Below are 91,986 nucleotides of genomic sequence, written 5' to 3' on the forward strand. Positions count from 1 at the left end.
CCATGTAGAAACTGATGCTTTATTTGCAGTCGTGAGTGAGCAATTAAGCTTAAACACCTTCAACTCAGATGACCAAGAGCTACTAAAGCGAATGGTTGAGAGTATGGGAGACTCACGGGGCATGGTTAGGCTGAGTTTTGCAGAGGCTTTGGGTAAAATCGGTAAACCAGCCACCCCCTTATTAATGGAAGCTGTGGCAAATCATCCAAACCCAGTTGTGCGGAGAGCCAGCGCCAAAACCCTGACACTGATTGCTGACCCGATCGCAGTTCCCACTTTGGTCAACGCCTTGTTAAATGATGAAGATACCGTAGTCAAAACCTCGGCGGTGGGAGGGCTTGCCAAAATCGGTGAGGCTGCTGTGCCAGCATTGCTGAAAATTTTAGCGTCAACCGAGTATCCAGAAAGTGCTAAAGGACATGCGGTATGGGCGTTGGGGTTTATTGGGGCAGATGCCAAAGAGTATTTATATCAAGAGATTAACTCAGACTCAGATGAAGTTCGAGCGGCGGTAGTGGGTGCGATCGCTAAAATTGCTCAAGAAAGCAACGAAGAAGGAGCATTTAATATTTTAGTTAACGCCCTCACCGATCCATCTGAAATTGTGCGATGTGAAGCAGCAGCAGCTTTGGGTAGTCTCACCTATCAACCAGCAATTCCTCACCTCGTTGAGTTACTGCATCATACCGATTGGGAAACTCGAAAAGCAGCAGCTTTAGCATTGATGAAGATTGGCGATCGCACTTCCTTAGAACCCCTGCAAGCCGCATTAACCAACGAAGGGGAAGCAGCAGTTCAGGCAGTTATCAAGTTGGCGATTTCTCAAATTGAGAGACAATTGGAGGAGGATGCTTGGGAATAGGGTGATGGACATTTACAACTTGACCGAACAAGGCAAAAGTAAAAAGTAAAAAGGCAAAAGAAAGAAAAAGAAAAATGAAAGCATATCCCCTAAATTTATTGATGGGGATTATCTTTTTACTTCTTAAATCTTCCTCTCATTTTGAGAGTGCCATTGATAAAGTAGTTGTATTTAAGAGCGATCGCTAGCCTCTTTTATATTTAATCACCTGATCTAATCGGGGTAAAGCACTCACTGCTGACTCTCTAACATAGGGATCAACAGATTCATCATTTGTCAACGCCGTCAGCACTTCCACCCCTCGGATATCACCCATTGAACCGAGTGCATTGACGATCGCTACAGCTACCGCCACATTATCTATTGTTTTCAGAGCTTCAGTCAAAATTTCAAAGGCAGGAGAACCAATTTCACCAAGCGCCATCACTGATGCAATATAAACAACGGGATTTTGGTCATTGAGCGCTGTCTTCAATCCCTGTAAGCCCTCAGCCGGAAAAGGAACATCGGGATGGTTAGCAGCAACCTGTGCCAGAGCCTTAGCACAGCTACCCCGAATGGTCGCATTATCGCTATTTATTAATGACTCTACTAGTAGTGGTACAGCGTCCGTACCAATAGCGCCCAGTGCCTTTACAGCCGCTCGACGGTAGGTGATATCTTCCTGATCTAAAATACCCATCAGCCGAGGAATGGTATTTTCATCACGGACATCAGCCAGTTCCCACATGGCTCGTTCCCGTAGATTGGGATTGGGGTGTTTTAACTGTTCAAATAAAGAATCTATTGTCATAAAATCAAATTTTCCTGTCTAAATCCCCCAAGTTCAATCATGAATTACGAATTAGTAACAACTGAGGGACTCTTGGTCAGTCACTCAACCAGATACAGGCAAAGCAACAGACTGAGAGTCCCTAAGTTTTAGAGTATGACGATCGCTCGTCTATTCAACCCTTGTTACTATGACAGGGAGTTGATTACATAGTCGAGGAGAGCGCGGAACTCACCCAAAGCTTGAGGAGACAAGTCACGAGGAGAGCAAGCGCGATCGCGAGTGTAAGTCAAAGCGGTTACGTAAGGAGCGGTTGGCAGACCCAAAGAGCGATAAACTTCACGAGCGCCTGCAATACCCCATTCATCCAGAGGACCAGTACCGCCCACAACTAAGCTGTAGTTGATCAAGCGTAGATAGTGCTTGATGTCGCGTAGGCACTTGTCTTTCTTGACTTGGGTAGCGCCAGCTTCACCTTCTTGGGTTAAGTAAGGATATTTCTTGAAGGCAGCATCATAAGCTTCCTTAGCTACGTTATCGATACCAGCAGCTAGCTTTTCAGCAGCTTCTAGACGAGCGCTAGCACGTTGAATGCTACCTTGAACTGATTCTAAATCAGAGGTAGTTGGGAAACGACCTGCTGCATCAGCAGCTCCAATAACCGTAGTGATAACTGATTTCATTGCTTTTTTTACTCCAGATTAGATTTGATCGAGTTGTGATTTCAGTTGGCTTGACTAATAGGCTTTAGCCGTTAGCGATTAGCAATTAGCTCAGAGCAGAAATAACGCGATCGAAGTAGCTAGCAGCTTCAGCAGCTAGAGCAGAGCAGTCGCCTTGAGGAGTGTCCAGTTTGCGGAACTTCTTACCAGCGTTAGCTTCAGTGTTGGTGTTGGTGATGTGAGCGACGCTGATCGCCTTCAGAATTTGAACAGCACGTATAGAAGAAGAGGCAGGTACGCCCAAAGCTGTGTAGGTTTCTTTCAAACCATTCAAAGCGCGATCGTCTAATACAGAAGAATCACCAGCCAATAGTGCATAAGTTACGTAGCGCAGAATGATTTCAGCATCACGTAAACAAGCAGCAGTCCGACGAGTGGGGTACAAGTTACCACCAGCTTGAAGCAAGCCAGTGTTTTCACAAGCAATTCCAGCGATCGCATCCGAAACCGCACAGCTAGCATTGCTGGCGATCGCATTTACAGCATCAAGGCGCTTGTTGCCTTCAGCAATGAAAGACTTTAGGGCTGCTAAGTCAGCACCACCGATAGGAGCGGTTTTGGCATCAGCCGTAATTACAGCTCTGGAAAAAGCATCAAGAACCATGAGTTCTCCTTAATATTCACAAATGGCGGATATTATTTTTGGCTTATTCTCGATCAGGTTAACTGTGAGTAGCCAAACAAAAACATAGGGGATCAACAGTACCCTAGTCTTTACTATGAGAGACAAAGTAATAATCTGTAATATTTAATTTGGGGATTAGGGATTAGGGACTGGGGGGGAAAGTTACAGCAAGCGTTTCCCCCTCTCTACCTCTTATTTCCAATTCCCAATTTCCAATTTCCAATTTCCAATTTCCAATTCCCAATCCCCAATCCCCAGTCCCCAATTCCCAAAAAATTAAGACTTACGCATTTCAATGGAACTCTGCCACTGCGTAAGTCTTAAAAAAAATCTTATTTTTTACTCGATCAAGCTTGTTTTAGGAGATGTTTGACCAAATTATCTTTGACCATCATCTGCCGTAAAACTTCTAGCAAAAAATCCTGAGCCTCTTCTTGACTCAAACTTTTTACCTGGTCTTTCAAATTTTGTAAACGAAACTGTTGCTCTAAAGTTAATTCGATTGGGAAGTCCATCATTCACTCCTGGGATTGACTGGATCGAAGGGTATTTTTTATTACCGCTAGTTTAAATGTCTAAGCTGTCGTAGAAATTGCTTTCCAATATTCTAGCACCGAGATATTAAAACGTCCACATTGTCAAGCTATAACAAATCATGCTTATAAAAGTTTACAATTATATGACAACACATCTACCTCTCCCTTGGTAGGGAATTTATTGAAGCTGACCCGCTAATGGCTGTAATGTTTAGAATGTTTAGATACCAATAACTCTAAAAAGAAAAAACAAGATAAACATCGTCCGCAGGAGTAATAAGTAGGAGTCAGAAGATTGATAGACGCAATGGAATTTTTTCAGCTAAGTGCTGGTAAGTGGCGATCGCAACGTGCAACTCATCATCTAGCGTTCAAGCGCTCAGAGACAGGAGAATCGGATATACAGGTAGAAACTCTCGATGCCGACCATCCCGAAATCATAGAATTGTGCCAGTATCATGAGATTGACCCCAGCCTTTCAATAGGTGGTTCGCGCGTGCGTTGGCTAGGCACAATGGCTTGGGATCGAGAAGGTGAGGAAAATCATCAAGGGAAAACCATATTTGCGATCGTGCCTGATGGCGATAACCCCAGGCAAGGAAAATTACTCCGCGAAAGAGGTTACGCCGAAATAGTGCCTGTAGTGGGTCTTTTTCACATGGATGATGAAGATGGACTGGTATTGACAACCGAATACGAAACAATGAGTTCCATTGAGCGATTCTGGTTTGCCAGCCCAAATATGCGAATGCGAACCAGTACAGTCAAACGGTTTGGCGGCTTTAGCACAGCATCGTTTTGTACTGAAACCCGCATTGATGCTGCTATTGAGGTTTCCAGCACAGAAGAAGTAACAGAAAGACTTGGGCAGGATGTTCTAGAAAAAAGACAGTTTTATTCAGTTTTGGGGTGGTGAATTATCTCAACCAGAGTGATGCTTTTACTCGTGGGCAAGATTATCTGCGTCTGGTACAGGGACTTGCTCTAGAACCGAGTATGGTGGATGTGTTTGATAACTTGCGCGATCGCATCCCCATTTGCACTTGGATCGGCGATAATATTAATGCTGTAAATACTCAGATAAACACCTATTTAGGGTTTTGTCATGAGTGCTTTCATCCCCAAGAGCGTCGCCACATCCAAATTTTTGCAGTACCCATAGCTCAATCCTTCGGGATAGATGGGCTGTGTAACATTCTCACAAACCCAATCACTATTTTGGTAGATGTCGGTCGAGTTGCACCTAAAGACTGGTTTGGTGTAGTCGTCCATGAATACGCCCATGCCCATCTAGGAGACTTTGGTCACAATGAGCAGTTTGCTGGCATCCTATCTCATTTATGTTTAGGGCTGGGATTGGAACCACCCTACTGGGAGGCAGGAATGGAAGCAACTTTACGTAGCTGGCCTTACTGTAAATCAACCATAGATCCCCTGGAATTTTGGATAGGTCGCTGAGGGGGGAAGGAGGCAGGGGGCAGGGGGCAGGGGGCAGAAAGTAGAAACATCTTGATGTCTGATTTTGAGTCCTGCATTTTGTACCTTATCTACCTGAAAACTGCTGCATTATTCCTACCCAGTCCCCAATCCCCAGTCCCCAATCCCCAGTCCCCAATTCCCAGTCCCCAGTCCCCAATCCCCATTAATTTCTTTTGCTAAATGTTAAAAATTATTGCTCTAGTTCAAAAAGGTGAAACTGAATCTCCTAATCTAAAATATGTGAATAAAGTTTGTTTGGTGATTCACGTAGTCATTTAAGCTGGAAGTTCCACTCCCTATATTGATTAGCTATGGTTGAATCTAGCAAGCTAATCATTTCTTTGAATACCGAAAATCACTCTTAGTTAAGTTTCATGAAATTTTATCAGAATTCTGAGGTTCTGATCCAACTACTCCTTTAATATGTGATTAAAAGTTGTTAACTTTAATTAAGAACATGGAGGCTTTAGAGTGCCAATTCCTCTGTTAGAATACGAACCTTCAAGTCAAAACCAGCGTGTAGCTGCTTATGAAGTGCCGGGTGATGAACAGCCCAGGATTTTTAATACAGACAATATTCTGTCTCCGTCAGATTTAGGCGATCTGATTGAAGCTGCATATCGTCAAATTTTCTTTCATGCCTTTGCTGCCGATCGCGAAACATATTTAGAATCCCAACTCCGTAATGGCCAAATTACAGTGCGGGACTTTATTCGTGGGTTGTTGCTTTCTAATACCTTTAAGAGAAGCTTCTACGACCTCAACAATAATTATCGCTTTGTTGAGCAAGTAATCCAGCGAGTTCTAGGACGCGACCCATACAACGAGCGGGAAAAAATCGCTTGGTCAATTGTAGTTGCGACCAAGGGTATTGTCGGCTTGGTTGATGAAGTACTCAACACTGAAGAGTACCTGAGCAATTTTGGATACTCCACAGTGCCTTATCAGCGCCGTCGGATACTGCCATCTCAATCTGCGGGTGAGTTGCCATTCAACATCAAATCTCCGCGATATGAGGATTACCATCGTACCAAACTGGGTTTCCCCCAAATTATTTGGCAGGTAGAAGTACGCAGATTTCTTCCACAAGAGCAAAAGCCCAAGGCTGGCGATCCAGCTTTATTCTTGGCTTTGGCACAAAGTATCAATGCAACTGGCAATGCTCCCCAACGGATCTCGTCATTCAACATTGATATCGAAAAGTCTGTACCTTATCGGCAAATAGCAGGAATTAAATAACAATTTTTGGTCAGTGGCTGGCTAGTACATCCACTTGATTGATTATTTTATAGCGTGCATAAGTCTTGGGTTATGTAGGAGTTTCATTTAGATATAACTAGTGAAACAGACTCTATCCCATGTCTGATGCACGCTAGTTGTTAATGGGGATTGGGGATTGGGGATTGGGGATGGTTTTTTTCTCAATGCGTAATGTCTATGAAATGCTTATCCCAGGTTGAAAGCAGCAGCTTAAAGTGTAGTTCGTCTTTTTAGCATCTCCAAAAGTTTTGTAAAGTGGGCGGGAGGAGTCGCTGTCACCTCAATCAATTCCCCAGATAGGGGATGCTGCAATTTTAGTCGCCAAGCGTGGAGTGCTTGACCAGGCAAATTTACCCCTACTGAATGACCAGAACTATAAACTCGGTCGCCAACAATTGGATGTCCCATTTTGCCACTGTGGACGCGAATTTGATGGGTGCGTCCAGTTTCTAATTGAAAGTGAATTAAGGTGAAGTTACCAAGGCGTTCTAGTACTTGCCAATGAGTGACGGCGACTCGTCCGCCTTGTTCAAGGGGTATAATCGCCATTTTCTTGCGGTCTTGGGGATGGCGACCAATGGGTAAATCTATAGTGCCACTTTCAGTTTTTGGCGCACCGTAAACTACACCCAAGTATTCTCGTCGTGCAGTTTTAGCTTTGAGTTGCGCTTGTAAATGACGATGGGCAATATCTGTTTTAGCGATCGCGATCGCTCCCGTTGTATCCTTATCCAATCGATGGACGATTCCCGGACGTTGGATTCCGCCAATTCCTGGTAAATTGGGACAGTGTGCCAATAAAGCATTTACCAAAGTGCCATCTGGATGACCCGGTGCAGGATGGACAACTAAACCTGCGGGTTTGTTGAGAATAAGTAATTGGTCGTCTTCGTAGAGGATATCTAAAGGGATATCTTCTGCAAGCAGTTCTAAGGGTTGGACTTCTGGTATTTCGAGAGTGATGCGATCGCCTAACTTGACATTGATCTTTTTAGATGTGCAAACTTGATCGTTAAGTTGGACGTTACCCTGTTCGATTAACTGTTGGATGCGGGAACGAGATAAATCTGGTAATTCTTGGGAAAGGAAGCGGTCGAGGCGATCGCCTTTAGTGTTGACGCAGTGTATCGTATTACTGGAGGGAAGTAGGCTAGGTGCTGCATCCTCCATAACAGAAGACAAGCGTTCGCTATTTTCTTGGATTTGTAAATTAAATTCGGTCACAATTGCTCTAGATTAATTCCCCTTCTTTAAGTAAAGCGCGGAAATGCTTTAAAAGGGCAGTTAAAAACCGCGTTTACACAGGCAAAACCTTGATTCTACCTTATGGATGAGAGTTTGTTTAACGGCGAATAGAATTCGCTGTTACTCAAATTTGACATGAACGAAAAGGGAATTTTCCTAAATTCGATGTAGCAAATCGCTTAAATTCTTTCCGTCTCTCCTCCTCCGTGTCCTCTGCGCCTCTGCGGTTCGTTATTCTAAATCTATAACTTCTTGTGGCAACTCAAATAAACCATCTTCCCCAGCTTCAAAATCAATTACCTGATACACAGCATCAATATTTAACTCACCATAAATATGAGGAAATAATTCGCCTATTTCAGCAGGTTCATAGCGAATTTCAGCTTGTACTTTTTCCGAATCAATAAAAAGTATTACCAATTCTTTTTGGTTATCAAAAAATCTCTTGGCAACTTTGAGTATCTGCGTTGATTTTGAGCAATGTATAAAACCTTCACTCTCTAACGAATCAGCGCGATATTTACCGATATTTTTTGCTTGTTCCCATTGTTGGCGCTTGGTAATGTGGAGGATAGTATTCATAGAAAATCTAGGAATTTCTGCGGATTGTAATATTTTCGGAAAATCTTCTAAATTTGTAAAGTCTTTAATTACTTTGGTTGCGCCTAAATTTGTTAATTTATTATCACCTATTCCAAGAAAGGCAATATTTAACTTATAGGCTGCTTTTACGTCCCAAACACCATCACCGACAAAAACAACTTTCTGAAATTTTTCAACTTGATAAGCATTCTCTGCTTTGATAATAGCTGTCTTAATAATATCTTCTCGCGAAAGTGCATCATTAGCTGAAGCTAACGGAATGCCTTTAATTTCTATATTAGCTTTTTGAAGTTTTAGTTGAGCAGATTCATGCCAACCACCAGTTGCGATTGCAACACACCAATCAGATTCTAACTGCAATTTAGCTAATACATTTGCAGAACCAGAAATTTCGCTGAATAAATCTTGATTGCTGATAAATGCTTCCTGAAGTAGACTAACAAAACGTGCTTTGAGTCTTACTAACTCTTCATTTGAAGGAAGACGTTCTAATTTTTCTTGGAAAATTTGCTGGGTAATTCCAGAATCCGTGGTGTATGCGTATTCAGCCCAGTTTGTATTTATACCAAAAATACCAAATTCCAATGCAAATGCACGTACAAAACAATTTTCATCAATTTTGAAGGTATTGGTCAGTGTACCATCAATATCAAAAATTACTAACTGCATACAAGCGATCGCTCTACAATATTATTCTTAAAAATTTCATGTCCAGAGGCTAAAGCTATAACACAGCCTACTTAAGACTTACTTTATAAATTGTCTTTTAGAATCGAGTCAATCAGTGCGATCGCGCCCCAATTTTTTTGCTTATTACCATTATTCGCGTTTCGTGATGTGGAGGATAGTATTCATGTTGCTTGTATCATTTTACGAATATTATCTAAAGATGATTCAGGTTTAGCAGGTTCATCAGGATAAAATTCAAGATATAATCTATATTTATCTTTAGTGAAATTTGATATATATATTTTAATTTTTAATTTGCCTTTTTGCCAGCCTTTACCGCTAATTTTAAGTATCTGGCAATCTATAACCAAATTTAATTTAACTTCATCTATTTGGATAGTGTCTTGACTAACAGATATTTGCTTGAAAAATTCAGAAATTTGAGTGTTAGCATTTTGATTTGAGTATAAATAAGAAGCACTATGACGTTCCCACTTGCTGTAAATCTGTTCCTGAACTAATTCCTTTAATCTGCTGACTTTAAAAGTGTCTTTCTCCAAAAGTACAACATCATCACAGTCTAGAGTAATGAATTTATTCTTCATATCAGTGTAGTCAATTCAGAGTGGACAATAATGGCTTGATAATTTAAGCTTACTCCTAGCTTATTCTGCAATTTTGTTTACATCAAGTTAGTGAAAATACTCAAATGACTTACAAAAGAATAATCTGAGCATCTATCAAGCGATCGCTCAACAACATTCCTAAATAAATTACGAACAAAAAGATCCCCGACTTCTTCAAGAAGTCGGGGATCTGAGCCTCTGGGTATTTGCAAAATTATGCCCAGACACAGAGTTTTCTTGTGAAAACCGCTATATCATCCTATAAATTCGGTGGAATACAAACATCTGGCGCACACAAACCAGGAAAATCTAGCGTCGTCACCTCAAACGTATTCAAATCTATGCGGCGGATGGCGTGGTTATTAGTATCAGCAATATATAAATGTGAATTCAAAACACTCAATCCCGAAGGTTCAAAAAACCGAGTGTTCTTACCCTTCCCATCTTTGAAGCCGCTAATACCATCTCCCAAAACTGTTTGACAATTCCCTGTGCTGGTACTAACTAATTTAATTTTATGATTATAGGTATCTGCCACCCACAGGAAATTATCAGCATATTCCACTCCTAAACAGTGTTGTAAACGGACATCTTCACCTTGTCCATCTACATCGCCAAAACCAAATAAACCCCCACTACCGCAAACAGTTCGCACTTGGTACGGTTCTATAATTCCCACACCACGAATTGAACTAATTTCACTGTCAGCAATATATAATTCTTGCCCATTATTAGTAATACCGCTAGGTTGAGCAAAGGCAGATTCGGTAAGTGAACCATCAATACACGCTTCTGTACCAGTACCAGCATAAGTTTTGATGATGCCGGTTTCCAAATCCATTTGCCAAATTTGATGCGGCCCAGCCATTGCAATAAACAGAATATTTCCCACTTTCACTAAATCCCAAGGGGAATTCAGCGCGGTTTCTAAACCAGCACCGCTATGAGGATGGATATTGCGGCTTTGTTCACCTGTTCCTGCGATCGCTTCCACAACTTGACGCTTTAAATCAACTCGCCGCAGGGTATGATTTTCTGTATCAGCAATGTAAAGAATCTGATTTTCGGCATCATAAGCCATTCCCTGGGGTGCAAAAAATTGCGCTTCGTTAAAAGCACCATCGGTTAAGCCGGATTTTCCAGTACCAATTAAATGTAGAATTTCTCCGTCGAAGCTACTCATAACTAGGCGGTGATGTCCAGAATCAGCAATGAATAAACCCATTGGAGTAGCTAGAACTTTACCAGGAAAAGCTAGGGGTGTGATTAATGGTTGGCGTTGTTTTTCTAAAGTCAAGCTGATTTCTTGGAAATTAATTGTGCCTTTATTTTGGTGTTGTTGAATTAACTTTTGAATCAACTCGTCTAAAGTGTCACGGTTTCCTTCACCGGAAATCTGGCCAATCACGTAACCTTCTGGATCAATAATTATTAATGTAGGCCAAGCACGCACAGCATACTCTTCCCAAATCCGAAAACCGCTATCAACGACAACTGAATGTTCAATGTCGTAGCGCAGAATAGCTTGGCGGATATTTTCTGTTTCTTTTTCGTTGTCAAATTTCGCAGAATGAACGCCGATGATGGTAAGACTATCTTTATATTTTTGTTCTAAATATTTTAGGTTTGGCAGAATATGCAGACAATTGATGCAACAGTATGTCCAAAAGTCTAAGATTACGACTCTACCCTTGAGTTCTTTAAGAGATAAAGGTTTATCGGTGTTCAGCCAAGAGTAATTTTGTGGTAATTCTGGCGCTCTAACACGGGGAATCATAAAGTATCCTTTGATAAGGTTAGCTCATCACTTTAACTTTAAATTCAGAGCAGTTTTTATACTTGATTCTTTTATATAACAATCCTAAATTAATTACGAACAAAAAGATCCCTGACTTCTTCAAGAAGTCGGGGATCTGAGCCTCTCGGTGTTTACAAGTCAAATAGGATTGGCATATTACAGTAAGTCTATCGATTTAGCATAATTCAAAGTATAATTATCCTCTCAATCAGTGTCAGCTAAAGTTTATGAACACTCTCTATGTTTCCGATTTAGACGGTACATTGCTTGGAGATAATGCAATTCTTTCTTCCTTCAGCAAAAAAATCCTTGATGAACTCTTGCATCAAGGACTCCAGTTTACTGTAGCTAGTGCGCGTAGCGTTGTTTCTATGCAAGTCATGCTAAAAGGTTTGAATCTTCGTCTCCCAGTTATCGAATTTAATGGTGCTTTTATTTCTGATTTGGATTCTGGTAGACATGAAATTATTAACTCTATTTGTCCTTCTGTAGTTGAAAGTATCTACAAACTTATCTTGGAGTTTGGTTGTGTTCCGTTTATATCTAGTTTTAATGGTACGGAAGATTGTGCTTACTATAAAGATATAATCAACGATGGAATGCGTTGGTATCTTAACGATCGCCTAACCAGCAAAGACCGAAGGTTGCGATCAATTGAAGATTTGACGCTTTCTTTTAACGATCAAATTATTTGTCTAACAGTGATTGGTCATGCACAGGAATTACTCGAACTTCAAGGCGCGATTATTGAAAGACATGAAACTAACGTAGAGACACACTTGATGGAAAACCAATACTCTCCGGGATGGTATTGGTTAACAATTCATGACCGCAAAGCGACAAAAGCCCAAGCCATTCGGACTCTGGTAGAAAATTATGGATTACAGGAAAGTGAGGTTGTAGTTTTTGGCGATCAAATTAATGATATCAAAATGTTCAAGATTGCTAATCATGCTATTGCAGTTGCTAACGCAGATGCCGAACTCAAGCGTTACGCAACATTATTAATTGGTTCAAATATAGAAGATAGTGTTGTTAAATATATTAATCAGGATTGGTCAAATAGATATGCTTTGAAATCTGACTTTGACATTGACTAGTAGTCTGTCTCAAAAGTTTTGAGAGGTTAGTGATGTTCAAATTCCCGACTTCTTGAAGAAGTTGGATATTTAGCAGCCCCACACAATGAATTTGGTGGGTAGAGAGATGCGATAAATCGCCGTCTCTACAGGTAATTTATCCATCAATTATTTATTGACAGACTACTAATAGTATAGGGATTGAAATTGCTTAGTTTCTTTTAGGAGTTATGTATGGTCGGGGTAATATTTGATCTAGATGGAACTCTTTGGAATATATCGAGTATATGTGCAGATGCTTGGAATCAAGCAATTAAGATTGCTAATATTTCGAGAACTCCTATTACTGAGGATGATATTAATGGGGTAAGTGGTCTTCCTTTTATAGAGTGCATAAAAAATATTTTTCCAGACATAGAAGAGGAAAATATTGATAAATTTTCTCTTTTAATAGAAGACTGTGAAAAGCAAGAGATAAAAACTAGAGGTGGAACTTTATATAAGGGTGTTTCAGAATATTTAGATACTTTGTCCTCTCAGTTTCCCTTGTTTTTAGTTAGCAATTGTGAGTACTGGTACTTGCAGGTATTTCTTTCTATGCCTTTAAACACTAGTAATACAAACAAAACTTTTAGGGATATATTTGTAGACTCAGAGTGTTTTGGCAGAACTCAAAAACCCAAATCTGAAAATATCATTGCAATTTGTCAGCGTCATAGCTTGAAAAAAGCAATTTATATTGGAGATACAGAAAGTGATAGATTAGCAGCTATAAAAGCAGGGGTTGATTTTATTCACGCCTCCTATGGATTTGGTTATGTAGAATCAGCAAATTTAAAGAGTGCGGCTTCTTTTAGTGAAGTTGTCGATATACTGTCAACTTTTATCAATCCACCATCAGTAACGATAGAAAATATTACAGCGAGTTCATAAACTAGAAATGGTTTTACCGGATATCACTTTTGAAAAGACTTGACAGACTAACGACTACAGAGTTGTCAGCTTGGGTACAACAAGCGAAAACTAAAGCTGAACACGGAAAAGTTATCGATCGCATTCCGCAATTAGCTAAAGCTTATCCTAGTTGGTTTGCAGTTCACATCTGCTGTAAATCGGGTAAAACCATCAGTTTTGGGGATACAGCTTGTGTTTTCCCGCTAATGAGCGTGATTAAGACATTTTCCCTACTTTATCTGCTAGAACATCTCGGAGCAGAAACAGTTTTTCGGTGGGTTGGGGTGCAACCATCGGATGCACCCTTCAATTCTTTAGAACAATTAGTTAGCGATCGCGGCCGCCCCCGCAACCCTATGATTAATAGTGGGGCAATTACTCTCGCTGATAAGTTACCAGGAAAAGACGCTAATCAACGCACTCTCTTATTTTGTCAATGGCTCAACCAATTAGCCGGTTGCCAACTAAGCTTAGATGAGGTAATGCTGGCTTCAGTGCGATTAACCCGTTCAACAGCCAATGAAGCGATCGCAAACTATCTTGCCGAAACCGGTTATCTCGAAAATCTTGAAATAGCACTTGACACATACGAGCAAATATGCTGTCTATCTGCGCGAGTTGAAGATTTAGCCCTGTTGGGAAAACTCCTAGCTTGTGAAAATAGCAGATTGTCTGCACAAAACCGCCGAATTGTCAATGCTGTGATGTTAACTTGTGGATTGTACGAAGCTTCTGCCGAGTTTGCAGTCAGAATTGGTTTACCGATGAAATCAGGGATTGGTGGTGGACTTGTAGTAATAGTACCAGGTGAGGGAGCGATCGCTTGTTACAGTCCCTCCTTGGATAATATCGGAAATCCTGTCGGTGCGATCGCATTCGTTGAAACTTTAGCGCAAGAGTTGCAGTTGAGTGTCTTTGGTTGATTCTGTTGTAGGTAACGGCGTTGATTCAGGAGTTAGTGTGGGAGACTCAATAATCTCTGGCAGCGTGGGTGGCAAACTGGGAGATGGTGTAACTGGTGCTTGTGGGGTAGGGACTTTACCAGCCCCACGGTTGAAATATCCACCAAATCTAGATTTGGTTGGTTTAGGCGCAACTTTTTCAGGTAACGGCGTTGATTCAGGAGTTGGCGTTACCGTTGGCTGTGGTTCTGGTGTTGGCGTAATTATTTCTGGTGCTGGAGACTCAATAATCTCTGGCGGCGTGGGTGGCAAACTAGGAGATGGTGTAACTGGTGCTTGTGGGGTAGTGACTTTACCAGCCCCACGGTTGAAAAATCCGCCCAATCTAGGTTGTTTAGTTGGTTTAGGCGCAACTTTTTCAGGTAATGGCGTAGATTCAGGGGTTGGCGTTACCGTTGGCTGTGGTTCTGGAGATTCAATAATTTCTGCTGGTGTCGGGGACAAGCTAGGAGATGGTGCAGCCGTTGGAACTTTTAATGTTGGTTTTTCTGGCTGTATTTTGGATTCTTTTGGAATTTCTGTTTCAGGAATGGGTTGTTTTTGGGGTGTTTTTTCAACAGAAGGTGTCGGTGTGGGTTTAGGTGCAGGTCTATAATTGGGGTCAACAATACCGCGCACCTCCGCTGCTGTGAGTTCTCCTCTAATAATTCTCGATAGAGTATCTTTACCCTTTGGCTGGTAGTCAATCAATCTAACTGTGGTATTAAAGGCATTTTTGACAGCATTTCCCTGATTATCGAGAAATTCCAGTTTTACCCAATTTTTTCCTGGATGGAAGCCTTTAAGGTAAATTGCCTGCCAGCGATCGAAAATAAAGCTTTCACCATTAATTGTGACGCGAATCCGCCAATCACTAAATCCTTCGTTAGCGTTTTCCTTCAGGGCGAGGTGTAGGGGCGCGTTAGTTAGGTAAAAGTCCAGTAAAATTGGTTCTGTTCCGTAGTTACCTTGAGGATTGCTGTAAGTTAGCAGGGGTAATTTGGAATCTGGATTGTTATCGTCAGTTTTTGTGAAAACGTGAAATGTTGTCTGGGCATAAGCGCCTTCATTTTTGAAGCTTTCATCCCAAGGACGGGAGGCAAAGACGCGCAGGGTATGAGTACCTGGAGACAAGTCTGGTAAAACCAAAGGCTGATTCAGGTCGTAAACAGGTATATGAGGTTGATTATCCAGAATTACGTGTAGATGGGGCCCTATTTGTAATTGTGGATCTTTAAATATTGGTAGATCCTTTACCTGAAAGCTGGCTGTAACTTTATTATCTTGGAAAACTTCATCAGGCTGTGGAGTAACAATTGTCACTTGTGGCTGATAAACTTCCAAAATTGGACGCAGTTCTTGGATAACATCTGGTGGGGAAACTTCCGAAAACTGCTTAGAAATTTGAGAAATCTGAGGAGAGTTTTCTCTATAGATAGTAGATACTTCCTGGCTAGCGACTTTCTCGCCGCAACTGGTCAAGCTTAATACCAGCACCAATGTCATTACCCACCTGAGAATCGAGAACCTCTCAGGGAGAAATTTCTCTAACACCCTTTTCAGCCACGAGTTCATGTGTTGCACCCAGTGATAGTCTTCGATAATTGACAGATTTATTTTGGCTCAAACTGTCCATCTGGAACTATAGCCCAAAAGGTGAAATCTGCCTCAGATCGCATGGTTTTCTTGTATATCTCAGGAAATTTTAGCGGATTGCGCTGATTCCTCTGCAACTTTTCTCAGATGAAGTTGGGGACTGGGGATTGGGGACTGGGGACTGGGGACTGGGGACTGGGAAAGAAATTCTTTTAAGATTCTCTGGAGGTATGAATCCCTGACTTTTCACGTTATGTGGAAAAGTCTACCAAAAACCTAACCCCCTTCCCGACGCGGGAAGGGGGAAAATTCAAAGTCTCTCTCCTCAAAGGAGAGAGACTTTGAGAGAGGTTTTGCAGATGCCGTGAAAAGTCAGGTATGAATCCACATACTTATATTCCCAATATCCAATCCCGATTTTTAAAATCGTCATATTAATTACAGCGTTTTACTTACGAAAATTGAAATATGACATAAATGTTCACGAGTAATCACCGCAAAAGCTAGAACATCGGCTATGTAGAGCCAAACCATAAATCTTACGAATTGTTATCCTTTGTAAATTAAATAGATAATCTATTGACTTTTGGGAAAAAAGTTTGAAGTTAAAAGCCAGTTAAGGCAGGAATTCCAGCAATATTCGGGCAAGTTTGAATTATTGTTAAAATATCTCCAACAATGTACAAGTGAAGACTCTATAATTCAACGAGAAACAACTCTCCACATGGGGTCTTCATCGTGGCTTCAGTAAAATTCTGGAGTAGTCGGTAATGGTTCATTTTGTGGTATTAATGATTCCTCATTCCTTATCAAGAGAGGAGGTCGAATGACAATAAGTCCTCCGGAGCGAGAGGAAAAAAAGGCAAGAGTAATCGTCGATAACGATCCAGTTCCAACCTCATTCGAGAAATGGGCACAACCTGGACACTTTGACAGATCCTTGGCCAGAGGTCCCAAAACCACCACATGGATTTGGAACCTGCACGCACTCGCCCATGATTTTGATACACATACAAGCGATTTAGAAGAGATATCCCGCAAGATATTCTCAGCCCACTTCGGCCACCTGGCTGTAGTGACCATCTGGTTGAGCGGGATGATTTTCCACGGCGCGAAGTTTTCTAACTACGAAGCTTGGTTAAGCGACCCGTTAAACGTTAAACCAAGTGCCCAAGTTGTTTGGCCCATTGTCGGGCAAGACATTTTAAACGGTGATGTTGGCGGTGGTTTCCACGGTATTCAAATCACCTCCGGTTTGTTCCAAGTCTGGCGCGGTTGGGGGATTACAAACTCCTTCCAACTTTACGTAACAGCAATCGGTGGCTTGGTATTAGCAGGCTTATTCCTATTTGCCGGCTGGTTCCACTACCACAAACGCGCTCCCAAACTGGAATGGTTCCAAAATGTGGAATCAATCCTCAACCACCACTTACAAGTGTTGCTAGGTCTTGGTTCTTTGGGATGGGCTGGTCACTTGATCCACGTGTCCGCACCGACCAACAAGCTTTTGGATGCAGGCGTTGCCATCAAAGACATACCCTTGCCCCACGAGTTCATCTTGAACAAAGACTTGTTGACCGAGTTGTATCCCGGCTTTGCTGCTGGTTTAGCACCTTTCTTCACCTTGAACTGGGGTCAGTATGCTGACTTCCTGACCTTCAAGGGCGGTCTAAACCCAGTAACAGGCGGCTTGTGGTTAACTGATATTTCCCATCACCATTTGGCGATCGCAGTTCTCTTTATCATTGCTGGTCATCAATACCGTACCAACTGGGGTATTGGTCACAGCATTAAAGAGATCCTAGAAAACCACAAAGGCCCTTTCACTGGCGAAGGTCACAAAGGTCTCTACGAAAACCTGACCACCTCTTGGCACGCTCAATTGGCTACTAACCTAGCCTTCTTGGGTTCGCTGACCATCATCATCGCGCATCACCAATACGCGATGCCCCCCTATCCATATTTGGCAACTGACTACGCTACTCAGCTAGCTCTGTTTACTCACCATACTTGGATCGGTGGCTTCTTAATCGTTGGTGGAGCGGCTCACGCTGCGATCTTCATGGTGCGAGATTACGATCCAGTTGTGAATCAAAACAACTTGCTGGATCGAGTGATTCGTCACCGGGATGCGATTATTTCCCATCTAAACTGGGTGTCTATATTCCTCGGCTTCCATAGCTTTGGACTTTACATCCACAACGACACAATGCGTGCATTGGGTCGTCCTCAAGACTTGTTCTCTGATACAGGGATTCAATTGCAGCCAGTATTTGCCCAGTGGATACAAAATATCCACGCCTTGGCTCCTGGTACAACTGCACCCAATGCCCTAGAACCAGTTAGCTATGTCTTTGGCGGCGGTGTCTTGGCTGTTGGCGGAAAAGTGGCAGCTGCACCCATTGTTTTGGGCACAGCGGACTTCCTAATTCACCACATTCACGCTTTCACCATTCACGTCACCGTCCTAATTCTGCTCAAAGGTGTGCTGTACGCCCGTAGCTCTCGTCTGATTCCAGACAAAGCAAACCTGGGCTTCCGCTTCCCCTGCGACGGGCCAGGTCGTGGTGGTACCTGTCAAGTGTCTGGTTGGGATCACGTATTCCTCGGACTTTTCTGGATGTACAACTCCATATCGATTGTAATTTTCCACTTCAGCTGGAAGTTACAGTCAGATGTTTGGGGAACGGTAGATGCAGATGGTGTAGTGACTCACATCACTGGTGGTAACTTTGCCCAAAGTGCTATCACCATCAACGGTTGGTTGCGTGACTTCTTGTGGGCACAAGCGACACAAGTCATCAACTCCTACGGAAGTGCGCTGTCTGCTTATGGTCTAGTTTTCTTAGGCGCTCACTTTGTTTGGGCATTCAGCTTGATGTTCCTGTTCAGTGGTCGCGGCTACTGGCAAGAACTGATTGAGTCCATTGTTTGGGCACATAACAAACTGAAGGTAGCACCAGCAATTCAACCTCGCGCTCTGAGCATTATTCAGGGTCGGGCTGTAGGGGTAGCTCATTACCTCTTGGGAGGAATTGCCACAACTTGGGCATTCTTCCACGCACACATCCTTTCAGTAGGGTAGCAATCAGTAAAATTTTGGATTTGAGATTTTAGATTTTGGATTGAATCTAAAATCTAAAATTCAAAATCCAAAATTCATCTGGTATTTGATGGCTAAAGGTCAGAGGATTTATTAAACCTATGGCGACGAAATTTCCGAAATTTAGCCAGGATCTCGCACAGGACCCGACGACTCGTCGGATATGGTATGCGATCGCTACAGGCAACGACTTTGAAACCCATGATGGCATCACAGAGGAAAATCTTTACCAAAAGATTTTCGCTACTCACTTCGGTCACTTGGCAATCATCTTCCTGTGGGCATCCAGCCTCCTGTTCCACGTAGCCTGGCAAGGTAACTTTGAACAGTGGATTAAAGATCCCCTTCACATCCGTCCCATCGCCCACGCGATTTGGGACCCCCACTTTGGTAAACCAGCGATCGAAGCTTTTACCCAAGCGGGCGCTAGCAATCCAGTCAACATTACCTACTCTGGTCTCTACCATTGGTGGTATACCATCGGTCTGCGGAATAACGGCGAACTGTACAACGGTTCAGTATTCTTGCTGTTATTCGCGGCTGTATTATTGTTCGCTGGTTGGCTGCACTTGCAACCCAAGTACCGTCCTAGCTTGGCATGGTTTAAGAGCGCGGAACATCGCCTAAACCACCACTTAGCAGGTTTGTTTGGTGTTAGTTCTTTAGCTTGGGCTGGTCACTTAATTCACGTTGCTGTTCCCGAAGCTCGCGGTCAGCACGTAGGTTGGGATAACTTCCTGAATACCCCACCCCACCCAGCAGGTTTGACACCATTCTTTACAGGCAACTGGGGTGTTTACTCTCAAAACCCTGACACTCCTGGACATATCTTCGGGACATCGCAAGGTGCTGGAACTGCAATTCTGAGTTTCTTGGGTGGTTTCCATCCCCAGACAGAAGCTTTGTGGCTGACTGACATCGCTCATCACCACTTAGCGATCGCAGTTTTATTCATCGTTGCTGGTCACATGTACCGGACAAATTTTGGGATTGGTCACAGTCTCAAAGAAGCCTTGAATGCTAAGAGTTTCTTCGGCATTCCGGTTGAAGGGCCCTTCAACCTACCTCACCAAGGTATCTACGACACCTACAACAACTCCCTGCACTTCCAATTGGGATGGCACTTAGCAGCATTAGGTGTTGTTACTTCCCTGGTAGCACAGCACATGTACTCACTGCCTTCCTACGCATTTATTGCGAAGGACTACACAACACAGGCAGCGTTGTACACGCATCACCAGTATATTGCTGGATTCCTGATGCTTGGTGCTTTTGCTCACGGAGCAATCTTCTGGGTTCGTGATTACGATCCAGAGCAAAACAAGGGTAACGTTCTTGAACGTGTACTACAGCACAAAGAAGCGATTATTTCCCATCTCAGCTGGGTATCCCTTTTCTTGGGCTTCCACACCCTTGGTTTGTACGTACATAATGACGTAGTAGTTGCTTTCGGCACTCCTGAAAAGCAAATTTTGATTGAGCCAGTATTTGCTCAATTCGTCCAAGCTGCAAACGGTAAAGTGCTGTACGGTTTAGATACATTGCTATCTAACCCCGATAGTATTGCTTACACAGCATGGCCTAACTACGCTAACGTTTGGCTTCCAGGTTGGTTAGATGCCATCAATGCTGGTACTAACTCCTTGTTCTTGACAATTGGCCCTGGCGACTTCTTGGTACACCATGCGATCGCTTTAGGTCTGCACACCAGTACTTTGATCTTGGTCAAAGGTGCTTTGGATGCCCGTGGTTCTAAGCTGATGCCCGATAAAAAGGACTTCGGCTATGCCTTCCCTTGCGACGGCCCCGGTCGTGGCGGTACTTGCGACATCTCAGCTTGGGATTCCTTCTACCTCGCTACATTCTGGGTACTTAATACCCTTGGTTGGGTTACGTTCTACTGGCATTGGAAACATCTAGGTGTTTGGCAAGGCAACGTCGCTCAGTTCAATGAGAACTCTACATATCTCATGGGCTGGTTCCGCGATTACCTCTGGGCTAACTCTGCTCAGTTGATAAACGGTTACAACCCTTACGGCGTGAATAACCTGTCTGTCTGGGCTTGGATGTTCTTGTTTGGACACCTAGTTTGGGCTACTGGTTTCATGTTCTTAATCTCCTGGAGAGGTTACTGGCAAGAGTTGATTGAAACCCTTGTTTGGGCACACGAACGCACTCCTCTAGCTAACCTAGTTCGCTGGAAAGACAAGCCCGTTGCTCTGTCCATCGTTCAAGCTCGTGTAGTTGGTCTAGCTCACTTCACTGTTGGCTACGTCGTAACTTACGCCGCATTCTTGATTGCTTCTACTGCTGGTAAGTTCGGTTAATTCGGCTGCTAGTTTTGTAGATAAGTAATAAAAATTCCCTGCCTTGCGGCAGGGAATTTTTTTGGTTTTTGATTACTTTTCATTAAAGGAGTTTCAGCTTAAGTTGACACCAATGGAACACGGGCCACGCCTACGCTAAAATATATAGCTAAGTAAAAAGTTATCTTTTTGGGTGCGACCTAAACTCTAAAATTGTCAAATTTCTAAACTCTCAGCCATTTCAACACACTTGGGTTCTTGTCATAGCGGTACGTCAAGCCATCCTTAGTAGTAATAGAATCTCCTTTGCTTGCCTTACTTCTGATAGTGCTAATGGAATAATTAGTTAATTCACTTATTTCCTTATGAGAAAGCTTTTCACTTGTGATTGTTTCTGTCAATATTTGTGATTGATTTTGCGACTCATTATTAGGCTTACTTTGAATATTTATTGTTTTTTGATTTCGATAATCCTGAACAGTCACAAGTTGCCAACTGGAATCTTGTGCAAGTTCTAAAACCCATTGATGATAATTAAAGAGACTCTCCCGATGTCCAACACTGATAAAAGTTGTTTTTGTTTCTTGTAATTGTTGATATAAATTACCTTCGTTTTTCAAATCCAAAGCACTAGTTGCTTCATCCAAAATAGTGAAGCTCGGATGAGTAACTAACAATCGTGCAAAAGCAAGGCGTTGTTGTTCTCCCAAGGATAGGATATTCTCCCAAGGGACTTCTGCATCAAAGCCGCCAACTTTTTTTACCAAATTTTGTAGGTTAACTTCTTGCAAAACATCTTCGAGTTCTTGATCGCTGACTTGACGAGTTGTCTGCGGATAAAGTAGTTGTTCGCGTAAAGTTCCCAAAATAATATAGGGACGTTGAGGTAAAAACAAGACTTCTTCTAGAGGAGGTCGCACCAGACGTCCCGTTCCCGCATTCCACAAACCAGCGATCGCTCTCAACAGAGAACTTTTACCTCGTCCACTCGGCCCAACAATCAATAAGCCTTCTCCTGGTTGAACAGAAAGTGACAAATTTTCAACGATTACCTGCTCATAGTTGGGCGTTTGTAAGGTGACATTCTCGAAAGCTAAACGGTTTTCTTCTATTGTTTTAATAGTACTGACATTCTCTGGTTGTTTGGTAACTGCTTCTAACGCATCTGAAAACTCAGATAAACGCTCAACATAACTGGAAAATCGTCCGGAATTCCCAAATTCTCTAATTAATGTTGCCATAGCTGAGGCAAACTGATTACAAGCTATACTGGCTTGGACAACTTCTCCGAAATCAGCTTGACCACTCATATATAAAGGTGCTAGTACCAGATATGGGAATATTTGGATAGCAGACTTATATGCGCCGTCAAAAAGTTCTTGATTGTTCTCCCAATTAATCTTGCGTTCGACATTTTTTAGGAGATTAATAAATCGTCGTTGAATTATATTAGATTCTTGTTTCTCTCCCTGAAAAAAAGCTATTGATTCAGCGTGATTACGAACATGAGTCAGAGAATAACTGTATTCTGCTTTCAGTTCTAATTCTTCTTGATTAATTTTATTCAATTGTTGACCTAAGTAAATAGCAATCAAGTTGCCTACGATTGTATAAACAACCAAAACAATTGCAATAAATTGGGAAATTGACCAAAGAATTACTAAAAAAGTAGTCATTTCCAGCACTTTTTCTAGAAAAATAGCTGAAAAACTCAAAGCATTACTGGTGATGGGTTCGATTTCTTGGGATATTCGTTGATCTGGGTTATCAACATCGGATCTAAAGTTGATTTTATAGTAGGCACGATTGCTCAAATATTTTGATAATGTGTGATTATTTAACCATTTGTACCAATCAAGAGCGATTTTTTTTCTGACAAGTTTAGAAAATCCGTTTAAGAGTGTTATGCAGACAAGAGCAGCGCCGAAAACTACTATCGTATTAATAAAGTTAGGATAATCTTTCTCTTCAATGACATCGGTTATATAGCGAGTAACGAAGCTATTAAAGGCAGTTACGCCCACTAGCGCGATTATTAATAAAATCAGGAGAATCAGCATCCCCCATATCCGAATCACGTCTGGAAATACTCTTTCCCCGGACTCTGTTGGATACCAGTAAGGCTGAACGATCGCTCTTACATTCTCCCAAAAATTATTAGAAGCCGGAGGAGAAGGATCATTCTTTAAGGATTGACCACGAGAAACTTTGGTTTGCATATTCTAAAATAAGCTGAACATCTTTTTTGATTGAATTGCAGAAGTACTAAGCGATGATAAAAACACAGGATTTAATGTAGATCATAAATGTTGAATTTAGATACAAAAATTTTCCGATTTATAGACTAAATTAACAATTATCTATTTTGAAAAATCGATAATTCCGAAAATAAAATAATAATTGCAAATTAGTAGAGCTTTTAATCAACCACCACTATGCAACGCCAAATTTAGGATATCAAAGAAACTGCATCATTCTTACTAGAAGCTGTATCAGCAGCCATTGCAACTGCATTACTAACAACATTAGGCAGTTCATCTTCCACAAACCTTAAGCGAGGGTACAAGTAGGCAATACAGGTTTCTAAAATAGTCAAGATTCCCATAATCATCAGTAGAAGTCCCATCCCACGACCTGACCCCACACCGATGATTTGTCCAATGCTTCCTGCTAAAAAACCGTTAGTAGCCATTAAGGGTTCAAAAACCTTCTCGGCTAAAGGCCCAATCGTGATGTAGCCTAAAGGGAAAGCGGCTGCTTCAATCGCTCCTTTGATCGCAAAAACTCTACCTTGTACATTAGGTTCTACTTTATTTTGCATGACAGCTTGCGTTGAACTGGAAACGATCGGTTGTGTGAGGAAAAATAAGAAGATACCAACAGTGAAGATGACAAGGGAGGCTTGCAAACCAGCGACGAAAATAAATACGCCACTCAAAAGCATACACCCGTATATGGCATATATGTTGCGTTCTAGCCCTCCCCATGTGCTGACGAACAAGCCACCTGCCAGAATCCCAATGCCAAATAGCGAAAGAATAGTTCCCAAAAAGCTTACTGAAACGAAATTTAACACTAGCGGGATAGTGATGACATTAATACCTCCCACAATATAAAAACTGGAGGCTGAGAATAACACTAGTCCCAGCAGTCCTGGTCGAGTGGTCAAATATGTCAATCCGTAAGTTGCTTCACTTAGGAATGAACTTTTTGCAGTGGCAACAGCACTTGTGTTAACTTCCGGGAACCGAACCAGCATCAAGGAGACAACAGCAATAAATACAGCCGTTACGTGAAACAAAATAATCCCTTGGAAATGGACAATGGTTAGTAAAATACCTCCAAGAGTTGGTGCAATGATTAGGGAAATACCAAACATCAGACTCATTAGCCCGTTAGCACGATTAAGGTGCTGTTTCGGCACTAGTAAGACTGTTGATGCTGTATAAGCAGGTGTATGAAAAGCCATGAAAACAGCAGTGAAGGTATTGGCTAGGTAAATGTGCCACACTTCTAACCGACCGATGACAAATAAAACGCCGATCGCGATCGTTCCCAAACACGCCAAGACATCAGCAAAAATCATTGTCTTTCGGCGATCCCACTTATCTACCAGAGGCCCAGCGATCGGGGAAATTAAGATTAGCGGTAGAGTATTGAACAGGGAGACTAAAGCAAACTGGGTAACTGAGCCAGTGCGATTATAAACCCAGATATCTAAGGCAAAGGCAGTGGTACTAGAACCAATTAAGGCGATCAACTGTCCTACCCAAACAATTATAAATAGCCGCATTTCCTGTAAAACAGTCAGTCTGGTTTTTTTCATAATCTGTAAATCTGACATTATTTTTCTGAAGACCTACATTGCACGGCATTGAGAATTATGCCGCTCAAATAGTAAAGAAAGGTCACTTAGGCGGCATTCTGAATTAGTAATTAGCAACTCAAGCAACATTAGAAACTGAGTTACTACACGGCTAATAGTAGTAGCATCAAACAAATCGGTTTTATAGCACCATTTTCCTTCAATACTTCCTAATGTTGTTTGTTGAAGATAGATATCCCAATCAAACTCTGCTGTTTTACTTTCAATTAACCAGGGATGAACAGTTAAATTTGTCAGTTTTAAATCTGATGGAGGTAAGAAGTTAAACATCACTTGATAGAGTAAAGAATGGCTTGGTTCTCGTTTTGGCTGTAGTGCTTCTACTAATTTCACGAAAGGAATTTGCTGGCGATCGCAGGCTGCTAAAAAACATCCACGCACCTGAGACAGTAACTCGCTCAAACTTGGATCGCCCCCCAGGTATGTACGTATTGGCAATGTGTTAATGAAGCATCCAATTAATTCTTTAGTTTCCACTTGCTGGCGATTGGCAAAAGGAGCGCCCACAATAATATCTGACTGTCCGGTGTAATAAAATAGCACTATTTTGAAGGCTGTTAGCAGAGTCACGAATAGGGTGACATTGTGCTGTTGGCTCAGATGTTTAAGAGCATTTGTTAGGCTTTTAGGGATAATGAAAGTTTGACTTGCACCTTGGAAAGTTCGTACTGGTAAGCGCGTATAATCAGTAGGTAACTGTAGTAAAAGTTTGCTGTTTCCTAGTTGCTGCTTCCAGTACTTAAGGTCAGATACGAAAGCAGGACGAGCAACCCACTGCTGTTGCCAATGGGCAAAGTCAGCATATTGGATGGGTAAATCGGGAAGTGGTGAGGGCTGACCATGAGAAAATGCTGCGTATAATTTTGTTAGTTCCTCTAATAACACACCCACAGACCAACCATCACAAACTAGATGATGGATAGTTATGATCAGTAAATGCTCGGCATCAGAGAGCCGCAGTAACTTGATACGCAATAAAGGCTCTTTTTCTAAATCGAAAGGCCGATTTTTTTCCTCACTCACAAATTTTTGAGCCAGAGCCTTTCGCTCAGTTTTAGATTCAGAAAGTTTCCGCAAGTCTACTACCGAGAATGGCAATAGGGGCTGTTGAGCAATTTTCTGAACCACTTGTCTATCTGCGATCGCGGAGCGCGCTTTCTGGTCTGAGCAGCCCTCTGGGCATATACGGGCGATCGCAAAAGTAGTCCGCAGAGCTTCGTGACGACGGACAATTTCCACGAGGCTTTGCGCCAGAGCAGTGACGTTGAGTAAACCCGTCAAGCTATAAACCAGGGGAATATTATAAATGGGAACGCCCGGATGCAATTGAGCTAATATCCAAAACTCAAGCTGAGTTAGAGAGATTGGCAACTCTTTTGTGTTTCTGGCTACTGGTTTAAGAAATGGAGTCAGAGGGGCAGAGGGGGATAAGAAAGAATGATTATTTCTCCCCTGCTCCCCTGCCTCTTTTTGGCGGGATTCTGAAATCTGTTGATCTAGCTTGGCTACCGTTGGGTAATCAAACAAACAGCTGATGGGTAACTCCACCTTGAAGGTTTCTCGCAATCTAGAAATAACTTGCATTGCTGATAGGGAATGCCCTCCCAATGCAAAGAAGTTGTCGTAGATGCCAACTTGTTCCAGTCCTAAAACATCGCTCCAAATTCCTGCTAGAACCTCTTCAGTAGCAGTACGGGGTGGCATCAAGTCTGTAGAAACGTTACGTGTTTCCCGACTCAAAGGTGCTGGTAAAGCACGGCGGTCTGTCTTGCCACTGGGAGTTAGAGGTAGAGCATCCAGCAACTTTACAAAAGCAGAAGGCAGCATATATTCGGGTAGCTTTTGTTTGAGGTAACAAAGCAGTTCGCTGGTGTCTAGGTGTTGTTTAGGGACAATGTAGGCGACTAGGCGCTTGTTCCCTGGTTCATCTTCTCTGGGAATAACTACGGCTTCTTTTACCTGTGGGTGAGCGGCGAGTACGGTTTCAATTTCCCCTAGTTCAATGCGAAAGCCCCGCACCTTCACTTGATTGTCAATTCGTCCGAGAAATTCGATGTTGCCATCAGATAAATATCGAGCGCGATCGCCTGTTTTATATAAACGACTCCCGTCTTTGGCAATGAATTTCTCAGCCGTCAATTCTGGGGAATTAATATAACTTCTAGCGATCGCCACGCCGCCAATATACAGTTCTCCAGGAACTCCAATGGGTAATGGTTGCAGATGGCTATCAAGGATGTAGATTTGCGTATTTGCGATCGCGCGACCAATGGGCGGAAGTGGCGAAGCATCTTTTAAAGTAAAACTTGTTACTACATGGCTCTCCGTTGGGCCGTACTGATTTTGTAACGTACAACCAGGAAGTTTCCTAAAAAAGTTGACTAAAATAGGAGTAACTTGTAACTGTTCTCCAGCAGTCATAATCTGCCGCAAAGATGCAGGATAGGATTTAGCAATAGAGGCAGCATTGGCTAACTGCTGGAGGGCGACGAAGGGCAAAAATAGTCTTTCTATCTTTTCTTTGTCAATTAGCTGTAATAATGCAAACCCATCCTTCTGTATTTCTGCGGTGATTAAAACTAAAGTTCCGCCACTACACCAGGTAGAGAAGATTTCTTGAAAAGAGACATCGAAGCTGATGGAAGCAAATTGCAAGGTTTTGGCACAACTTAAAGCACTTTCGCCCATTTGCCAATATAAAAGGTTCACCAAAGAACGGTTACTCATAGCTACACCTTTGGGCTTACCAGTTGAGCCAGAAGTATACATGACATAAGCCAAGTTCTCTGATGTGACTTGACTCACAGGATTTTCCTGGCTGTTTTGGCAGAAAATCTCCGAGTCTGTATCTAAGCAAACTACTGTTAATGATGGTCCAGAGAAGGCATTTAATGAATCTGTCAGCAACACCGACGCTTGAGAATCACTCAACATATAAGTTAAGCGTTCTTGGGGCGATCGCGGATCTAAAGGTACGTAAGCACCACCAGCTTTGAGGATTGCTAAAAGTCCTATTACCATCGATAAAGAACGCTCAACACAAATCCCCACCCGCACTTCTGGTTTTACCCCCAGGTTTTGGAGATGGTGCGCTAACTTGTTAGCCTGACAATTTAACTGCTGGTAAGTCAGTTGTTGGGATTGAAACGAAACCGCTACTGCATCAGGTGTCTGTTCCACCTGTTCTTCAAATAACTGAGCGATAGATTTGTGGGGATAATCTGTTTTAGTATTATTCCATACCAAAAGTTGATGCTGTTCGCTAGCAGTTAGCATGGGTATCTCGCCTACCGTCTGCTCAATGTTAGTAACCATACCCTCTAACAAAGTCACAAGATGCCCCATCATCCGGTTAATTGTTTCCCCATCAAAGCGGCTGCCATCATAGAGAATGCGTAGGGATAACTCTTGTCCTGGTACAGCAATGATTGTAAGCGGATAATTGGTTTGTTCAATGACGCGCCGTTTGGTAATCTGGATACTGCCACCTAGATTTGAGAAAGACGGATTTTGTGGGTAGTTCTCAAATACTACAATGCTTTCAAACAAAGGTAATTCTGCGGGAATTTCACTAACAGCCTGAATTTCTACTAACGGACACCAAGAATACTGCGATCGCTCCACCTGTTGAGTTTGCAATTGCCTCAGCCATTGCCATAAAGGCCTTGCTGTTGAGACTTTCACTCTAACTGGTAGAGTATTAATGAATAGTCCCACCATCGATTCCACCCCCGATAAAGTAGGAGGACGACCAGACACAGTTGAGCCAAATACTACCTCAGACTCATCAGTATAGCGACTGAGTAAAAGCGCCCAAGCTGCTTGCACAAAAGTTGAAAGTGTCAAATGATACTGCTGTGCCTGGGACTGTAAAGCAGCAGTTATAGTTGCTGATAAACAGTAGTGCTGCTCGTGGTAGGTTTTTGGTTGTTGAAAATTCTGCCCCTCACCCCGATTTAGTAGCAAACGGGTAGGATTAGTAAAGCCATGAAGTTGTTGTTGCCAAAATATTTCTGCTGCTTTTAAATCTTGTTGCTGTAACCAATTTATGTAATCTCGATAAGGACGGGGAGTATTTAAATATAAATATTTGCCTTTAAGTAAGGCATTATAAAATGCAAAAACTTCTTTGCAGAGAATTGGCCAACTCCAGCCATCAATTAGTAGGTGATGAAAACTCCAGACAAATTCGTAAATATCATCAGCGATTTGAATTAAGCTAAATCGCATAAGTGGAGCTTTATCAAGAACAAAACCTTGGACTCGATCTGCTTCTAAAAAAATTTCTAACTGCTCTTGTTGTTCTTCTAAAGATAAAGAACGCCAATCATAATTATGCCAAGGTAAATCCACTTGTTTACATACTACTTGAAGAGGCTTTTCCTGCTTTTCCCAAACCACAAGTGTACGCAAAACTGGGTGACGCTTCATAACTCGCAAACAGGCTTGCTGAAGTACTGTAATATCAATTTTTCCAGAAAGCGTTAAACAGAACTGCTCAAGATACATCCCAGATTCCGGCTCATATAGAGTATGGAAAAGCATACCCTGTTGCATAGGAGAAAGAGGGTAAATAGATTCAATATTCTTATTTTTAATTATTTCCAGCTTGGTCATAATTCGTAATTTCTCTTCCTCTGTGTTCTCTGTGCCTCTGTGGTAGCCTGCGGCAAGCCGCTCTGCGTCTACGTTAAAAGAATAATCAAACACTAAAACTGAAAATAAACAAAAGGTTGAGGATTAATGGCTGTCAGTCGAAATATTGCTGAAACCAAAACCCCAAAGAAAACAGCAAAACTCCAACTAGGAATTTTACGCCACCAATCAGCAAACCAACCCTGATAAGCTGCCCAGTGGAGCATAATTAAAGGTACAAAAATCCATGCAATTTGGAGATTTAGATTTTCAGAACCAAGAGAATTCAAGAACAAAAAAGATTTCTCTATTTGGATCGCGCTGCTAAGATCGTTACTTCCAAAGAAGACGGCAAAAGCACAAAAGCAGTAAAATGTTATGGGAAGACCTAGCATCTTTCTTAAAGGTAGCAATGCCTTATAAGGAGCCACCCAATCTGACCATTGTTTTTGAATAACTAAGGCGATACCATTTAATCCACCCCAAATTACAAAATGCCAAGCAGCGCCGTGCCAGAGTCCTGATAAAAACATCAAAATGAGAAGATTTCTGTATTTAAAAAGTTCTGTACGTTCAGCTTTTGGTCGCCTTCTCATTAAAGGAACATAGATATAATCTCGTAACCAACTGTATAAAGTAATGTGCCAACGTTGCCACAAATCAGTTATATTACTGGCAAAGTAAGGAAAATTAAAGTTTAGAGGTAGTTTGTATCCAAGTAAACCTGCTGAAGCGATCGCCATATCTGAATAACCAGAAAAGTCGCAGTATACTTGTATAACAAAAGCAATAATAGCAATCCAACAACTCAAGAAAGTATAATTTTCTGGATTACTGAAATACTGTTCTACTAAAGGCGAAAGATTATCCGAAACGCACGCTTTCTTGAAATACCCTACAAAAAAAAGCATTAAACATCCCCGAAAATCAACTTCGCTTAAGTTTTTTGGGGTTAGTAATTGCGGTAAAAAAGTAGATGCTCGGACAATAGGCCCTGCAACAAGTTGCGGGAAAAAAGTCACAAATAGAGAAAAATCCCAAAAATTTCTCACAGGTTTGAGTTTACCTAGATAGATATCCAGGGAATAACTCAGAGTTTGAAATGTGTAAAAACTAATGCCTGCTGGCAGAATAATATTAAGGGTTTTAAGACTTAGGGGTAAACCCAAAAAAGCTAATAAATTTGCAGCAGAATCAGTGAAGAAATTATAATATTTAAAAAATCCTAATATTCCGAGATTTGCTAATAAACTAAGTATCAACCATGCTTGACGTTGTTGCTGATTTTGTGGCTTGTTTAGTAAATAATCCCAATTCCAAAAAATTGTAGTTTCTTTTTTTTGTACTACCTCAGTGCTGGGAATTTTTTGTATTTGCGAATCACTAACCTGTGGTCTAGATAGCATTAAACCGACAAAGTAATCAATCACTGTCGATAGCAAGAGCAAAAAAAGGAAGCGCCAATCCCAAGCACTATAGAAGATATAACTACAGATTAGTAGCCAGAATTTACGATGATTGTGTTTCTGTAAAGCCCAATAGATACAGAAAACAATCAGAAAGAAAAATAGAAACCGAAATTCTGTAAATATCATAAATTATTTAAGTATTGAGCAAATTTTGATGCTAATAAAAGTGTGAATTCTTGAGCGCCTTGGTAATTGAGATGGGCACTATCAATTCTTCGATCCACCTCATATAAATTACTAAACTTATTGGGATTATTAAAAGCAAATAGGGTATCTATATATCCTGATTGATATGCTTTGTAAAGAGCCGATGGGTTGGAATCAGTCTCTAGGAGTGGCGGAATAAAAAAGACAGCTTCAATTTTATTGTTGTTAATTTGCTGTTGTTCAATTCGGGAAGCAATATTTTTCACCATTTTCGCTCCATATATTGTGGATGGATTATTAAATGCACTTTCTGAATTTAAATTAGCTAGTTTCGTTTGTTCATTTTTGAGGTTTTTTTGATAAGTGTCCAAACCATTTGTTCGGAATATAGTCTTCCATTTCTCAGCTTTTTTTTGCCAATCTATAGCGTAATATCCAGATTCTTGTAGAAGTCTATCTTCAGATACTTTTGCTAATGGATCTGCATTGGATAAATCTAAATTTAATATTCTTTCCTGCCAGAAAGTAGAAAGCTGACCAATTCCTAGCCATCGGTAGATAAAGCTTTGAAAATTGGCGTAAATATATGGAGCTTTTACTTGCCAACTATCGATTGATGATTCCAGAATTAATTGGAAATTTTCTATGGTTTTACGAGGAGTATGCCAGTATATTTCTTGAGCAGAAGTAGAGCCAAAATTGGTAAATAAGTCAACTGAACAGTCAAGAAATATCCACTTTAAGTTTGCTGGTTTTAAAGCCAGAATTTTTTGTAAGTAAAAATCTATTTCTGATACGTTTGCACCTGCTATGCCAAAGTTGAAAGATTTTACACTTTTACCCTCTGTTGTCATGTATTCATCAAACAATTTTGGAATTACCCCAAAGTAAGTAGTACTTGGTCCCAGAAAAATAGCGTCATAATCATCTTTGTGTTCAGTTAAATATTGCCATTTAACACTAATTTCACCAAGATTTTGGATAGTCTTGTAGTAGGGTAAAACTATATTCAATAATCCAGAAGAAAGAAATATAGTAATTATAAAAATTAAACTATAACCAAACATCACTAGTGGTCTTAACATGATTTTTTCTTAAATATCTACAACTATATCCGTCTTTGTTAATTGCCAGTTCATCTTTAGATTGAGCCAGAAATTCCAAAGTGTCACACAAGCGATCGCTACCAATTTGGCGATATATTCATTCACTTGAAATTGATAAAATAGCAAATTTACAATTAGGCTATTGAAAATTAATCCAATTAAACAAATGAGATTAAACTTGACAAAGCGTTGCAGCTTTTGACTGTTCTTTTGCTCAAAAGACATATCACCAAATGTCCATAAATCATTCCAAAGAAAATTGTTAATAATTGCTATTTCTGTGGAAAGCATTGCACTCGGAGTTAACGCTAAACATAAAGAGCTATGAAAGCAATAGAATGCTCCCAAGTCTACAAATACTCCACTAAAACCCACTACAGCAAAGCGGATAAACCGGCTAAAAAGTGCCGAATGGAGATAAAAGTGGACTTTACCTCTCAGATAAGTAATATTAAAATAGTCAAGATATTGCTTCATTCAACTTCTACTTTTTTAATGTTTTTTATGTTTTCTGATTTTTGTCGAGTTGCCAAAATCCTTCAAGTGGGTAGACTAATTTCAGGGAATTGGTTTTATCTTGCTGGAGTTGATGAGCTAAACTATTTTCTAGGTCGTCAACAAAGAAAATAGATTGATAATCTTGAGGCATTATTGGTAATTGGTTATTTTGTATGGGAAGTAAGGAAATTTTTGGTTCTAAACTATGACTTAATGTGAGTATGACTCCCAAGTTATAATCATTTTTATTACTTACTAATAAAACATTATTATTAGATTGGTTAATACGTTTACTCATTGCCAGTAAATTCTTGCCACCTATTTGTGGCCACCAAGTTTCAGCCTGAAAAAATCTGACATCAGAAACCACCCCAGAGATGAGTAATCCCACCAGAAGGAATTGCCAAAAGTTTTTCTGCCAACTCTTCGCTAAGAAAAGATGGAAAGCTAAAATATAGACTACAGCAATTTGGATGCTGAGGTATAACGGTATCTGATAACGAAAATGAATAGAGCGAATTCCCCCAAAAGCTAGGTCATAAAAAAGCAACGTTAATCCTGGGAATCCGCCTAATAAAGCAATAAATAAACTAGTGTTAGTTGATAAATACTTTGACAAAAAAATAACAATATAAATAATTAAAAATAAACTGAATATTATTGTAGAAATACTATAAGATAAAGGACTTTCAGAAGTTAAGTTATTGACCCAAGCATCATCAGAAGCCAAATTAAAATCAAAAAATATGCGGCTAATTCGACTGAGCCAAATCCCAATCAGGTCGAAAGGACTATCTGTTTTAAATGCGATCCATGACAAGAGATTTGTAGCTGTGTGAACCTGGGTAATAAGTATAAGAAGCCAGGGTGAAAATATTAAGCAAGCGGCGATGGAACTCAGCAGATAATTACGCAGAGTTTTGTTAAAGCGAAACCGTTGGCTAATAAGTATATAAATTCCATGAGCGATCGCAACCATTACTGTCAATAAATGGGTGTACAATCCCAAGGCTAGGGCGAGAGCATACACAGCCCAACTCAAGTAACTTTCTCGGCGAATAGCTCGTAATACAGCAGCACTTGATACTAGAATCGTCACCATCCATAAACCGTATTCTCGTGCATCTTGGGCAAAGAAAACCTGCAAGGGAGAAACCCCCATTACAGCCATTGCCACCCACCCCACTAGTGACAATTCAAACAACTCTAAACACAGCCAATACACACTAGGAAATACCAACAGACTAATCACTGCGGATAAACTTCTGACTCCCGCTGGGAAATCCCCAAAAACTTGCGCCCATAATCTCACCATCACATAATACAAAGGTGGATGTTGTGGATCTGAAGTTATTAAGTAGCGCACTGTATCAGCAACAGTTCGATCTGAGTTAATGTGTTGATATTTATCTAAAGTAATAACAGGAGTTACGCCTTTGTTATTGTCCAAATTACTAAAAAACTCCTGTTTAACCTCCGCTAACGAATGACCAGATATCGCCAGTGATGTAGCAGTTTCATCGTACCAATACACTTTTTTTCCCAGATGAGTAAAGCGAAAAAAAATACCTAATCCAATCAGGCTAATTACCAAAATTTTTAACCAATTTGGAGGATTTGACTTTGCTAGCAATTGTATCAACCCTTTTTTAAAGTGTGTATCAATTACGAATTACGTTATAGCATTAGCGAGTATTAGAGCGTCATTACGAATTACGAATTAGTAATTATCCTTTTGGCTGCTTAAAATATTCATGTGCAAGAATAGGTAGATACTTAGGCACTTCATCTATCTCTAAACAAGTCTTAATAGAGTTAATTGAAGTATCATAATTAGGCCCAGTAAAAAAGGCGCATGAGTATCTTTGTTTAGCACTGTGAGATTGAGTGGGAACTATAACTCGATGTCGTGTAGCGCTAAACTTATCGTTCGTCCATCGCTGCATTAAATCTGCCACCAATACGATAATTGCATCAGGAATAAAGGGCGCAACAACCCATTCTCCAGCATTTGTATATACTTCTAACCCTTCGGAATCTTGAAATAAAAATGTCAGAGTACCTATATCAGTATGTTCTGCCAGATAAACTTTTCCTAGCTCGGGGGGCTGATATATAGATGGGTAGTGATGCAAAACTATGCCGTGATTCTGTTCAGAATATAAATTTGTAAAGTAATCTTCTGGAATTCTCAGGGAAATAGCCAAAGCTTGGAATACTTTCAAGGCGCTTTCGTGACAACTCGTGAAAAATTCCAGCATCACTTCACGAAATTGAGCCGGATTTTCAGGCCATTTATTCAGTTCAAAAAAAGGATCTTCGATAATACCGATTTCATCTAAAGTAATTTCTTTTCCAAAATGAAATCCTTCAGTCATTAGCTCATTAGCATTGTGTTGATCTTCACTTTTTTTAAAATTATGATACCCGCGAAGATTTCTGTCTGGGAAGAAAGATACTTGTTCTTTTTCCTGCTCAGGAAGTGCAAAAAAAGACTCTGTTTGTGAAAAAACCTGAGTGATTAGACTTTGAGAAATACCATAATTTTTGAGGTAGAAACATCCGGCTTCATGAATAGCAAGAGAAATTTGTGTAGCAACAGCTTCTCTTGCTGTTGAGTCACCTATAAGAAAAGGATGGAAATCAATGATAGGAATCTGCATTTGAAAAATTAGTGGTGGATAAAACAGTGTGAATCAATCGTAATTTTAGACAGTTTAAATGTTACTTTTTAGTCAGTTTTAGGTCATAAGAGTTCCAAAATGTTCCTATTAGGGCAGAGTGTTCAATACCTTGGATACGATTTCGTACTGCTACCATTGATAAAGGGTTAACTAGATAAATAAATGGCAGATACTCTTGAGTAATTCGCTGAGTTTCTGCATAGATAGCTTTACGCTTTGCTTCATCTACCTCAGACGCAGCTTGGATGTATAAATCACTAATTTCCCGTTCCCAATCTGCTATCTGTCGCCCTATTATCGGCGTTTGTCCTGCTTGGGATTGCTGATTAAAAAAGTGCCAACCAGCTTCAGTCAACCAAACATTAGACCAATCATTTGGTTCTTGACCGACAGCAACATCAAGCAATTGACATTCCCAATCAAAAGTTCGAGTCAGTTTGTTGATGAAAACGTTAGCAGCTACGGGATTGAAATCAACAGTTATGCCAAGGTTACTCAAATTTTGTTTTATGTGTACTCCCATCGCCTGCAATGCATTATTATTAGCATTTGTCATCAAAGTAAAGCGGACAATATTTCCTTGGTCGTCTAATAACTGACCTTGATTGTTGTATTTAAATCCTGCTTTTATCAGTAATTCTTTCGCTTTTTGAAGATTGTAGTTATAGACAGTTTGGACAGGGAAATAATACTTGCTTTGTACAGCAATCGGTGAATTTTGCAGTTTACCCAACCCCTTATAGATATTGTTGAGTATTTGTTGGCGGTCAATTCCATAAGCAACTGCTTGTCTAAATTCCACTGTGTTAAACCAACGAGACTTGATAGGATCGACTAGTGGTTTACCATTCCTGCTACCTTTATTCAGATTAAAGGTAATAGCAGTTGAGCCTACAAAAAGACCGCCATTATAGATAGTAAACTTTCCTTTATCTTCTTCATGTTTTAATAACGAAAAATAGTCAGTATTAACATTAATATAATCTAATCCTCCAGAACGAAATTGAATTAAAGAAGTATCTTGACTAGGAATAATTTGCCCAATTACACGCTCGATATATGGTTGTGAATTGCCTTGAGTATCTCTGCGCCAGTAGTAAGGATTTTTGCGGAAAACTATTCGTTGGCTAGGAGTGTAAGATTCTATTGTGTAAGGGCCATTGACAATAATATTTTCTGGTGGGGTATCAGTTCCCCAAGTAGAGAGAAATTTTGCTCTCCCTTTCTGGTCTTTTATTTTGATTGTTTCTCGGAAAATATGGGCTGGTAAAATCTCCAGTTTTGTAGTCCGAATAAATGGAGCAAATGGTTCAGGTAATGTAAATTCAACTCGCAAATCATCAAGTTTTCGTACAGTCGGGAAGGTACGATTTTTACCAATAATCAAGAAATCTTGAGCATAACTAGGAATAGCTGGATTACTGTAAATTTCATTATAGGTAAAAACCACATCTTCAGCCGTTAGTGGCTTTCCATCTGACCATTTTAGACCTTTTCTGAGGGTATAAATTACTTGTTTATGATCTTTAGAGGTTTGCCAATATTTGGCTAGATTAGGTTTAATTTCTCCACGAGCATTTTCTTTAACTAGCCCTTCATAAGTATAGTTTAAAATATAAGCTGATTCTATGATTAAAGCCGGGTTGAAAGTTGTGGGTTCAGTTGGGAAAGGGACAATAATTTCAGATATTGGTGTTGCTTGGATTTTTAAGGTAATTTGATGATAGATAATTATGGCGATCGCAGTTACTAAAGCTAGTACAATTACTAGCCAACGATGACGCATTAAAGTATGTTTTTTAGTATTTTTTAATAACTGATAATACGACATCGTAAAAACACTCCAAAATTTATCTTAAATCCCCGACTCCAACTGTCTTTAATTTTGAAGTAATAAGTAATAAGTAATAAGTAATGGGTATTACTCATTTATTTATCCTTGACTAGGTTGAAATAACAACCTATGGGCATCTTCTAATAAATTTGGTATTTTGTCAGCATGGGGACTATGACGTAGACAATCGCCCAGATCAAACTCTCTCACTCGTTCTGCTGTCAGGCCAGGGAACCAAGGATCGGCATTATTTAAGTGGTTGTAACGCCTTATGGCATATTCCCACATATCAAAAGCGATCGCTAAATTTCGCAACCATAAAATAACTGGAATATTAATCTCACCAGGGGTTTGGGGATATCTGGGTAAACCAGTGTGCCAGGTAGAATACCAGTCTTTTCCGAGTGAGGCGATCGCTTCTTTTTCTAAACGGTTTAAAATTGGCAATAAAATCTCATCCGCTTTGTCTAAAAGTTCTATAACCTGCAAGTGTTCGTCAAAATCTGATGGTTTAGATGCCCCCAAGCTGAGAGTATGTACTTGCGGATGACTCAAACAAAACAAATCGTTAAACACCATCGCACTGAGAGGATGGCACAAATCCAATAACTTTTGTGGAGGCTTATAGAGCATACCACCTTTATCTGATGGGCTAATAATAAACACCCCCATATCGTGACGTGTGGCTACTTCAATAGCAGACCAATTAAATTGATTAATGTAGTACCAATGGAGATTTACATAATCAAATTGATTGGTTTCAATGGTTTTAATAATTAAGTCTGCCGGCGCGTGGGTAGAAAAACCAATAAACTTTATCTTACCCTGGGCTTGCAATTGTCGCGCTACATCAAGACAACCATGAGGACGAATGCTATCTTCAAATTGTTGAGCATAATTAATGCCATGCAGTGTTAATAAATCAACGTAATCTAGCTTTAATAAAGCTAAAGATTTCTCAAACAAACGGCGAAATTCTTCAGAGTCAGATATAGGCGCAACCTTAGTCTGTACAATAATTTTTTCTCTAGGCAACTTAGGTAAAATCGCTCCTAATTGCATCTCAGAAGTTCCATACATTCGGGCAGTTTCGATGTGATTGATGCCAACTTCTAAAGAACGGCGAATAGTAGCTTCTAGATTCCGTTGATTTTCATCGGGAATTTTATCTTGAGTAAGTTCTTCAGATTCAGTATAGATGTAGCGCATTCCGCCGCAAGAAAACACTGGCATTGCTAATTCTGTACGCCCAAATCTACGATATTGCATCATAAATGTGTTTTGATAAGAGCGATTCATTAATGACTTTTTGCCGAAATCAAACCCCGCATTACTTTGAGATGAAACATCAAGTATGATTTTTCCAGATATTGCAGGTGAGGTTGAATTAACTCATGTATCTTGGAGTATTTAGAAGGTGGCATACTTGGATAAAGATGATGCTCTACATGGTAATTATTATTCCAGTAATAAAACCTAATGATTGGGTTAGAAATCATTGTTCTTGTATCATTCCATAGGTTGTGATCTAAGTCAGACTCACAGCCATAGTGATCTGTAATGCTGAAAATAAACCCGAATGGAGAAGCAAACGTTATTAATGGTATCCAGTAACCAAAGAATAAAATCCCAGGAAAAATTACAGTTAATCCTGCCATTAATACAACCCAACCCAATAGTAGCCAATTATTTTGTAAGACAAATTGGCGTTGCTCTGGTGTTTTAAAATAGCTCAAATAAAAGCTAGTTGGTAAGGCTAATTCCTCTTGTGTATGGGTTTTAAAAGAGTCTAAATATAAATCTTTGGTAACAACCCACCAATTCTTCCAGGCCGCCAGGGGATAAAAATATGTCAAGGCAATAAGATAGGTCTTAATATTAGGAAAAGTTTGCCATGCTGAAGTATCTCCTACAATTTTACCTTTAATTTGTGCTTCTCGATGATGCCCAATATGAATATATTTGTGAAACGAAAAATTCATCAATAATACTAATGATAAGAAAGTTCCCATGAATCGATTAACCTGTTTTGATTTATACAAACTACTGTGGGAGCAGTAATGTATTGCTGCAAAAAAACAGACAAATAAAAATCCTTGAACTAACCAGATTAATAACCATGCTGCCCAGTTATTCAACCAAAACCCAATAGCTGAGAGGATGAAATATGTACTAATGACGACAAATGTTTGAACAATCGGTCTAAATGTAGGAATCTCATGCAATATACGAAGTTCTTCCTTAGATATTTGAGTAACTTCACTAATACTAGGTCTGACATTCTCAATTATTTGATTATTTTCTGTAAGTTCCATTTTTTTCATTTCTAAACTGAGATTTTGTTGAACAGAGCAGTTGAAATATTAGATAAGTAGGCGAGTATAAATCGAAGTTTAAGGTACTTTCAGCCGTAGGGTGTGTTATGCCGTAGGCTAACGCGCCTTAGATTGTTGAGGGTGCGGCGCTGACAACACACCCTACATGAAAATACCTTAACTGTTTAATTGATATTGGATTGCTTCTGCAAGTTGAACTACAGTAGGTTTTTCAAACAGGTAGATCAAGGGAAGCTCTACTTGGAAAGCTGACTGTAGTTTGTATATAACTTCAAGGGCTTGAGAAGAATGTCCTCCTATTTCAAAAAAGTTGTCTTGAGTGCTAATTTGCTCTATACCTAAAATTTCTTTCCAGATAGTTAACACAGTTTCCTCGATAGGATTTTGAGGTGTAATAAAATCCCTTGAGACTGGGAATTTAGTATTTTCAATTGGCAATTTTGGAGCTTTAGATATTAAAACAAGTTCAGCAAGACGTTGGTTATAATTGGTCGTTATTTTTTCCAGCAAAATCTGAAAATTATCGACCATCTTAGTAATAGTAGACTCGGCAAATAAATCGGATCTATATACAAGTAAACCTTCAATACCTGTTGATGTTTCTTCGAGTGTTAACTCTAAATCAAATTCTGCGGTATCCTTTGTATCTCTGCCAATAAACTGTTCTTTCAAAACTAGATTGGCAAATTCTAAATTATCCTGTGGCGTATTTTGAAAGACAAACATTACTTGATTTATTAATGTGTAACTAGAGTCTCTCACTGGTTGGAGTTTTTCTATTAGCTTTATCAGGGGTATTTCTTGATGAGCGTAGACACCCAAGGCTACCTCACGCACTCGGCCAAGTAGTTCCCGAAAGCTGGGGTTTCCTCCTAAGTTGGTACAAAATGGCAGTAAATTAACAAAGAAGCCAATCAGTCTCTCAGTTTCTACTCTGGTGCGATTGGCAAGGGCGCTGCTGACAATGATGTTTTCCTGTCTTGTATAAGAGAAAAGTAATGTTTGGAATGCTGCCAACAAGGTCATAAACGGGGTTACGCCTTCCTGTTGACTCAGCGCTTTGAGAGCATCGGTTAATTTTTTTGAAAGAACTACTGGTTGGCTTGCAGCTTTGAAGGTTCGCACCGACGGACGGGGATGATCGGTTGGTAGCTTCAGCACAGATGGATTACTGCCTAAATGTTTTTGCCAAAACTCAAGCTGAGATTCTAAGATTTGTCCTTGTAACCACTGTCTCTGCCATTGGGCAAAGTCGGTATATTTGATTGGTAACTCAGTCAGAGGCGATCGCTTACCCTGAGAGAAGGCTGCGTAAAGTTCTGCTAGTTCTTGGGTGAGGATACTAAAAGACCAACCATCAGCAACAATATGGTGGGTGACGGCAATAAACAGATATTCTTGTTCATCCAAGCGCCAAAGCTTGCTGCGTAATAAAGGGCCTCGTGCCAAATCGAAAGGCTGTTTAATTTCCTTCTCAGCCTCTTGTGTGGCTTGAGTTTCGCGCTCAGTTTCGCTGATGTGCCGCAGATCGATTACGGAAAAGTCAAAGATAGGCTCGTTCACAACAGCATAAACGACTTGCCCATTTTTCACCTGAAAGGTCGATCGCAATGTCTCATGTCGCCGGACAATTTCTCTTAAACTATCTGATAATGCTTTCTCGTTCAGCGCGCCTGTGATGCGATAAACCAAAGGCAGATTATAGATGGAATTCCCTGGATAGAATTGGTCAAAAAACCACAACTCTAGCTGGGTTAAAGAAATTGGTATTGGTTCGTTTTGGGGGGGAAGTCGTTTTAAAGATAACTCCTGCCCGTCTGGCGCTTTAGCTGTGGCAATTTTTTGGGCTAAAGGTGCGATCGCTGGTGACTCAAATAAACTTAAAAGGGGTAATTCTATGCCAAAGGCTTTGCGCGTTAAAGCAATAACCTGAGTTGCTAGTAAAGAATGTCCCCCCAAATCAAAGAAGTTATCGTAAATGCCAACTTGTTCTAACCCTAAAACATCCCTCCAAATCCCAGCTAAAATTTCTTCGGTGGGATTACGCGGTGCAACATAAGTTTGACTTAATTCTGGTCGGCTGTTTGTGGGTTCTGGTAAGATGCGACGGTTTACCTTACCATTGGGTGTAAGTGGGAAAGATGCCATTTCGACAAAAGCCGATGGAATCATATAATCTGGCAATTGCTCAGTCAAATAAGTCCGCAGTTGTTCAACTGTTACTGATTCTCCTGGAATTGGCACAAAGTAAGCGACTAAATATTTTTCCCTGGCACTTTCCCCATGCACTTTTGCTACTGCTTGGTTAATTTGAGGATGTTTGCTCAAAACAGCTTCAACTTCTCCCAATTCAACGCGAAAGCCCCGAATTTTTACCAAATCATCTATGCGTCCCAAAAACTCAATATTCCCATCTGGTAAGTATCGAGCTAAATCCCCAGTTTTATACAAGTGCTGAGTGCTGAGTGCTGAGTGCTGAGTGTTGAGTGTTGAGTGTTGAGTGTTGAGTGTTGAGTGCTGAGTGCTGAGTGCTGTTAGCGGTAGCGGGGCGTTTAGCCCGTGCTGAGTGTTGAGTGTTGAGTGTTGAGTGCTGAGTGTTGAGTGCTGAGTGCTGAGTGCTGTTAGCGGTAGCGGGGCGTTTAGCCCGTGCTGAGTGTTGAGTGCTGTTAGCGGTAGCGGGGCGTTTAGCCCTTGCGGAGTCAGGAGTTTTCCCCCTGCTCCCTGCCCCCTGCCTCTTCCGAAGGGATTGGGGAGAAATTTCTGATTGGTCAAATCTGGACGGTTGAGGTAGCCACGAGCTAAACCATCACCACTGACGTAGAGTTCTCCAGGAATGCCAATCGGTAAGGGTTGGAGATTGCTATCTAACAGATAAACTTGCACATTGACGGCAGCCTTACCAATGGGGGGATAAATCGGCCATTCATCTGGCTTTTGGCTAAAAGTATAAGCTGTCACTAAATCTGCTTCCGTGGGGCCATAGAAATTGTAGAGTGTACAATTTTCCAGACGCTTAAACAGCTTAATCATGGGCTGAGTAATTTGGAGTTGTTCGCCACAAGCGATCGCTTCCCGAATGTTCTGAAATAAATGTGATTGTTCTCCGTATATTTCCGCTAATTGCTGCCAAAGGGTGACAGGTAGGATCACTTTACCAATGGGGTTATTAGCTAGTAAGTGGATTAATTTATCTAAATCCTTGCGATCGCTTTCAGGAATGATATACAACGTACCTCCAAAGCCCCACGCCACGGATATTTCGTGATAGCTGACATCAAAACTGAGGGAGGCAAACTGAAGCACACCAACACCTGTGACCATTTTCGCCTGATGGTGTTCTACTAAATTGGTGAGCGATCGCTGGGGAACAAGAGTGCCTTTGGGAGTGCCAGTAGAGCCGGAAGTATAAATTATATAGGCTAAATTATCAGCTGCTACTTCAACTTGCAGATTACTCTGGGATTCTTTGGCGATTTCGTCGCCATCTTCATCTAACACAATCAGACGATGAGCAAAATTCCCCTCAAGTAATGACTTCCAACGTGTTTGAGTTAAGACGACTGGTGCTTGAGAATCCTTGAGCATGAAGGCTAAACGCTCTGGGGGATAGGTAGGATCGAGGGGAACGCAAACTCCCCCAGCCTTGAGAGTTCCTAAAATAGCGATCGCAGCTGTTAGCGATCGTTCTACACAAATACCAACTGGTACATCTGGTTTCACACCGAAGCGTTGCAAGTAATGGGCGATTTTATTAGCTTGCTGGTTTAACTCTTCATAAGTCAATTGTTGGTTTTCATATACCACCGCCAAGGCTTGGGGTGTTTTTTTTACTTGCTCCTCAAATAACTGATGGATGCAACTATTAATGGGGTGCGCTACTGAGGTATCATTCCACTTAACTAACAGCAAATCTTGTTCAGATGGAGTGAGTAGCGGTAACTCTCTTGGAGTGCGGTGAGGATTGATGGTAATTCCCTCCAACAGAGTCAGGAAATGACCAGCCATGCGATCGATAATATCTGCATCAAAGCGATCGCGATCGTAGTAAATTTTTACAGTCATTTCCTCGCCAGGAATTGCCAGCAGTGTCAGAGGATAATTGGTTTGTCCTCTGTCTTGCAGTTTCCCGATGCTCAAGTTTCCAGGGAGTTGCTGTAACGTTGCATTTACCGGATAGTTTTCAAATACAACAATGCTTTCAAACAACTGTTGAGTTCGAGGAATTTCACTCACACCTTGAATATCTACCAGTGGGGTGTATGAATACTGCTCCCGCTCTATATATTCTTGTTGCAACAACCCCAGCCAAGTTAACAAATCGGTTTTCTCAGGGATTTTCACTCGTGCCGGCAGAGTATTAATAAATAACCCCACCATCGACTCTACACCAGATAAAGTATGGGGGCGACCAGATACAGTAGTGCCAAAAACCACATCAAATTCGCCACTGTAGCGACTGAGTAATAGCCCCCAAGCGGCTTGTACTAATGTGGCAAGGGTTAGATGATGTTGTTGAGCAAAAGATTTTAAAGTAGTTGTCGTTTCAGGTGATAGATTTTGCGATCGCACCTCAATATCTTGTTGTTGGTGAGAACTCTGCCCGATTGCTCGCTCACTTACCAAAGGCGTAGGTGTAGAAAAACCCTCAAGATTTTGTTGCCAAAATGCCTTCGCTCCAGCTAAATCTTGTTGCTGTAACCAATTAATATAATCTCGATAAGGGCGAATAGGAGCTAAACATAACTGTTGACCATTTTGAATTGACTCATATAAAGCAAACAATTCTTTGAAGATAATCGGCCAACTCCAGCCATCAAGTAGCAAGTGATGAAAGCTCCAAACAAACTGGTATGTTTCATCGGCTACCCGAATTAAAGCAAAGCGCATGAGGGGAGCTTTGTCAAGTTCAAAACCTTGTTTTCTATCTGCATCTAAAAAAGAATTCAGCTGGATTTCTTGCTCTTCTTGAGGAAACATCCGCCAATCTAAATTAGACCACGGCAATTTCACTTGTTTACGCACCACCTGCACTGATTGTTTGCGATTCTTCCAAACAAAAAGAGTCCGCAACGCCGAATGTCGCTCTACCAAGAGTTGCCAAGCCCGTTCAAATATCCCCGGATCTAAATTGCCATGTAGAGTTAATTGAAACTGTTCAAAATATGTTTTTGATTCCGGCTCATAGAGAGTATGAAATAGCATTCCCTCCTGCGTAGGCGACAGGAGATAGATAGATTCAATATCTTTACTTTTACTTTGGTTTTGTGCAACTACCATTGTTTTATTTCTTTAAAAAAGATGATATTAATTACTTAATTTATCTCTATCAAGCCATCCTAAAATCTTCTCTGTCTCTTTTCTTTGCGCCCTTTGCGCCTTTGCGGTTAGTTAAAAAAAAGTAATTGTCACAAATCAAATAAAACCCATCAACCTAAAACCTAACAAATCCCTTAAAAAGCAGACGTAGACAATCCACCATCGACTGGAATAGTAACACCCGTAATATAACTAGCACATTCTGACGCTAGAAAGGCAACCAAATTAGCAACCTCACTAGAATAACCGCGACGACCAAGAGGAATATTATTATTTGTTGCTGCGATGATTGAATCCACTGTCCGGCCTTCCTGTTGGGCGAATACTTCTAAATATTCTCTATGCCTTGGAGTATCAATCAGACCAGGATTAACAGCAGTAACTAAAACATTCCACTTAGCAACTTGCGTAGCAACAGTTTTAGTAAAATTGATTAATGCAGCATTCGCCACTCCCGATTTTACAAGACGGCTAGAAGGTTCTTTTCCTGATGTTCCAACAATATTGATAACGCGCCCCCATTGCTGATTTTTCATCGTTGGTAGCACCAGATTAGTCATGCGAATATAACCCAGTAACTTGCCTTCAAAGACAGTTGACCAATCTTCATTAGAAAGATTTTCTACTGGTTCATTAGAAAATGTAGCACCTTCAGAATTATTAACCAAGATATCAATTTTTCCCAATTTGCTGAGAGCTTCTTGAACTAATTTTTGAGAATCACTTGCATTTTGCACATCAGCACAAATGGGGATAACTTTTGCTTGATAACCAACCAAACCTTGATAAGCTTGTTCTAATCGCTCAGAATTTCTCCCACAGATTATTAACTGACAACCTTCTACGACCAGCTTTTGGGCAACACTATAACCAATACCAGCACTTGCGCCTGTTACTAAAGCTACTTTCTTCGTTAATCCTAAATCCATGATAAATATGCCTTTAAGAAGTAGTGATCGCTGTCTTTGAAAAAATATTTTTGACTGATAAACTAGAATTAGGTTTAATCAGAATTTCAATCAAAGATACTGTTCCATCAGAAAGATTATGTCCTCCATAAGGAACATCAGCCGGAGCATAATAAACACTACCATATTCTAGCTTTCGTTGCTGTTTTTCTATGGCGATCGCTAATTTACCATTCAGGATTATTCCCATTATTTCACTAGGAGATGAGCGAATTGGTATTATTCCTTTCGGAGGAATCTTGGTAATTAAAATCTCAAACCAAGAACCAAAAACAGACTGGCGATCGAAACCTGTAACTTCGTCTTGAGTGGGTGTAACTTTTAAAATCTTCTCCTCTGCTTCCTCAGAATTTGTGATGCGTTTCACATCAAATGCTAATGCTGTTTCTGAAAAATGGTTGATAGAACCATGAAGAACATTAGAACCAGCTACATAAACTTGCTCAAGGGGTTCGAGAATTTCTTTAGTACCGTTGAGGTTAAATTCTAAACGTCCCGCAATTTGCATTCCAATTTGACTTTCGGGATGTTTATGCAATTCAAAAGTAGCTCCTGGGGGAATAGAAACTAACTGCACAACTGTGTCTTCACATTGAAATATAATTAACTCTACATCGTAATTAATTTTGCTGATTTTTGGTTGGGGAAAATATTTAGACATGACTTGCTGTTAATTGAATTTTTTCTGAAAAATCGACCAACTCATGCGGATGTTTCCATAGGTGGAAACAAACTCTAAATCGTAAGCTTTCACAGCATTCTCATTAGTAATCGCAAAATCGGCTAAACCCTGCATTACCTGGATCGCTGAATCGCTGGTAGAAGGAGACAAATCCACTTGTATTTGTGTTTGATCTTGAGCATCTGGCAAGAGTTTTGTTAACAAAGGTAGTGGAGCCGGATGAGTAACAATTCTAGAACCTTTGAAAGCTACCTCTTTATTTTTTTTCTTAGCTAATCCATAGACTGGAGTAGGAAATATAAAAACGAAGCCTAACTCAAAATTAGGCTCCATATAAAACTCATTAACTCGGTCGTAAGCATGAGGAACTAAAGCCATATCTACCTTGTCTTGTAGCAAAGCTTCTCTGACTTCTGTAAAAGTATCAAATAACTGAGTTGATACAGTTACTTGTTCTGAACTCAGATGGTTAGTTATATGTTTGGCAGCGTAGTCACTACTAGTAGCAGCCGGCCCCAAAGTACCTATGACTAAATTTTTGGAAGGAGGGATACGAGGTTGAAATTCAATCTGAAATTCCAGCATAGTTTTTCCTAAGTAATGATCATGATCACTTCATTCAATTTCTGCTAACAGTTCGTCCAAAGCTTCTTGGCTAAACTCAACTTCTGGGAAATCTGAAGGAGTATAGCCACCTGCATCTGGAGATAAACAATGGGCAATAATAGCTTCTAAGGCTTCTATATACTGATTAGCCAGCTTTTCTACAGTCGCCCAGGAATGAAAATGCTCGCTATATTGCCACTCTAGTTTCAGCCTTCCTTCCACAACTAATCCATTTACTGTTAGCAAATGGCTACGCTGTCCTTTGGGGCTGTGAATAGAACCGCTAGACTCTTGGGCATATTTCCAGCCAAGGGTTGCTAACTGGGTTTGATCGAATTGACCCAAGTAGTTAAAGCTGACCTCGGCTTTGGGGAGGGCTTGTAATTGATCGCTCTCATTTGGGTTAAGATAGCGCCAGATGCCATAGCTAATACCCCTGTTGGGAATACGTCGCAGTTGCTCCTTTACTGACTTGATAACTTCTCCGGGATCGTTGCGATCTTCAAGTTTTAACAGCACGGGGAATATACTGGTAAACCAGCCTACCGTGCGTGACAAGTCCACATCCTCAAACAAGTCCTCTCGTCCATGACCTTCTAGGTCAATCAATAGGGAGTGAGAACCTGTCCAACGAGTGAAGGTCTGCACCAATGCTGTTAGCAGTACATCGTTAATTTGGGTGTTATAGGCTCCAGGAACATCCTGTAACAGGGCGCGAGTCTGTTCTACACTCAGGTATACAGACACAATCTGACTAGAAGCTACAGTGTTATCTTGGGCAACAGCAGCATAATCCAACGGTAAAGGAGCAATTGGGAACCGCATTAAATCCAGCCAGTAATCTCGCTGTGCATGGAGTTCTGGACTGCGGGCATAATCCTGCAATCTAATTGCCCAATCCTTAAAAGAAGTTGTTTTTGCTGGTAGTTGGATACTTTTACCAACTTCTAATTGTTTGTATGCCTCAGATAAGTCTTCTAGTAAAATCCGCCACGAGATGCCATCGATAGCCAAGTGATGGATGACGATGAGTAAACGTGCGGGGGAATTGCCTAAGTTAAACAGAATGACCCGCATCAGCGACCCATTTGTTAAATTCAGCGTCCTTTGTGCTGCATCTGCCCTGAGCGCGATCGCTTTTAACTCTTCTGCTGGGGGCAGATATAATAAATCTGCAATGCCCAACGATACTTCATCGCTGGCATCACTGTTGTACTGCTGCCATTGCCCCTCCTGCTGGACAAACCGCAGGCGTAAAGCATCGTGATGGTGCAGTAATTTTTGTAGTGCCTGCTTTAATAATTCCGGTTGCAAATTTGCGGGAACTTCTAGCAGGAAGGATTGGTTAAAGTGATGAGGTTCCGGCAGGTTTTGCTCAAAGAACCACTTCTGAATCGGTGTTAGAGGGACAACCCCTGTAACTAAACCTTGTTCTGATTTAACCGAATTGATTATACCAGCAACAGTAGCTAATTCAGCAATTGTTTGGTGTTGAAATAATTGTTTGGGAGTAAGTTTTAGTCCAGCTTGATTGGCTTTGGCAATAATTTGCATACTAATTATAGAGTCTCCACCCAATTCAAAGAAGTTATCGTGGATACCAACTTGTTTTAGTACTAAAACATCCCGCCAAATCTTGGCCAAGACTTCTTCAGTGTGGGTGTGGGGGGAGACAAAGCCAGTGGATTCATCGGACTCGAACTCTGGTACTGGTAATGCTCGACGGTCTAACTTGCCGTTGGGGGTAATGGGCAGAACTCCTAGAACTGTGAAGGATGCAGGAACCATGTAATTAGGGAGCTTTGACTTAAGAAACAGGCGTAGCTCATTACTGGTTGGCTGTGTCAATTCTGGAATGATATATGCTGCTAAATTCTTCACACCAGGTATATCTTCTCTGGCAATTACAACAGCATCCCTTACCTGGGGATGTTGAGTCAAAGTCGCCTCAATTTCCGAAAGTTCAATGCGGAAGCCGCGAATCTTCACTTGGTAATCAATGCGACCCAAAAATTCTATATTGCCATCGGCTTGGTAGCGAACTAAATCGCCCGTCTTATACAAGCGATCGCATTCCCCCTTGCCCCCTGCTCCCTGCCCCCTGCTTCTTTTAAAAGGGTTAGGAATGAAGCGTTCTGTAGTCAGGTCGGGACGGTGGAGATAACCCCGTGCCAAGCTCTCACCGCCGATGTACAATTCTCCAGTCACACCAATCGGTACAGGCTGCAATAGAGAATCTAGTATATAAACTTGGGTATTTGCGATCGCTCGTCCAATCGTAGGTTGTAAATAGGTTTGTTGTCTTTTAGGAACAGGACCGGATGTTGCGACTACAGTATTCTCTGTTGGCCCGTAATTATTCACCACCTGAAAGGGATGAGAAACCGAAGGATATTGATGCAGTTGATCTCCACCCGTGAGCAAAGTCCGCAAAGCAGCATTGGCCGGCCAATTTAATGACAGAATTTTCTCGGCCATTGGTGTTGGGAGAAAGCTAATGGTGATGGCCTTTGATAACAGCCAATCTCGTAGTTGCTCAGGATCAAGCCTAGTTTCATCATTGGGAAAGTGGATGCTAGCGCCAGCCGTTAGATAAGGCCAGATTTCCCAACCACAAGCGTCAAATGCTACTCCTGCAACTTGTGTGACTCGATCAAGAGACGACACTGCAAAAGCTTGTTGATGCCAAAAGACGAGATTTAACAATCCTCGATGTTCAATTTGCACTCCTTTAGGTCTGCCGGTGGAGCCAGAGGTGTAAATCACATAAGCTAGATTGTCGGTTGTGACTGTGTGGAGTAAATTTTCTGTTCTTGTGCTGGAAATGTCGCTATCAAGACAAACCACCCGCGCTTTATGTGGCGGTAACGTTGCAACCAAACTTTTCTGGGTTAACAGCACCGATACCTGAGCATCTTTTAGCATGAACGCCAACCGCTCTTGGGGATATGCGGGGTCAAGCGGTAGGTATGCCCCACCAGCCTTGAGTATGCCCAGCAATCCGACCACCATTAAGGGCGATCGCTCAATGCAAATTCCTACTAGAACTTCTGCACCCACACCTAAAGTTTGCAAATAATGCGCCAATTGATTTGCGCGATCGTTCAACTCCTGGTAGGTGAGGGACTCATTCTCATAGACTACTGCGATCGCATTTGGTGTTTTTTCTACCTGCTCTTCAAATAACTCATGGAGGCATTTACTCTGAGGATAAGACGTATAAGTATCATTCCATTCCACTAACAACTGATGTCGCTCCGGCTGACTCAGCAGTGGTAATTCACCAATGGCTTGATTCGGATTAGCAATAATCGCTGCTAACAAAGTCTGGAAATGACTTGTCATCCTTGCAATGGTATCTGGTTCAAATAGGTCGCTGTTATGTTCCCACGAACCTATCAGTCCCGCTTTTGTCTCCCAAACGGACAAGGTCAAATCAAACTGAGATGTGCCACGTTCTACAAATTGAGGAGTCAGGGTGACATCAGGCAATTCTAATGTATCCAACAAGAAATTCTCTAAGACAAACACCACTTGAAATAGGGGATTGTAGCTGAGAGAACGTTCTGGCTGCAAAGCTTCTACCACTTGTTCAAAGGGAACATCTTGGTGAGTGTAAGCGGACGTTGCAACTTGTCGCACTTGTGAGAGAAACTCACTAAAACTCGGATTTCCTTTGATTTGGTTACGCAGTACCAATGTATTGACAAAAAAGCCAATTAATGATTCTAATTCTCTACGGTTGCGGTTGGCAATGGGGCTACCAATGCAGATATCATCTTGACCACTGTAGCGAAACATTAAAACCACAAAAGCCGCTAGTAGGGTATGAAATAAGGTAGCTCCTGACTGTTGGCTGAAGGTTTTGATTTGCTTGCTCAAATTCTGGTCAATTTGAAATTCCTGGGTAGCACCACAGAAAGTCTGAATGGCTGGGCGTGGTTTGTCTGTGGGTAGTTCTAATAAGGGTGGCGCATCGGCTAACTGTTGCTTCCAGTAATTTAATTGCTGTTTTTGAATTGCCTCAGTTAACCACTGTCGTTGCCAAACTGTAAAATCAGCATACTGGATGGGCAACTGAGCCAGAAGTTGAGGAGAATTAAGAGTAAAACCCCGGTAGAGGCTGGACAACTCTTGGATGAATATCCCCATTGACCAGCCATCCGTGATGATATGGTGCATAATCAACACCAACATATAGGACTCTGACCCCAACCGTAGTAAAGTAACCCGCAACAAAGGGGCATTACTCAAATCAAAAGGTTGTCGAGCTTCTTTGGTGACAATCTGTTGTACTTCTGCTTCTTCTAAGCCTTGCAAGTCCAGTACTGGTATGTTGATTGTCAAGCTAGGAGAGATGACTTGCACGGGTTTCCCGTCAACTGCGGGAAACGTTGTCCGTAAAATTTCGTGGCGGCGAATGATTTCGTTGATACTCTGCTGTAGAGCTTCTAGGTTGAGTACACCTGCAACGCGCAGCTGTAAACCTTCGTTATAAAACGGGCTTTGGCTTTCTAATTGATAGAGAAACCACATCCTCTGCTGGGCAAAAGATAAAGGCAACTCTCCAAAACGCTGTATAGATGGTATTGGCTCAAAGGAGGAGTCTGTTGCAGTCTTAGCTTCTTCTAGAAAAGCCAGGATTTCTGATTTGCGCCCTAGTAGTTTGTTTTTCAGGTCTGGGTTCATCACTCCCTTGGGAGCGCGATAATTTAACTGGTCGCCTTCTAGCCAAACTTTGATGCCTAAGCTATTTAAATAAGAGACAAATTCTATTGTCGTCATTTATAATACCCCTCCCTCATATTCTGGTTCTGCGTCATCAAAAGCTACATTCCAGTTCGTGACAACAGTTAGCAGCGCCTCCAGACTTTCTCCCAAACCAGCTACGGTAGGCGATGCAAAAAACCGATTGGGCGACAACTCAACAGAAAAAGTCTCGCGCAACCGAGAAATAACTTGGAAGGCTAGTAAAGAATTTCCTCCTAGTTCAAAGAAGTTATCGTGAATGCCGATTTGGGGTATTCCTAAAACTTCTTGCCAAGTTTGGGCTATTTGCCGTTCCGTTTCATTTCGGGGAGCGATCGCGCAAGCGCCCGCCGAAGACATCGCTTCTGTACGAGTCATCCCCCTAGCCAGTAAATCTCGATTAATTTCGCCCTTAGCGGTGAGGGGCATTTCTGAGAGTTGCACGAAGTCACAGTTAACGGTGGTTGTAAAGCGATCGCACACCGTAAAATCTGATAACTCTGGTACAGCAGCACCGTTATGTGTAGTGAAATAGGCAGTTAATTTCTGTAACCCTGGAAAATCTGAGGTAAAACGCCGAATTTTGGCATTGCTACCATCTAACCCGACTATCAGCTGTCCTTGGCCATGATATAAACCAGCCAATAAGGAAGATAACCCTTGTTGCAGACTCATCTCATAAAAGCCTTGAGCCTGGGTGATTTCTTGCCTCTGATAACCCTTATTGATCCCTGTATCACGCCAAATTGTCCAGGCATAGCAATAGTTGTGTAACTCACCAACAGAACGTTGGTATTGATTAAAGCTTTCCAAAAAATTGTTAGCAGCAGCATAAGCAGAAATGGTAGCGCCACCAAAGAAACTCGCCAAAGACGAAAAGCTAATGAAAACCCCCTTTCCTTGCTTGTTTAGAACCTGATGCAGCACCCAAGTACCTAAAATTTTGGGACGTAAGATAGCAGCTAAACTCTCTGGTGTTTCATCCACTAACATTTGTTCGTGATAAGTTCCCGCCAGATGAATCACCCCATCTAGCTGACTTCCCCAGTTAGCCTTGACTTTTGACACCACTTGTTGAACGGCTTGAAAGTCGCAGATATCCACTGTCTCATAAACCACCGTTCCCAGCTGCTTTAATTCCTGATAAAGCTTGATTTTTTCTAATATTTCCGTAGAGACGTTGGATGAAATATCTTCACTTGGTAAACGAGTCCGACCTACTAATAATAATTTGGCATTAAAAAACTTAATTAGATATTTAGCAATTTCAATTGCCACACCCCCAAGTCCACCACTTATCAGATACATTCCCCCTGATTTAAAGGGAAGTTCTTGTTTTGATTTATCTTGCAGATTAACTTTTTCTAAACCTGCAATCAAACGCTGTCCATCTCGGTAAGCTACCTCTTGCCCTTTTGATAAAACCTGGAGTTCTTGCAGAATATAATTCCCATCAACTTGTAGTGAGTTTGGTACTAAATCAATGTGGCGACAATTTAACCAGGGTATTTCCTGGGGAATAGTTTTAATTACTCCCAAAACTGGAGATTTTTCATAAGCTATCTTGTCTATTGCTTGTGTAGACTGGGTGTAGCTAGAAACAAATAATAATTGAACTAAATCTTGAATTTCGTGAGTTTTTGCTAATGCTTGCACAAGAAACAACAAACTATAAGTTCCCTGGATTTGGGCTATTTCCAGAGCATCTAGGCTGGTGATTTCTCCGCTATACTCATGATAATTCCACAAATGAAGAATTTGACCGATAGTCAAGTTTTCAGCTTTTATAGTCTCAAGCAATAGCTGATAATGGTCTGCATTCCCAGGAGCCAAAAAGAAATAATTAGGGCTTTTTTTTGCAAAATCATATCCAGGTGAAATAGAAATATAGGGTAGATTTTGCTGTTTTAGTTGCTGACAAATAAATGCTCCCAATCCTAACTCGTCGAGAAATACTATAGTCAGAGAATTTTGGGATAAAGTCTTCAAAGCCTTGGCTTGCTTAGGTCGCCAGACTTTTTGATAGAACCAATCAGGAATAGTGTTAGTATTATTTAGTAATATATCGAACCGTTTGAGAATTGAGTTAAACTCACCTGCATGAAAGCGATCGCTAAGTTGCGATCGCTGGATTTTACCAATAACAGTTTTGGGAATATCTTCTTTAGGCAATAAAATTAAATAGTCAGGATTCAATCCTACTTTAATAACAACTGTCTGGCGAATTTTCTTCAGTAGTTCTAATATTTTTTGATCTTCAGTAATCGGTGAACTGAAAAAGATAGCTAGTTTCTCTGTTGCACCATCAACATTGGTGACTGCACAAGCGGCGGTGTAGGAAACTTCAATTTCGGCAATTTCTTCCACTATTGCTTCAATTTCATGACTGTAGTAGTTGGCTCCATTAATAATAATAGTTTCTTTGGCACGACCAGTAACCACCAATTGTCCGTTGGCTATGAATCCTAAATCGCCAGTATCAAACCAACCATCTTTTAAAAAAGATTGATCGTTGGCATTTTGGTTGTTGTAATATCCCGGAGAAACTGCATCACCTTTGACTTGCAAACGCCCTATAGTATCTTCTTTTAATACAGAGTTTTGCTCGTCTACAATGCGAATGGTAATTCCTGGAATGACTGAGCCTAAATCGGTAAAAGTATTATAATTTGGATGGTCTATTTCTACTCGTTGAATCGTACCTTGCAAGATAGATTTATCTATTCTATGGAACAACAAAGGTGCTTCTTTAATGGGCTGATAATATGTAATCCCTGAACCCATCTCAGCCATGCCAAAAGCTGGTCGAATTGCCGTTGCTTTGAGTCTATATGCAACTAAATTTTCTCGAAAATCCTCTACAGCTTTACTAGATACTGCTTCACCAGCTGTCAGTAGGAATTTCACACACGATAAGTTCCAATTCTGTTCTGATTCTTGTTTGAGGGAGTCATTAACTATGGTGTATGCAAAGTTAGGGGCCCAGCTATGAGTAATGCGGTATTTATGAATCAAATCCAACCAGTTGAGGATGCGACCTAATATATATTCTTTTTGGGCATAAACTAATGTGCAACCCGATTCCACAGCCCGGATATGCCAATCTGAAATGCTGCCAATATGATCGAATGGCAGCCAATTTAAAATCACATCTTCTGGCTCGTGTTGATTGAGTTGGTTGGCTCCTCTAGCACGAGCAATGAGATTTTGATGAGTCAATTGAACGCATTTTGGTATTCCTGTACTTCCAGAAGTCAGGTTAAATAGAGCAACTTCATCTGGTTGACTATGGTGATATTGTTTGCTAGTAGTATTGTTTTTTAAAGCTTCAATTGCACCTATTTTGAGGCGTTCTGCTGGTAGCCATTGCGATAGTAATTCTACCTCTTGTTTAAGAATTTCCGTAGTTAAGATGACTGGACTATCTAAGAACTGCCAAATATGACAAAGCTTATCCATCACCTTGTTTGATTCTCTATAAGTCGGCGGCACTTCCATGATTACGGGTATAAAGCCTCCCAATATGCAGCCCCAAAAAGCTGGAATAATGTCACAGCTAAGTTCCATCTGCAAGATGACTTTGTTTGTTGGCTTGAGTCCCAATTTTATCAAACCAGCAAGAATCCGCTCTGCAACTTCCAGTAACTCAGCGTATGATTGACGTAGTTCTGCGCCATCGGGCAGCAGGTAAATAATTCCCCCACTTGTAACCTGTTGCGCGGCTCTTTGCAAAACTTCGGGTAAGGTAATAGGTGCATAAGGATCATCCGGGAGAATACTGCCGTGGCTAATGGCAAGTGGCTTCGGCTTTGAGAAATATTGTTGTGTATTGGGTTGGAAGTCTCTGGAAATTGGGGCAAAGTTTGCACTCTTGTCTTGCCAATTGGGGATCAAATCCGACAAATGCAGTGAAGGGATCTTCTTTCTCAACTCTTGCACCACTACCACTGCCTGTTTGATGTTGTGATAATAATTAAGTTGCTTTTCTAGTTGCTCAATTAAACTTTCATCAATAATAGGAATGTTCATCAAAGCAAATTCGTCTACCTCTCCTGTGGCAGTTAAAGGTATATTTGACACTGGTACTACAGCTTTTAGTAATAATGCTTCCCCGGATACCTTTTGAAGATAAGAGCGAATTTGCTTTAGCGAATTCTTTGAGCTTGAAACAATATATAGTATAACTTCCAGTGGATATGTTTTATTCACAATCACTGTGCATTCATTTAATGGAGTTTTCTCCCATAAGACTAATTCAAACTTAGTTTTAAGTTGCTGTATTTTCTTCAAAGATAAACTCTCTTCTTCTAAAAAATTCATTTTTTTGCACTCATTACCATAATTTAAATGTACTTAAAAACTATAAGTTTATACTTACTAATCTATAATCTAGGTAAACAAAAAACTATTGCAAACATTACTCTATTTCATATTGCAAAATATAAAATTTGCTTTTATTTTATATCAATTAATTCATAATTAGCCTTCTTATTTATTACATCAATTTACTTACTATAGAGAATATTTAGCAATTATTGTTTTATTAAAGTACAAATTTTATGAGATTAGTATGTTTAACCTAAATCTTCTAAAGAATCTCAGTTTTGTCAATAAAATGCAATAGCAGTTAAGTAAATAATAATGTGGACATTTAAGACATTTAAGACAGTTAAGTAAATAATAATGTGGACATTTAAGACATTTAAGACAGTTAAGTAGATAATAATGTGGACATTTAAGACAGTTAAGACAGTTAAGACAGTTAAGTAAACATTTAACTAATCTTCATATAGGAGCTTGATGGCTTTATATTAACTTCCTAATATACTGGAGTTTAGACTAAGCAGTGCAAAACGACTCAGCACTGCTGAGTTAATAAAAATTACTGAGTATAGTAAAATACTTGTTAAAAGCATCAAGGATCTTGAAGCTCGGACAGAGGTGTAATGCTGATGTGTTATTAATTGTACCTCTAGCTACAAAAGCGTTTTGAACGAGTCATCTAATAAGCTCCTAAGGCTTTTCCGAAGGATTACACGGTATCAACGTGAGTCCAATAAACCTCTCCCTGCCTTGAACTTTAGTTCAAGTCTGTCCCTCTCCGACTCGGAGAGGGACGGTTTTGCATAATGAAGAGTGCTGAGTTCCAAGTGCTGAGTGCTGAGTTGAAAGACCGCCCGGGGCGGGGTATCAACCTTCTCTCTATAAGAAGATTCCGCCCACAAGGGGCGGGGCTTTTACCATAGTGCAGAAGTACTGAGTACTTCTTAAATTTACTCAGCACTCAGCACTGAGGGGTAAAACCTTCTTAGAGGTCTTTTTTACGGCTAATTAGATGGATACTATATGCTTCGTCTAACTCACGTGGTATTACCACCATTAGATTCCAGAATCACGTTGAAACCTTACACAGTCAGGTATTAATTCCTCTTACCCTTCAAGAATGAGCCAACGTACAGTGTCCTTGCCTTCGCTGCTGACTTCTGAATTCTTCTTTAACTTTACATTAATTAAAATACTAATTGCCATACACTTCACCAAAACTATGATCGGCAAGAATCTCGATCGCTAGATCAACTGCTGCGGCATCTTTTAGCAACGGCTTGATGAATAATTCCGGGTGAAGCGATCGCCAAAAATAATTGACAAATTCTTCTATCTCTGCATCGCTCATCCCTGACTTACCCCCAGCAATCATCTGCTGTTCCGCCTGTTTGCGCCACTTCAAAGAACAGCGGTAATCGGTGGGATAAAGCAAAATTAAGCTGTCTAATCGCTCCCACAGTGGTAAATAATCGTGGAGGCGATGATTAATATCACGGGCGAATGCTCTATCCTTCTCAGTGATAATTGGCGGTGGTGCTATATCAAATACATTTGGGTTGATTGGTCGTACACCCACAAACCAACCTTCAAATAGTACAATATCTACACCTGTAACGATTTCTGGAGTAGTGCGATCGCCAGCGCCTCCATAAGCAGATTTATCAAAGCGGGGAACCATCACTGAACTTTGCGACTGGCGGATTTGATTTAGCACCTTTAAGCCTAAGTCTACATCGTGGGTTCCTGGCGGCCCGCGCCAAATTAAGCGGGGATCTTGCTGTGTTAAAAGCAAGCGATCGCTGTAAGTTTTATATAAGTCATCCAAAGATAAACTTACAGTCCGGTATCCCAACTGATCGAGAATCAAACTGAGAATTTTGCAGGTTGTGGTTTTACCCGTGCCTTGTCCTCCCAATATTCCTTGAATCAGAGGGCGTTCCAATTGTTGGCGGTGCAATGCTATTTTGATTCCCAAAGGAAGCCATAAGTCCCACAAAACTGGTAACATTTCCTGGGGTTCCTTTTGGAGGCTAGTTTGGCAAAATTGCTTAAAAGCTGGCAAGACAGATTTTAGTAAATGCGATCGCTCTTTGATCGCTTCATCGACATTTTCCGGCGCGATCCCAAAAGCTTTAGCCCTTAACCGATCTGCCAGCGCTGCAACTCTAGCTTGCTGCTGCCAAGTTTCCACCACCGCATCGGTTGTCAAAATTTCACCCAGCCACAAATTCATAAATTCCCCATCTCACTACGATCCCAGCTTGAAGGCTTCGAGAAACAGGCTGTAGGTGAAACCAACTTTGAGGAGATTCAATGAGTCTATCAAGAGCGATCGCCTTGACAAAAAACTGCGACTATAAAATATCCTACTGGTAATTTCCGTCAACAGTACTAAAAAACCAGCTGCCACAATATCTAATTCTGCCCGTTGTCCAGCTGTCGTGGAAACTGCATTTCCCAGAAAAAAACCGAACAAAAAACTAATTATCAGCAACGATAGCCGCCGCCAAGGATTTACAAACCATTGCCCCAAGCGTGTAGCAATGGCATCGAACAAGTTATTGAGACGAGTATTTTGCATTGAGGGGACTTCTGGGGAAAAGTCAAGATATCTTGAAATATACAGCAGAATTCAGGAGTCAGAATGGGCTACGCCCCGCTGCGCTAACAGAATTCAGAAGTAAAACAGGCTTTATATCTGGCTTTAAGACTTAGCTTGTATACCTCACTAACTTGAAATTCGCTGTATCTATATTAAATTAAGCAGGATATTGGTTTTAGTATCAGCTTGTTTGTTAATATTGTAGATATCTACTACGATTCCAGTGTTTCTTCAAATTTGCTCATACTATCATCTTTAGAGAAGTACATTTTCTTAGAAGATGTTTGGGAACTATAAATATTTAGTTTTATCCCCATAAGCAAGCTTGAAATAAAGGGGAAAATGACTCAAATTCCCTCTTATTGAAGGAAAATAGTCCATTACGCGAGTTTCCTCACTTTTAGCCATATAGGTAAACAAGCTACCTGTAGTGTCTTCAAATAGGAGAAAGGACTAGCGTATATTTAGGGGGATCTGCGATCGCTTGGTATATCAATAGGCACTTCCCAAACATCCTCTCAATAAGGTGGCTTTTCATAGCAGAAAATAAAATATACCACTTAGATTTATCTGAGGTTTGGCAAAGCACGCCTTGTTAGAGCTGCTAGCGGTTTCAGGCAACTTTTATTTTTTATACAAATGAATTAGCTAGCTCTGTATCAAATGTTATTTTTTTATTCAATACTACGGTCAAAATTCCAAGGGATGGGTGTCTGTAACCCTTGTTTTTCAAACATAAAAGAAATTATTTACTCCAAATATTTTCTCATCAAAATGATATTTATAATACATCCGTGTCCCTAATTTTAACAAAGTCTATATTAGGCTAATTTGTATGATTATCTTTTGGGATAATAGGCTACTATTTGGTCAAGCCTAGACAAAATATTTATTTCTAATAACTATCAATATGAAATATTCAGTGTATCGTAACGTCGGTGTTACAGCATCTTGCTTGGGACTGCTTGTTGCTCTGGTGGGATGCTTTGGAATTAGCGTATCCTTTGAGTCCACAAACCCAGATACATCTTCACAACTGCCAACAGAAACTTTTCAGAAGCAGACAACTTCTGTTTTACCTAAATCTGTTTTACCTAAAAAAGATACTGCTGCTAGTGTATCTACTCCAGTAACTAACTCAACCAATCAAACAGAACATACCAGTAAAGAGAAGACTTATCCTGTCTTGGCAGATCGTGATAAATCAGCTAGCAAAGTCAACAATCAAGGGACTTTGCGAATGAGCAATCAAACAAATCAGCCTGTACGGCTGGCTCTACTGGCACGACAGTCGGTAGCGAAAGGCGCTAGTACTAAACAAACTAACTATGATGTACCAGCACATTGGGATTTTGCCCCCCAAGAAGGTAGTGAGAAGGGACTGATTTTATCCCTACCTCAGAATAATTTAAAGCTGGAGAAAGGAGATATTTTAGTTGCTTTTGCACAAGATGGTTCCCGTCGTTACTGGGGCCCTTATGTTGTCGGTGAAACTCAATTACCTAAGTGGAATTCGCAAAACAAAGAATGGCAACTAGTGTTGAGTCCTTGAAGGAGGCAGGGGGCAGGGGGCAGGGGCAAAATAATAGTTCCCCTTTTGTGTTAGCGATAGCGCGGCGTTTAACCCATTCCCAGTCCTGGTACAAGAAATGAGATTCCACACTCAGCACTCATTACTCATTACTCAGCACTCATTGCCACGCCACTACCCTATAGTTGGTAAAGTGTTGAGTAATGAGTAGAAGAAAATCGTTGAATTAAAAACTCCGAAGAACAAAAGATAGATAACCAACGACTATTGATTAGTGATTGTTGACTATTGACTAAATGAGAATGAAATTGAGTGTTAAGCGCACTGTTGATCAGTGGTTCAACAAAATAGCAAAAAATCCAGCCCTGAGTGTAACTGTGTCGATTTTGGGGTTGATGCTGATTGGCTGGGTGGCTTTTGGCTGGAATTTGGGCAATATTGGCTTGATTGATGAGACAGAGCCGCTGTTTGCCGAAGCTTCCCGCCAGATGTTCGTTACAGGTGATTGGATTACCCCATTTTTCAATGGTGACACTCGTTTCGATAAACCTGCTTTAATTTACTGGTGTCAAGCGATCGCATTTCACCTAATTGGGGTGAATGAGTGGGCAGTACGTCTTCCTTCTGCGATCGCAGCATTAGGCTTAGTCTGTTTAGCTTTTTACACCATACAGTGGTATTTGACTAAACAAGACGAATTAGAGCAAGTTTCACGTCCCACTCGCCGCTACTTAATATCTTTTATCGCAGCAGCGCTCATGGCACTCAATCCCGAAACTATTATTTGGGCGAGAACGGGTGTCTCTGATATGCTGCTCACTGGTTGCATGGCATCAGCCTTGTTATGTTTCTTTCTAGGGTATGCAGGGGAGGAAGAGAATGGGGATTGGGGACTGGAGACTGGGAAACTGGGGACTGGGGAGGAATTTTCCCAATCCCGGCGCGAAACGACCTCCCTATTACCTAATAAGTGGTACTTAGCTTTTTATGTGCTGATTGCTGGCGCAATTTTGACTAAAGGGCCAGTGGGAATTGTCTTGCCAGGGCTAATTGTTGGTGCTTTTTTGCTTTATGTGGGTAAAGTACTAGAGGTGTTGCGGGAAATGCGCCTCTTTGTAGGTATACTGATAATTCTCGGTTTGTCAGTGCCCTGGTATGCTTTAGTAATTTGGCGCAATGGCTGGAATTATATTAACTCCTTCTTTGGTTATCACAACCTGGAACGCTTTACAGAAGTAGTTAATGGTCACTCAGCACCTTGGTATTTTTACTTCGTAATAGTGTTGCTGGGGTTTGCGCCATACTCAGTGTATTTACCAGCCTCTATAATCAGACTAAAGTTTTGGAAGCGATCGCATTGGCGATCTCTTGAACGTTTTCAGCAATTTGGTCTATTTGCCTGGTTCTGGTTTGCTAGCATTTTTGTCTTTTTCTGCATTGCTGTCACTAAACTCCCTAGCTACGTATTGCCTTTAATGCCAGCAGCAGCAATTCTGGTAGCCTTGTTGTGGAGTGACCTTTTCCCCAGCAATGAATACGACGAGAAGACACAAATACATGGGGAAAAGGAAAAAGTATTTGATAATTCCTCTTCATCCCCACGTGTCTCCATCCCCACATCACTCATTTGGAGTGGTTGGGTGAATGTAGTGTTTTTATCATTTTTGTCAACAGCATTATTTAACCTAACCCATATATTAGGTACTGATCCAGCTATCAGCAACTTCCACGAACTAATTCAACAATCTGGTATACCAGTAATAGCGGGTATAATTTGGCTGGTATGTGCTGTTTTGATTGCTGGTTTTTTACTGATTCGTCGCTGGAACTACGTTATCAGTATTAATTTAATCGGGTTTGTGGCGTTTTTAATTTTTGTCTTAACGCCTGCTTTGTTCTTTATAGATCGAGAACGTCAATTACCCTTAAGGGAATTGTCTGCGGTCATCCTAGAAGCAAAACAACCAAATGAAGAATTGATCATGCTTGGCTTCAAAAAGCCTAGTGTGGTATTTTACAGCCACATTCATGTAAATTATTTAGGATTTCCCCAAGAGGCTTTACAGCATATTAAAAACCAAGCTGCCAAAGGATTAAAACCTGCCTCAGTGCTGCTGTTGGCTGAACAGAAAAAGTTTTTACAAATGGACTTACAGCCAGATGATTACAAAAGTTTATCCACCAAGGGTGCTTATAACTTGGTTCGAGTTCCTTTTAAGAAAAAGAAAAATGAAAAAATAGATATATCGTAACGGGGACTGGGGATTGGGGATTAGGGATTGGGGATTGGGGATTAGGAAAGATAAGTTTGTAGATTTATATCCTAAGTAATCTTAAAAGAATTTCTTCCCCAGTACCCAGTACCCAGTACCCAGTACCCAGTACCCAGTACCCAATCCCTATTAACATTTGCCATTGTAACCGTTGACAGCTAAAGCTTGATTGATCTGATTTAAGAGGTCTTCCATTGATATCGATCGCGGTAATATTTGGGTAGCGATCGCACCAACAACAGTTTCTATCGGTTCCAAACCATTCTTCTTCTGCTCCTGATAAGCTACCCCAGACTGGAAGCTAGTTTCTGGACGATTTAATCGCTGATTTAGTACCAAAATTGGTGGTAGCTTTAACGGCGAATCTCCTAATGTTTTCAGTGCTTTGAGTACATCTTTGTGGATAGCAGATTCTCCTAAACAAATTAGCAGTAAGTCAACGCTTTGGTGGCGAATTTGTTGTAACACTTCTGCCCAACAAGGACTCATCGCCGCTTTGAAGCCTGCTGTTTGTAGATACTGAATTAAAGCTTGGAACCACTCAGAACCCCGTTCCGCAGTTTCACTACTAATTGAGCAATTTTTTTCAGTCCGATAACCCTTCGCTGGCTTGCGTCTTACCTGGGGAAAATCACGCAGCATTGTCAAATCCACTACCAAGATGTTAGGAGGGCAGCAAATCCCAGAAGCAATTTGCAGTACTGATAGTAAGGCATCTGTTTTCTCGGTGCGATTGCTGTTATCTTTCGCAAATGGTGTTAAGTAAGGAAATACAGATAGCCCTGGTATCTTAGAAGCTATTAACGTGGTTGCGACATCGCAAGTAACCAATGGTATAGCCGCTAAACGCGGGTGTCCAATTAGTTCTTGCAGATAAATTTGGGCTGTGGTACTTTCGACATCAAGCAAAATGACATCAAACTGCCATACCCGCGCCAGAAGTTCTGCCTGATCTAGGTCATCTACTTCAATCACCCGATGTTCTCGAAGTGAAGGGTGGGGATTAACTGATTCCAACTGGGGATTTACCAACCTGAGAATTCGCAGTGGGGTTTTTGTTGGGGTAATTGCATCGTTGTTTAACCCTTGCTGCCCAACTGCTTGTACAGTACATAATTTTTCGAGAACTGGTGCTAATACCTGATGCTCAACTGGCAAACTTAAGAAACCATCGGCTCGATTAGCAAATGCTTGCTCCTTTTCGGCTCCCGTCGCTGTCACAATTACAGATATATGACGGGTTGCGGTGTCAGATTTTAGTAAAGTCAGCACATCCCAACCTGATAGTAGGGGTAGCAATGGATTCAAAAATATCGCTATTGGTTGCAAGCGCCGAGCTTTTTCGACTGCTTCTGTCCCCGATCGCGCAATCACTACCCGATATCCTAAACCTTTGAGTTGTTCGGTCAAGTCTTCAATATATCTGGCTACTGCCTCGACTACCAAAACCAGCCGTTGCGAACTAGCGTGATGATGCTGTGTGGGCGTACTAACATACTGACGAGCGGCTGCGGGGTTTTGCCGTGTCTGTTGGTGTCGTGTTTCCTCGTTTTCTCTGATTCCCATATCTGGTTCAGAAAAGCCTGTATTTGGGGGACTAGGGGGCAGCAGTAGTGTAAACTGGCTACCTTTTCCTTCACGCGATAAAAAGCTGACATCTCCTCCGTGCAGACGAGCCAAGGCGCGAGTTAATACTAGCCCTAAACCAGTGCCTTCAAATTGGCGGGTGAGGGGATTTTCTAGTTGTTGGAATTTTTGAAAGATTAAGTGTTGCTGGTGTTCAGGAATGCCAATGCCTGTATCCCAAACGGTAAAGGCAATCCATCCTTCCCAACGACTTACCCGCAACCCAATTTCGCCAGATATTTCGGTGAATTTAAAGGCGTTGGAAAGTAGGTGTACTAGCATCTGGCGTAAGCGCAACTCATCTGCCACCATTTGATCTAAGCCTAGTTCAATGGAAAGGCAGAATTGGGGAGCGGATGAACGCGCATTTGGAGGTGGCGAGGCGGATGTCGCTTTAGTAGTTTGAGTGTGGATAGCTTTGGCCTCCGATAGGGCGCGATCGCACACAGCCCGAATTTTTACCGGAGTCAGCGTCAAATCCATTTGTCCCGTCTCCATTCGGGTCAAATCTAAAATATCATTAACCACACTCATCAGGTGGCGTCCACTTTGATGAATCAGTCCTGCATAACGGGCTTGACGCTCGTTAAGTTCTCCCAACTGCTGATCCACCAGCAAGCGCGATAATCCTAAAACAGCAGTTAGGGGAGTTTTGAGTTCATGACTAATACAAGCTAAAAACTCGTCTTTCAACCGATTGAGTTGAATTAAATCGGCATTTTTTGCCGCCAATTCTTTGCAAAGCTGTTGCTGTTCAGTCACATCAGTAGCTAAAACTAACCACAAATCAGTGCTGAGTGTTGAGTGCTGAGTGCTGTTAGCGGTAGCGGGGCGTTTAGCCCGTGCTGAAAACTCAGGACTATCTAAGGGAATTTTGGCAAATTGCCAGATTCGCTCTTGACCATTTTGCACTTCGACAACGCAGGTACAAGTACCCACTTGACTATCTAAATAGCACCGACTGTATCCAGTATCTAATAATGCTTCTGGCTGAATCAGTTCCTCTTCACCATGCTCATTCTCCCTGCCATTGGGATGAACCTTGATTGCTTGTTGAGTAACATATTCTGGTGTTTCCAAGAGGTTGGGGATAAGTATTGCCTCTACCTGTTGCCTAACTCCTTCTGGATCTTTTAAGGTTCCTAATTGCTGCCACCAGGCGGGATTTCGCGCGACCACTTCGCCAGTACCCGTTTGCAACATCAAAGGCCAAGGCAGTCTTTCTAGCAAGTGAACCAGTGGTTGGTGTCCTAATGACTTGGATTCATTTGTCCCAGCATCATACTCATGGTGATGCTCACCTGAGCTTTGTAAGCCAGCCATGCCTTCTTTGGCTAGCGATCGCACCAGGCGTGAACTATCCAGCAGCCCCAAATATCGACCATCAGAGTCAATCAGCGCCCAATCTAAGTTCTGCTGTTTTTCGGCTGCATCGCCCAAGTGCAAGCTCAATTGCTCTACACGCTCAGAAGCTAATATTGTCTGTATTGGCTCAACTAGACCTTGACCCCAGGTAGAGAGCGATTGGTGTAAATTTAGATTTTTATCGTCACTATGTGCTAATAATTTTGGGATTAAACGGGCAGCATACAGCAATCCGATGGGGCATTGCTGTTGATTCACTACTACCAAGCGATCGCACTGCTCTTGCTCAAAAATCTCCAACACCACTGCCAGAGAACTTGTTTGAGGGCAGCTAGGTACGGTTGCCTGAAAGTCATAAAGCGGGTAATCTAGCATTAACATAGGGCTTTGGGGGTCATTCTTCCTGTGGAACCCTCCGGCATTTCCATCGGCCAGTTGATGGTCTTTTCGCCTGAAGTCATATCCTCTAAGAAGACTCATATAAGCAACTCTGGTTATTTCAACGCCATTAAAACAATGGGATTTCCCTTCACGGACACTTGCTTGCGGACGAGTGCATTTTTTCAAGAGGCCATATTTCTCATTTTTGGCAACTAGCCTCCCCAGTGTCTTACTGGTATTTAAACTCCTCATCGATAGCGACGGTTAAAACAATTATGACCCCAAAGATTCGCTTTAGAACCTTGAGGAATTATAATGATTTAGAACGCGACAATCCTTTAAGTTCGTTTAAGTATCTTATCAAGGAGCAAAATCAAAAAGTCTATCTATTTATATACATAGATATGCAAATAATAAACTAGCTACTGCGTCTTGCTATGCTGAAATATAGCTCATCATCAAAGACCTACTAAGTCTTACTACTCAGTTGCGGCACTAGGTTGTTGATTGGCTAGCACTATCTGCTAACACAGAGCGTTATTTTGGGGTGGAATCACCATTTTACTGTGGCCAGTATTACCCTAAAACCGTTAGCCAAACTTATCAGCCCACCTTTATTGGTTCGGGCGATCAAAGAAATATATTTAAGAATAGATGTTATTACCGATATTGATTCTGCAACCTGATGTTAACAAATGTTTAGATAATCTAGCTGACTTAGCCAACCAAAAAAAAATGGTCGCGTGGGTGTGGAACTTGCTCGATGCGGTTATTGCCCAGTTTTCTTACCTACCCGTTGATGCAACTGCCACTGTAAACATCAACTATTTCCCAAATTGGCTGCAACAAGATCCAAGTAAGGCATACACTGGCAAGTACGTCTATGTGTTTGCCAGTCAGATGCAAAAAAGCCAACAGCATTTCCAGGAGATGACTCTAGCAGAAAGGCAAGGATTATTAAGACAGCTTAAATCGGATTATAGCCTGATTCTTATAGATTATTTTAGCACAGATAAAACACTCAAAGATAAAATTGATAAATTTATCAATACTATATTTTATGCTAATATTCCTGTGCCGCAAATAATCGAAATTCACATGGAGGTAATTGAAGAATTTTCTAACCAGCTAAAGTTAGAAGGAAGGAGCAATGAAACGCTACTTGATTACCGTCTAACCTTGATAGATATCCTAGCTCACCTATGTGAAGTCTATCGCAGTTCGATTTCTAAATAAATTAAATTCATCAATGTTAAACTTTTCTTGATGTGCGAAAGATATTGTATTTTTATGCTCATGACTAGCGATTAAGTATATGAAGAAACTCAGAAAAACCTATGTTCTTAAGCTTTACGTAGCAGGGAACACTCCTAATTCAGTCAGAGCTTTAAAAACACTCAAAGATATTTTAGAACAGGAGTTTGAAGGTGTTTATGCTTTGAAAGTGATCGATGTACTGAAAAGCCCACAGCTGGCGGAAGAAGATAAGATATTAGCAACGCCAACATTATCTAAAATTTTGCCTCCACCCGTTCGCAAAATTATCGGGGATCTTTCAGATAGAGAAAGAGTATTGATTGGATTAGATTTACTCTATGAAGAACTCAGTGAAGAAGATATTGAAGAGTAAAATTGTAATCATAAAAAAATTAGTACAAACTTTATTCATAAAAAACAGGTTTTCATACAAATTTATTATCAAGCAATGAGTGAAAACGAGCAATTAGAACCAACGCAACGACCGAAAATTGGGGGTTTAGAAAAAATTCGGACGATGATCGAAGGATTTGACGATATTAGTCATGGTGGTTTACCAATTGGTAGAACTACCTTGATTAGTGGCACTTCCGGTACAGGTAAAACTTTATTCTCTCTTCAGTTTCTCTATAACGGTATCACCTACTTTGATGAAGCTGGAGTATTTGTTACCTTTGAAGAATCGCCTAGTGATATTATTAAAAATGCCAATATTTTTGGCTGGAACTTGCCACGTCTAATTGAAGAAGGCAAGTTATTTATTCTTGATGCCTCTCCCGATCCGGAAGGTCAAGATATAGTTGGAAATTTTGACCTTTCTGCACTCATTGAGCGCTTGCAATATGCGATTCGTAAATACAAAGCTAAACGAGTTTCCATCGACTCGATAACAGCAGTATTTCAGCAGTATGAAGCAATGGGAGTAGTACGACGCGAGATTTTTCGCCTTGTAGCGCGTCTCAAACTGCTGAGTGTTACCACTGTAATTACTACTGAACGTGGTGAAGAATATGGGCCCGTTGCCTCTTTCGGAGTAGAAGAATTTGTTTCTGATAATGTAGTAATTGTTCGCAACGTTTTAGAAGGAGAACGCCGCCGCCGCACAATTGAAATTCTCAAGTTGCGTGGTACAACTCACATGAAAGGTGAATATCCCTTCACAATTACTAATGAAGGAGTTAACATCTTCCCACTGGGAGCAATGCGCTTAACTCAACGATCTTCTAATGTCAGAGTATCTTCTGGTGTCAAAACCTTAGATGAAATGTGCGGTGGTGGTTTCTTCAAAGATTCCATCATTTTGGCAACAGGAGCCACAGGTACCGGCAAAACCTTGTTAGTCAGTAAGTTTATTCAAGATGGCTGTCTCAATGGAGAACAGGCGATATTATTTGCCTATGAAGAATCACGGGCTCAACTATCTCGTAATGCTTCTTCTTGGGGAATTGATTTTGAAGAATTAGAGCATCAAGGTTTACTCAAAATCATCTGTACCTATCCCGAATCAACTGGCTTAGAAGACCACCTACAAATTATTAAATCAGAAATTGCGATCTTCAAACCTGCTCGCATCGCTATCGATTCCCTTTCGGCACTAGCTAGAGGAGTGAGCAATAATGCATTTCGGCAGTTTGTAATTGGGGTGACGGGTTATGCTAAACAAGAAGAAATTACTGGTTTCTTTACTAACACAACCGACCAATTTCTGGGAGCGCATTCCATTACTGACTCTCATATTTCCACGATTACCGATACAATTCTAATGTTACAGTACGTAGAAATTCGCGGCGAAATGTCGCGGGCAATTAACGTATTTAAAATGAGAGGTTCTTGGCACGATAAGGGCATTCGTGAGTATAATATTACTGCTGACGGGCCAGATATCAAAGATTCTTTCCGAAACTACGAACGGATTATCAGCGGTGCTCCTACTCGCGTTAGTATCGATGAAAAGGCGGAACTTTCTCGCATTGTTAGACGTTTTGAAGACAAACAGAGTTCCGAACCCTAAATTTAGTATCGTAGTATATTCTTTCCTAAGTTTAGTATCGTGCTATATTCTGTGGTGAAGAAAGGTTTTCTGCCGCTAGATTGATTTTCGTGTGAGGGGATGCGGTGAAAGGACAGCAATTATTTTATAGCTTCTTACCTGGTGTAACGGCAGCGGTATTAACAACCCAGCCTGCTTGGGCTGGTACTGCGAAATTAACTGGGGTACAACTGGCGTCTTCTCCTAGTGTTTTGACTTCTACTTATGGTCAACACTTGGCTGTAGACACTATGAATACGCAACTGCCCAACAGTGCAAATGTTAGTGTTCCAACCCTAGTACCTACTTTTGGTTTTACTAAACTCAGTGTGAAGCCTTTAAGTAATAGCAGTATTCCAGCATTTACGGCTGACAATACTGTTTTGCCAATGAAGAAAGATGAAGGTAGATTTTTAAGTCTGACACCTACCTCTAATCCTTCTCAACAGCCAGATGTTACCCAGTTTGCTCAAAGCAAGCAAAAACAGAGTAATTCAGACCTGAATGGACAGAAATTAAAGAAGATACTAGTTCCTAACTATACTTCAAAACCCAATTCTGTCCAAAAAGAAATTTTGTCTCTGTCTTCTGCACAGCCACCAGTGGGTCAAAAGATAAATACTGTTACTCAGTTACAAACATTTTTACAAACTTCAGCCACAGGTGGAGGAACAGCAAAACTGTTGTCAGCGCAGAGGTGTCCACAGGAGTTAGGAAAAAGCAAAACTGACTCCTCGACTAATTTGCTACTGGCCTCAAGCACCTGCTTACAACAAAATGCTATTGGCCTCGTGGCTCAAAGTAATACCCCGATTCCGACAGATTCGACGCCAACTCCCGCTGTACCGGAAACTGTAGTTCCGACATCGGGGGGTTCGGTGCAACCTACCACTGTGCCAGGAACCGTAATTCCGTCGGGGGGTTCGGTGCAACCTACTAATGTGCCAGGAAGCGTGACTCCTGCACCCTCTGGTCCGGTGCAAATTCCAGAGAACCTGATTCCTAACTCAAATCCTCTGCAATTTCCCACCAAACCAGAGGAAGTGAAACTTCAGGGGAATCAGCCGATTACTTTGGCACAGGCTTTGGAGTTAGCACGGCGTAACAATCACGATCTCCAGGTGTCGTTATTGGAGCTAGAACGTAATAAAGCGGCTCTACGCGAGGCGCAAGCTGCTTTGTTGCCCACTCTGGGACTTAGCACCGATCTGACTCGTAGTCAGTCTTCTAGTAATCAGCTTCAGGACGCATTAAACGGGCCATTTGCCCCTCAGCAAGATAAACCCGGTACATCTTTTTCTGGTCAGGCACAACTTTCATATAATATCTACACTTCTGGGAGAGTGCAAGCTAGCGTCAACGCGGCTGAAGAACAAGTGCGTTATAACGAGTTGGCTGTAGAAACTCAGTCTGAGACAATCCGTCTGAATGTTGCCACTGACTACTACAATCTGCAACAAGCCGATGAACAAGTACGGATTGCCCAATCGGCTGTAGTCAACTCTGAGGCGAGTTTGCGTGATGCAGAAGCTTTAGAGCGGGCTGGGGTTGGTACGCGGTTTGATGTGTTGCGATCGCAGGTGAATTTAGCAAATGCCCAACAAAATTTAACTAATGCTAGATCCCAGCAGACAATTTCCCGTCGTCAATTAGCAACTCGAATCAGTTTGCCCCAAGGGATAAATATCAGTGCTGCTGACCCTGTACAATTAGCTGGTCTTTGGAATCCCACACTAGAACAAAGTATTGTGTTGGCTTATCAAAATCGTCCAGAACTACAACAGCAGTTAGCACAACGCAATATCAGCGAACAACAGCGTCGGCAAGCCCTTGCAGAACTAGGCCCTCAAATTAGTTTGGTAGGTAGCTACGACATCCTAGACCAGTTCAATGATAATGTCAGCTTTACTGATGGTTATTCATTCGGAGTTAGGGCAACCCTAAGTTTGTATGACGGAGGAGCCGCAAGAGCAAGAGCAGCTCAGTCAAAAGTTAATATTGCGATCGCAGAAACTCAATTTGCTGAACAGCGCAACCAAATTCGCTTTCAGGTAGAACAAGCCTATTCTACCCAGCAATCTAGTTTGGAGAATGTTCAAACCGCTAATACTGCTTTAGAACAAGCTAGGGAAGCTCTACGTTTAGCGCGTTTGCGATTCCAAGCTGGTGTAGGCACTCAAACTGATGTTATTAACTCTGAAAACGACCTCACACAAGCTGAAGGTAATCGAGTCACAGCGATTTTGGATTACAATCGCGCTTTAGCTCAGTTACAACGGTCTGTTACCCTCAGAGCATTACGCTAGAACTGCTGACTTTATATCCTAATTAAAAATTCAAAAAGCCTCATTTTCCAATAATTACATTGAATAATGAGGCTTTTTGGTCAAAAAAAAACCTATTTGTAACAGGAATTTTGTGAAATGATATAGCATAACTGAGTGGTAGATCGCTCGCCTTGTCAAAGACTCATGACTAAAGTAACATCTCAAGAGATTGCACAGTTTCGCTCTCAATTGGCAGATGATCCCAGCGATATGGAAGCGCTGGATTTGATTGAAGACTGTGAGGGAGATTTAGAAGATGCAGCGATGACGCTAGCTATCCGCGCCGGACAACAGCCAGAAAGAGCAAATTCCGAGTGGTTAGATGCTTTAGCTAGAAAATGGCGTGTCGTCATTTGCGAACAAGAATATCGAGAAGATTTACTTAATACTTCTCTTCAAAAGATGATGGAACATTTAAAAACAACGCCAACCTTTCCTAAGATTTTGGCAGCACCAGTTTTAATATATGTCCTCAAGCAAGGCGTAAACAATTTTTGTGAGCCACTAGATTTGCTCAAGTGATCAGCCTATATATATTTAACTTGTGCTAGCTTGTGCGATGCCTGCGGCGGGCTATGCCTAAGCGGTTTGCAGTTGAGTTCAATACAGACCTAACCCCCAGCCCCTTCCCTGCTAGCGTTGGGGAGTAACGAATAAAAGCCCCTCCTAATTCCTAACTCCTAACTCCTAACTCCTACTCAATACAAGATTGATTCGACCAGGACTGATACGCTGTTAATTAAGGCAAAACTTCTATTAGACAAATTGTAAAATCAATGAATTACCTTGTTGCCGTATTACCTGACCGGATTCAAGCCGAAGCTGCTTACTTAGCCTTAGAAAAAGAAGGCATAAACAGTACTATCCTGGGGAGGGGGTATAAAACGGCTGATGAGTTCGGCTTAATTGATCCCAAAGACCAAGCTAAAAAGCAAGCAAAATTGATGGCAACCTGGCTGATACCATTTGGCTTTTTTGCAGGTTTTACATTCAGCCTCATCACAGGTTTAAATACTTTTTCCTGGGCGGGTGAAGTTGGCAATCACATCATTGGTGGACTGCTGGGTGCTGTTAGTGGTGCGATGGGTGGTGTGTTTGTCGGTGGTGGAGTCGGTTTACTAGTAGGTGGTGGTGATGCTTTACCTTATCGCAATCGCTTAGATGCAGGTAAATATTTAGTTGCTGTTCAAGGTTCTGAAACTCTGACTCGGCAAGCAACGAGAATATTACGTCAGTTTGATCCAGAAAATATCCAAGGTTATGCTGACACAAATACTGTGTATTGAACACTGTGTATTGAACCTCAGATAATGCTGAAGCCGTCAGTTTAACTTCTGGCGGCTCCACATTCTCCACTATTGGATTTTCTGAGGGATTATCTGACATAGGAGTTTACACGTCACTCTGAGCAGATGGTTTGGTTAATGCTACTTCATTAGTTTCGGCACTAAAAGCAGCTGCCAGTTCAGGACTGGCGATCGCAACGGCGCTTTCATGCCATTCATGGATAATTGCAATAGGGATTAAAACTCTGGGTGCTGGAACTATCTCTAGAAAAGCATGAGAGATTTTTAGACTAGATAAAATGCCGCGTCAATAATTGCTTGAAAAAGTTAGAATCAAGATAGTTATAGCAGATTAATTCTCAATTCATAACTCATAATTTTTAAGAATGTTGCCACGAGAAGAACTTTTAAAAGGTGTTGAAAATCGAGATAGTGTAGCTCGTGTAATCGACCAAGCAGAACAAGCAATCAAAACTTGGGAAGTGGTTTTGACAGATTTTCTATCTCCTCCAGAATTGGTGGAAATTCAACGGGTGTTTAACCGATTAACAGAAGTGCAATTGGTAGCGTGGGGTGGGTATCCGCAAGCGGAACGCCAAAGAATAGCGATCGCTCGTTCAGAACTTCCCTTAGATCAATCTCAAGTCAGCCTTGTGGCTGTAGAAATCGCTGGTAATTTCCTGTTTGATACCGCCTCTCACCGCGACTTTTTAGGCGCAATGTTGGGGACAGGAATTGTTCGTGAAAAGACGGGAGATGTGATTGTTTTAGGAGAACGAGGGGCGCAGGCCATTGTCGCCCCAGAGTTGGTGGAATTTTTGGAAATGAGTCTGAAACAGGTGCGATCGGTTCCTGTGAAAACTCAGCGGATTGAGATAACTGAATTAAGGGTTCGGGAACCCAAGAAAAAAGAATTAACTACTGTGGAGGCTTCTTTGCGATTAGATGCGATCGCATCTGCTGGTTTTGGCATGTCCCGTAGCAAAATGGTTGATTTCATTGATGCTGGGGATGTCCGCGTCAATTGGAAGGAAGTTACCCAAGCTAGTTCTCAAGTCAAATCAGGTGACTTAATCGCCATTCGCTCTAAAGGGCGTTTAGAAGTTGGGGAAATCGCCGTTACAAAAAAAGATCGTTACCGAGTTCAATTAACAAGATACATTTAATAAAAGTTAAAAGTTAGGAATTTTAAATTTATCACTTTCTTTAACTTCTAACTCCTTAAGCTTTAAAGTGTTTTGCTAACATATTCAGCAGAAGTTTACGCGGCACAAGCCGAGATAATTTGCTTCTAATTTGAGTGTTAGTATCAGAACTAATAACAGTCGGATAGCCTTTTTCTAAAGCCTCTAAAGATTCCCAAACCACTTTTTCAGAAGAATATACTTTATCTGTACTACTTGCCAGTGATGGAGGAAAATTAGCTTCGGCAAAAAAGTTTGTTTCTATTGGTCCAGGACAAGTGACTAAAATACGGACACCATATTGATAATTCTCTGCCCATAGTGCTTCACTAAAACTGAGAATAAAAGCTTTACTGGCAGCATAAACAGAAAGGTATGGTATCGGTTGAAATGCCGTAATAGAAGATACATTAATAATGCTTCCAGAACGACGTTGCCGCATCAAGGGTAGAAATTTATGGGTTAAATCTACCAATGCCAAAATGTTTAATTGTACGATTTTGACTTGTTTTTCTCCATCCCCTTCAGCAAAGTCGCCATAGTAACCAAAACCAGCATTGTTGATTAATAAGTCAATAGTTAATTCCTTTGCTTTGGTGACATCAAATACACTAGCAGCTGCATTAGGTTCTGTGAGGTCTTTGACTATAACCTCTACTTGAATTTTGTGTTGTTCTTGTAGTTGTTTAGCTAATTGGCTTAATTTTTCTTCAGAACGAGCAACGAGTACAAGATTTGTCTTGCGTGCAGCTAGTTCTTTAGCAAAGGCTTTACCAATACCACTAGAAGCACCGGTAATTAAAGCAGTTGGCATTCTACATATTCAGATAGTTTTTAAATCTTAACTATGCTGACTATAAGTTTTAACTACCCAAAGTAATATACCCAAAAGTGTAAAAGTAATACTCATACCAATTCTGTATGAAGATGCGCTAAACCATATTTAAGTGTAAAAAAAACGTAGACTTGGAGCGATTTACCGCAGGCTAATACTACTAGGTCGAAGCAAGCTACGCGCAGCATCTCGTCAAAAAGAACACAAAAAAAGAAAGAAGCTAAAAGGGTTTAGCGCAACTTCACAAAAAAATGGTATCAGATATAAAGTGAGGGACTGCTTCCTCTATTCAAAACTTATCCTTACCTAAGATTTGACTTTCGGAAGCGATGCGAATTCTCCAAATACACCAATATGGGATATTCTTAAATCTTCTTCATCTATATATTGAATAGACGAGTCTATTTTTTCAGGTAATTCTCCGTCCTTGCACGACCACTCAAATACAAATTTAGAGTCCAAATGCTTGAGGTTAGAAAATATCTGTTTCCATTGGCTGCGTCGAATTCGATTTCCCCACCTTGATTGTAATTCTCTCGAATAGGCTTCATGTTGATAAACAAAGAAATCAAATGGTCTTTCATTTATATTTTTGTGATCCAGTAAATGAATAAGATGAAACATAAAGCCATCTCCGGAGAGGCTACTTACAAGATTTTCTAAAAGTGGTACAACATCATCAACTGGTACATGCTCCAACACAGATTTGGAAAATACAAAATCTATTTTTTCTTTGCTAGGTAGTTGTTGAGATAAATCAATTGGAGCAACGTATTCTATACCCAAGTCTTGTAAGGCTTCTACAGAGAAATTTCTTAATGAAAGTAGTTTATTTAAACGTAAGCGGATAATCTCACGTTCTTCAAATGTAGATAGACTATCTAAGATACTCCAATCTACAGACTTACACACAGCTTTGAAAATGTTGTCGGGTTGTAATAATGGGTAAACATCGGTTGCATAAACCTTTTTGGCTCCGAGAAGGTAAAATACTAACGAATGAGTCAATAACCACCCACTTCCAATTTCAAGACAAATTTTGTCACGCAATGCATATTTTCCTTTACCAGACTGAAGCAGATAGATAGCAACTTCATTAGCACAAATATCAAGCCTTTTACCTGCAACAGCTAGCTTACTTGAATGCATTTTGTTATGTAAAGATTGATATAGATCGGATGATCTAATAATTGATTTTGTACGTTCATCAAGGAGATTCTTTACTAAATTTTTCATTTTGCATACCTCTCTCGCTTAACTTATTGGGAATTTAACAGAACACTGTTAACTGTACCAGTAACATGACTTCCTGTTGTATAACAGAATCATCTCACCTTTTTTGCTTCTTATACAATTACACTCAACGGCATCTTTGCTGATGGATAACAGAAATCTTGGAATTGGGAACTGGGGATTAGGGATTAAGGATTTTTTAAGATTTAAATGGGGATTGAGCGGAAAGTCGAGCTAGTCGCCTGGTATTGGTATCAGTGGTAGCAAAAATTGAGCGTTGCGGATTTCCCTACTTGGGTAAACTGAATTTTTTCTCAAGTCGGATATTCTCAATAGTGATTTTCATGGCGACTCAAAGTCATCTTGAATTGCTAGTTACCATTTTTCAGACCAATAAATGATTTCTGAGGCAGAACTATTAATAGCCACACCGTAGCTATCTCCATGATTCCACTTGAAACCAGGTCTACCTTTGTCATCTGTATTTAATACCAATATTTCATAAGTAGGTGGAAAAGATTCTGTAGGCGAGTCACTGGTGTAGAAAAAAGTTGTCGGCACACCGTTAGGCTGGTTAATGTGGTCATTTGTGTTACCACCCCTATATTTGTGCTTGGCACTACTTCTGTATTGTGAAAGTAATTTTTCAATTTTGTTTGGTGGCTCTTTTAGTCTAATTTGAAAAAAACTACTCCCCTGCAAAATTTCGGGAGAGTAAGCAATGCGAACGTTTTTGGCATCAGCGGGAATCTCATTAGGAAAGTGTTTTACTTGGTCATTATCAGACCATAGTTGATTACGAATTTCTCTATAGCGTGAGGCATCAGTGATGACTTTAGGCTCACTAGTACTGCTAAAAGTTGTTCTCATAAAAAAGCTTCCCCCGACAATACTAAGACTAGCAAGGGCTAATAAAAATTGCGATCGCTTCATCAAGTTGGGTGTGTCTAACTTTTATAGTCATATACCCAACTAATAAACTATATTCGTACTATTGCGGATATTCTATTAGAGATATTAACAGAAACTTTGTGTATCCAGAGGTAATTTGGGATATTTGTAAAATTACTGTGAAGCTAGTCAATGATTATCTAGTCAAATACCGTAGATGCTCTTGATTGAGGTTAGTACTTCTGCTGTAGCTAACAAAATCAATTCTACAGACATTTATTTTTTCAATTCTTCCTGATACAGCAATAACTAAAGCGGATATATAAATAGTAGATGCACCTTAATTAAATCACAGCCCTCAGCTTTTAGTTGGGGGCTTTTTTTTATTACTCAATATATGTTTAATTCGGGAAATAATTTTGTCGTGAGTCTAATTTTCCCGGATATTGCAATAACTAAAGCGGATTAATAAATGGTAGATGCACCTTAATTAAATCAAAGCCCTCAGCTTTTAGTTGAAGGCTTTTTTATTGCTGATATTTTTTCAGACTGGAAGAAAATAACTTTGGATGCTAGTTAAATATTCCCGGATATGGCAATCAATGAAGCGGATTAATAAATGGTAGATGCACCCTAATAAATTACAGCCCTCAGTCAAAAGCTGGGGGCTTTTATTATTTAAATATAGATGGCAGTAAACTAGGAGCTAACCAGACTGCATAACCAATAAATCCAAACAGCAAGCTAATCAGGGCAGTAATGCCATAGCTGATGCAAATTAATAACCCATCAGATTCAATGGTGGCAACAGTCAAAAGTAAAATACCTATAGTGGGGATGGGATTTGTAAACGGAATTGGTAATATTAGTAATACTGTTAATAAAGAGATACAAAACCCATTAATTCGCCAAATCAAAGGATTATTGGCTATTTTTGCTAATCGGGGGCGGGCAATTTTCTGTAAAACCTTGGTAAGACGCCCTAAATTTTGTAAAAGCAAATGGGCGAAGGGACGAGGAAATTTGTAGTTAGCGATTCTTTTTGGTAGCCAAGGCGATCGCCTCCCTAAAACCATTTGCCCTGATAATAGTAAACAAGCACCACCAAAAGGGCCAGTTAATCCCGGTGGCATAGGAAATAAAAATGGCAAAACTAATAACGTAATTACCAGGCAGAAGCCTCGTTCTGAGGTTTCTGCCAAAATATCACCTAGAGTTAACGGTTGTTCAGCTAGGCGTTGCAATAGGGACTTTATATCTTGAGAAAATCTCAGATGCATTTGGCGTGAATTGATGCGAGTTCCCACTTTCTAACAGGGAGATAGGGAGATGAGGGAGAATAACTCTTAACTCTGCCAATTTTAGATTGTTAATTTTGGATTGAAGGAAAATCTAAAATCTAAAATCTAAAATTAAATGACTCCTAACTCCTGATTTTCGGGGGTACTAAAACAGCTATAGCTTTAGGTATAACCCGAAAATGAGCAGGTGTGTAAGTAGTGATTTCACCATCTGTATTGATAGGGCGCGGTTTACGAGTATGTACCTCTATTTCTTGACCTTGAAGAGAGCGTACACTCTGCCAATGTATATGTTGCCCTTGTCGCATTGCAGGTAGTAATAATATCATCTGCCACCAGTGTTCAATCTCCAAGCTATAAAGGTCTAGCCTTTGATCGTCTATTGCGGCATCGTCAGCCACAGCCATACCACCACCGTAATAGCGGCCGTTACCCACAGCAATTTGCACTGTTTTGACGTGAACTGATTCACCGTTAATCGCAATCTCGGCTGTAAAAGGTCTAGATTCCCAAATTACTTGCAATGCAGTGGCAGCATAAGCAAATATTCCCCAACGACGCTTGACTTCTTTGGTAAGTCGTTGAGTAATTTTTACACTCAACCCCAGACTGGCAACGTTAAAAAAATGCTTGCCATTCACACAACCCAAGTCGATGCGGTGTAAATTTTTATATGCAATAATTTTGCAAGCTTCGTTGAGGGAATTCGGGATTCCCAAAGTTCTCGCTAAATCGTTAGCAGTTCCCAGTGGCAAAATTCCCAAAGGCAACTGAGTATCAACTAAAGCATCTACGGCAGCATTTAGAGTACCATCTCCTCCGCCAATAATTACTAAGTCAACTTGATACTGATAGCGAAATATAACTTCCGCAAGATGTTTGGGATCTTCTGTAGACTCTTCAATTAAATCAAAGTCGAGTGTCTTCAGATATTGGATCGCTTCCGACAGACCCTTTTGCCCTTGGCGGGCATGACGATTTACTAACAGCAGTGCGCGGGAACTCATGGGTAGTACCTTTTGTAGTTGATATGTCCAATTATCCGCATCTATATATTCTGCTTAAAGTTGACTATAAAAAAGTGTTCAGGCTGTGATTGAAGTTACCACTTACAGCAGGGAATAGGGAACTCTTAACTGGGTTGAAAGTGCCTTGTATATGGCTTTTTTATTAGACTTCATCAAATAGAATTATTAATCTTTGTATGAATTAATTTTAGGTATTTTTATAAAATAGGGAATTAGTCAAATAATATTATGCCAAAAAAAAGGGATATTTTTCATTAATATAGATACATATTTAGAGATTAAATTTGTATAAATACTATGAATAATCATATTAATTCTTTGTGAAACTGCACAAAATCAGGCTTTGTAAGATAAGTTGCTTAACCAGCTTATTCTATGGGAACTCCAAGAAATAAATTATCCAATATTGTAGGGCGGGCAGGATGCCCACCCCACAAGAGTTAATTGGATATTTTTTTATTTGGAAGTCCCTATACAACCTCATAGGTAATCGATATTATAATTATTTTTTGTTTGTTTGAGCGAGAATAAATTATATATGTCAACTTCTGCTGTGACAGATTGTAAATTGTCTATGGTGAAGCGATCGCACCTTGAAAAATCCCCATCTTCATTTTGAATTTTACTTTTATGACTTTTTCGGGTTGGTATCGCCACCAATAATTGCTTGAAATACGTCCCCTAGTAAAGAGAAAAATGCTGCAAATAATATTACAAGCATTAAACTCGCAAGGGCTGCAAAGGGAGAAATGATAAACAAGATTAAAAGTGCAAATATCAAAAGTTTTAGTAATGTCTTATTCATCTTTTTTTATTCATCATGTTTTCTACAAATAATCGATAAATCAACCATCTGTCACCCGCCCTCTGTTAGATTTAACCTGTCCGCGCTTAATTTTGTGGTCAAGGCGCTTTCTTTGAGAACTGCGGGTTGGTTTGGTGGGTTTGCGTTTTATCGTGACTACAACTGCACTTTGAATGAGTTCTTGTAGTCGTCTCAACGCTGACTCGCGATTGTTCTCTTGACTTCGATGTTCTTGGGCTTTAATAACAATGACTCCTTCTTGGGTGATACGTCGATCGTTGAGCCTTAAAAGCTGTTGTTTATAATAATCAGGTAATGATGAAGCCACAATATCGAAGCGCAAGTGAATCGCAGTGGAAACTTTGTTAACATTTTGGCCTCCTGCTCCTTGCGAGCGAATCGCAGTAATTTCAATATCAGTCTGTGGGATAATAACTTTGTTGGAAATTTGTAGCATTACTCACAAGGCAAAAGAGGAACTTTGAAATTTGGGATAAAAATCCTTTACTCGGTTTGTTCGGGAAAATCGATTACTACGTCTTGGTCTTCATTATTGTTCAAATTCACCTCTAAAGTCTGTCCTTGGATTGTCACTTTATCACCTGGTACTAATCGCCGTCCTCGTCGGGTTTCTAGCATACCGTTTACTTGGACATCGCCACCTTGAATCATTAGCTTGGCTTGTCCTCCAGTTGGCACTATACCCATCAACTTTAAAAATTGATTTAACTTAATTGTGTTGTCTCTGATTTTCTTCATCGTGAATAAAACTACATTATCTTAATTGTATCGTGGCGTTATCAAGGTAAAGTGTGAATCTGTTGCGCTACATATCAGCCGATATTAAATAAAAGACAACCTCAAGTATTTTGTCTAGTTTAAATGCCTTTTTTAAACGCAGAGGTACGCAGAGGTACGCAGAGTTTTGCTAAAGTTAATTCGCTATGAATTAATGAAATGTTGTACTTAGTCGCGAACTGATATGCCGAACTTGAAGGTTGCTGAGTCGATCAAGGAGAAGATGAATTTATACTTAAAAATGCTGATTTTTAAGTATAAATACAAATTGGCTGAGTTCGAGTCAGTATTTGTATCTTCATAAAAGCATCGCGATCGCTCTAACAAAAACTGTAATACCAGTTTATTATCTATAATGTTGATCGACAAAACTACCAGATATAGGTTCAAAAACTAGTCTGGAAGGTTCTTTTAGTGTGTTCAGGGGACTGGATCTATGATTAAGCTTGGTTTATTGGTACAGTCCCAGAATAACTCTTTGGGTATCGGAAAAGTTACGGAAATATCTGATGCCAATGCGATCGTTGAGTATTTCTGCTCCGTAGGGCAACGTCTTGAAAAAACGTTACCTTTAAGTTCGCTCTCTGAAGTCAGGCTTGAACCCCAAGCTAGATGCTACATCAAGTTCCCAACCCAGGAAAAATGGATAGTTGGCAGAGTTTTTATCTGGGATGAAGATACAGAGATGTATCAAATAGATTTACCAGATAAGAAGACGGCGATCGCTTCTGTTGAAGACATTTACGTTCGTTGCAATTTACCCAACACAAATCCCATCGAAACTCTAGCGATGAAGGGTCACGAAACCCCCTACTTCCACGACAAAAGATTGGCTTTCGTAAAATCCTTGATTCAGCAACGTGCTGTGAGTCGGGGGATGACAGGACTAATTTCGGCAAATATCAATCTTTATCCTCATCAAGTTGAAGTAGTTAGGCGGGTACTAGAAGACCCAATTCAACGCTATTTGTTAGCAGACGAGGTGGGACTCGGAAAAACCATCGAAGCGGGTGCGATTCTGCGTCAATTCCTCCTGGATGAGCCGAAAAGAGGTGCGGTAGTCATAGTTCCGCAATATTTACTCAAACAATGGCGGACTGAGTTAGAAAACAAGTTTTATATCTCCCATTTTGGCAAACGGGTAGCGGTGCTGGCGGTTGAAGATATTCATAAAATCAACCTGAAAGCGAAGATAGGTTGCTTAATTTTAGATGAAGCTCATCATATTGCAGCAATGGCGACCTCTAAGGATGCAGCAGTTCGCCAGCGTTTTCAGACTTGCAAAGAACTTGCTCATAAAAGCGATCGCTTACTTTTATTATCTGCCACTCCGGTTCTCAATCATGAGCAAGATTTTTTAGCCATGTTGCACTTGCTTGACCCAACAACCTATAAACTGGGTGATTTAGCAGGTTTCCGCGCCAAAGTTGAAAGCCGTCAGCAAATTGGTAAAGTTCTGCTTTCTTTTAAAGAAGGTGCAGAACCTCTGGTTCTCAAAAGCAACTTGCAGCAACTACGAAACCTCTTTGCTGAGGATAAGTATTTGTTGAAGCTGGCGGATGATTTAGAAAATTGTTTACAAGCAAATTCTACTGAGCAAGAGCAAATCGTCCAAGCGATTCGCGTCCATGTCAGCGATACCTATCGACTGCACCGGCGAATGCTTCGCAACCGTCGCGCGGCGGTGGAAGATGTGATATTTGACCGCAACTTCACGCCCAAAGAAGAGTATGATTTAGACGAGCGATCGCTTGATATCCACGAACTCTTCAATCAATGGCGGAGTGTTGCCCCTCAAGAAAAGCAATATCAGCGAATTTTTCTGCTGTTATTTCTCGCTGCTGGCACTTGGTTAGGCATTTTAGAGCAGGTAATTAACGCCCGGTTAACTGCTAAACCTCATGCTAAACTCATCCAAGAGTTTACAGAAGATGATATTCGCATCTTAGCTACAACCCCCAAATTCTCAGGGGAAGAAGAAATTCTGCAATCCTTACTAAAAATTATTCGTCAACCTCAAGAAGACGGACAACGGACGGAAAATTTAAAAACAGTGCTGCTGAATCAGCTAGGTACTTACTTCAAAATCCCCGCAAACGTTCGGAAGAATCAAAACGAATTCATCACCAGAATCCAGCAGAGAATCAAGAGACCAATTACTGGCGATATTCTGCCCAAATTTATTGTATTCACCAGTTTTGTGCAAACTTGTGGCGAAATTGTCCGGTATTTGTCTGATAGCTTTGGTGCAGAGACAGTAGCCAGCCATCAATTTGGAGAATCACCAGATAAAGTTGAGGAAGGCTTAAATCGGTTCAAGAATAACCCAAACTGCTTTATTTTAGTATGCGATCGCTCTGGAGAAGAAGGACGTAACCTCCAATTTGCCGATTGGTTAATTCATTTTGACCTGCCTTGGTCGCCTAATCAATTAGAGCAGAGAATTGGCAGACTTGACCGCATTGGCAGCAAAATTGGCATTCAATCTACTGCTTTGATTGGCCCTTATTTGGAAGATAGCCCTCACAATGCTTGGTATAAAGTCTTAAAAGATGGGTTTGGTATTTTCCAGCAATCAATTGCCAGTCTTCAATTTTATGTCGATGAGAAACTTGTAGAATTAGAAACACTTTTATTTCAATCAGGTGCGGCTGGATTGTTAGAGATGGTTTCCCCAATTCAAGCGCAAATTGAAGCGGAAATAGTCAAAATTAGCGAACAAAATACTCTCGATGAAATTGACGCTAATGATGAAATTGCAACCCAGTATTTTCAAGATTTAGATAATTACGATGCTTGCCATTTAGAAATTAAGCGAGCAATTGAAGGCTGGATTTGTGACGCGCTGGGATTCAGGGGAATGAATAACCCAGATTCATCAGATATGCGACGTTATCAACCAACAACGCGGACTTTGGTTCCCATAAATGAGTTAAAAAACCGTTTTGCTGAGAGTTATCTAGACCAATTTGGTACTTATAATCGTAGAGTAGCAAACCAGAATGCTGGGATTAAGCTCTTTCGAGTTGGCGAAGGATTTGTCGAAGCACTCTTGAACTATATAAACTGGGATGACCGAGGTGAAGCCTTTGCAATGTGGCGCACTGATACATCTTGGGATGCTAAAGAAGGAAAAGAGTGGTTCGGTTTCCAATGCAATTATGTAGTCGAGACAAATTTAAAAAATGTCAAACAAGTCTTAATCGATTACAAACTAGATAATTCTCAATTCAAAAACTTGCAGAGACGCGTTGATGCTTTATTTCCGCCAATTATAGAAACTATCTATGTTGATGGTCGCAAAGAGCCAATACGCGTTGTTGAAGATAAAGCACTCTTAAGTATCCTGCAACGTCCATATAAAGATAAAAACAATAATCAAGGACGAGATTACAATCTAGCAAAAGAGCGCTTAGGAATTATTGACGATTTTGTTGACCCTAGTAAATGGCAAAATTTCTGCTATCAAGTGCGTAACACTTCTTCAGAATTACTTTCTAATCGCCCCGATTTTGTTGAATTATGCCAAAGTTGTGCTAGTGTTGCTGAAAAGAAATTAAGCAATCGAGTAGAACAATTACGCCTGCGTCTGAACCAGCAAAATTGGGATCAAGCACTAGCTGAAGAAGTCAAGATAGAAACTGCTTTAAATGCAGCCATTCTAGAAGGAATTCGTCAGCCGCTACTCAGGCTTGATTCCGTGGGTTTCATCATTGTATCGGGGCGATCGCTTGTACAATTTGAGTGAGGTACATCCGTAGGGGCACGGCATGCCGTGCCCCTACACCTTGTAATATAACGTTGTACCTCATCTGAGTGGGAAATGCTATATGTGCGATTAAATAGCCTTAGTAACTATGCCGGAGACAATCTGCCTCCGGTTATTCCATCGACTCAGATTCACTACTTGGCGTTGCTGCTAGTTCTGGCAGGTACAATCTATCTTCACTAGCATCATACTCAAACAATTCGGCATAACGCCCCCAATCTACAGCTGTGGCAAATTGCCGTTCGGCTTCTTCATGGGGATAGTATTCATCAAGTAAATCGATAAAGAAATCCGCTCGCATTGAGCGATTCCGTTTTTCTCGCAATGTCTGTACCATACTAACTACGACTGGCACATTTGATAGCACCTGTTGCCGGAATAGGTCTTTACTACGAAGAATGGTTGTAGTTGCGAAATCTTGTCCAATTTTGGTGAGAAAGACATCCCCTTGTGCAACTTCAGCAAAGCCCAGCATTACGGTTGCATCAAGCATTGGTAGGAGATCGTCGACGGCTAGCCGGATTCGTTCTGCCAAACGGGGAATATCATCTTTGCCCTCTGGTTGATCGACAATTAACTCCAACAGACCGCTAATACCGCCGACTCTGACGTGAGGTAGGGGTTTTGCATAGGGTGATTCTTGGATTACAGCAGGCGATCGCGATACTTCTATAGTAGTTGATGTGGTTGTTGCAACTGCCCCAGTTACTTCCACGTCTGGGTTAGTCATCACCGTGTAGATATAATCTATCAGTGATTTGAAGCGGATACTGGTGCGATCATGAGGCCGCGGCAGATCAATCACCACCTCACCGCGAATATACCCCGGATTTGATCCCAAGATAATTACCCGATCTGCCAGAAACAGCGCTTCTTCAATGTTGTGGGTGACAATCAAAATGCTTTTGGATGGAAATGTGCCAGCATTCCATAAATCATCAATTTCCCCCCGCAGGTTCTCAGCTGTCAACACATCGAGGGCGCTGAATGGCTCATCCATAAATAGTACTTGTGGCTCCAGCACAAATGCCCTAGCAAAGCCAACCCGCTGTCTCATTCCCCCCGACAATTCTTTGGGATAGGCACTTTCAAAACCATCCAAACCCACCAAGTCAATAGCTTTTAGCGCTCGTTGTCGTCGCTCATCCCGACCAACACCTTGAGCGTCTAGCCCTAACTCGACGTTTTCCTGTACTGTCAGCCAGGGCAGCAGTGCAAAGCTTTGAAATACCATTGCAACACCAGGGTTAGCACCTTGCAGGCGTTTACCATTGCTGATTACCCTACCTTCACTTGGTGGAATCAAGCCGGCCATAATCCGTAGTAAGGTACTTTTGCCGCTACCACTGCGCCCCAGTAATGCTACTACTTCACCCGTAGCTACCGTCAGATTAATGTTGCGGAGAACCTTAAATTCCCCTTTGCCCTCTGGTAGTGGAAAACTCTTATTGACCTGTTCGACAGAGATTAATACGTTATTAGTAACTTGGGTAGAAGTCATCCTTGCTCCTCTAGCGAACGATGGTTTAGAGATGGTATTTGGTTTCTGCTAACTCATACAGTCGTCGCCAAAAAACTCTGTTCAGTCCAACAACGAATAGGCTCATCATTCCAATCCCCAGGGTAATCCGAGGCCAGTCACCTGCTCCGGTTGCGTGAGCAATATATGCTCCCAATCCGTTAGCAGTCAGGGTAGTTGACCCCCAAGCGACAACCTCAGAGACAATGCTGGCGTTCCATGCACCACCGGTGGCAGTGACTCCACCTGTTACCCAGGCGGAGAAGATGCCGGGAATGATTAACTTGCGCCACAGCAGCCAACCACGCAAACCGAGGCTGGTTGCCATCTCGCGCAAATCCGTTGGGACGCTCATCGCTCCAGCAATGGAGTTGAAGAGGATGTACCACTGTGCGCCCAGGGACATCAACAGAATACTACCCCAATCAATGCTGATATGGGAACGGATAAAAAATAGCGTAGCGAAGGGAAAGATAAAGTTTGCTGGAAATGAAGCCAGGAATTGCACCACAGGTTGCAACAAAGTTGCTAGTCGGGGATTAAACCCAATGGCTACTCCAACGGGTGTCCAAACTAGAGTTGAAAATACCAGCAATACCAACACACGTAACAGAGTGAGTAATCCTAGCCCAAAGGTTTTGATGACTTCACTTAGTCCCACTGTTGTGAAAATGAAGTGCAGCCCGACAACCAACAGCCCACCAATTACAACCAGGAGAATCGAGTTGTAGAGGCGATCGCCTATTTTTTGCCCACCAGTCTCCACAGCGCGGGGAGTTTGGGGTGGCGTTAGCAATGAGAGAATACGGTTGATAGCTTCACCCCAAGGATCTAACACCCGCCCCAGCAGACGCGGAATTCGGGCTGCTTTTAGCAGATCGTAGACCCAGGATTCGGGGGCTTGGGCTGCTGCACTCTGTTCCAAGCGGAACTTATCTGCCCAAGCGACTAACGGTCGCCAAAATAGTTGATTTACTAGGATAATTACGATCGCGATCGTCAATAGCGCCCAACCCAAGGCAGGTAAATTCTCGGCGGTAACTGCGGCGGCTACGTAAGAGCCAATTCCTGGTAGCGTATATTGCTGATTAAGTACGCTAATCGCTTCACTCGCCGCGACAAAAAACCAGCCACCGCCAAAACTCATCATTGCATTCCACAGCAGCCCAATCATGGCCGTCGGAAATTCCAGTTTGGTGAACCGTTGCCATCCCGACAACCGATAGAGCCTGACGGCCTCATCTAGTTCTGGTGGTAATGTTCTTAGTGAGTGGTAGAACGAAAAGGTCATGTTCCAGACTTGGCTGGTGAAAATCGCAAAAATCGATGCTGCCTCTAGTCCTAATAGGCTTCCAGGAAACAGGGCAATAAAACCTGTAACCGTAATGGATAAAAAGCCTAGTACTGGAACCGACTGCAAGATATCGAGTAGCGGAATCAGAACTCTTTCAGCCCGGCGGCTTTTGGCAGCAATATAACCATAAATTAAAGTAAACAGCGTTGAGTAAAACAGGGCAATAAACATTCGCAGAGTTGAGCGCCCAGCGTAATAGGGTAAATTACGCGGGTCAAGACTGATACCTGGTACTACATCTGGTGGTACAAAGCTCACCAATGTTCCAGCACCAACACGCGCAATCAACGCCAGCAGTACTAATGTGCCAAGAATGAGGGCAATATCAGCCAGGCCAAAAGGGAACCGTCGGAGTGCCTCAGGGGAAGGAAAAGTTTGCTTCAGCATTTAACGATAATTAGAGGGCCGGCATACCTTTTTTGAGCTAATAATACATTACTGCCCCCCGTGTACAACGGCAATTAACAATTCAAAATTCAAAATTCAAAATTAAAGAAATTTCAGACGGGGATTTCTCGCTAAATCCCCGTCTGAAATGGGTGCTACATGTAGATTGCAGGTTCTTAAACTCTTTAATTTACGATAATCTCGTATCTGGTGAATTAACTCTGCTGCGATCGCTAACTAAGTAGTTTATGTTTTAGTGTATTACAGTTGAAATTGCACAGTTTTCACTGTCGATCAACCCTCATTTTCCCCGGTTAATCCAAACGCCTCTCAATCCAGCTGCTTTCGCTGCATGATAGTCTTCGACAATGCTATCGCCAATATGCCATGCGGCCTCTGGGGAACATTTATGTTTATCTAAAGCGATCACAAAAATTTGAGGATCGGGTTTAGCTGCACGTACCTGGGTAGAAATGGTGACGGAGGTAAAAAACTCTCTCAATCCCAAACTTTGCAATACTGAATAAATCCGAGAATCAAAATTGGATAGCACCCCTAAACTAACTCCCAAGCGCCGCCAGTTAGTCAAAGCTGGTAAGACATCGGGATAGACAAACCACGGTTCACCAGTGCCAAAGTGAATGTAAAGTTCGCTAAAAAAAGCCGAAAAGTCAGAAAATTCCTTGAGAACACCTGCATTTTCAAAAGTATTCAGGGCAATTATCCGCCACCAATCAAACTCGCGCTGGGGAATATCTTGCAGTTCCGCATCTGGAAATATCGGTGGCGGTGCTGATTTAAAGCTTTGGATGAAGGCTGTATTTAATGTTTCGGCTGAAACTATAACGCCAAATTCTTGGGCTATCTGACTATAGACTTCACCCACACTACCTTTGACATCAAAGAGTGTACCCACAGCATCTAAAAAAATAACTTTCGGTTGTTCCATCAGTGTTGAATTTTAGATTTTGGCTTGTTAGAAAGTTTCTGTGGGTAGAGTCTAGCATCTACTAAATAAGTTGACGCAAATAAAACAAATCATCATATCATAGATGTCTTTGTTCTTCACCAATGCCCAATGCCCAACCTTAAGTTACCGAGAAAGTGTTTCTATGATCGGACGGACAAGCCAATTAAAACCAACTTTAAGCTGATGGTCTAAAGTTGGTAGTCTGTATAAATAGGCAGCACGGCGGGCGACGTATGCCAAGGGGCCATCTAGTTTAATTCCTAAACCAGTGAGAGTAGCGTTGTCTATTCCTAGTGCCATCATTTCTCCTAACTGTTGGTAATGGAAGGGAAGAAGAGGGCGATTAGTCAAAGTTGCCCAGATATTCCAAGCAGTATAATCAGCTTGTTGGAAAGCCGCTTGTGCGGTAGCCGGGACTTGCTGTCCTTCAGTATCATGACAGTCTGCTAAATCTCCCAAGGCAAAGATTTCTGGATGATCGATAACTTGCAGATTAGATGTAGTGCTGATTTGACCACGCTGGTTTTGCTTGAAAGGAAGAGATTTAACTACGGGCGCAACTCTAGTTCCGACAGTCCAAATTACCAAATCTACGGGAATCTTATCTAACTGGTTTTTGTACTCTAGGGAAATGGAATTTTGCTCTATAGATTCGACTTTGGTTTCTAAGTCAAGAAACACGCCACGGGCATCTAGAGCTTTTTTTGCTGCTTCTCGGTTAAACTCTGGGGAAGTTCGCAAGATTTGGTCAGCGATTTCAATGATCCGAAAGCGTCCTCTTTCGCCTAGTCTGTCGGCTAACTTACAGGCTAACTCTACACCACTGTAGCCAGCCCCAACGATCGCTACTCGAATTTTATCAGCATCGGATTCTTCTAAAAATCGCAGGCGTTCTTCTAAACGATAGGCATCAGAGATTGTGCGGAATGTATAGGCGTAAGCTGCTGCACCAGGTACTAAATCTAGCGGTGTCTCACCTCCTAGCGCCAGCACTAATCGGTCGTAAGGGATTTCTGGCCCTTCTTGGATATTTATCCTTTGCTGGTCGATGTCAATTCCAGACACAACCCCTTGATAGAAACGTATACCAGTGCCTTGTAAAAGTTCTTCAAAGGGTGGGGCAATTTCCCAAGTTTGCAGTTCGCCAGTGAGTAATTCGTAAAGTAAAGGAGAGAATAGGAAGCGATCGCTTTGATCTACCAAAACAATTTCGGGTTTCTGCGTAGATTCCCAAGGTAATTGACTTAAGCGCAGGGCTGTGTATAAACCACCAAAGCCCCCGCCAAGGATACAAATTCTAGAAGTTTGTTGAGTCATCTATTCTATCTATGGGACAGTCAATACTAGTTGGATAACTAACTTCAGGGTAACTGAAACGGAAAGACCTGGATCAAAAGAAGCAGGGGGCAGGGGGCAGGGAGCAAGGGGGAAGACTGAGACGGAGCTTGTACTTTGCCCCAGTTCAAGCGCCCTGGAAGGGCGGGGCTTCTCTTCTCTAGGAGAGGCTGCACCAACGAGACGCTCCGCGAACGTACCCATGCTCCGCAATGCTTGGCGCAGAGTGTTGGGCTTGCTCCCCCTGCGAAGAAGCTCCCTTACCCTCTGCCTCTTCGGTGAGATGGTCAACCCAGAATTAGGCATTACTCACTCCAGCTTAGAGAAAAGAGTTTCCCAGTCAATTACAGACGGTCTTTGTCCTTGGTTGATTATTTCAAAAATTTTCCTAGAACTACTTGGCTGAAAAAGGCATTCCACAGAAGCGTTGGCTACATCAATTCGGCTGGTATCACCTGAAAGTGTATCGCCAGTGCCTACGACCACACCGTATTTACCCCCTGTTTTTGCCTTCAGGAGAGTATTGAGGTCGTATGAGGTATAGGGCCCGTCTATCAGGCGTCCTGGGCGGATAATGGTGTAGGGCAATCCCGAATTAATAATCGACTCCTCACCCTTTTGTTTGGCATCTAACACGCCAAAGGCATTAAGAATACTAAAAGGAAACTGATTTTTACGGAGAATTCCACAAGAAGAAACGAAAACGAATCGCTTCAAATTCCGGGGTGCTGCTGCCACTAGATTGCTGACACCTTGGGCATCGACCTTTGCCGGACTATTCTTTGCTTTTGCTTCACTAGATTTGGGGTTAAGGAAAGTGATTCCCCATTCAATCAAGTTCGGGGATTGGTCAAACTCCCAACGCGCAGAGGGAAAGGCGGTAGTCCCGGTACAATTTATGATGTGGGTAACATTTTGGGTTGCAGCTGGCAGTGTTACTGGTTGGCGAATGTCACCAATGGCAATTTCCACTCTCTGGTTAAACATCTCTTCAGCTTTTACAGCATTGCGTGTCAAGACACGAACTTTTAAGCCTTTCTCTAGCAACTTGCCTACCACCAGTTGCCCTACGCCACCAGTAGCACCAGCAACTAGTACCAAATCTTCAACTGAATTTTCAAAAGAAGTCATAAAGTGCCCTTGAGATAGTCTATTGTTAATCTACTGAAAAAATTGCATCGGGCAGTATTCCTAAGTGCTGAGTAATGAGTGCTGAGTAATGAGTAATAAGTGCTGAGTAATGAGTGCTGAGTAAAAATACCAATCCCCAGTCCCCAGTCCCCAATCCCCATTCCCCAATCCCCAGTCCCCAATCCCCATTCCCCAATCCCCAGTCCCCAATCCCCATTCCCCAATCCCCAATCCCCAATCCCCAGTCCCCAGTCCCCAGTCCCCAATCCCCAATCCCCAATCCCCAATCCCCAGTCCCCAGTCCCCAATCCCCATTCCCCAATCCCCAGTCCCCAGTCCCCAATCCCCAGT

At 41.3% G+C, this 91,986-nt stretch carries 63 protein-coding genes and 1 pseudogene (1 of these 64 cut by a window edge); 20 read left to right on the forward strand and 44 right to left on the reverse strand.

Features of this window, described 5'->3' with window-relative positions:
• Window positions 1-862, forward strand: partial view of a HEAT repeat domain-containing protein gene (locus V7L07_RS07645; protein ID WP_335056511.1) — the 3' portion only. Its footprint begins 47 nt before the window's first position; 862 of the gene's 909 nt are visible here — the last part of the coding sequence; its start codon lies off the left edge, out of view; its stop codon occupies window positions 860-862.
• A gap of 184 nt (window positions 863-1,046) precedes the next feature.
• On the opposite strand, the gene V7L07_RS07650 is transcribed toward V7L07_RS07645, so the two are convergent.
• The 4 genes from V7L07_RS07650 to V7L07_RS07665 form a co-directional block, all read right to left on the reverse strand.
• Window positions 1,047-1,655 carry a HEAT repeat domain-containing protein gene (locus V7L07_RS07650; protein WP_335056513.1) on the reverse strand — a complete coding sequence of 203 codons (609 nt, stop codon included), beginning with the start codon at window positions 1,653-1,655 and terminating at the stop codon, window positions 1,047-1,049.
• A 167-nt stretch (window positions 1,656-1,822) separates the two neighbouring features.
• Window positions 1,823-2,317 carry a bleomycin hydrolase gene (locus tag V7L07_RS07655; protein ID WP_179068458.1) on the reverse strand — a complete coding sequence of 165 codons (495 nt, stop codon included), beginning with the start codon at window positions 2,315-2,317 and terminating at the stop codon, window positions 1,823-1,825.
• Between the two features lie 85 nt (window positions 2,318-2,402).
• Window positions 2,403-2,960 carry a bleomycin hydrolase gene (locus tag V7L07_RS07660; protein ID WP_179068457.1) on the reverse strand — a complete coding sequence of 186 codons (558 nt, stop codon included), beginning with the start codon at window positions 2,958-2,960 and terminating at the stop codon, window positions 2,403-2,405.
• Window positions 2,961-3,328: 368 nt separating this feature from the next.
• Entirely contained in the window at window positions 3,329-3,499 is a 171-nt protein-coding gene (locus tag V7L07_RS07665; RefSeq protein WP_442936022.1) for an NblA/ycf18 family protein, read from the reverse strand.
• Window positions 3,500-3,824: 325 nt separating this feature from the next.
• Between V7L07_RS07665 and V7L07_RS07670 the strand changes: the two genes are divergently transcribed.
• From V7L07_RS07670 to V7L07_RS07680, 3 genes are all read left to right on the forward strand, one after another.
• A complete protein-coding gene (locus V7L07_RS07670) occupies window positions 3,825-4,433 on the forward strand; it encodes a phycobiliprotein lyase (protein ID WP_442936023.1) in 609 nt (202 codons plus the stop codon).
• Window positions 4,430-4,975: a hypothetical protein gene (locus V7L07_RS07675; protein WP_335056515.1), complete on the forward strand. Its 546-nt coding sequence runs from the start codon at window positions 4,430-4,432 to the stop codon at window positions 4,973-4,975. The genes V7L07_RS07670 and V7L07_RS07675 overlap by 4 nt, the downstream gene beginning before the upstream one ends.
• Before the next feature lie 492 nt (window positions 4,976-5,467).
• Window positions 5,468-6,235: a phycobilisome rod-core linker polypeptide gene (locus V7L07_RS07680; RefSeq protein ID WP_335056517.1), complete on the forward strand. Its 768-nt coding sequence runs from the start codon at window positions 5,468-5,470 to the stop codon at window positions 6,233-6,235.
• A 231-nt stretch (window positions 6,236-6,466) separates the two neighbouring features.
• Here V7L07_RS07680 and V7L07_RS07685 read toward each other — a convergent pair whose 3' ends face one another.
• The 5 genes and pseudogenes from V7L07_RS07685 to V7L07_RS07705 form a co-directional block, all read right to left on the reverse strand.
• Window positions 6,467-7,426 (reverse strand): RluA family pseudouridine synthase, encoded by a 960-nt coding sequence (locus tag V7L07_RS07685; protein WP_442936028.1) that lies wholly within the window; start codon window positions 7,424-7,426, stop codon window positions 6,467-6,469.
• Window positions 7,427-7,732: 306 nt separating this feature from the next.
• Window positions 7,733-8,083, reverse strand: coding sequence for a DUF952 domain-containing protein (locus tag V7L07_RS07690; protein ID WP_335056631.1), 351 nt, complete (start codon window positions 8,081-8,083; stop codon window positions 7,733-7,735).
• A 123-nt stretch (window positions 8,084-8,206) separates the two neighbouring features.
• Window positions 8,207-8,773 (reverse strand): annotated as a pseudogene (locus V7L07_RS07695) (HAD family hydrolase); the annotation flags it as partial.
• 182 nt (window positions 8,774-8,955) lie between these two features.
• On the reverse strand, window positions 8,956-9,378 hold the full coding sequence (locus V7L07_RS07700) for a KGK domain-containing protein (RefSeq protein ID WP_335056522.1): 423 nt from the start codon (window positions 9,376-9,378) through the stop codon (window positions 8,956-8,958).
• Window positions 9,379-9,658: 280 nt separating this feature from the next.
• Window positions 9,659-11,176 carry a thioredoxin-like domain-containing protein gene (locus V7L07_RS07705; RefSeq protein ID WP_335056524.1) on the reverse strand — a complete coding sequence of 506 codons (1,518 nt, stop codon included), beginning with the start codon at window positions 11,174-11,176 and terminating at the stop codon, window positions 9,659-9,661.
• 248 nt (window positions 11,177-11,424) lie between these two features.
• Here V7L07_RS07705 and V7L07_RS07710 point away from each other — a divergent pair, with 248 nt between their 5' ends.
• From V7L07_RS07710 to glsA, 3 genes are all read left to right on the forward strand, one after another.
• Window positions 11,425-12,297, forward strand: a complete 873-nt coding sequence (locus V7L07_RS07710; RefSeq protein WP_335056526.1) for an HAD family hydrolase — start codon at window positions 11,425-11,427, stop codon at window positions 12,295-12,297.
• Window positions 12,298-12,510: 213 nt separating this feature from the next.
• Complete coding sequence (locus tag V7L07_RS07715; protein ID WP_335056528.1) at window positions 12,511-13,209, forward strand: HAD family hydrolase; 699 nt, start codon at window positions 12,511-12,513, stop codon at window positions 13,207-13,209.
• A gap of 29 nt (window positions 13,210-13,238) precedes the next feature.
• On the forward strand, window positions 13,239-14,153 hold the full coding sequence (gene glsA / locus V7L07_RS07720; protein ID WP_335056530.1) for a glutaminase A: 915 nt from the start codon (window positions 13,239-13,241) through the stop codon (window positions 14,151-14,153).
• Here glsA and V7L07_RS07725 read toward each other — a convergent pair.
• Window positions 14,118-15,746 carry a hypothetical protein gene (locus V7L07_RS07725; protein ID WP_335056532.1) on the reverse strand — a complete coding sequence of 543 codons (1,629 nt, stop codon included), beginning with the start codon at window positions 15,744-15,746 and terminating at the stop codon, window positions 14,118-14,120. The two genes, glsA and V7L07_RS07725, sit on opposite strands and share 36 nt — an antisense overlap.
• An 847-nt stretch (window positions 15,747-16,593) precedes the next feature.
• On the opposite strand from V7L07_RS07725, the gene psaA reads away from it, so the two are divergent.
• Both psaA and psaB read left to right on the forward strand, forming a co-directional pair.
• Entirely contained in the window at window positions 16,594-18,852 is a 2,259-nt protein-coding gene (gene psaA / locus V7L07_RS07730; RefSeq protein ID WP_335056534.1) for a photosystem I core protein PsaA, read from the forward strand.
• A 119-nt stretch (window positions 18,853-18,971) separates the two neighbouring features.
• Entirely contained in the window at window positions 18,972-21,197 is a 2,226-nt protein-coding gene (psaB, locus tag V7L07_RS07735; RefSeq protein ID WP_335056536.1) for a photosystem I core protein PsaB, read from the forward strand.
• Between the two features lie 203 nt (window positions 21,198-21,400).
• Here psaB and V7L07_RS07740 read toward each other — a convergent pair whose 3' ends face one another.
• The 19 genes from V7L07_RS07740 to V7L07_RS07830 form a co-directional block, all read right to left on the reverse strand.
• Window positions 21,401-23,395, reverse strand: a complete 1,995-nt coding sequence (locus tag V7L07_RS07740; protein ID WP_335056538.1) for an ABC transporter ATP-binding protein/permease — start codon at window positions 23,393-23,395, stop codon at window positions 21,401-21,403.
• 230 nt (window positions 23,396-23,625) lie between these two features.
• Window positions 23,626-25,002: an MFS transporter gene (locus tag V7L07_RS07745; protein WP_335056541.1), complete on the reverse strand. Its 1,377-nt coding sequence runs from the start codon at window positions 25,000-25,002 to the stop codon at window positions 23,626-23,628.
• A gap of 33 nt (window positions 25,003-25,035) precedes the next feature.
• Window positions 25,036-29,772, reverse strand: coding sequence for an amino acid adenylation domain-containing protein (locus V7L07_RS07750; RefSeq protein WP_335056543.1), 4,737 nt, complete (start codon window positions 29,770-29,772; stop codon window positions 25,036-25,038).
• A complete protein-coding gene (locus tag V7L07_RS07755) occupies window positions 29,772-31,292 on the reverse strand; it encodes an MBOAT family O-acyltransferase (protein WP_335056545.1) in 1,521 nt (506 codons plus the stop codon). Before V7L07_RS07755 ends, V7L07_RS07750 begins: the two co-directional genes overlap by 1 nt.
• Window positions 31,289-32,398: a hypothetical protein gene (locus V7L07_RS07760; protein ID WP_335056547.1), complete on the reverse strand. Its 1,110-nt coding sequence runs from the start codon at window positions 32,396-32,398 to the stop codon at window positions 31,289-31,291. Before V7L07_RS07760 ends, V7L07_RS07755 begins: the two co-directional genes overlap by 4 nt.
• A 9-nt stretch (window positions 32,399-32,407) precedes the next feature.
• Window positions 32,408-32,896 carry a GtrA family protein gene (locus V7L07_RS07765; protein ID WP_335056549.1) on the reverse strand — a complete coding sequence of 163 codons (489 nt, stop codon included), beginning with the start codon at window positions 32,894-32,896 and terminating at the stop codon, window positions 32,408-32,410.
• Window positions 32,897-32,921: 25 nt separating this feature from the next.
• Window positions 32,922-34,550: a glycosyltransferase family 39 protein gene (locus V7L07_RS07770; RefSeq protein WP_335056551.1), complete on the reverse strand. Its 1,629-nt coding sequence runs from the start codon at window positions 34,548-34,550 to the stop codon at window positions 32,922-32,924.
• Between the two features lie 94 nt (window positions 34,551-34,644).
• Entirely contained in the window at window positions 34,645-35,580 is a 936-nt protein-coding gene (locus V7L07_RS07775) for an isopenicillin N synthase family dioxygenase (RefSeq protein ID WP_335056553.1), read from the reverse strand.
• Window positions 35,581-35,641: 61 nt separating this feature from the next.
• Window positions 35,642-37,432: an ABC transporter substrate-binding protein gene (locus V7L07_RS07780; RefSeq protein ID WP_335056555.1), complete on the reverse strand. Its 1,791-nt coding sequence runs from the start codon at window positions 37,430-37,432 to the stop codon at window positions 35,642-35,644.
• Between the two features lie 102 nt (window positions 37,433-37,534).
• Entirely contained in the window at window positions 37,535-38,704 is a 1,170-nt protein-coding gene (locus V7L07_RS07785; protein WP_335056633.1) for an aldo/keto reductase, read from the reverse strand.
• Between the two features lie 29 nt (window positions 38,705-38,733).
• Entirely contained in the window at window positions 38,734-39,759 is a 1,026-nt protein-coding gene (locus V7L07_RS07790) for a fatty acid desaturase family protein (RefSeq protein WP_335056558.1), read from the reverse strand.
• A gap of 168 nt (window positions 39,760-39,927) precedes the next feature.
• Window positions 39,928-45,048 carry an amino acid adenylation domain-containing protein gene (locus V7L07_RS07795; protein WP_335056560.1) on the reverse strand — a complete coding sequence of 1,707 codons (5,121 nt, stop codon included), beginning with the start codon at window positions 45,046-45,048 and terminating at the stop codon, window positions 39,928-39,930.
• 173 nt (window positions 45,049-45,221) lie between these two features.
• Entirely contained in the window at window positions 45,222-46,016 is a 795-nt protein-coding gene (locus tag V7L07_RS07800; RefSeq protein WP_335056562.1) for an SDR family oxidoreductase, read from the reverse strand.
• A 13-nt stretch (window positions 46,017-46,029) separates the two neighbouring features.
• The gene (locus tag V7L07_RS07805) at window positions 46,030-46,716 is read right to left on the reverse strand and encodes a cupin domain-containing protein (RefSeq protein ID WP_335056564.1); all 687 of its coding nucleotides are present in this window, start codon (window positions 46,714-46,716) and stop codon (window positions 46,030-46,032) included.
• 9 nt (window positions 46,717-46,725) lie between these two features.
• The gene (locus tag V7L07_RS07810) at window positions 46,726-47,322 is read right to left on the reverse strand and encodes a LysR family transcriptional regulator (RefSeq protein WP_335056566.1); all 597 of its coding nucleotides are present in this window, start codon (window positions 47,320-47,322) and stop codon (window positions 46,726-46,728) included.
• A 30-nt stretch (window positions 47,323-47,352) separates the two neighbouring features.
• Window positions 47,353-52,128 (reverse strand): amino acid adenylation domain-containing protein, encoded by a 4,776-nt coding sequence (locus V7L07_RS07815; protein ID WP_335056571.1) that lies wholly within the window; start codon window positions 52,126-52,128, stop codon window positions 47,353-47,355.
• Window positions 52,129-56,412 carry an SDR family NAD(P)-dependent oxidoreductase gene (locus tag V7L07_RS07820; RefSeq protein WP_335056573.1) on the reverse strand — a complete coding sequence of 1,428 codons (4,284 nt, stop codon included), beginning with the start codon at window positions 56,410-56,412 and terminating at the stop codon, window positions 52,129-52,131. It abuts the gene before it with no gap.
• A 1,198-nt stretch (window positions 56,413-57,610) separates the two neighbouring features.
• On the reverse strand, window positions 57,611-58,651 hold the full coding sequence (locus tag V7L07_RS07825) for a glycerate kinase (RefSeq protein WP_335056576.1): 1,041 nt from the start codon (window positions 58,649-58,651) through the stop codon (window positions 57,611-57,613).
• Window positions 58,652-58,666: 15 nt separating this feature from the next.
• Window positions 58,667-58,999 (reverse strand): DUF565 domain-containing protein, encoded by a 333-nt coding sequence (locus V7L07_RS07830; protein ID WP_335056578.1) that lies wholly within the window; start codon window positions 58,997-58,999, stop codon window positions 58,667-58,669.
• 931 nt (window positions 59,000-59,930) lie between these two features.
• Between V7L07_RS07830 and V7L07_RS07835 the strand changes: the two genes are divergently transcribed.
• The gene (locus V7L07_RS07835; RefSeq protein ID WP_335056580.1) at window positions 59,931-60,572 is read left to right on the forward strand and encodes a hypothetical protein; all 642 of its coding nucleotides are present in this window, start codon (window positions 59,931-59,933) and stop codon (window positions 60,570-60,572) included.
• Window positions 60,573-60,847: 275 nt separating this feature from the next.
• Window positions 60,848-62,803 carry an ArnT family glycosyltransferase gene (locus V7L07_RS07840; protein ID WP_335056582.1) on the forward strand — a complete coding sequence of 652 codons (1,956 nt, stop codon included), beginning with the start codon at window positions 60,848-60,850 and terminating at the stop codon, window positions 62,801-62,803.
• 150 nt (window positions 62,804-62,953) lie between these two features.
• On the opposite strand, the gene V7L07_RS07845 is transcribed toward V7L07_RS07840, so the two are convergent.
• Window positions 62,954-66,295, reverse strand: coding sequence for an ATP-binding protein (locus V7L07_RS07845; RefSeq protein WP_442936026.1), 3,342 nt, complete (start codon window positions 66,293-66,295; stop codon window positions 62,954-62,956).
• Between the two features lie 555 nt (window positions 66,296-66,850).
• Between V7L07_RS07845 and V7L07_RS07850 the strand changes: the two genes are divergently transcribed.
• The 8 genes from V7L07_RS07850 to V7L07_RS07885 all read left to right on the forward strand — a co-directional run bounded on the left by V7L07_RS07850 (window position 66,851) and on the right by V7L07_RS07885 (window position 74,261).
• Window positions 66,851-67,432: a KaiA family protein gene (locus tag V7L07_RS07850; RefSeq protein ID WP_335056584.1), complete on the forward strand. Its 582-nt coding sequence runs from the start codon at window positions 66,851-66,853 to the stop codon at window positions 67,430-67,432.
• Window positions 67,433-67,511: 79 nt separating this feature from the next.
• Window positions 67,512-67,826 (forward strand): circadian clock protein KaiB, encoded by a 315-nt coding sequence (gene kaiB, locus V7L07_RS07855; protein WP_179066879.1) that lies wholly within the window; start codon window positions 67,512-67,514, stop codon window positions 67,824-67,826.
• A 75-nt stretch (window positions 67,827-67,901) separates the two neighbouring features.
• Window positions 67,902-69,464: a circadian clock protein KaiC gene (gene kaiC / locus V7L07_RS07860; RefSeq protein ID WP_335056586.1), complete on the forward strand. Its 1,563-nt coding sequence runs from the start codon at window positions 67,902-67,904 to the stop codon at window positions 69,462-69,464.
• Window positions 69,465-69,568: 104 nt separating this feature from the next.
• Complete coding sequence (locus V7L07_RS07865; RefSeq protein WP_335056588.1) at window positions 69,569-71,788, forward strand: TolC family protein; 2,220 nt, start codon at window positions 69,569-69,571, stop codon at window positions 71,786-71,788.
• A 165-nt stretch (window positions 71,789-71,953) separates the two neighbouring features.
• Window positions 71,954-72,331, forward strand: a complete 378-nt coding sequence (locus V7L07_RS07870; RefSeq protein WP_179066882.1) for a hypothetical protein — start codon at window positions 71,954-71,956, stop codon at window positions 72,329-72,331.
• A gap of 254 nt (window positions 72,332-72,585) precedes the next feature.
• A complete protein-coding gene (locus tag V7L07_RS07875) occupies window positions 72,586-73,095 on the forward strand; it encodes a hypothetical protein (protein WP_335056590.1) in 510 nt (169 codons plus the stop codon).
• Between the two features lie 131 nt (window positions 73,096-73,226).
• Window positions 73,227-73,373, forward strand: a complete 147-nt coding sequence (locus tag V7L07_RS07880) for a hypothetical protein (RefSeq protein ID WP_335056593.1) — start codon at window positions 73,227-73,229, stop codon at window positions 73,371-73,373.
• Between the two features lie 108 nt (window positions 73,374-73,481).
• On the forward strand, window positions 73,482-74,261 hold the full coding sequence (locus V7L07_RS07885; protein ID WP_334697070.1) for a photosystem II S4 domain protein: 780 nt from the start codon (window positions 73,482-73,484) through the stop codon (window positions 74,259-74,261).
• 55 nt (window positions 74,262-74,316) lie between these two features.
• Here V7L07_RS07885 and V7L07_RS07890 read toward each other — a convergent pair whose 3' ends face one another.
• From V7L07_RS07890 to V7L07_RS07925, 8 genes are all read right to left on the reverse strand, one after another.
• The gene (locus V7L07_RS07890) at window positions 74,317-75,093 is read right to left on the reverse strand and encodes an SDR family NAD(P)-dependent oxidoreductase (RefSeq protein ID WP_335056595.1); all 777 of its coding nucleotides are present in this window, start codon (window positions 75,091-75,093) and stop codon (window positions 74,317-74,319) included.
• A gap of 327 nt (window positions 75,094-75,420) precedes the next feature.
• The gene (locus V7L07_RS07895) at window positions 75,421-76,350 is read right to left on the reverse strand and encodes a hypothetical protein (protein ID WP_335056597.1); all 930 of its coding nucleotides are present in this window, start codon (window positions 76,348-76,350) and stop codon (window positions 75,421-75,423) included.
• Window positions 76,351-76,722: 372 nt separating this feature from the next.
• Window positions 76,723-77,280 (reverse strand): hypothetical protein, encoded by a 558-nt coding sequence (locus tag V7L07_RS07900; protein WP_335056599.1) that lies wholly within the window; start codon window positions 77,278-77,280, stop codon window positions 76,723-76,725.
• Between the two features lie 632 nt (window positions 77,281-77,912).
• Window positions 77,913-78,518 carry an exopolysaccharide biosynthesis protein gene (locus V7L07_RS07905; RefSeq protein ID WP_335056601.1) on the reverse strand — a complete coding sequence of 202 codons (606 nt, stop codon included), beginning with the start codon at window positions 78,516-78,518 and terminating at the stop codon, window positions 77,913-77,915.
• Window positions 78,519-78,661: 143 nt separating this feature from the next.
• Window positions 78,662-79,546 carry a lipid kinase gene (locus tag V7L07_RS07910; protein ID WP_335056603.1) on the reverse strand — a complete coding sequence of 295 codons (885 nt, stop codon included), beginning with the start codon at window positions 79,544-79,546 and terminating at the stop codon, window positions 78,662-78,664.
• A gap of 649 nt (window positions 79,547-80,195) precedes the next feature.
• On the reverse strand, window positions 80,196-80,372 hold the full coding sequence (locus tag V7L07_RS07915; RefSeq protein ID WP_335056605.1) for a hypothetical protein: 177 nt from the start codon (window positions 80,370-80,372) through the stop codon (window positions 80,196-80,198).
• A 40-nt stretch (window positions 80,373-80,412) separates the two neighbouring features.
• Window positions 80,413-80,829, reverse strand: a complete 417-nt coding sequence (gene arfB, locus V7L07_RS07920) for an alternative ribosome rescue aminoacyl-tRNA hydrolase ArfB (RefSeq protein ID WP_335056607.1) — start codon at window positions 80,827-80,829, stop codon at window positions 80,413-80,415.
• 47 nt (window positions 80,830-80,876) lie between these two features.
• Window positions 80,877-81,131, reverse strand: coding sequence for an RNA-binding S4 domain-containing protein (locus V7L07_RS07925; RefSeq protein ID WP_179068896.1), 255 nt, complete (start codon window positions 81,129-81,131; stop codon window positions 80,877-80,879).
• Between the two features lie 475 nt (window positions 81,132-81,606).
• Here V7L07_RS07925 and dpdE point away from each other — a divergent pair, with 475 nt between their 5' ends.
• The gene (gene dpdE, locus V7L07_RS07930) at window positions 81,607-84,918 is read left to right on the forward strand and encodes a protein DpdE (protein WP_335056609.1); all 3,312 of its coding nucleotides are present in this window, start codon (window positions 81,607-81,609) and stop codon (window positions 84,916-84,918) included.
• A 133-nt stretch (window positions 84,919-85,051) separates the two neighbouring features.
• On the opposite strand, the gene V7L07_RS07935 is transcribed toward dpdE, so the two are convergent.
• The 6 genes from V7L07_RS07935 to V7L07_RS07960 all read right to left on the reverse strand — a co-directional run.
• Complete coding sequence (locus tag V7L07_RS07935) at window positions 85,052-86,440, reverse strand: ABC transporter ATP-binding protein (protein ID WP_335056611.1); 1,389 nt, start codon at window positions 86,438-86,440, stop codon at window positions 85,052-85,054.
• Window positions 86,441-86,465: 25 nt separating this feature from the next.
• The gene (locus V7L07_RS07940) at window positions 86,466-88,199 is read right to left on the reverse strand and encodes an ABC transporter permease (protein ID WP_335056613.1); all 1,734 of its coding nucleotides are present in this window, start codon (window positions 88,197-88,199) and stop codon (window positions 86,466-86,468) included.
• 301 nt (window positions 88,200-88,500) lie between these two features.
• On the reverse strand, window positions 88,501-89,148 hold the full coding sequence (locus V7L07_RS07945; protein WP_335056615.1) for an HAD-IA family hydrolase: 648 nt from the start codon (window positions 89,146-89,148) through the stop codon (window positions 88,501-88,503).
• Window positions 89,149-89,292: 144 nt separating this feature from the next.
• Entirely contained in the window at window positions 89,293-90,486 is a 1,194-nt protein-coding gene (locus V7L07_RS07950; RefSeq protein WP_335056617.1) for an NAD(P)/FAD-dependent oxidoreductase, read from the reverse strand.
• A gap of 327 nt (window positions 90,487-90,813) precedes the next feature.
• Entirely contained in the window at window positions 90,814-91,635 is an 822-nt protein-coding gene (locus V7L07_RS07955) for an SDR family oxidoreductase (protein WP_335056619.1), read from the reverse strand.
• A 25-nt stretch (window positions 91,636-91,660) separates the two neighbouring features.
• A partial coding sequence (locus V7L07_RS07960) for a hypothetical protein (protein ID WP_335056621.1) occupies window positions 91,661-91,986 on the reverse strand: 326 nt, incomplete at its 5' end.

The organism is Nostoc sp., assembly GCF_036916985.1.
Classification (GTDB): Bacteria; Cyanobacteriota; Cyanobacteriia; order Cyanobacteriales; family Nostocaceae; genus Nostoc.

Bases quoted from the DNA above. Each gene is read 5' to 3' on its own strand.
- V7L07_RS07810 (WP_335056566.1), bottom strand. From the start codon at position 47,322: ATGCTGGAATTTCAGATTGAATTTCAACCTCGTATCCCTCCTTCCAAA.
- V7L07_RS07895 (WP_335056597.1), bottom strand. From the start codon at position 76,350: ATGAAAAATTTAGTAAAGAATCTCCTTGATGAACGTACAAAATCAATT.
- V7L07_RS07650 (WP_335056513.1), bottom strand. From the start codon at position 1,655: ATGACAATAGATTCTTTATTTGAACAGTTAAAACACCCCAATCCCAAT.
- V7L07_RS07800 (WP_335056562.1), bottom strand. From the start codon at position 46,016: ATGGATTTAGGATTAACGAAGAAAGTAGCTTTAGTAACAGGCGCAAGT.
- V7L07_RS07885 (WP_334697070.1), top strand. From the start codon at position 73,482: ATGTTGCCACGAGAAGAACTTTTAAAAGGTGTTGAAAATCGAGATAGT.
- V7L07_RS07795 (WP_335056560.1), bottom strand. From the start codon at position 45,048: ATGGTAGTTGCACAAAACCAAAGTAAAAGTAAAGATATTGAATCTATC.
- V7L07_RS07820 (WP_335056573.1), bottom strand. From the start codon at position 56,412: ATGAATTTTTTAGAAGAAGAGAGTTTATCTTTGAAGAAAATACAGCAA.
- V7L07_RS07840 (WP_335056582.1), top strand. From the start codon at position 60,848: ATGAGAATGAAATTGAGTGTTAAGCGCACTGTTGATCAGTGGTTCAAC.
- V7L07_RS07955 (WP_335056619.1), bottom strand. From the start codon at position 91,635: ATGACTTCTTTTGAAAATTCAGTTGAAGATTTGGTACTAGTTGCTGGT.
- V7L07_RS07835 (WP_335056580.1), top strand. From the start codon at position 59,931: ATGAAATATTCAGTGTATCGTAACGTCGGTGTTACAGCATCTTGCTTG.
- V7L07_RS07665 (WP_442936022.1), bottom strand. From the start codon at position 3,499: ATGATGGACTTCCCAATCGAATTAACTTTAGAGCAACAGTTTCGTTTA.
- V7L07_RS07740 (WP_335056538.1), bottom strand. From the start codon at position 23,395: ATGCAAACCAAAGTTTCTCGTGGTCAATCCTTAAAGAATGATCCTTCT.
- V7L07_RS07890 (WP_335056595.1), bottom strand. From the start codon at position 75,093: ATGCCAACTGCTTTAATTACCGGTGCTTCTAGTGGTATTGGTAAAGCC.
- V7L07_RS07655 (WP_179068458.1), bottom strand. From the start codon at position 2,317: ATGAAATCAGTTATCACTACGGTTATTGGAGCTGCTGATGCAGCAGGT.
- V7L07_RS07715 (WP_335056528.1), top strand. From the start codon at position 12,511: ATGGTCGGGGTAATATTTGATCTAGATGGAACTCTTTGGAATATATCG.
- V7L07_RS07780 (WP_335056555.1), bottom strand. From the start codon at position 37,432: ATGTCGTATTATCAGTTATTAAAAAATACTAAAAAACATACTTTAATG.
- V7L07_RS07765 (WP_335056549.1), bottom strand. From the start codon at position 32,896: ATGAAGCAATATCTTGACTATTTTAATATTACTTATCTGAGAGGTAAA.
- V7L07_RS07945 (WP_335056615.1), bottom strand. From the start codon at position 89,148: ATGGAACAACCGAAAGTTATTTTTTTAGATGCTGTGGGTACACTCTTT.
- V7L07_RS07660 (WP_179068457.1), bottom strand. From the start codon at position 2,960: ATGGTTCTTGATGCTTTTTCCAGAGCTGTAATTACGGCTGATGCCAAA.
- V7L07_RS07745 (WP_335056541.1), bottom strand. From the start codon at position 25,002: ATGAAAAAAACCAGACTGACTGTTTTACAGGAAATGCGGCTATTTATA.
- psaB (WP_335056536.1), top strand. From the start codon at position 18,972: ATGGCGACGAAATTTCCGAAATTTAGCCAGGATCTCGCACAGGACCCG.
- V7L07_RS07710 (WP_335056526.1), top strand. From the start codon at position 11,425: ATGAACACTCTCTATGTTTCCGATTTAGACGGTACATTGCTTGGAGAT.
- V7L07_RS07790 (WP_335056558.1), bottom strand. From the start codon at position 39,759: ATGAAAAAAATGGAACTTACAGAAAATAATCAAATAATTGAGAATGTC.
- V7L07_RS07825 (WP_335056576.1), bottom strand. From the start codon at position 58,651: ATGAATTTGTGGCTGGGTGAAATTTTGACAACCGATGCGGTGGTGGAA.
- V7L07_RS07940 (WP_335056613.1), bottom strand. From the start codon at position 88,199: ATGCTGAAGCAAACTTTTCCTTCCCCTGAGGCACTCCGACGGTTCCCT.
- V7L07_RS07850 (WP_335056584.1), top strand. From the start codon at position 66,851: ATGTTATTACCGATATTGATTCTGCAACCTGATGTTAACAAATGTTTA.
- V7L07_RS07830 (WP_335056578.1), bottom strand. From the start codon at position 58,999: ATGCAAAATACTCGTCTCAATAACTTGTTCGATGCCATTGCTACACGC.
- V7L07_RS07755 (WP_335056545.1), bottom strand. From the start codon at position 31,292: ATGATATTTACAGAATTTCGGTTTCTATTTTTCTTTCTGATTGTTTTC.
- V7L07_RS07685 (WP_442936028.1), bottom strand. From the start codon at position 7,426: ATGGAGGATGCAGCACCTAGCCTACTTCCCTCCAGTAATACGATACAC.
- V7L07_RS07670 (WP_442936023.1), top strand. From the start codon at position 3,825: ATGGAATTTTTTCAGCTAAGTGCTGGTAAGTGGCGATCGCAACGTGCA.
- V7L07_RS07950 (WP_335056617.1), bottom strand. From the start codon at position 90,486: ATGACTCAACAAACTTCTAGAATTTGTATCCTTGGCGGGGGCTTTGGT.
- psaA (WP_335056534.1), top strand. From the start codon at position 16,594: ATGACAATAAGTCCTCCGGAGCGAGAGGAAAAAAAGGCAAGAGTAATC.
- kaiC (WP_335056586.1), top strand. From the start codon at position 67,902: ATGAGTGAAAACGAGCAATTAGAACCAACGCAACGACCGAAAATTGGG.
- V7L07_RS07925 (WP_179068896.1), bottom strand. From the start codon at position 81,131: ATGAAGAAAATCAGAGACAACACAATTAAGTTAAATCAATTTTTAAAG.
- V7L07_RS07690 (WP_335056631.1), bottom strand. From the start codon at position 8,083: ATGAATACTATCCTCCACATTACCAAGCGCCAACAATGGGAACAAGCA.
- dpdE (WP_335056609.1), top strand. From the start codon at position 81,607: ATGATTAAGCTTGGTTTATTGGTACAGTCCCAGAATAACTCTTTGGGT.
- V7L07_RS07760 (WP_335056547.1), bottom strand. From the start codon at position 32,398: ATGTTAAGACCACTAGTGATGTTTGGTTATAGTTTAATTTTTATAATT.
- V7L07_RS07900 (WP_335056599.1), bottom strand. From the start codon at position 77,280: ATGAAGCGATCGCAATTTTTATTAGCCCTTGCTAGTCTTAGTATTGTC.
- V7L07_RS07935 (WP_335056611.1), bottom strand. From the start codon at position 86,440: ATGACTTCTACCCAAGTTACTAATAACGTATTAATCTCTGTCGAACAG.
- V7L07_RS07805 (WP_335056564.1), bottom strand. From the start codon at position 46,716: ATGTCTAAATATTTTCCCCAACCAAAAATCAGCAAAATTAATTACGAT.
- V7L07_RS07700 (WP_335056522.1), bottom strand. From the start codon at position 9,378: ATGAAGAATAAATTCATTACTCTAGACTGTGATGATGTTGTACTTTTG.
- V7L07_RS07725 (WP_335056532.1), bottom strand. From the start codon at position 15,746: ATGAACTCGTGGCTGAAAAGGGTGTTAGAGAAATTTCTCCCTGAGAGG.
- V7L07_RS07905 (WP_335056601.1), bottom strand. From the start codon at position 78,518: ATGCATCTGAGATTTTCTCAAGATATAAAGTCCCTATTGCAACGCCTA.
- arfB (WP_335056607.1), bottom strand. From the start codon at position 80,829: ATGCTACAAATTTCCAACAAAGTTATTATCCCACAGACTGATATTGAA.
- V7L07_RS07815 (WP_335056571.1), bottom strand. From the start codon at position 52,128: ATGACGACAATAGAATTTGTCTCTTATTTAAATAGCTTAGGCATCAAA.
- V7L07_RS07915 (WP_335056605.1), bottom strand. From the start codon at position 80,372: ATGAATAAGACATTACTAAAACTTTTGATATTTGCACTTTTAATCTTG.
- V7L07_RS07870 (WP_179066882.1), top strand. From the start codon at position 71,954: ATGACTAAAGTAACATCTCAAGAGATTGCACAGTTTCGCTCTCAATTG.
- V7L07_RS07875 (WP_335056590.1), top strand. From the start codon at position 72,586: ATGAATTACCTTGTTGCCGTATTACCTGACCGGATTCAAGCCGAAGCT.
- V7L07_RS07705 (WP_335056524.1), bottom strand. From the start codon at position 11,176: ATGATTCCCCGTGTTAGAGCGCCAGAATTACCACAAAATTACTCTTGG.
- V7L07_RS07775 (WP_335056553.1), bottom strand. From the start codon at position 35,580: ATGCAGATTCCTATCATTGATTTCCATCCTTTTCTTATAGGTGACTCA.
- V7L07_RS07785 (WP_335056633.1), bottom strand. From the start codon at position 38,704: ATGCAATATCGTAGATTTGGGCGTACAGAATTAGCAATGCCAGTGTTT.
- V7L07_RS07845 (WP_442936026.1), bottom strand. From the start codon at position 66,295: ATGAGTCTTCTTAGAGGATATGACTTCAGGCGAAAAGACCATCAACTG.
- V7L07_RS07910 (WP_335056603.1), bottom strand. From the start codon at position 79,546: ATGAGTTCCCGCGCACTGCTGTTAGTAAATCGTCATGCCCGCCAAGGG.
- kaiB (WP_179066879.1), top strand. From the start codon at position 67,512: ATGAAGAAACTCAGAAAAACCTATGTTCTTAAGCTTTACGTAGCAGGG.